Below are 89,516 nucleotides of genomic sequence, written 5' to 3' on the forward strand. Positions count from 1 at the left end.
TTGCCATGTCACTGAATACTCGTCCTAGAAAAGCGTTAGATTGGCTTACACCATTAGAGAAATTTGCTCAGCTTGTTGATTATCATAAGACTTTTCAAACTGTCGCACCTCATGTTTGAATTCGCCCTATTTAATTCATTAGTATAAATTTGATTTTTTAGTAATAAAGTGCTATAATAAGATATATTATATATTAAGACCATATTTGTATTAAAGTTAAAAAAATATAATTTATAAATTAAAAAAATCTTTTAAATTTTTTTCATCTAACTATATTGATGAATTTATTTTTTTTCATAATCCTAAAAATTATTTTATTTTCTATTTTTTTTTGAAAAATTATTTTTAAAATTTTTACGTAGTTTATTTTGTCTTTTTAATTTCTATTATATAAATGTTTTCTTAAATATTTTTTATTAAAAAATTAACAAAAGGAAAATTTATGCTAGAGAAAAATTTTGAAATCGATATGCTTGAGGTGAATTTATATGTAGATCATGATGCAGAAAAACTTTCAGATGGAACTTATATTTATTCAAAAAATTATTTAAAAAATTTGAATGAATTAAAAAATATTTCAGATAATGATGTTGTGCTTAAAAATAAGCCAAAATGGTTAAGCTCTGAGGATGGAAAAAATATTAAAATCACATCATTGAGTAGTAGTTGTATTAATGTAAGTGGTAATATTTATAAGTGGTTGAAAAATGAGAATATTCTTGGTGAAAGAGACTTAATTAAATTGGTTTATGAGTTTATACAAGTATTGCAAACTATGAATTTAGTTCATGCTACATCAGCACAAATTCAGAGAATTATTGAAGGTGATTATAGAGTTTATAAAGCTGATGTTAAAAGAGATTTGATATTTGAAAACAAGGATCGTTCATTAAGATATTTAGACCACATTCAACGTATTGGTTACTTTCCAAATAAGGCGAAAGAGAAATATCCAAATGGTGCATATTTTGGTAAAAAAAGTAAAACAAGATGGTCGATGTGCTATTACCATAAAGGGACTGAATTAAAAGACAAATTACAAAGATTTAGCACTGATCCTAAGCTGTTTGAATTAGCTGAAAGAATGATAAGAGCAGAGGCTAGTGTACATAATGATCAACTTAAAGAATGGCATTTATCATACGGATACCAGTGGGGAAACAAATCCTATGTAAATAATTTGTTTAAGGAAAAATTTTCAAGACTACGCTTACCTGATCAAGATAAAAGAGAGAAAGTTCTTGATATTTTAGATAAAAATGACAGGAAATTTTATACATTATTAGTAGAGGGATGTTGTATAGAAGATTATTATAGTAGATCGACAATACATAATAAAAGAATGAAATTTTATACAGAGTACGGGATAGATATTGATTTAATTAAGAAGAATAAAAATGTATAAAAAATTAAATAATAAAAACAAATTAGAAAATAAAAATAATTCGACACATGCAGAAATAAAGGAAATGCATTTTATGAAAAATTTAGATATTGGGGAGAATAATAAAAATGAAAAAATTAAGATTAACAAAAAAAGAAGTATGCCATATTTTGTCGATAAAGAGTGATAAATTAGATAAACTTATAAAAAACGATAATCTATTTCCTAAGCCATATAAAGAGGGTGTGAATAGACAATCCCCAGTATATTTTGATGCTGTTGCAATAGAAACATGGTGGAATCAAAAAATAAATTTTAACTAGATATAATATTTTAAAGCAATACTTTGAGTATCGCTTTTTTTAACTATTTTTTTAGTACTCTATAGACTGTTGCAATTCCACACTCAACAGCTTTAGCAATTTCTTCATTTGTTAATCCTTTAATATTTAGTTATTTTATTATTTGATGATCGGTTGGCTTTTAAGAAAATTTAATTATTAGATACCTAATAAATTTTAAATTTAATAATAGTCCTACTATTTAATATCTATCTTAGAGCTAATAAGATGAATTTCAGGATGATAAGTATTTATTTACTGGGTATAGTCTAATTTCACGTTTTGATTGATAAAAAGATATCAATTGAGACATGAAAAATAGAAATAAATATATCACATAACATATAATACTTATCCTTTTTTAAAATAATATTAGGGTTTTACATGCTAATTTCAAAAACTGATGCCAATTATGAAACAACTGTAGCTCAAGGCTATGAAGAAATTATGAACAATACACTTAGCGTTCTGTACCACGACTTTATTTATCTTAATCAAGGTAAAACCATCTTAGAGTTATATAAGATGCGTGGACAGGATGAACAGGAATATTATGCAATCGAAGAATGGACAACAATGATTAAAACTCCAACTGTGATTGCTGTTGTGATTGACCAAGAATCGCATGAAGGACTAGAGTTTATTGGTAAGCATATCTACTCATCTAAACATGAGGCAATGGATTATGTAGCTGAAAAATTCAAAGATAATGCTCTTTTATAATGAATTATTAAAAAAATTAAATGATTTAGGTGAGCCACTATAATTAGTGGCTTCTGTAAGTTTTATTAACAAGATTTTTATAAGATTTTACACTCTACATTTATATATTCCACACTCTTACATTTGGAGGTGGATTTAATAAAATCTGCTGTCTTAGATAAAGAATCTCATTACTAATATTATCTAGAATTGGTAATCCCTTATCACACTTTTGGACTATATGATTTAGAGTTAGCCAGTTCAACATGACACTAGCGTTTTCAATATTGGCATATCCATAATCACCGCCTAAATAAGTTGCTAAAATACTTTCATCTTGAAAGATTTTGTTCATCCATTTTACGGCAAATGTATTTTGTTTATCTTTAATGTTTTTATATGCATAATTAAAGCTACCTGCAATAGCATCTGCTAATTGAATGCCATAAAAACTTTTAGAATCTACCATTTGTATAGGTTGTTTTAAATTAAATGTAAGAGGTTGTTCTAGATTGAATTGTTCATAAATTTGAGATTTTCTCTCAGTTCTTCCAACCATGCTATTAAAAATTTCTTGATTGGCATTTAATGGCTTTGAGGAATCACAATAAACATCCAATATATCAATTTTCTGTCCCCACTTGCCTAAACTACTAAATAAGCATGTAGTTGTGATATCTAGAATCCATTTTCCTGAACCTTCTCCCAAATAACCATCCATTTCATATAAAAAGGAGTCTTTATTATAATGAGCAAACTTTTGAATTTGATCTAAAACTGGATCTGATTGGTTGTTAATTATTTGAAATAAAGATTTTGTAGGCGTATCTACTCCTTCTTTCATAACCTTATAAAATTCTTCAAAAATAACTTCGGCTGATTTATCTTGAGTAATTAATTTTAAATGAAGATAATTAGTAATAAATCTGTGAAAATTCATTCCATAAAAAATAGAATTTTTGTCTGCTAGAGCAGGTTCAAAAATATATTCAAAGAATTTACCAGCGATAGTATATTTTTTGTCACAAATGCATATCTTATATCTTCCATCTAAGATTTCTAGGATCTCATCAAGTGCTCTTAAACCTTTCGGATTTTTTACTAAATTTCCCGATTTAATTTCACCATTTTGAATTCCATAATCCTTGATGATTTTTTCTACAATAAATTGAGCTTCTTCTTCATTTGAGGCTACAGATGCAAATGTAAAAATTGGCTGATCTGCATCTAATAACCTATTTCCTGTAAAACCTGATTCATCACAGTAGATTTGCATATTATTTAAATCATTATTTAATTGCATGGTAAACCTAGTTTATCGAAGAAAGCTCTATTCCGTTCTTTTGCAGAATTAACTAATCGATCAAAAGAAATAACCTCAATATAGCAGTTCAAATTTTTCTTATAACCAAAAAAACCCATCTTGTCGGAGGTTTCAGTAAGGTCATGGATTTCTTTACATCTGTCACTCATACTTGGTGTCAAATCACAGATTACATAACAATAACCTGGCACATCTTTAGAGTCAGGAATAGGTCTTCCTGTAGCGGTAGTAGCTTTCCCATTTCTTATACGACGTAAATAACCAAATACTTGCTCTACAGGATCTTTATCTTCGCCACTTTTGACATCATTACGCATAGGGCGTTTAATTTCGACAATTGTTAGTGATGCTAAAGGTAGTTTTTTACCTTCTGATATAAGAAGGGGTTCGTCATATACATTCAATGCACAAATATCAGGTTCTTTATTTTCATTTGAGTCTGTAATAGGCATTGAGGATAATGTTTTATCTGAAGCCAAATAATCATGGAAAGCTAATCTCTCATCTATTAGCCATAGATTACATTTATCTAAACCAATATCTTCGGAAGTTTGACGCATAGGCATTATAAGTTGATGGATTAAATCCTCTCTTGAATACTTACCATCAGCTCCCCGTTGTATTGCTTTTTCAAGAATGTCTAAAACTACTTTACGGTTGCAAACATAACCAGCTAGGTCAGATTTCTTTATATCATCTACCTTTTGCATATAATCAGTAATTCGAGATTGAATGTCTTTCTCTTGTTTATCCACATCTTCAATAAGATCATGTCCTTGAGAAAGAAGTTGGCTTTCAATATCAGTCAAATATTTATGTAAAAGCAGATCTAATTCTTTATCAGAAATTTCTGGATTAACGAAAAAAACTTCATTCGGAATATATTTTAAAATTGATTTATAGCGAGGAGCTTTAGTTGCAACATAGTTGTGCACTCTTTGACGACCTAATTCTTTATACTGAATTAAAAACTCATTGAGATGAGTAGCTATCTTAGAATGTACAATTTCACGAATTTGACCTTCATTTATAGCATTGGAGTATAAATCGGTTTCGTCCTGATCAATGTTGAAATCTATTCGTTCGGGTCTGACAATTTCATCGAGATATGTAGATGTTAGATAGCAACAGTATGTAAAGTCACCATTGGTATGTTGAATTTTTCCATGTAAACCTGCAATTTTACCTATAAGATTTTCTTCTTTAACAACTCGCCCAGCAGCACACCAAGCAATACAAGGTGGGCGAGTTTTTGATTTCAATTTAATGTGTAGAAGTTCAAATTTAGTGCCTGAGACTTCAAAGCTTTCTGGTGATGCAGATTCAAACATTTGAGCATCAAATAAGTCATTTAAATTAATTATTTCATTTTGATCATAGACTGTTATATTTGGAGCACCACCTTCTCTGACAAAATACCACAAACAATGTTCTAATATATTGTTAGCTATTGCACTACAGGACTTAGGTGATCTTTTTTCATATTTATCAATAAAATTTTCAAGTTTGATGGTCGTTGACAGACCTTCTGTTTTATCTATTGCATTTATTGATGAAAGATAAATACCATTTTTCTTATTGAAGCTAAACTTTCTCTTTTGTGCTTCATTTTTTGAATCTATAAAATTACTTTCAATAGATACATTTGTGAAGGCTTTTAGCCACATTAGACGACCTACACCTCGACATCCTTTTTTTGCTTTATATTCACTGTCTAACGTTTCAAATGAGTTCATATTAGCCTCATTGAATCCAATACCATTATCAATGATTGTAAACCCATAAATAGGTGAATTGTTTTCAGTAGCGCTGTCTTGTTCTAGGGTATGTTGTATATTGCGTTCAATATAAATTTTTATAGAAGGATTGATATTATTTGTGCATTCATCTATAGAGTGTATTGAATTCACTACGGCTTCAAATAATGGCATTAAACATTGATTGTATGGCAGAGTAGTATTTCTCAATCTCCCTTCAAGTGATGTGTTAATTGCCATTGTGTTATCCTAAATGCTATATGTTGTAAAAGGGTTTTAATAATTTCTATTCTAATGATTCTATAAGCTTAACACTATTCAATTTTGCTTCCTCTAGAGCTTTCTTTCTCCTATAGTCTAGTTCGCTTGATTCAACATTTCTTACATTGATACTTATACTCGGATACAGTTTTTTCAGTTTTGGCTCTACATGCTTTAGGAATTTTTGAGCTAAATTTTTATCTTCAATAAACTCACATTTACTTTTTTTAAGTTTTCCATTTAGGCTGATATAAGCATGAGCTTTATCCTCATCTTTAATGCCATATTTGCCTTGATCAAGTCCAAAACTAGGTGTCCAATCATCACGCATAGGTTTAGGTAGATCACCATGTCTCAAAAAAGCTTCGATTGTATAAAGTTTTCTTAATTCTTCGTCTTTCATTTCCACTCCATAATTCTTAGACTGATTCAATGATGTAATCTACGCCTAGTACCATTTGTCCACACCAATCTTCTGCGGTTTCTTTTGCTTCTTCATATGCCTCGAATTGCCCTTCAGAAATTGCTTCTTCTCTAGAGGAAGTTGTGACGATTTCTCCTTCATCACCAACAAAATAATTTCCTGATTCTAATAGCTTTACAATGTACCCCATGATTACTCCCTTAAAGTCTAGACTATAATTTTAAATTACAATACTTTAGAAGCTATCACCATCAAAAATTAAAATTTTTAGATTAATATAATTCAATATGATTGGATAAGGAAACACAATGAAGTTAAAAGATGCGTTTGACTATATACTTGATAAAAATAATGCTTTAAGTGATTTCAATGCATACATGATAGGGGTGGCATATGAAGATAATGATTCTTTCTTATTCGTTAATCTCACCATAGATGATGAAGAAATAGAAAATAATACGCTTTTCTACCATGCTCATGTTACAAGTGGAAAAATTCGAAGTTCAGAGGGAGAAGAGGATTTTTACAGTGCAGAGAACATTGAGGACTTGCTTGATCAATTGCCCCTGATTGCTACTGATTTGAGTTATCATGTCTATAAGCTAGATGAGGATGTGTTAGGGTTGAGTAGTGAATATGCGTTAAAAGCACTATTTCCAAGATTACCCAACCCCGATGTATGTGATCTTAAAGATTTCAAGCAAGAAGCGATTAAGCTTATTACCATGTTGAATAAGTAACAAAAACTGATTTAGGACGTTTTATTTTGTATCACAGTATGTATCATAGAATAAATATTTTTATATAAATTCAATAAAAACAATGCTTTGAGTAAATATTTGGTAGTGGATATACCTACCAAATTCAAAAGCAGAATCAAAATGATTCTGCTTTTTTTTATCTGAAATTATTAGGGTCTGTTGACATTTACTGTTCATAATTAACCCTATAAAGGTAGCCATAAAAATATACAGGCTAAAGCAACAGAACTTTGATAATTCCTTTTGAGCTTGTCATATCGAGTAGCTATTCCTCTAAATTGCTTTAATCTGCAAAACATATTTTCAACTAAATGCCTGATTTTATATAAATACCAGTCCATATGGTCATTGTTCGATTTTGCTATTCATTTTCCTTGGTATATTCGCTTTGGTCCTTGTTTTCCTGATCTGTTCACGCAGTGGTTCTGAATCATAGCCTTTATCTGCGCATACCACTTTTGTCTCTTTTAAATCTAATGTTGATATTAAATCAGGTGCAACTTTAACATCATGTGTGGTTCCATCGGTAATCATGAAATCAATAGGATTGCCATGTGCATCAACAATCAAATGTATTTTTGAGAAGTTTCCTCCTACACTTTTAGAAATAGATTGATTCGCTATGCCGGCAGAATGTTGATAAGCACGTACATGAGAGCCATCAATAAAAATCCACTCCATATCGGGGCATAAGGCTAGTAATTTGAATAATCTAAGTAACTTACCGCTGCTTGACCAACGATTAAAACGTTTGAAAATAGAGTTTGAATGACCAAAACAAGAAGGAAGATCTCGCCACGGACAGCCTGTTCTAATTCTATAGAGAATAGCTTCAATAAAATTGCGTAAATTTGAGTTGTGGTGAATGGATAAATTACGCAGAATAACTTTCAACTTTTGCCAGTGTTGATCTGTCAGCATGGTACGAGGCATAGCGAATAGTAAAATTGGGTTTGGCGATTTGATTTTACTACTTCGCTATTTTTTATAGCTAAAAGTGTCAACACACCCTAATTAAAGTGTTATTAAGACTATAGTTGAATCAAATCTACTTATATGAAAGGTATTAACCGCGATCGTTTCCAATCGTAATTTAGCCTAATATAGACTCATAGGGGGAGAGTCGTAAATTCATCATGAGATGGAATTGGATGTAAATGCATCTATGTGCAAATACATCAATTTGGATATTGATTGTTTAAGTGATTAAGCCAAACTTCTTTGGCTCATATTTCTGCGTTTATGACTATATAGCAGTGCTTTATACAATGTATGCTATAGCGGATTATTTGAAACAAAAAAGCCGCATTCTATGCGGCTCTTAATTGAACAAATAAATTATGCATCTTCAGTTTCTAAAATTTCGAAGTCATGGGTAATTTCTACACCACCATCCATCAGCATTTTGCTCGCAGAACAGTATTTTTCAGCAGAAAGTTCAACCGCTTTTGCAACTTGCTTTTCCTTCACGCCATGACCAGTGACTACAAAGTGCAAATGAATTTTAGTGAATACAGCAGGAATAGTGTCGGCACGTTCTGCATTTAATTCACAACGAACATCAGTAATGTCTTGGCGTGCTTTCTTTAAAATCGTCACAATATCGAAAGATGCACAACCACCAAGTCCTGTTAAAATCAGTTCCATTGGGCGCGGACCACGGTTTTCACCGCCATATTCTTGTGATCCATCCATCATAACAGTGTGACCACTTTGAGTTTTTGCTTCAAAAGCAACATTCTCTAGCCAATGAACACTAGTTTGCATTGCAAGTCCCTAAAAAAAGCTATAAATTTACGCAGTACCTGTACACTAACATAAATTGAGTTGATAAGGAATTTCAACTCTTACGTGTGACAAGTTCACTTTAGGTCTTGTGCGATCTATAAATTATCCATATTCGGAAACTGTTAGCATGACTTCAAACTTTTCACAACTTAGCACAGATGCGCTATCTCCGGGGCAGTTACCTGAGTCGGTGAAGGCATTATTAAAACGTGCATATATCAATCGTTACCCAAAACGTACAACAATCATTGATGCGGGCTCAGAATCTAAATCTTTGTATTTAATTCTTAAGGGTTCAGTATCTATCATTTTACGTGAAGATGATGAGCGTGAAATTGTGGTTGCGTACTTAAATGCGGGTGACTTTTTTGGGGAAATGGGTCTATTCGAAGCAAATGCACAGCGTACTGCAGAAGTGCGTACGCGAGATGTATGTGAAATTGCTGAGATTACCTATGAAAACTTTCATGAATTAAGTAAACAATACCCAGACTTAAGTTATGCGGTATTTGCACAGCTTGTACGCCGTCTTAAAAATACGACGCGTAAAGTAACTGACCTTGCGTTTATTGACGTATCAGGTCGAATTGCACGTTGCTTAATTGATTTATCTTCACAACCAGAGGCAATGATTTTGCCGAATGGTCGTCAGATTCGTATTACTCGTCAAGAGATTGGTCGTATCGTGGGTTGTTCCCGTGAAATGGTTGGTCGTGTTCTAAAAACACTTGAAGAGCAAGGCATGATTGAAACTGATGGTAAAGCGATTCTAATTTTTGATGCATCGCTTGAAGAGAAAAGCCAATTGGCTTCTGACGATTTCGACGACGAAGAATAATCAGTCTTCCGAATCTAAAAAAAGCAAACTCAGGGGTTTGCTTTTTTTATGTCCATTCATTTCTCACTATTATAGCGGAAGCAACCTTTCTCACATTTTTTGACAAATAAACAGAAAATTATGATTTAAACAAAGCCGATATCTTATGTAAGCTACTTCGTGACTTATATATTGATATTTAAAATAAAGAGGGAATTTGCGGCATGCAATTTAAACCATTGGCACATACAGGCATATTAGTTCCAGAAATTTGTTTAGGCACCATGACGTTTGGTGAACAAAACACCCAAGCAGAAGCTTTCGAGCAACTGGATTATGCTTTAGAGCGTGGTCTTAACTTTTGGGATACTGCAGAAATGTATCCTGTCCCGCCGAAACCTGAAACCCAAGGTTCGACTGAAACTATTATAGGTAACTGGATTGCAGCTCGCGGTGGCCGCGATAAAATAATCTTAGCTTCAAAAATTGCAGGACCGTCACAAGGCGGTAGTCATATTCGTGACGGGCAAACTAAATTTATTGCTTCGGAAATTGAGTCTGCACTGGATCATTCTCTTCTGCGCTTACAAACAGATTATCTTGACTTATACCAGTTGCATTGGCCGCAACGTCCAACCAACTTTTTCGGTAAATTGGGTTATGGCAATGCCGAAGCAAACAGTACGCAAACTATTACCAATTTAGAAGAAACATTAGTTGCTTTAAGTCATGAGGTGAAAAAAGGTCGAATTCGCTCAATTGGACTATCTAATGAAACGCCATGGGGAACGTTGAAATTCCTACAACTTGCAGAAAAGCATGGTTTAGAAAAAATTGTCAGTGTGCAAAATCCATATAGTTTGTTGAATCGTACTTATGAAATCGGTTTATCTGAAATTGCACATTACGAAGGCGTGGGCTTATTGGCATATTCACCTTTAGCATTTGGTTATCTAACAGGTAAATTCCGTCATGGTGCACGTCCTGCCAATGCTCGAGTGACACTATTTTCACGCTTTAGCCGCTATTCAAATGCGGAGAGTGAATGGGCAACAGAACAATATGCACAATTGGCTGAACAGCATGGTTTAACGTTGACACAGTTAGCACTTGCATTTATTAAGCAGCAATTTTTTGTCACCAGTACAATCATTGGTGCGACAAATCTAGATCAGTTGAAAGAAAATATTGATGCGTTTGATGTGAATCTATCAGAAGACATTTTAAAAGGGATTGAAGATATTCATCGCCAGCAGCCAAATCCTGCACCTTAAGCTGAACTTTTCAGTGGATTATGTAAAAGCCTGCATGTAAATGTGGGCTTTTTTGACATTTACGTGATTTAAGCTAGTGGAAAATCATTGAATTTTATTGTCAGAAAGTCAGTTGAGTTGACAAGAAAATTGCCTAAAAATACATATGTATTTAAACAACATAATAAAGTACTAAATTCTTCAATAAATGACTTGAAAAGTATTCTATTTATACCAATATTATAATTGAGATTTATCTTTATCTTAAAATTAACTCATTGAAAAATATTTAAAAAATGTATTTGAAATTTTAAATATGACTCCCATATATGCTTCAAGTACAGAATTTGTTGTGAGGAATAACAAGAATGCGATTCGAAAAATTCACAAACCGTTTGCAGCAAGCATTATCCGATGCCCAATCTTTAGCAATGGGGAAAGACCATACAGCCATTGAAGGAATCCATATTCTTTCGACATTGCTTGAAGAGCCGTCGAACCAAAACTTGTTACAACAGGCAGGTGCTAATCTTCCTGAGTTAAAAACCAAGCTTCAGCAAGCCCTACAGGATACCGCCACCATTGCGACGCCGACAGGGGACATCAACCTAAATCCTGAAGCAGTCAAGGCGCTGAATTTAGCTGACAGTTTTGCTCAAAAAGCTGGAGATGAGTTTCTTTCTACAGATTGGGTGATTCTCGGTTTAGCTGAAACGGGTAAAACCAAAACCTTATTAAATAGTGTAGGCGTAACGACAGATAAATTACGCAATGCAATTGAACAAATACGAGGCGGTGAACAAGTCATGAGTAATAACCACGAAGATCAACGTGATTCACTCAACAAATATACCTTAGACCTCAATGCACGTGCATTAGAAGGCAAGTTAGATCCAGTTATTGGTCGTGACGAAGAGATTCGTCGTACCATTCAAGTTTTATCACGTCGTAGCAAAAACAACCCGGTATTGATTGGTGAGCCGGGTGTGGGTAAAACAGCAATCGTTGAGGGCTTAGCACAGCGTATCGTCAATGGCGAAGTTCCTGAAAGTCTGAAAGGTAAACGTGTACTTTCACTTGACCTAGGTTCATTGCTTGCAGGTGCAAAATACCGTGGTGAATTCGAAGAACGTCTTAAAGCCGTTCTAAAAGATTTAGCCAAATATGATGGCGAGATCATTCTCTTCATTGACGAATTACATACGCTTGTTGGCGCAGGTAAAGGTGATGGTGCAATGGATGCTGGTAACATGCTTAAACCTGCATTAGCGCGTGGTGAGCTACGCTGTGTAGGTGCGACGACACTTGATGAATATCGTCAATATATCGAGAAAGATGCGGCTCTAGAGCGTCGTTTCCAAAAAGTGATCGTTGATGAACCGAGTGTGGAAGACACTATTGCGATTTTACGTGGTCTAAAAGACAAATATGCAACCCATCATGGTGTGCAAATTTTAGACTCAGCGATTATTGCTGCGGCAAAAATGTCGCATCGTTACATCACAGACCGTCAGTTGCCAGACAAAGCCATTGATTTGATTGATGAAGCAGCATCACGAATTAAAATGGAAATTGACTCAAAACCTGAGCCATTAGACCGTTTAGATCGTCGCCTAATTCAATTGAAAATGCAGTTAGAAGCGGTGAAAAAAGATGCAGATTCAGTCTCAAAAGCTGAAGTTGAGCACCTAGAGAAACAAATTGCTGAAGTTCAAAAAGAATATAGTGATTTGGAAGAAGTGTGGATTGCGGAAAAACGTTTGGTTGACGGCACGAATCAGGCTCAAATTGAGCTAGATAAAGCACGTACTGCCTTTGAAAAAGCACAACGTGAAGGTGATTTAGCAGAAGCTAGCCGTTTGCAATATGGTGTTATTCCTGAGTTGCAAAAACGCCTGAATGAAGAAGAAATCGCCGAGGTGAACGAAGAGCCGAAATTGATTCGTACCAAAGTCACAGAAAATGAAATCGCTGAAGTGGTAAGTGCGGCTACAGGTATTCCTGTTGCGAAAATGTTGCAAGGTGAACGTGAAAAACTCTTACATATGGAAGAGTTCTTACATAACCGTGTAGTTGGTCAAGATGAAGCTGTTGTCGCAGTTTCGAATGCGGTGCGTCGTTCTCGTGCAGGATTATCCGATCCAAACCGCCCAAGTGGTTCATTCTTATTTCTTGGGCCTACAGGTGTAGGTAAAACTGAGTTAACCAAAGCTTTAGGTAATTTCTTATTTGACAGTGATGATGCGATTATTCGTATCGACATGTCAGAGTTTATGGAAAAGCATTCTGTGAGCCGTTTAGTAGGTGCGCCTCCGGGCTATGTGGGTTATGAAGAAGGTGGTGTGTTAACCGAGGCTGTTCGTCGTAAACCTTATAGTGTAGTGTTGTTTGATGAGGTTGAAAAAGCACATCCAGATGTCTTTAACATCTTACTTCAAGTGTTGGATGATGGTCGATTAACAGACTCACAAGGCCGTGTGATTGATTTCAAAAACACCGTGATCGTGATGACCTCGAACTTAGGTTCAACCGATGTTCGTGAATTAGGTGAAAACCCGTCGAAAGACGAAGTTCGCGCTGTGGTTATGGCTGCGGTATCTGAACATTTCCGACCTGAATTTGTGAACCGTATTGATGAGTTGGTGGTTTTCCACTCTTTACAAAAAGCGCAAATTCGTGGCATTGCGGATATTCAGTTGGATCGCTTACGTTCACGTTTGGCAGATAAAGATATGAGTTTGGCGGTTGAAGATAGTGCCTTTGAATTACTTATCGATGCTGGTTTTGACCCTGTGTATGGCGCACGTCCTCTGAAACGTGCTATCCAACAACAAGTTGAAAATACATTGGCACAGAAAATCTTATCAGGTGCTTTCCAACCGGGCGATACGATTGTCGTTCAAGCGGAAGGAGATCACCTAACTTTTGAAAAGTTAAAACTCAACTAAAAAGCACAAATCTGCTACATCCAGTTGTAAAAACAGAAACCCGGTTTAGGCCGGGTTTTTTAATTTTACGCTTGTCGTAATTTTCGTTTAAATACGTAAAGTTCATTGCATTTCATCATTTTCACCCACTAATATGACGTCCGCACACATCCAACGAGATGACTGTGTTCTGTAAAACAAAAACAATATCGCTCGTTCATCATGAATGAATGGCAACAGGGAATTATGATTATGATGGAATTTAAACTGCTTAGGCAGATCAAAAAAGAACCTTATAGTTTATATAAACGTACAGATGACATCACTGTTCAAGAACTCAAACGCATGTATGGTATTTACCAAAAATATTATGCCAATACCCGTTATGAAATTTTTGAACGCGACTTCTTAGAAAAAACCGGTGTTTTTTTCATTATTGAACCGAAAAATAATCAAATTGTCGGATTCTCGACGGTTATGGAGCGTGACTTTATTGTTGATGGTAAAGCCCGACATGCTTTTTTCAGTGGTGATACCATTATTGAGAAAGAGTATTGGGGGAATCGTGCATTAACTCGAGCAATGTTCCGTTATATTATTAGTTTTAAATTTCGTCATCCAAGAACCCCTGTATATTGGATTTTAATCTCTAAAGGCTTTAAAACTTATCTGCTCTTAGCCAATAACTACTACAGCTACTATCCACATTATGGTGAGAAAAATGCCCATCTCAAAGACTTTGTCGAATCGTACTGTAAAGAATATTTCTCAGAATACTATAACCATGAAACAGGTCTTCTGAATTTTGGCGAAGACTACCAGCCACTCAAAGCAGATGTTGCGCCAATCACCCATGAGATGCGCGAAAACAATACCAAGATTGCTTTTTTTGAAGATAAGAACCCAACGTGGGTCGATGGAACTGAACTACCGTGCATTGGTGAATTACGTTGGAGCGATTTATACCGTTATGTAAATCGATTCTTAACCAAGACCACCAGTGTGAGTAAACATGAAAGCAAGTTACGTTATAAGTCTCGTACATTGCATATTGCGACAGGTTCAGACTCGAAGGTGGCCTAATGGGATTGCTTCTCACCACTGCACATCAAGTTTTGAATATTGCCTGCCGTAAAGCATTTCAACGCTATACACAGCAGGCAAATCAGCTGGAAAATGTGCAACGTAAAAAATTAAGCCATTTTTTAAAGCAGCACATTTCGCAAAATCTAAGCTATGAGCAATTTTCCAAAAAATATCCGCTATCGCGTTATAGTAATTGGAAAAGCCAAATTGAACAATCCAGACAAAGTGGCAAAAATTGTTTGGGGCCTGAAAAAATTGTCCGTTTTCAACCGACCAGTGGGTCGAGTGAAGCAATTAAATTCATTCCCTATACTCAGGCTTTTTTAGATGAATTGGATGAAGCTATTGGGTTATGGCTCACCAATTTATACCGAACTCATCCACAACTTAAAAATTCAACGCATTATTGGTCGGTTTCATGGTTGCCTGAAAGCCAGCGAAAGCTTTTAGAAAATAGTAATTTGAATGATGACAGTGCGCTGCTTAATCTGTCGAAGCGAGTGTTGAGTAAAATTACCCAGTCGGTACCGACTGAAATTGCGATGGCGAATTCAGCCGAAGATGCCATGTTTGCAACCGCGGTGTATCTCGTTGCAGATAAGCATTTAGGCATGATTTCGGTATGGAGTCCTACATTTGCTTTGCAATTGTTGGATATCATTCAAGAACATCAAGCTGAAATTGTACAGGTCTTGAAAACTGGACAATGGCAACGTGAGGGATTGAGTTTTCTGCAAGTTCCTAAATCTTGTCAACAATGCTATCGCTTACAAGACTTGGATTTGACCAAAGCAACGGCGTGGAAAAAACTGTGGCCTAAACTCAGTCTGGTTTCGAGTTGGGATACAGCGAGCGCAGAGCAGTGGGCAGTACAACTCCAGCAACGAATTGCAGGTGTGGCATTTGAAGGTAAAGGTTTATGGGCAACTGAAGGCGTAGTGACGATTCCATTTGCAAACCGTTTTACCTTAAGTTATCAGTCACATTTTTATGAATTTATTTTGCAAGACAGTCAAAAAGTGGTGCCATCTTGGCAACTGAAAATAGGTGATATTGTTAGTCCTGTGATCACGACAGGTTCAGGATTAATTCGTTATGTGATTGATGATGAATTAGAAGTCACCGACTTTTATCAGCAAGTGCCATGCTTCAAATTTTTAGGTCGCAAAATGACGGTAGATTTGGTCGGAGAAAAGCTCGACCACAATGCTGCAGTTAAAGTTCTTGCAGAGTTTAAACAAGCGGATTATTTGCCGATTAGTATCTTGGGTATCGAACAATGTTCGGTTAAAAAACCGCACTATATTTTACTCAGTGAAGGCAATGTAGACAAACAACCATCAGCTCAAGCACTAGATCGTTTGCTTAAACATAATTTTCATTATGAATTGGCACGCGATCTAGGGCAGTTGGATGAACCTGAAGTGGTACATGTACAAGATGCTTGGGACTACTACAAAACACTAGCCATGAACAATGGCATGATTGAAGGGAATATTAAGCCTGAACCGCTTAAGAAAATGAAAACAAAAATAATTGAGTATTGAGATGGATATCGATGTGTTAGATGCACCGTTCGACGAAACTGCGCTATATCATTCAAAGAATGAAACTAAGTTTGCGGTTCGAAATGCGACTGTAGAAGATGATGAGCAACTAATGAAAATTAGTGCTGAGAGTGTGCCAAGTAATGGCATTACCTTATCTTATGAGCGTCACCCGAGTTATTTAGCTGCTAGCTATGCACTGTATAATCGACCAGATTTAAAAGTGGTTGTCCCTGTGGACGATCCATCTATCGTGATTGCGATGATGAATTTGGGGTGGCGTTATTGTTATATCAATGGTCAGCCTGATCTAATGCGTTATGTTGCCGATTTAAGAATGAATCCAGCTTATCGTGGTGCTAAAGTCATGCGCTTATTAATGGACTATGTCCACGATGAAATCCCCCAAGATACGATTTTTGAAAGTGTGGTTTTAAACGCCAATACTGTCGCTGCTAGTATTTTACATCATGAAAGATCAGGTTTTCCGTTGCCATATTTTTATGACGAAATCCGAACCTTTACTGTTTCACAAGCAGTGAAACCAAAAGCTTTCAATCAATATCAATTTAAAACGCTGACTGCTGAAAGTGTAGATGAAGCAAATGATTTCATTTTAAAAATGAAAGACCATTATAATTTTTTACCTAGCTATGATTTTAATGCGTTGGTTGATGGTCAAAATCCATTTTGGGCAGGCTTAAATCTGGACGATTTTTATTTAATTTATGATCAGCACAATCAGTTGGTCGGACTCTACGGATTATGGAATCAAAAGAGTTTTAAACAAACCCGTGTGATCGACTATTCACGTCCATTAAAGTTGATGAAGCCTTTTTATAATGCCTACGCGAGTGTGCGTGGTGTATTATCACTGCCAAAAATTCAGGGAACTTTCGATTATTTAATGCTGCATAGTCCACTATGTCATCCTGAACATCTAGATGTATTTGCAAGTTTAGTTTTTCATGCCAAGCAACAGACCAAGCGACGTGGCAAAGAAACCTATTGCATCACTCTGGCAGAGAAGGACCCACGTATAGGATGGATGAAAAATACCACCTCTCACGTGTTAAAAGCCAAGCACTATTTTCATAGTTTTAAAGGCAATCCATATGCAGCTTTTGATCGTAAACGTATAAGTTATTTTGAAGCTGGGCGCATATAGTTGAAGTGATAGCCATCAAAAAATCAATTAAAACTGCCAAATCAATCATTTAAAATCATTCTAATTGTGTACTTATGTAACTGAGTTCTTCAGTATACTGCGCAAAGAATAATCAGAATGAGAAAGACATGTCAAAATTGATGTGGGGAATTGGCAGTTTCGCGGTGCTTTCAGCAGCTGTGGTAGGAGGAAATTTATATGCAGATAAATCTCTTGCCCAATTTTATACACAGAATAATTGGTCAGCAGCTGTACAAGATGTTGATGTGAAGTACAGCAATTATCAAATGGGCTTGATGGGCGGAACGGTCGATTGGGTATTAACTCTGAAAACAGACCCGTGTAAACCCAAAGAAGTGATCGTATTGAAGGGTACCGATCAGATTCAACGTGGGTTGAAAGGTTATAATATCAACTCTAACTTTAAGATTGTTCAACAACAAAGTACGTCCGAATATGCCAAGCTTTTTGGTACGGAATTAACGGCAAAAACGTTGGTCAATTGGATTGGTCAAAGTAAAACAGATCTACAGATTCCTGCATTTAAAACGACTGCACAAGGTGCAACGGTACAAGCTGATGCCAGCCAATTGCAAATTCGGATCAGTAGTCTACCGGGGCAAGCCACTAAGGTATCTGAGCTTTCAATCCATTTACCTGTGGTTCGGTTGAGTGAAGGTCCAATGCAAACCATGGTGCAAAATTTTTCGATGAAGACCAATCAAGGTTTAAATCAGAAAAATCTCGAAAATGGTTTTGTTGAAATCCAAGCGGCTTCTATCAAACGTTTAGATCAAAAGTTCTCAGGCGGCATGCGTGGTATGCAATTGCGTTGGGAGACCGAACTAAATAAACATGATGTGGACTTTGAAGGCTACTTAAAAGCTGATGAGATGGATTTCCCAGGTTCACCGGTCACTAAAGATTTCGCACTGAATTTGGCATTGCATAAAGTTAATCTAGATAAAGTTCGTGCATTTAGTGAACTTTTGCATCAGGTGGAAAATTCATGTGATGCAGTGGGTGAATCAAGTGAAGAAATGACTCAAGCTTTCTTAGCTATCGCAAGCCAAGGTTTTGATTTTGAGTCTAAAGATAACTCGATCAGTATTGGTGGAGGTAAAGCCTCTGCAAATGTCGTGGGGAAAGTCATGCCGGGTCACCATGCCTCAATGGAGTCTTTTATTAAAATGGTGCCGAGCTTACTGGATTTTCAAGCAGACTTAAGTTTTGATAAAAATATGATGACTGCAATCATGAATAACTTTTTGCAATTACAGGGCAAAAGTTTGTCAGGACAGGAAGCTGAAGCCATGTTTGCTGGTTTTGAAACATCAGGGCAAGGCAAGCGCGATGGCGATAACATGGTCATGAGTATGCAATATAAGTTCGGTCAAAAGCTTTTTGGTCAAGCCATACAAAAGAAATAAGCAACCAGTAGTGAGTAGTTAAGTTTAAAAAATATAAAACCGTCATAGATTGGCGGTTTTGTATTTTTGGCTACAGAATTATGATTTTCAGTTTATCGGAACACTAGCCATTGTTGAACAGTTGAAAAGTTGCTAGCGTCAATGGGCAACTAGCCAATCAAAACAACAATAGGAAAGACACCATGTCACACGATTATTTTTTTAGACGGAAACTTGTTCATTCATCCATGCCTAAATGTTCTTGGGTAAAACACAGTCTTGTTAGTAGCATTTTTTTAATCGCTGTTCAGTCTATGGCTTTTGCGGGTACTTCAATTTCAGATCAACGTTTGTCGAATGAAACGCAAGGTAAAAAACAGTTTAGTGAAGAAACCTTAGATATTATTGAGAGTGAAGCAGCTAAACCCAAAGAAGAGCAGCAGAAAAATTCAAATCATAAATCTAATCGTAATAATAAGATCATTCAAGAAACCCAGCTTGAAGGCTCAACCATGAGTGATTATTTGCTTCAAAAGAAAAGGGCAGCGGATCAGGTCGGGTTAATACAATCTCCAGAAGTCGCACCGATTAACCGTATTGTGCTGCAAGAGCGACATGAAAATATTCGAGTAACGTATCCAGATGGAGTCGTGGTTGAAATGAAGCACTGACGTGCTTCATTTCATAGATCAGGAATTGCTAAAGTTAAACCTTAGATTTGTGGATGGGTGATTTTCCATGCACGATGAATTTTGCTGTTACGTTTAAAGTCTAGACCAATGGTTTCATTGCTGATTTCTTCAACATCAAACATTGCCATGATCACATCGTCCATCTCAAAACCACGGTAGTTGTTTGAGAAGTAAAGCGTACCGTCAGTGGTTAAACGGTTCATGGCACGTTTAAGCAAAGACATATGGTCGCGTTGGACATCAAACGTACCATAGAACTTTTTAGAGTTTGAGAAGGTTGGTGGGTCAATAAAGATCAGGTCATATTGCTCGTGACCTTCTTTCAACCATTCAAAACAGTCGCTAGAGAAGAACTGATGTTGTTCATCTGCATGATCTACAGTCAAACCATTCAGTACAAAGTTCTCTTTAGACCAGTTTAGGTAGGTATTTGACAAATCGACACTGGTCGTACTTGCTGCACCGCCAAGCGCTGCATGTAAGCTCGCTGTAGAGGTATAGCTGTATAAGTTCAGGAAGTGTTTGCCTTTGGCTTCTTTGGCAATGCGTAGACGCATTTGACGATGGTCAAGGAACAAACCTGTATCGAGGTAATCTGTTAAGTTCACCAAAATCTTAGCTTTGCCTTCTTGAACGATAAAACGTTTAGACGCAGTACTTTGTTTAGTGTACTGATTTTTACCTTCTTGGCGTGCACGTGTTTTAATGAAAATCGCATCACGACCTAAGCCTGTCACTGCACGAATCGCTTGAAGTGCTAAGTTAAAGCGTTTTTTGGCTTTTTCAGGGTCAATTTTTTTCGGTGGTGCATATTCTTGTACGTGTAAACGATCACCATACAAATCTACCGCGACATTAAAGTCAGGCAAATCGGCATCATATAAACGTAGGCAGAAAATATTTTCTTTGACTGCCCATTTTTTAAGATTCTGCATGTTTTTTTGCAGACGGTTAGTAAAGTCTTCTGCACCTTCAATTTTTTCAAATTGTTGCGGTTCCCAATGCTCTAGGAAAGGCTTTTGAACTGCCGCAGGTTTGACTGTACCAAAACGGACGTAAATTGGTAGCTTACCATTCATCAAACGCAAAATTTGTGGATCATTAAAGGCAAGGACATCGGCCTGTTCAACTTGTGCTGCAATAATTGCAGCAGGCTGATTTGGGAAGTTCTTTTGTAATAATGCCGATAGACCTAAATATAGTGCGCGGTTAGAGGCTTTATCACCTAAACGCTCGCCGTATGGAGGATTAGTGACAACAAAGCATTTCTTACCTGTTGCTTGGAAATCTGGCCAGTCTGCAAGTGTACGTTCTTCAATTTTAATTTGATCAAGTACAGATTCGAAACCTGCAGCGATAATATTTTGTTTGGTTGCTTTTACTGCTTCCCAGTCTGCATCAAATGCATAGAATTGTGGGAGAGGGTTTTCAAGTGCGGCTTTATGACGTTCAGCAGCTTCGCCTTTGATCGACATCCAAAGTTCATGGTCATGACCATTCCAACCATTAAAACCAAAACGACGAACAAGGCCTGGCGCGCGGTCAGTCAAAATCATTAAAGATTCAATGATAAAGGTCCCTGAACCACACATTGGGTCCAAGATAATATCGGGTTGATGTTGTTTAAGTTTTGCTTTCTGTAAGATAGCAGCCGCTAAGTTTTCTTTAATCGGTGCATCTGTCATGTAGCGACGGTAGCCGCGTTTATGTAGAGAATCACCTGATAAATCTAAGCAATAAGTATGTTCAGTTTTGCCAGCTAATACATACAACGTAATTTCAGGTTGCTTAATGTCAATGCTAGGACGTTTGCCCACAGCTTCCATAAAGGAATCGACCACACCATCTTTAACACGTAAAGTTGCGAACTGAGAATTGACTTTAATGTCACGTTCGATGTGTAAACGAACGGCAAATGTACTTTGTGGTGCAAAAATAAGTGACCAGTCAAAGTTTATTGCACCTTCGTAGAGCTCTTCCGCTACATCACGTGCATCATGCGTGAACTCTAATTCATGTGTATGAATGGGGGTGAGTACACGTGAAGCCAAACGTGACCACATGCAAATACGGTATGCATCTTCAAGTGTGCCTTTGAATACAAGACGACCCGGGAACTGTTCAATATTTTGAACACCTAAACCTTCAATTTCCTCGCGGAGTAAGGTTTCCAGTCCATCTGCACAGGTAACCCAATATGTAGAAAGACGCGGTTTCGAATTCATGTAAATTTCCAAAGGCAAAAAAGCAATCGCATATTTTAACGTATTTTCGGGGATTTGGGCGGACGATATTGCGCTGAAACGGGAGAAATATCGGTAGATTTGAATGACTTTATCAAATTTATTCTGTGTACATTGTGAGAAATATCACTTAATGGTACAAAAATTGCTATAACCCTGATCAAAATTCGATCTTTATAATATTGATATCATTAGGGGTATTTATGACAGGGCTGGCAATCAATAGTCAATCAAACGCATTTTCAATCGCAACCTTAATCTATGCGCGTTTACGTCGTGTGTCAGGTCGGGTTATTGACGCATTATATGTAGTTGAAAATGTCGAATATGCACGCTTTGTTTCTAATTTGGCTTTGGCAACGGCTGATCCTGAATTATCTCGTTTAGTTGCACGTTTATATAGTGAGTTGAATTTGCATGAAGTTGCAGTTTCAGTACCAGAAGAATCAATGGTTAACTCAGTATCGCATGAAACAGCAGAAATTTTAATGAGCGAACCGACTGCGGAAGACATTTGTAAAGCACAGGTTGCACATCGTTATATTGGCGCATTGCGTTAATTCAATCCTGCTGTGAGCAGTAGGTATATTTTTCTTGCTGCGCACAGCCTGATGTATAAACCAACTTCCTTATTTCAAGAGTTCTTGAACTGCGCAGAAGGCGGCTGTTTATAGCTAGAGTTTATCTGTTTGAAAGGATTCAATTCAATCAAAAATAAGGACGGATGGAAGTCCTGTTTGAAGGCTTTTTGAAAGGGGAAAGGTGAAGTTTAATTTAAAACGTTTAATTTATCTAATTGAAATGATAGATAGGAATTTGAAAATTCATTTTGAATAACATCATACGTTTGCATTGAACGTTGAAAACTTCAACTGCCATTTGCCAAGATTCTCTGTATAATGCGTTAACTTAACGATAAGGAATCTCTCATGCACTTGGCGGCATTGCATACACCGAGCCAGATTCAACTCAACCAAGATGGTAACTTAAAACATTTCCTCACCATCGAAGGCCTTTCTAAAGAAACTCTCACAAAAATATTGGACACTGCACAGTCCTTTTTTAATGACCAAAATCAGCTAATTACCAATAACCTTTTAGAAGGTCGTACGGTAATGAACCTGTTTTTTGAAAATTCAACACGTACCCGTACCACTTTTGAAGCGGCAGCAAAACGTCTGTCTGCAAACGTATTGAACATTGATATTGCACGTTCAAGTACATCAAAAGGCGAGACACTGCGTGATACCTTGTGGAATTTAGAAGCGATGGCGACCGACATTTTTGTGGTTCGTCATTCATCGTCAGGCGCGCCGCATTTTATTGCCAAAGATGTTTGTCCGCATGTGGCAATCATCAATGCAGGCGATGGCCGTCATGCGCATCCTACGCAAGCCATGTTGGATATGTTGACGATTCGCCGTGAAACCAAAAAGAATTTTGAAGACATTTCCATTGCCATCATTGGCGATATTAAGCATTCGCGTGTTGCCCGTTCAGATGTCGCTGCATTACAAACATTGGGCTGTAAAGATATTCGTGTCATTGCGCCTAATACTTTGTTGCCTTACGGTTTTGATGATTATGGCGAAGGCATTCGTCTGTTCAACAATATGGAAGACGGCATTCAAGACTGCGATGTGATTATTACTTTACGTATTCAAAACGAACGTATTGATTCTCCTGCGCTGTCATCTCAAGCCGAATTCTACAAAATGTATGGTTTGAATAAAGAGCGTCTGGCTTTGGCTAAACCTGACTGCATCGTGATGCATCCGGGACCAATGAACCGTGGTGTTGAAATTGACTCAAGTATTGCCGATGGCACTCAGTCAGTGATTTTACATCAGGTGACCAATGGTATTGCGGTGCGTATGGCGGTACTGGCTTTGGCAATGCAAGGTCAGTTGCAAGAAAAAGGTTTAATTGAAGCGATTGCGGTTTAAGGGATAGTCATGAGTATTGTTAAAGTTGAAAATGTACGTGTCTTAGATCCAATCAATCAAACTGACAGCGTACAGACAGTTTATATTGAAAATGGCCGATTGGTTGCCGAAAGCAATGCCGCTGAAACCATTGATGGTCAAGGCAAATGGCTGATGCCAAGTATGGTTGACCTTTGCGCGCGTTTACGAGAGCCGGGACAGCAGCAGCACGGCACTTTAAAGTCAGAAGGTAAGGCTGCGCGTGCAAATGGTATTCTGCATGTGTTTACGCCGCCAGACTCTAAACCGATTGTGCAAGACAATGGCGCATTGATTCATGGTCTGGTGGAAAAAGCCATGCTAGATGGCGGCATTTACCTGCAGGTGATTGGCGCGCAGACTCAAGGCTTGTTAGGCAAGCAGCCGGCGAATATGGCAGGTTTGAAAAAAGGCGGCTGTACAGCAGTATCGAATGCCAATGCGCCATTTATGGACGATGATGTGGTGATTCGTACCTTGGAATATGCAGCGGGTCTGAACATGACCGTTGTGTTCTATGCCGAAGAACCGCAGATTGCCAAAGATGGCTGTGTGCATGAAGGCTTTGTCGCATCTCGTCAAGGTTTACCGATGATCCCTGCATTAGCGGAAACCGTAGCCATTGCAAAATATTTACTGATGATTGAAGCCACTAAAGTGCGTGCGCATTTTGGTCTGTTGTCATCAGGTGCATCTGTTGAATTGATTAAACATGCCAAAGCGAAAGGCTTGCCTGTGACTTGCGATGTAGCCATGCACCAATTGCATTTAACTGATCAGTTGATCGACGGCTTTAATTCACTTGCACATGTTCGTCCGCCGCTGCGTTCTGAGCAAGATAGAGACTTGCTCCGCCAAGCGGTAAAAGACGGTGTGATTGACGCGATTTGTACGCATCATGAGCCGCTGAGCAGCTCAGCGAAAATGGCGCCATTTGCTGAAACACAGCCCGGTTTTACCGCATTTGATACTTATGTGCCTTTTGGTATTCAATTGATTCAAGAAGGCCTATTAAGCCCACTGGAATGGGTTGAAAAAGTCACACTCGCACCTGCTAAAGTAGCCAATATGCAACAACGTTGGGCAGATGAAGCGGGTTGGGTGCTTGTTGATCCTGAACTTGAGTGGACCATTAATAAAGACACGATTGTGTCAAATGGTAAGAACACACCATTAATTCAGCACACCGTTAAAGGTAAAGTGCTTCAAGCTTTTTATGCCGTTTAAGCTGAAGCTCAACATGGAAAATGTTGAGTCCTAGCATTTTAATTTGATATCTAAAAGTCAGCTTCGGCTGGCTTTTTTTATGAGGATTGAAATTAATAGATTGAAAATAGAAAAGAAATTAACGCGCTGACAAGTCCGAACAAATTATTACATTTGATCAAAAAATAAGCATATAAACTAAAGTACACATGAAAATAATGACAACCGCATGGAGTACAAATATGAATATAGACTTATTAGCGCTGATTAAGCAGCACGTCTCCTCGATTGTGCTAGACGGTGATACACAACACTTAACTGAAAAAAATTCAGCCATTAGCCAGTTTATTCCATTCCTGTTAAATATTTTTCGATCCAAACCTGAATTTATTGATACCTTTCAAAAACAGTTAAACCCTCGTATTAGTGATATATTTTCAGCAAATCCCACATTAAAAGATCAATTTTTGCAACATCTCGGTGGCGGTACGGCCCTAACGTCAGAAATAGAGCAAACCTTAAACCACTCTATAGCTCCAACTTTAGGGGCACTTGAAAATGAAGCGGGTTCATCTGATCCCGTCGCAATCACGCATTTACTTGATAATCATGCAGATAGCATTTTGGCGGCACTACCACAATGGGCAGTGCCTTTACTCGCAGGTTTAGGGGTAAACACTGCAGCTGGCCGTACGTTACACCAAGCGCCTGTTGTTGAACCAACACCTGTTATCGTTGAAGAAAAACGCTCGAATTGGTTATTGCCAATTATTGCGCTGCTTATATTATTGGGTCTGATCGCATTTTGGTTTAAGTCTTGTACTAATAAAGAAGAACCAACCACCTCTGCAACAACGGTTGCACAGCCTGCTGCATCTCAGCCAGCACATTTGCAATTTAGCACCGGTACAGATGGGCAGTTAACCAACTGTCAAATTCAAACTGGTGATTCAAATTATCTTGAAATTTTGCAGCAACAAGTCAAACAGATCTTTAACTTTAATACGGGTTGTGGTGCTTCATCTGATGCCAGTTACCATACGCAATTTATTGATCAAGATACCATTCCAACGGTTCTGCAAAAACTTAAAGGTGTGCCAAATACCACTTTAACCTGGACAGAAAATCAGTTATCGATTTTGTCGCAAAATCCTGCGGATGCTCAAAACCTTGCCAATCAAATTAAGCCTTTAGCAAAAAATATGACGGTATTGGTTCAAGAAGGTGTGAGTGAACAAACTGCAGTAGATAACAGTATTACTGATGCACAAAAAGCATTAGCAAGCATTAACCCTGAACAAGTTCGTGCGCTAGATGTTGCGACTGCGCTGAACTTACAAATTATTAATTTTGCGACAGGTTCATCTGATATTCCTGACGTGAATAAATCGATTTTGGATCAAGCGGCAGCGTTAATGCAGCGCGCTACAGAAGTACATCTGACTGTACAAGGTCATACCGATGCTGTGGGTAATGCGGAAGCGAATAAAGCTTTATCGCAAGAGCGTGCACAAGCTGTGGTGGATTACTTGGTGTCGAAAGGCGTTGATCCTGCACAGCTTCAAGCGGTGGGTTATGGTCAAGAAAAACCGGTAGCAGAAAACAGCACCAAAGAAGGTCAATTCAAAAACCGTCGTATTGAGTTTGAAGTTTTAAATACCGAGAATGGTAAAGTACGAGATGTCACCAGCGAAGGCGTAACTGAAAAGACCAATTAAAACCGTACTAAATGAGATGATATATAAAAAATCCCTGCACATGCGGGGATTTTTCTCGTCAAAGCGCTGTAATTTTGAGTAAAATACGCCCGAAGAATAAAATCATAATGGTACTTATACAATGAAAAAAATAGTCATCACGAGCCTCATGTTGTCTGCGGCATTGATATCCGGCTGTGATAATTTTAAAAATAAAAAAGATACTGAAGCCAAAACGGAAGCGCCTGCTTTGGAAGATTGGAGTTGTACAGCACAAGCCAATATCGACCAATTGCAAGATCATTTAAAAAAAGAATATCTCAAAGAATTAAACAAAGAAATACGTCAGTCAGATTATGAAGCCGATCAGCAACTCATGGATCTGATTGTAAAAAATCTAAAATTTAACATTCAAAATGTCACGACTTTAACTGAAGACCCTAATAAAGCCAAAACATTGGAATGTAGCAGTCAATTGTTGGTGGTTTTCCCGAAAGGATTACAAAAGCGTGCTGAAAACGCCTATGCTGAACGACCATGTGACGAAGGCTGTGAAGAACGTGGTAATTATACTTTGAATGATTCACTCGAAGATGGTGAGTCAGGCTTAAGCATGGACAATGATCAGCTTAAAGGGAACTTTAGCTATAGCATCACTAAAACGGACAAAGATGGTTTAAGTTTAAGTGTCCCAAGTCAAAATGACGTAATTGATAGCGTTGTAACAGTGACACGTCATGCGGTGCTATATGCGGCATATAGTGCACAAAATAAGCGAGACGAAGAATCCTATCAGCAAGGGATGGAGAGTCAATCTCAACAAATGAGCCTTGCACAAAAGGCGATGGATATTCGTAAGAAAGAGCTAGATCAGGATAATGCCAAAGTGGTGGATCGTCTCAATCAGACTTGGGATCGTTTTAGTGATGAACAAAAGGCGCAGTTACAGCAAGATCAAGCAGACTGGTTTGAAAAGCGTGATATCGACTGTAAAGTGCTTGCACAAAAAAGTGTTTATTCATTAAATGAAAGTGAAAAAGAGACTTATCAAAAGCATTCGCAATACTGGGATGATGCGATGAATACGCAAAATCAAGAGTTGCAATATACCAAATGTTTTAATCAGAAAACTACAGAACGAATTGTGTATTTAAATAACGTGTTTAATTGATCTAAAAGAAGAAAAGCCCTCAATGAAGGGCTTTTTTTGAATCTTAGTTTATTGCTTGATGATCAAAACAGGAATTGGGCACTGCGTTAAAATATTTTGTGCCACGCTGCCTAGCATGGCTTTTTTCAAACCTGTGCGTCCATGTGAACCCATGATGATTAAATCCGCAGAGATTTCATCAGCCACTTGTAAAATCCCTTCAGTTGGCGATACACCATGAATCAAACGAGTTTTAACTTCGATACCATCACGTACAAAGGTTTGTTTGATATCTTCTAAACGCAGCTGAGCACTTTTTTCAGCTTGCATAAAATATTCAGTGATTGCAGGTGCAACAGCATAGAAATCGACACCAACGAATGGATCAACAGCAACAACACTAACAATGGTCACTTGTGCATTTTGACTTTTAGCCAAGCTTAGCGCATGTTCAACAGCAGAATATGAAATTGGAGATTCATCCACAGGGACTAAAATTTGTTGATATTGACTCATATCTGCTTCCTTAATATTTTAAATGTTATCAATCTAATCTTGCTCTATTCACGATATTGTATGAATTAGACAAAAGGGTAAGCCTATGGGTGAAGGGTGTGCTGAATAGAAAAAAGCCCACATGATGTGGGCTTAGTCATCTTAAGCTTTTACAACCAACACAGGTAATTCAGTATTACTGAGCACATCTTGTGCGAAGCTGCCGAGTAGCATTTTCTTAAAGCCTTTACGACCATGTGAACCCATAACAATCAAATCGGCTTTGACTTCATTGGCTGCTTCTACTACACCTTCAGCAGAAACTTGACCTTTAATAATCTTACTTTGTGCATCTATACCAACTTCAGTCGTGATTTGCACAGCTTCTTTTAATGCAGATTCTGCATTTGCGTAAGCTTGTACGAAATATTCTTTCATGATTGATGAAGAATAATAGAAGTCTGCATCGGTAAATGGGTCTTCAGCAACAAGGCTGATTAAAGTGAGTTGGCTGTTAAATGCCTTGGCAATAATTGCAGCTTTTTTTACTGCAGAAAACGAGATTTCTGAACCATCGACAGGTACTAAAATGTTTTGATATGACATGGAACAATCTCCTGTAATTTTGCTTTTAAACCCTATAGATTATTGATAACACATTGTCGTGCATGGTTCAATTTATTAATCAAAAAAATATTGTAAATTCATAAAATTACATAAATTAATGTCGATAAGCCGTCAAATAAATCTGAGTGGAAAACTCGGACTTTGCTCAAAAAATATTAAAATAAAATCGACTAATTTTCTCGGATTTTGAGCCTAAATGATCAATTTGAACTTTATAAAAATAAGCCTAAACTATATACAGTTTTAAATCTAAGATTTATAACAGAATTGATGCGATTGGATAGTTAGATATGTCATATAAAGTAGGGTTGGTTGCACTTAGCATGTGTTCAGTGTTGCATTTGTCTGGTTGTCAAAACACGCAAAGCAGTACCAAAGTGATTGCAGGCGCATTTAACTTATCGACACAAGTTCAAAAGACCTTTATCAACCTACATGCACCTGACAATGTTATTGTGCAGTCAAATATTCAATATCTACAAAATCCAAATTTAAACTTGGATATCTATCAACCTGAAACAAGTACGGTTATTGCACCAAGACCAACGATTGTTTGGATCCACGGGGGCGGTTGGGTCTCAGGCTCAAAAGAGCATGCAGGTGGATATTTTAAACGGCTCGCAGCCCAAGGCTATAATGTGGTTTCGGTTCAATATCAGTTTGCACCTGAAGCCATTTATCCCACACAGCTCAACCAAATTGATGCTGCATTGACGTTTTTGAATCTACATGCGGCACAATATGGCATTGATTCGCAAAATATGTATATGGCAGGGGATTCTGCAGGTGCAAATATGGCCAGTCATTATGCCGCCTTGGTTACGAATCCAGATTTTGCGCAAGCGTCAAAGATTCAACCTGTATTAAAGCCTTCACAGCTTAAAGGGCTGATTTTACATTGTGGTATTTATGATTTAAACAGCTTTGTAAATACTGCACCAGCAGAGATTGGACTGATCGAGTGGGGCGTCTATAACTTAGTTCAGGCGTATACCGGAGACAAAAAAGATGATGCCGAGTTTTTAACGCGTATTTCAACGGCCTCAAATATTAATGCAAATTATCCGCCTGTATTTATCAGCGGTGGCAATAAAGATTTTTTAACCGAAACGCAATCTGAGCCTTTTGTAGAAAAATTGCTGGCAAATAATGTACCTGTGACAGCGGTATTTTATCCAGATTCGAAAGAATTTTTGGTACATGAATATCAATTTATGATGAGTAAAAAGGCCAGCCAGCAGACCTTTGATCGTACTTTAGAATTTTTGCAACAACACACACAGACCGTCAAAAATTAAAAACAGACTTAAAAGGCTTGCAGAATAATCTTTAACTTAATAACATACCTACCAGTTGGTATGTTTATTTTGGAATGATTAATGAATTCGGTAACATTGGCCTATGGCTTACTGTCATTAGCGATTATCTCAGAAGTAATTGGTTCGACATTTTTGGTGAAATCAGAAGGGTTTACCAAACTTGCGCCTTCATTGGCTGTCGCAGTTTTATTCTGTTTGGCATTTTATTTATTGTCTCAGGTGATTAAAGTCATACCACTTGGTATTGCTTATGCCATTTGGGCAGGCGTTGGTATTGTTTTAACTGCACTAATTGGCTACTTTATCTTTCGTCAAAGTTTAGACCTCCCAGCCATGTTAGGGATAGGCCTGATTGTTTCAGGTGTGGTCGTGATCAACCTGTTTTCAACTTCAGCTGGACACTAATATGGATAATCCGCATCAGCGCAAGAAAGAACCTCAACTGATACGCCAAAGTATTTTGCAGCATGCAATCCGTCTTGCTGCAGATAAAGGTGTCAACGGGGTGTCGATTCAAGCCGTTGCGGATTTAGTTGGGGTCACAAAAGGCGGGGTATTTCATCATTTTTCAAACAAACAAAAGCTCTTAGAGTCCATGATCGTCATGCTTTTGGCTCAATTAGACGAAGTCGTTGACCGTTTAATTGACGAAGACCCTGAGCCGTACGGTCGCTTTACCCGAGCCTATATTGAAATTACCTTAGAAAAACAAATCATGGGTTTGCAACTGTCATGGTCCGCGATTTCGATGACCATGCTGACCGATAAAACATTTAATGAATATTGGATTGAATGGATGAACTCACGTTTAGAGCGACATCATCAGACCGATTCAGATATAGAACTGAAAATTGTTCGTTATGCAGCTGATGGTATTTGGCTCACCGCTTTTACAGAAGTGGAAGACGAAAGTGAAACCCAATTATTAAAACAAGAACTGATCGCCCGAACGTATCGAGCGAAATAGATTAAATAACTGATTTTACATACGTAAAAGTAATTACGCATTTTTAAAATGATTTTTAAGTCTATTCGACAGAGTCTTACATCTAGGGATTGAATAAAGGGATTAGCCTTCGGCTGGAGGTACTCTTGAAATGTTGTTTCTCATTCGGCAAAATGAGAAGCGTGCTACGTAAGGAAACCATCTTGCGGAGCATTGCTCCTCACCGCAAAACTTGTTCACTAGTGTCTAATTATTCAAAGTACCGCAAAAACATTTTTGATTAGAAATAGTCCTTTATCAAACACTTGCGTATGACCTTACCGCGTATCATTCTTTTATTTGAAGCAAATTATTTAACTGAGGGCTTAATTTCTTTTATATTTGAAAATAGCATGTACGACTAAACCAAAGACCAATCCCCAAAACGCGGAACCAATACCAAAAAATTGTACGCCCGATGCACTAAACAAGAAGGTGAGTAGAGCAGCGTCACGTTCACTCGCTTCTTGGAAAGCAATGACGATGTTGTGTCCAATGGTGCCTAGTAGGGCAATGCCTGCTAAAGCGGTAATAAATACCAATGGGAAAGCGGTTAAGAAACTCACCAAAGTGGCTGCAAACAGGCCCATCAAAATATAAAAGAAGCCACAGGTCATACCTGCGATATAGCGCTTTTTCTCATCGGGGTGGGCTTGGTCATCTAGACTGATGGCAGCACTAATCGCAGCAATATTGACACTAAAACATCCAAATGGCGCGAGTAGCGTTTGGGCTGTCCCAGTCCAACCGATCAGTTGATTAACGTGGGGTTGATAGCCATAACTTTTAATCATGGCTAAACCCGGTAAGTACTGAGAGGCCATATTGATTACAAAGAGTGGTAGCGCCAAACCCAGTATTGCTGAGATCGAAAATTCAGGTGTGACCCAAACCGGCTGTGCGAGTTCTAAATTAGGCGCCGGTAATTGAAAGCCAAGTAACAATGGACAAAGCATAATGCCAATGATCACCGTAATGACAATGCTATAACGTGGTAACAGTCGTTTACTGATGATATAAGCCGCGAGTAAACCCAGAACGAATGCCCATTCATTTTGTAAACTGACAAATAGCTCAATACCAAATTTAAGGAGTACACCCGCCAACATTGCACTAGTTAGACATTGCGGGATATAGCGCAGTATTTTTTCAAAAATGCCTAAAAATCCAAGTATTGCTGTCAATAAGCCACAGACCAAGAAAGCACCTAGGGCGGCATTCATGCTGTAACCATTTGCAGTCGCTAAAATCAGTGCCAGTCCTGCAGTGGACCATGAAGTCGCAACGGGATATTTAAATTTCCAAGACAGAATCAGCCCGCTTAAGCCGATACCCAAACCTAGGGCCCAAAACCAAGAGGTTATTTCTGCAGTGTTGGCACCGAGCATTTGTGCAGATTGGATCACCAAAACAGCCGAGACACTGATCCCGACTAAGAACGTAATAAAACCTGCAAAAGCAGCTGGAATGGAGAAGTCTTGTAGTAGTTTTTGCATAATGATCGAGCTATGACTATTGTTGGCGCAGATTTAAGATGACATTTTTCAGGATGATACGCTCAAGTCCTGTACAGTAAAAGTGCTCATCGAGATATTATGGAAATACTTTATTTATTCACAAATGACACTTTAACAAACGGCACTTTAATAGAACGAATCGACAACCTACATTGAGGATGTTTCAACCATTCAAAAGTTTAAAGGCATATAGATTTTTAAGTAAAAAAACAGAAATACTTTGCCCATGTCGTTTACATGGTAGAAGTCGCAAGCTTTAGACCAAATCCACAAAATAGAAGACCAACCGCTGCTACACAGCATGCCGTAAATTTATAACGATGGCTAAAATAAGTGGCCAGTTTTGCACCGGAAAAGATTAAAATCGTTAAATAGCTCATACTGATAATTTGCAATACGATCGCTAGTGCGGTGAATGTAATCGCAGGATATGGATATGCAGGATCGACGAATTGCACAAAGAACGATAAGTAAAAAAGAATGGCTTTAGGGTTTAAAATACTGATGGTTAATGCGGTCTTAAACGGTTTCAGTTCGCTCAAACTCAGTTGTTTGGTGTCGAGTTGTTCTGGCGTTTGAACGGCATTCCATGTTTGGTAGGCAGCCTTGAAAAGTTTGATACCTAAATAACTTAAATACAGCGCACCGACAATTTTTAATAATAAGAATAACCAAGGGAAGGCATGAAGTAAGGATGCAGCACCGAGAGCAGTGAGTAAGATTAAGATCAAATCGCCAGTATAAACGCCAAAAGCGCCTAAATAGCCGACCTTAATGCCATAGCGAGAGGCAACAGACATGACATAAAGTGAATTTGGACCGGGTAAAATCACAATTAATATCGTACCAATAATAAAGGTCGTTAAGTCTGTGATTCCAAACACTGAAGACACTCAAATAAAAAACCGAAGCTGTAGTATACAACTTCGGTTCTGGATGAAACTGAAAATTTCTAATTTAAGCTTTAATTTCAGCATCTAAGCCAAAAGATTGACGCAGTAGGCTACTTAGTTGCTCACGTGCTTTAATAAAACCATCAATACCGCCTTGTAAAAGTTGGAAAGACATTAAGTCTTTTTCAACTTCAGCTTTGAAAGTTTGCTTGTCGAGCACTTGTACATCGTGTTGACAGTGTGCATGCGCATGATGATTAGACAGTTGCACTTCCACGGTACGCTGATCTTTTTCCAGTTCTGCCAATAAATTTGGTGAAACCGTCAATAAATCACAACCTGCTAAACCAAGCACTTGATCAATACTACGGAAGCTAGCACCCATAATTTCAGTTTTGATGTCATGTTGTTTGTAGTAGTGGTAAATCTGCTTCACTGATAACACGCCCGGATCTTTCTCAATCGGGTAGCTATCCACATTTTCAGCTTTTTTGTACCAATCTAAAATACGACCAACAAATGGCGAAATCAGCGTGACTTGAGCATCTGCACAGGCTTGAGCTTGATGCAAACCAAACAACAGAGTCAGATTACAGTGAATGCCTTCAGCTTCAAGGGCTTTAGCGGCTTGAATACCTTCCCACGTTGAGGCAATTTTAATTAAGATACGGTTTTGATCGATACCATACTGTGCATATAAAGCCAATAACTCTTTAGCTTTTGCAATGGTGGCATCAGTATCATAGGACAAGGCTGCATCGACTTCTGTAGAGACACGTCCTTCGATCAATTTTAAAATTTCTACACCAAATTTGACCGTAAGAATATCGATGGTGCGCTCAACCAGCTCATCATTTTGATAACCTTCTTTACGCGCTTGTTCAAAAGCACTTTCAATTAGTTCTTTATTTTCAGGTTGATTTGCCGCTGCTGTAATTAAAGATGGATTTGTGGTCGCATCCAATGGACGGAATGTATTAATCGCAGCTAAATCACTGCTGTCAGCAACAATCGTTGTTAGGCTTTTTAATTGGTTTAACGCATTTTGAGTCATTTGAAATCTAGTTCTTAATGTTCTTGGTGTACATACTTTTATAACACAATCTGTTTAGAACCCAACCAAAAAACGCCCAATTAGGCAGTCTAAATCGTAGTTTTTCGTGAATTTCGGATGTGATTAATCAAAAAATGAGCAGCCGAGCCGAGAGGTTTTTCACGGTTCCAGACCAAGTCGACGAAATATTCAAATTTGGGTGTGAAATCTTGAAAGCTTAAGATTTTGAGTTGATCTTTGAGCGTCGGATTTTCATTAAACATCTCGAGGGGAAGCACACCCCAACCCAGACCTTGAATAATCATAGAACAGGCTGAGTGGTGGTTATCTGTACGCCAACTGTGTTTGGAAAATAACAATTCTGGTTTGATGCTTTTATCACGACTTGCAACCACGATTTGCCGACTTTGCAAAATTTGCTCAAAACTGACTTGCTTAAATTTCGACAGGGCATGTTTTGTCGCCGCAACTGGAACCAGTGCTTCACGCTTTAATTCAACAAATTGTTCATAACTCTCAAGCTGTTCACGTTCAAACATTAGAGCAAGCTGTGCTTGACCTTGTAATAGCATCTTTTGGGCATCTTCTTGAGGCGCAGAAAAAATATTGATTTGCAAAGATGGAAAATGAGTTTCTAGCAAAGAGATATAGTCGGTCCACTGCGTATGTAGTAGCTCTGATACCACCACGATATTCAGTGAAGACTCTAAACCATGACTCAGTGCAATTGCATGCTGTTTCCACTGATTAATTTCTATTAATAATTGTTCAGTTTTTTCGTATAGGTTAAGCGCTTGAGCGGTGGGCACAGGTTCACGACCAACGCGCTCAAACAGTTTAAGGTTGAGATCAATTTCGAAATTCGCAATGGACATGCTGACTGCCGATGGCACTTTGCCGAGTTGTCTGGCGGCTGCGGAAAATGATCCTGTTTCCATGACTGTTTTAAAAATCATCAGTTGTTCTTGATTAATATTCATGTGCATATAAAAAATAAAGGAATACAACCTTTCAATAATATTGAAAGAACCTAACTCGATTAATCAATAATATAAAAATAAAATGTGATTTTTACAAATGATAGAGTGTTTCAAAATGACGATTTCCAAGAGAAGGATTATCCATGCGCTAAGCTATGAGATCATCCTATTGGTGATCATTGCTATTGCGTTAAGTTTTATTTTTAAAGTTCCGATGGAGGTGACAGGTACGCTCGGTATTGCAATGGCGGTCACTTCTGTGATTTGGAACATGATTTTTAATCATTATTTTGAAAAATTTGAAGCAAAAAGAAAGTTAAAAAGAACCTTTGGTGTACGTGTTTTACATGCAATTGGATTTGAGGGCGGTTTAATGCTTGCAACCATCCCAATGGTGGCTTATGCCATGCATATGACCTTATGGCAGGCGATTTTGCTCGATTTTAGTATGACCATGTGTATTTTAGTCTATACATTTATTTTCCAATGGTGCTATGACCAGATTGAGGCGCACTTGGGTTACCAACCACAATATCGTTAAATTTCAATAAGAAAATTACATTGGCCTGTATTGATAACTACAGGCCTTTTTTGCATTAAAATAGTGCAAAAATTTACAAATAACAATATATAGGCTTTGTTGCACAAACCTATCTGTAAAGGCTTTTTCAGCGATATAATTTTCAAATGAAGAAGCCTACACACAAAATCTATCGCACAACCAATTGGCCCGCATATAACCGAGCACTCATGAGTCGCGGAAATATTGCCATTTGGTTTGATCCTGCTACGCAATGGTATGCTCCATCAAAAGGCAAACAAGGGCGAAATCAAACCTACTCCGACGCAGCTATCCAATGCTGCTTAATGATTAAATCCTTATTCCGTCTATCTTTACGTATGGTCACTGGCTTTGTGCAAAGTCTGATTAAACTTTGTGGATTAAATTGGACCGCATCAGATTACAGTACGCTTTGCAGAAGACAAAAACATATTGATATTGCGATTAATTATCAAAAAAGCAGTGGTGGGCTTAACTTGCTGGTAGACTCTACCGGTCTAAAGTTTTTAGGTGAAGGTGAATGGAAAAGGAAGAAACATGGACCTGAATATCGTCGCCAATGGCGTAAACTTCATATTGGTATAGATGCTGAAACCCTTCAAATACGCGCCATTCAACTCACTACAAATAATGTGAGTGATTCACAAGTGCTTGGTGATTTACTCGATCAGATTCCACAAGATGAGCAGATTGACTCTGTTTATACCGATGGAGCTTATGACACCAAGCAATGCCGTCAGGTCATTGCAGATCGGCAAGCGCATGCGGTGATTCCACCTAGAAAAAATGCGAAACCATGGAAAGATACAAAGATCAGCTCGCTAGCGCGAAATGAATTACTTCGAACGGTTAATCTTGCGAAGCAGTGCTTCTCAGGCAGGACATTATGGAAAAAATGGTCCGGCTATCATTGCCGAAGTTTGGTCGAAACTAAGATGCATTGCATCAAATTATTGGGGGATAAACTCAGTGCAAGAAAATTTGATAGCCAAGTCAATGAAATTCATGCACGTGTAGCAGTCCTCAACAGATTTACGGAATTAGGTCGACCACTTACCCAAGTTACGCCTTAAATTTGGCTCAATTAGGGGGCTTTGTATTTCAAATCTTTGTGCAACAAAGCCATGTATAGGTATAAAAAAAACCGCTCATATGAGCGGTTTTTTATAGTGCAGATTAATTATTTTTCAATAATCGCTGTTACGCCTTGACCACCCGCAGCACAGATAGATACAAGTACACGGCCTGAACCTTTTTGGTTCAATAGTTTTGCAGCAGTTGCGATAATACGACCGCCAGTTGCAGCAAATGGGTGACCTGCAGCAAGAGATGAACCTTTCACGTTCAATTTAGAACGATCAATTGAACCCAATGGTGCATCTAAGCCTAAACGTTCTTTACAGAATTTAGGATCTTCCCATGCTTTTAGTGTAGATAATACTTGAGATGCAAATGCTTCATGAATTTCATAGTAATCGAAGTCTTGTAGTGTAATGCCTGCACGTTCAAGCATACGAGGCACTGCATACGCAGGCGCCATCAATAAGCCTTCTTTTTTCTCTACAAAGTCAACCGCCGCTGTTTCTTGGAAGGTTAAATAAGCAAGCACTTCGTGACCGTTTGCTTTTGCCCATTCTTCTGACGCAAGAAGGACACATGATGCACCATCAGTTAGTGGAGTCGAGTTACCCGCGGTCATGGTACGCGCATCGCCTTTACCAAATGCTGGTTTTAACTTCGCTAGTTTTTCTACTGATGAGTCTGCACGTAAGTTGTTGTCACGCTCTAAACCAAGGAATGGCGTAATCAGGTCATCGAAGAAACCTTCTTCATATGCAGCTGCCATTTTTTGATGTGAAGATGCAGCAAGTTCGTCTTGCGCTTCACGAGAGATACCCCATTCAAGTGTCGTAATCGCTTGATGGTCACCCATAGAAAGACCTGTACGTGGTTCACCGTTCTTCGGTGCATCCATTAAATCTTTAACATTAATTTTAGTTAATGCTTTTAGGCGGTCTTTACCTGTTTTAGCAATGTTTAATTCAAGTAAAGCTTTACGTAAACCATCACCAAAAGCGATCGGTGCATCAGAGGTTGTATCTACACCGCCAGCAACACCCACTTCGATTTGACCCAAAGCAATTTTATTAGCAACCAAGAAAGCAGCTTGTAAACCTGTACCACATGCTTGTTGAATATCGTAAGCAGGTGTTTCAGGAGCAAGTTCAGTATTGAGTACACACTCACGGGTCATGTTAAAGTCACGACTATGTTTTAACACTGCGCCAGCAACAACTTCACCAAGGCGTTGACCTTGAAGGTTGAAACGTTCAACAAGACCATTTAATGCTGCGGTGAACATGTCGCTGTTTGAAGCAGTGAAGTAAGCGCCGTTAGAACGAGCGAAAGGAATACGATTACCACCGATAATAGCAACGCGGCGAACTGTGTTTTGACTCATGGTATTATCCTGTTGAACAGACGTTTGAGTTGTTGATTTTGAAGCTGTTTTAGGGTTTGAAGCGGGTGTCTTATTACGTGTAGATGCACGACGAGGACGGCTCGTTTTAGCGGCATCACTTGTAGACTTGGTTGCTGTGCCCGTACTTTTAGCGGTACGTGGTGTACTCTTTGATGTATTTGACACAGTTTCCGTGGTCGGAGTTTCGACTGCTGGATTTTCTTGAGTTGTTTTGCTCATAAGGCTTTTCCAAGCATGTGGATGATCTTCTTGTTGGGTACATTAGCATATTCACCAAATGGGTAAATTGACTAAAATGACATTCGCTAAAGCATTCAGGTCAAGCCATCTGCGGTTTAACTCAAGTATGATTCCATGGAAACTGATGGAACTATTGAAATATAAGTATCTGACATCATCTTGAAGTTAAAGGGATATCTTCAGATCCATCAAAAATTAATCTGTATGAGAGATAATAAACATGACTGATCAATACCAAACATTTGCAAAATCTCCTATTGGTAAATTTGTCATCAAAAATTTAGGTTTACCATCACCGACTTTTTTAGAGCGTTTTGAGTCTGCAACACCTGTAGTAAAAGGTGCGGTTTTATTCGGTGCAGCGCCTGCTTCAACATTATCTGGTGCTATTGCACAAGTCTTGGCAAATATTCATGCCAATAGCTATGCAGGCAATAATGCTGAATTACAACAAGCTGCGGCAAAATCAGGTCTAAACTTAAGCGCATTCAACGAAGGCGATAAAGAGTCTAAGTTTAAAGTTGTGGTATTTGATGCTTCAGGTATTCAAAACTCAGAACAACTGCATGCCCTATATGCATTTTTTAACCCAATCGCACGTCAAATTCAGGCGTCTGGTCGCGTTGTCGTTGTTGGTACAACACCAGAGACTGCGAAAACTGTGAAACAAGCCATTGCACAACGTGCATTAGAAGGTTTTGTAAAATCAGTGGGTAAAGAGTTTAAGAAAGGGATTGCTGCACAGTTAGTCTATGTAGACGAAGGTGCTGAAGCAAACTTAGAATCTGCATTACGTTTTGTGATTTCACCACGTTCAGCTTATGTATCGGGTCAGGTGATTCGTGTATCTAAAGCAGATGTTGTGGATGTTGACTGGAATAAGCCGCTTGCAGGCAAAACAGCTGTAGTAACAGGTGCAAGCCGTGGTATTGGTGAAGCAATTGCGCATGTATTGTCACGTGATGGCGCGCATGTCATTTGTTTGGACGTTCCACAGCAGCAAGCTGACCTTGACCGTGTTGCAGGTGAAATTGGCGGTTCTACGCTCGCGATTGATATTACTGCAAGCGATGCCGGTGAAAAAATCAAAGCGGCGGCAGCTGCTCAAGGTGGTTTGGATATCATCGTGCACAATGCAGGGATTACCCGTGACAAAACTTTGGCCAATATGAAGCCTGAGCTTTGGGATTTGGTGATTAACATTAACTTGTCTGCGATTGAGCGTGTAAATGATTACCTTCTTGAAAATGATGGCTTCAATGCAAATGGTCGTATTGTTTGCGTATCTTCTATTTCAGGTATTGCAGGTAACTTAGGTCAAACCAACTATGCTGCTTCTAAAGCTGGTGTAATTGGTGTGGTTAAATTTACTGCTCCATTATTGAAAAATGGCGTAACCATTAATGCTGTTGCTCCAGGCTTTATTGAAACGCAAATGACTGCTGCGATTCCATTTGCAATCCGTGAAGCAGGTCGTCGTATGAACTCGATGAGTCAAGGTGGTTTACCTGTAGACGTTGCAGAAACGATTGCGATGTTTGCTTCAACTGCGTCGACTGGCTTGAACGGTAACGTGGTACGTGTGTGTGGTCAAAGCTTGTTAGGGGCTTAATTAATCCCTCCCGACCTCCCTTTGAAAAAGAGAGGAGAAGTCCCCCTTTATCAAAGGGGGATGAGGGGGATTTAAAATATCCTTCTTTAAAAGGAAGGGAACTTTATAAAGATAAAACTTCCAAAGGTTTAGTATGAATACTCGCCATTTTAGTCAACTTCCAAAACCTTATTTAGCCTATCCAAAAGTGATTCAAGGCTTGATTTTTAAAAAGCCTAAAGCTGAAAAAGTGCTGCCGCTAGTTGAATATGTGGTGGATTCATTTAAGGTCGATCAAAAACATTTAAAAGCCTATAACGAAGTGTGTGGCTTTAAAAATAATGGTTATATCCCAGCGATTTATTTGGCTGTGCTTTCTCAAAGTTTGCAAATGCATATGATGACTACGGAAGCTTTTCCATTTGCGATCTTAGGTTTGGTACATATTCGTAACCAAGTGAAGCAATATCGCAAAGTTGGTGTAAATGAAACACTGTCATTGTCATGCAAATTTGGTGAATTACAGCCACATGATAAAGGCGTGCAATTTGACTTTATTACCACTGCAAAAGTGGGCGATGAAGTGGTTGTAGAATCATTAACCACGTATTTAGCACGTCAAAAAACCGAGAACAAAGCTGCGGCAAAATCTACCGAAACAAAGTCAGCTGAGTTGCAAGTTCAAGCTGAATGGAATGTTTCTGAAAATACCGGTCGCCGTTATGCGTTGACTTCTGGTGACTTTAACTTGATTCATATTCATGCTGTAACCGCTAAAGCGTTTGGTTTTAAACAAGCCATTGCACATGGTATGTGGAGTAAAGCCAAAGCCTTGTCGAGCTTAACTTTGCCAGATGCCTATGAAGCGGATGTCTGGTTTAAATTACCGATGTATTTGCCTTCTCAAGTTGAGTTCCTTACTGCACAAACGGGTAAAGATACAGAGTTTGCTATTCGAAATAGTAAGAACAAAAAGCCGCATGTCGCGGGAAGTGTAAAGGCACTTTAAGACTTAAGCCTAAATCGATATCGGTTTAGGCTTTTTTGTTTTAATCTCAAGCGATTCATATTCAAAGGAATGATGATGCAGGCGCTCAAAGAATATCTATTTGCACAGAAGAATAATTTTCAAGGTACGGTTGACGAGGCGTTTCAAGATTTGGCGGCGCAATTTAGCCGGATGCAGGATGCTCGAACCCACTTAGGCGGAGCCGCCTTAGTGGTGTATTTTAAAGGTCAAAAAGTCGTGGATATTTGGACTGGTAAAAAGTCAGCTGAAGAAGCTTGGCAGTCCAATACGCCCTCGGTCTGTTATTCCACGGGTAAAGGCGTACTTGCAACGCTTGCACATATCTTAGTGAGCGAAGGCTTTCTTGATTACGATACTCCCGTTGCCGCATATTGGCCGGAGTTTGCTCAAAATGGTAAGTCGGATATCACATTAAGGCACATGCTGAGTCATCAAAGTGGTTTATACGATATCCGTAATATCATTGAAACAGCATCTGAAATGGCTGATTGGCCACATATGCTTAAAGTCATCGAACAAGCCAAACCACGTTTTGAACCGACAACTGATGCAGCATATCAACCATTAACCTTCGGTTGGCAAGTCGGTGGTGTACTTGAAAAGGCCACAGGTCGACCGCTTGCTGAACTAATGCAACACTATTTGGTTGAGCCTTTGGCATTGGATCATGCTTTTTTTGGTGTACCAGAGCATCAACTTGGTAAGGTTGCACGCTTGATTCCGAAAAAGAAAAAAGAAGAACGCACTATAGATGCTTCTGTTCAAGAAAATACCCAAGCGCAGACAACGAAAAAAAAGACCGAGACACGAAAACCGTCAATCTTTGATCAGCTCCTGCAAATTTCAGGACAAAATTTGCAAGACTTTCAAGATGGTATGATTCCAAAAGGGATGCGCAAGTTTTCATTTTTTAGTGATGAGGGTTTGCAAGCCATTATTCCTGCGGCAACAGGCGTATTTAGTGCTAATAGTTTAGCGAAAATCTATGCAATGCTAGCCAATCATGGCCAGTGGCGAGGACAGACCTTAATCACACCACAAGTTTTTGAATCTTTAAGTAAAATTCAATATAAAAAACGTGATCGTATTATGCCTTTACCGATGAATTGGCGTTTGGGATATCATCGAATTTTAACTTTAGGTAAATCTAGTGAAGGTTTTGGACATATTGGTTTTAATGGTTCTGGGGCCTGGTGTGATCCGCAGCGTGATTTAAGTTTTGCGTATACACATAACTTTGCGACGGGTTCGATCACGGGCGATTATCGCTTATGGGGCCTAACTCAAGAAACCTTACGCTGTGCAGATAAAGTATTAAAAGGGCGTAAAGGCTGGATTTAAGATACTTCGGAATAGAACAGAAATTGGGGAAATGTGAAAAATATGCTATTTTGCCTCGCAGTTTTAGACTGCTGTGATATCCCTATGAAAAAAGTTGTTTTGATTCCCTTAGTAGCAACGTCGGCAATGTTGGGTTGTCAGGATTCAACTCAAACGAAATCAAAGGAGATAGAAGCAATTACTGCTGAAAAACAGCATGCAGCATGGGTCGGTAATTTTAAAGGCATAACACCTTGTATGGGCTGTCTTTCTCGTTGTGAAGATTGTCCCGGTATGGCTGTGGCTCTTGAGCTACATGAAGACCAAACCTATACACTTACTCGTGAAAGTCTAAGTGGTCATAACGAAGTAGAAGTGCTAAAAGGTGTAATTCGTTTTAAAGATGAATCAAAGCAGCAGCTAGAACTCATGAATGTGCAAACGCGCAATCTTTTGTATGTAGATTTGGATCAGCAATTGCTAGAAATTCGTGAAGACCAGACGGCGAAACGCTATCAAATGCAGAGTGATTTCCTTTTAAATAAAGCAGTTTAAGCAGTCGTAATTTATATTAAATTTGCCTGATCATTGTGATAGCTCAAGATCGGATTTTTATTGTCCAAACTCTGCCATTTATTTCACTATTAGACAAAAAAACAGTATGCTTACACCTGTAAAAAGGAGCATACATGTATCAAGTACTTGCACGAAAATACCGTCCACGAAATTTCATTGAACTCGTGGGGCAAAACCATGTGTCACGCGCACTTACCAGTGCCTTAGAACGTGGTCGGTTACATCATGCGTATTTATTTACAGGTACTCGAGGTGTGGGTAAAACCACCATTGCCCGTATTTTGGCAAAATGTCTGAACTGTGAAACGGGTGTAACTTCAACGCCGTGTGAAGTCTGCCCAACGTGTAAAGCAGTAAATGAAGGCCGTTTTATTGATTTAATTGAAATCGATGCGGCATCACGGACCAAAGTTGAAGATACTCGAGAACTTCTCGACAACGTTCCTTATGCTCCAACCCAAGGTCGCTTCAAGGTTTATCTAATCGATGAAGTGCATATGCTCTCTACGCATTCATTTAATGCGTTATTAAAGACTTTGGAAGAGCCGCCAGAGCATGTGAAGTTCTTATTTGCAACCACAGATCCTCAAAAATTACCGATTACTGTCATTTCACGTTGCTTGCAATTTACTTTGCGTCCTTTAGCTGTGGATGAAATCACCACGCATCTGACTGATATTTTACAAAAAGAACAAATTCAAGCGGAGCAAGATGCGATTTGGCAAATTGCTGAATCGGCTCAAGGCTCACTGCGTGATGCGCTGTCACTGACTGACCAAGCCATTGCCTATGGTCAGGGTTCAATTCAGCACCAAGATGTTAAAGACATGTTGGGCCTAATTGACCGTACGATTATTTATGATTTGATTTTAGCCATTCATCAAAATCAGCGTGAACGCGTGAGTGCTTTACTCATGCAATTCCGTCAACAAGCACTGGATGTTTCACTGGTATTGGATCAGTTAATTTCGACTTTGCATGAACTGGCATTATTACAATACTTGCCAGACTTAGCGTTGAAATATAGCGCTGAGATCAATCAAAAAATTATGCAATTGTCGCAGTTAATTTCAGCTCAAGACTTGCAGTTGTATTATCAAGTCGCATGTAAAGGTCGGGCAGACTTGCAGTTGGCTGTGACACAAGAGCAAGGTTTTGAGATGTGTGTGCTACGTCTATTAGCATTCCGTCCATTACAGCCGAACGAAATGTTGGTCTCTGCCGTACAGCAAGAATCAGCAGCACAGCCACAGCTTGCTCAAAATCAAGTCAATACAGTTCAGCCGACTCAAACACGGTCTTTGCAGAAACCTAATACTGTTGTTGATGCTGCTGAGCAGGTTGTCGCTGTTGAGCAGCATGAAGTTGTATCTACAGTAGATACATCGCCAGCTTTCGACGATTTTGATGATTCACATTATGATGACGATGATGGCTTTGCTTCTGCACCTGCAGTTGATGAGCCTTCATCTGATGATTTTTTAGATGATCCTGAAGAAGACGCAATAAGCCAAACTTCTAAAGCATCTACAGCAAATGGCACTCTAGATACGCAAGAGGTTGCACCGGTTGAGTCTGTATCGACACAGCAAAATGACACGCTTGTTATGGATGCCGTGGCAGAAGATACATTATTTGATTTAGATCCGACGCCCAGTACTGAAACTGAAGAAGTTGATGTGAGCGCTATAAATTTTGAAGATATTGCACCTTTAGAACCAACAGCTTTAGAGTCAAAAAGTGTAGAGCCCGAAACAGCTCAGCCACATTTGATAAATGCCATTGAACCACAACATGTGGTGAATGAATCAGTTTCGGGTGCTCAAGGCGACAATGGTTTTGATCTAGCTCCACCACAAGTTACGCAAAGTTCCGTTTCTTCGGATGCTGTTCAAACGGGTTCATCTTCTACCTTGATGCCACAAGATATTTTGACTTTACAGCCTCAGACCCTTGAAGGTGAGTGGACGGTCGAAAAGTGGGAGTATTGGTTCCGAAATAGTCAACTTTCACCTGCGGTACAAGAGTTGGCGCAGCATGGCATTATGCGAGGTACGATTGACGGTGAATCGACTTTCCATATTCCAAAGCGATACGAAGCTTTAGTGACTCAATTACAGCATGTATTGGAACAAGCCATTCATGCACAATGGTCAAAATGTCGTTTCCATATCAGCTTTGAAGATGTCGAAGAAACCACACCGTTTGCTTTACAACATGTCCGCAAGGAAAAAGCCTTTGCACGTGCAAATGAGTTATTACATGCTGAGCCTGTTGTGAAAGACTTACTCAAAAGCTTTGATGGTGAGTTGCAAAATATCCAGCTCAAATAAGTTTCAAGCTGGATATAAAAATTAAAGTAAAAATTGAGTTAAAGCATCTCGCATATCTTCGGGTATCGAGGTGCTTTTTCGTGTTTGGCGGTCAACAAATACATGCACGAAATGTCCTTGAGCTGCAGCCTCATTTTGTCCTTGTTTAAAAATGGCTAAGTCATAGCGCAGTGAAGAATTACCAATTTTTTCAATCGCAACTCCAACTTCAATGATTTCTGGATAGGACAGCTCTTGTAAAAAGCTGCAGGCTGAATCGACCACTAAACCAATGATCGGGGTATTTCGCAAATCAAAACCGGCATGTTGAATCAAGAGTGCATTTGCAGCAGTATCAAAATAGCTGTAATAGGTGACATTATTGACATGACCATACATATCGTTGTCTGCCCAACGTGTTTGGATTGGAAATAAAAATCGATAGTTTTGGCGGCGTTTAGTTTCAGGTTTCATCGTTGGTATTTTCTTTATTTCAAAATGAGTGAACTTTAGGCATAGATCGATTGGTAAATCTGGCGAGCGTCTTCAAACTGCAGTTCTCGCGGATTATTTTGTAATAGTCGCGTTTGTAATAGCGCATCTTCTGCTAAACGATCAAGCATATTTTCAGGCACATTGAGTTGACTGAGTTTAAGCACCAAACCGCTCTGATCTAAATGATTTTGCATATGATCAATAAATAAATCACATAAACCATCGGTACAGCCTGTACTGTATGGATCTAGCCAACTCATGAGTTCTGCATAATGCTGCTTGGCCTGAGGTGCATTAAACTTTAACACTTCAGCGAGAACCAGTGCATTGGTATGACCATGCGAGAGATGAAAGTGTCCACCGAGTGGATAGGCGAGTGCATGTACCGCTGCAACAGGCGCATTAGCAAAGGCCTGACCTGCAAGCATTGAACCGACTAGCATGTGCTGACGCGCTTCGAGGTTATGTCCATCTTGTAAAACCAGTGCTAAGTTTTTATTTAATAAACGCAAAGCTTGTTTGGCGAGCATATCCGCATACGGATTTTTTTTAATTTTTGACGTATAGGCTTCAATGGCATGCACCATTGCATCGATACCGGTTGCTGCGGTAATGTGTGCGGGAAGATTTAATGTAAAGTTCGCATCGAGGATACAGACGTCGGCGTACAGTACAGGGGAGACAATACCTGTTTTGGTGGTTTCACCTGTAGTGACGATAGAGATTGGTGTGACTTCAGAGCCGGTCCCTGCCGTTGTCGGAATCAAAATGAGCGGTAAGCGTGGTCGTTTTGCATTAGCAACACCATATAAATCACGGATCTGCTGTGTTTGCTTAGGATGAGCCAAGATCGCAATAATTTTAGCCACATCCATTGAACTGCCACCGCCAAAACCAATAATCAAATCTACTTTTTCATTTTTGGCAAATTGAACTGCATCTAAAACTATATGTTCTGCAGGGTCAGCTTGAATACTGGAATAAATCACATAGTCTTGATGGATACTTTCTAAAATATCTAAAATGGGTAAATGTAATTGTTGTTGCAACATACCGGGGTCGGTCACAAGCATAACACGCTTGGCTTGAAAGTCGCCTAGGACCTCTCTCAATTGGGAAATAGAGCCTAAGCCTGAAATAATATTGCTGACGGTTTGAAACTGAAATTGACTCATTGGCTTATCCCTAATTTTTTATATCCAAATAAACATTATTCTTGAGTGTTGATATAGGATTCATCCTATAAATAACTTAACATAAGACGCTTGAAATAAAAGTAGTCTTGAGGTTGTTATGTCATCCAGCACGCCATATAAGGTGTTGTGTGTTTGTTTAGGAAATATTTGCCGTTCACCTACGGCTGAAGTGGTTCTCAGACATTTTTGTGATGAAGCGCAACTCAATATTCACGTCGACTCTGCGGGTACGAGCAATTATCATCCGGGCAAAGCGCCTGATCTTCGTAGCCAACAGCATGCAAAATTACGAGGCTATAACTTATCTGCATTACGCGCACGTCAGTTAACGGTTCATGATTTTATTGAATTTGATTTGATTTTGGCCATGGACTACGAAAATTTAGACAATATTCAAAACCTCATGCAAAAGGCGCAGCAACAATTCGGTCAACTACGTGCCCAAGTGTCTTTGATGAGTCAACATGATCACCAATATCCGCAACAAGAAGTACCAGATCCGTACTATGGTGGTGATGCAGGGTTTGAACATGTATTAGATCAATGCGAATCTAGCAGTCAGGCGTGGGTCAATTATTTAAAAACTCAGTTACAAGCACAGCAAAAAAATTAAGGTTTAAGAATGCAAATTCAAACTCAGGTTCAGCTTAAGCCATTTAATACATTAAGCCTCGATGCTGTAGCATCTCATTATGTACGTGTTCAATCGGTAGAAGAAATTAAAGCAGCGCTCGACTTTGCCAAAGCTGAGCAATTAAATGTATTGGTACTTTCAGGAGGCAGTAATATGCTGTTGCCTGAGCACATACATGCTTTAGTGATGCATATGGATATTCAAGGTATTGAATATGTACAAGACGATGCCGCAACCCAAACTTTAAAAGTGGGCGCAGGGCAAGTGTGGCATGACTTTGTGCTTTGGACGACGGCACACCAGTTTTATGGCTTACAAAATTTGGCACTGATACCTGGTTTAGTCGGTGCTTCACCTGTGCAAAATATTGGAGCTTATGGTGTTGAGGCGGGTGAATTTATTGAATCTGTGCAGGTCTATGACCGAGTAACAGAACAGCAAAGTAGTATTAGCGCTGCCGATTGCCATTTTTCATATCGTCATAGTATTTTTAAAGATGAGCCAGAGCGTTTTATTATTACGCATGTCACGTTTAAACTTTTAAAACATGCCGATTTAAAATTAAATTATGGTGATTTAAAGCAGGCAGTAGGTGAAGACTTAAGTGCAGAAAACCTACAACAACAAGTCATTCATATCCGTCAAACCAAACTTCCAGATCCAAAAGAATTTCCAAATGTCGGAAGTTTCTTTAAAAATCCTGTGATTAGCCAGCAAGCCTTTGACCAAATTGCGCTGCAATTTCCAAATTTACCCCATTATCCACAACCGAATAATGCGGTAAAACTGGCAGCGGGCTGGTTGATTGATCAAGCGGGTTGGAAAGGGAAATCTGTGGGTTCAGTGGGTATGTTCCATAAGCAAGCTTTGGTGTTGGTCAATTATCAGGACGCTACGCTGCAAGATGTACGTACAACATACAAAGCTGTACAACATGATGTTTTTGAAAAATTTAATATTGAACTACATCCTGAGCCTGTATTATTTGATACAAATGGCTTGATTCGATCTCACGCAGATCAATAAAAACACATAGGTTTTAGATTTATGCATAAAACACATTGGATGGTTCGCTTAGTACAAATTGCTGCAGTGCTATTTGTACTTTTGGGCTGTCTAATGATTTTTATCTATACGCCGTTTTATTCTAAATTGATCGTTAAAAGTTTAAATTATTTCGTTCCTGTAGAAGTCAATCAGCTCGCAGCGCAAAGTCAAAAACTCGGCGCCTTGAGTGATGATGATAACTATGAGCCGGGTTCTGACTTATGGATAGCGCGCCAAGCGTATTTAAAACTCATGGAGCAAGCCATACAGTCTGATGAGCCTCAAGATTTAACCCTTATACAAGCACGTTATAAGGCGTTACAGCAGCTCATTGAAGAAGAACATGAAAAAGAAAAGAATGATAGTCAAAAGGACATACCGAAAGTACCTCTGCTGAATCTTTCTGCGTCCGAGGCGGCTTCTTCTGAAGCATTGGCGGAAAATCCTGCTCAAAAAATGAAAGAGCTGCTTGAGCTCAATAGTGCGGAAAATAAAGGACTGATGACTCAATATACCGAGTTCTTAAAAACCCATGAAATTGAGCAAGCGGCTTCAGAAGCGGAACCGATCGATGATGAAACATATCTTGATCTGGCCAAAATGAAAGATAAAACCCTGAAGCAGCTAACCGCAGAGCCGTATGCGATCGTGGTGTTAGGTGGTGGTTTAACCTTAGATAAAAATGATAAAGATATCGTAGTGAATGACTACACACGACTTCGACTGGAAAAAACACTCGATGTCGAACGTGCCAATAAGTTACCGATTGTACTGAGTGGTGTTGAAGCACCGTATATGCAAGCATGGTTAAAGCAATATGATGTCGATGCGAAATTGCTTGAAGACCGCAGTATGAATACTTGCGAAAATTCGCGTTTTAGTTCGTTGCTTTTACAGAAAAAAGGTGGGGCACCGACGGTTATTTTAATCACTGACCAATATCATATGCCTCGAACACGTCGTTTATTTGCATTAAATGGTATCGAAACCATTCCTGTTGTTGCACCTATGCCAACGACACTAACCACATGGCGACCAAGTGAAAAAAATTATGACCATAGTCGTCGTGCCAATTATGAATTATTAGCCACCTTACGTGATGTTTGGTTTGGCTCAAGTGACTGTCGGGAGGTCCCATAATGTCAGATATCCCATTTCTTAATCCTTCGATTCTTAAACAATTAGATCTTCCAGTTCCAAGTCGAGAATTAACCCCACAAGTATTAGAACCGCTGAATTTAAATCGACCGTTTGAGCCTAGTGTTGAAATACAGTCATATCGACGACTTTATGGTTTAGATGCCTTGAACTGTGAACATTGGCAAGGATATGTAGAAATGCCTTTGTTCAAATTACATGTACAAGTATTTCAACCGAAACTGAAAACTGAAACGGATGTCATTAAAGGCACTGTATTTTTATTGCATGGTTATTTAGAGCATAGTGGAATATATCAGCCGATTATTCGTGAACTCTTAGATCAAGGTTTTAGTGTTTTAACCTATGATTTACCGGGGCATGGTCTAAGTAATGGATCGCCAGCCAGTATTCAAAACTTTGATCATTACCAACAAGTTTTGGAAGCAGTATATCGTTATGTGAAACATGCGGCTCAACTACCAACCCCATGGTTAGGGATTGGGCAGAGCACGGGTGGAGCGATTTGGCTGCATCATCTGTTAGATTTTGCTGAACATCGCAAAAACCCTTATGTCGAACGGGTTTTATTATTATCTCCGCTGATTCGCCCTGCAAAAACGGCATGGTGGCATAACTCGGTTGGATTAGGCATTATTCGTCGTATTAAACGTGAAGTGCCACGTCATTTTAGACGGAATAATCATAACCCTGAGTTTTTACGTTTTGTCCGCTTAAAAGATCCACTACAACCTCGAATGATGGGGATGGATTGGATTTTGGCCATGTCAAAATGGATGCAGGAGATGGAAGAACGCCCAGCGTGCCGTATTCCAGTGTGGTTAGCGCAAGGCGCACAGGATCAAACTGTAGATTGGCGTTATAACATTGAGTTTATACGTCGTAAATTTCGTTTACAGACGCTTCTCATGCTTGAAGAAGGTTCGCATCAGCTGATTAATGAACGTGCCGATATTCGTGCTGCATTAACAGGTTTGATCCCGGCATTCTTGCATGCTCAATCCAACAGTAAGTCTTATTACTAACTGATGTTACGCACGTAAAAGTAATTACGCATTTTTAAAATGATTTTTTAATTTTATTCGACGGAGTCTTACATCTAGAGATTAAATAAAAGGATGAGCCTTCGGCTGGAGGTACTCTTACGAAACATTGTTTCTCATTAGGCAAAATGAGAAGCAAAGCTTCGCAAGGAAACCATCTTGCGGTGCAATGCACCTCACCGACAAAACTCGTTCAATAGTATCTACTTATTTAAACTATCGCAAAAACTTTTTTGATTAGATGTCGTCCTGCCTCAAACACTTGCGGATGACGTTGCCGCGTATCGTACTTTTATTTGAATCAAATTGCGCTTCTGGTGTTACTGCGTAACATCAGTTACTAATTGACGATTGAGCACAGCTTACCTTAATCAGTGTGATGGATCTAGACGAAAAAAAAGAGGCGTAGTCGCCTCTTTTTTTTGGGTGGAGAAATCAGAACTTTTCTAGATGAGCCATATTCCACATACGGAAATAGAAGTTTTCCTCATCTTTATTTTCACAGCTGAGTAACTCCCCATCTTTTAACCAAAAATGTAGCTGTGCATAGTTTTTAATTTCACGGTTATTAATCCGCTGCGCTAGATGGTGTGCACGGATATCCGACGGGTGTTGTAAACCCGCAGAGGCAATAAGTTCAGATAAACCATGCATGGTGTTTTTATGGAAATTAAAAACACGCTCTGCTTTGGTCGGAACATGGATGGCTTTTTGACGGTCTTTGTCTTGTGTCGCAACGCCAACTGGACATTGGTTGGTATGACAGCTTTGAGCTTGAATACACCCAACTGCAAACATAAAGCCACGAGCTGAGTTGACCCAATCTGCGCCAATTGCCATGGTACTGGCAATATCAAAAGCACTAATAATTTTACCACTGGCACCGACTTTAATTTTTGAACGTAAGCCTGCACCGATCAGGGTGTTATTAACAAAGAGTAGGCCTTCACGCAGTGGCGTACCCATATTATCGATCAATTCAATCGGCGCAGCGCCAGTCCCACCTTCAGAACCATCCACTACGATAAAATCAGGTGTAATCCCTGTATGTAACATGGCTTTTACGATACTCATAAATTGCCATGGTTGCCCGATACACAGTTTAAAACCCACAGGTTTGCCTTCTGACAGTTCGCGCAATTGCTGAATAAATTGCATCATTTCAATAGGGGTGCTAAAGGCAGGATGGCTAGATGGAGAGATACAGTCATGTTCACGGCTGACACCACGGATTTGAGCAATCTCTTCGGAAATTTTGTCTTTAGGTAAAATGCCACCATGGCCTGGTTTTGCACCTTGAGATAATTTGATCTCAATCATTTTGACTTGAGGGTGCTTGGCTTGTTCAGCAAAACGTACAGGGTCGAATTGACCATCAATCGTACGACAACCGAAATAACCACTACCGAGTTCCCAAACAATATCGCCACCATTTTCCAAATGATACGGACTAATACTGCCTTCACCGGTGTCATGGTAGAACTTGCCCATTTTAGCACCTAAGTTTAAGGCACGAATGGCATTGGCACTTAAGCTACCAAAGCTCATCGCAGAAATGTTTAATATCGATGCGCTATACGGCTGCTTACATTGCTCATTGCCGATATTAATACGGAAAGTTTCAGGAATGGCAGGAATACAAGGTGACAAAGAGTGATTAATAAAGCGGTAATCATTTTGGTAAACATCAACAATTGAACCAAATGGTTTATCTGCATTTTGATTTTTTGCACGTTGATAGACCAAGCTACGCTGCATACGAGAAAAGGGCAGTGCATCTTGATCAGATTCAATAAAATATTGGCGAATTTCAGGTCGAAATTCTTCAAATAGAAAACGAAAGTGCCCCATGATAGGGTAATTTTTTAAAATCGAATGTTTGTTTTGTATGACGTCATACAAACCCAATAAGCTTAAAAGCCCAGTAATGACCCAGATACTATTCAATAAGGTTTGTGGAATAAAATATTGAATATAGCGGGGGGAATAACCTAAATGAAAACTCGAAATGAGTAGGAAGATAAAAATACAAGCAAACCAAATGGAATGCCGAGAAAAAAAAGTATTCAGTAGCTTGTGGCGAATAGTTTGCGCTGGACTGGCCATATTTTGAAAAATCTTATTCTGCTCATTTGCTCATAATTTGCCGAGTTTATGCACAATGCTCAAGCTTTAATTTGTTGATTCAGTGTAGCATTTATAAAAACAGCATTGAAGTTGGATGAATTTTCCATTTAAAGCCAAATCAGATAAGAAAAGCAGGAATGTTCTTTAAGAAAATTTGTGAAAAGTAGTGCGGTTCTTGTTATTTCACAGTGAGCAAAATGGAGGTTAAAGTGATTTTACTTTCTAAACACGAGGTGCTGAATATGACTATGAAATCTATTCGTTATAATAATGCCGACCTAGCCTGCCTATGTCAGTAATTGATTATAGCCATGAGAAATTAGCGCTATGGCATAAGGTATTCAGCAGATACTTATGCTGTAGTTCCTTTGACCTAAACGACTAAAATTACAAAAAATATTCTAAGAAATTATCCAGTCCCAGCGTTGGGACTTTTTTATGTGTTGGTATTTTAATGGAAAATCTAAGCAAAAAATTAAGTGCTAAATATTGATTATGAAATAAAAGTTGCTACCTCAAATTTAATATTTCAGGTAGCAGAAAGTCTGAGATCGGTTTAGTCATTGCGTTGTTGTACAACCATAGCGACTTCTTCAGGTTCAATTTTCTGAATCTTTTTACCAAAACTACGCAGCCACCATGTTAACTGAGAGGTAAAAGGTACTGTTGCACTAACTTCAACCGATCCATCTTCGGTTTTTTGAATCACTTGATCTTTACTTAGCTGACTTTCTTCAAAATAAACAGCCTCTGCTTCAGACATGGTTAATTTGAGCTGAATCATTTCTGTAGGTTTATTAAAGTCTACACGGAAGCCAAGCGCTCCAGAGTCAATATAGGCATCGATATCAAAATCGACAGGGTGTAATGCACGTGAATTTAAGACCGTAGCAGATTTAAAACGATGTAAAGCAAAGGTTTGGATGTCTGTTTTGTCATGACGTGTGCAAACCAAATAGATAATAGCACCTTTTTGGACCAAAGCCAGTGGATTTAAAATATAGGTCTTTTCTTCACTTTGTTGTCCACGACCTTGATAAAGACATTCGAGTTGTTTGTCTTGTAGTAAGCCTTCATAAATCGATTGCTGTGCTGCTTTTTCAACCACAGGAGGAATCAATGGCTGAGTTGCTGGCACGATTCGCACGCGGTTAATCCACTGACGGACATTATTTTGTGACGACAGGCTCCGACGTGCGAGGTCAAACCAAGGATTCATTTCTTCAATTAAGCTCGGTGGAAGCAAATGTTTTAAGTGCTCCTCAACCATCATAAAGGTGACCGCTTGTGAGCTAGTCATATGAGGCAAGCTTTGAATTGGTGCATCGGAACGCCAACGCCAGCCTTGCGGCGTTGTTTTACTGCTCTCAATTGGGAAACGTAGAGAAATTTGGTTTAAGTCACGTTGAATGGTGCGTAGGCTGATATCAATGCCTTCACGGTTCAGTATTTCTTGTAATTCACGCGTACCCATCCACTTACCTGTGGACAGTCGTGAAAGAATTTGCCACTGACGATAGAGGCTGTTTGACGTTTCTTTTTCTTGTGAAGACATAATCTAGTGCTTGAACTTGAACTTAAATAAATAAAAATGATGCTGTGGGACACAATAAGAAATCTTCCTGCGTTAAGCAAGTCTTCATCTGAAAAAAAACTAAGATGATTTTAATAACGCAATTTGACACAACTTGAGCAGTTAGATGCTGTACCGCTTTGCAAAAATGATGCATAAATAATCAAAGAGAAGCAACATATTTATTGATGGCATATATATTGCTTTATCTAGTTCATAAAACATGACAAAAACATGGAGTTGCTATGCTGAAAGAAAATCGTAATACAACTTCAAATGGAATTGAGGGTTATGAGGCAAAGTTGGTCAATACTTCTGTCTCTACATTAAAAAATTTACCTCTTGCTCGAGGACATGCGCTGTTTAATCAATTTAATTCGGATTTTTTTAATGAAATGCGCGACAGTAAAACGGTAGCTAAAGAATCATGCCAACGGATAGAGCAGTGGTTATCACAGCATACACTTGATGAATTAAAACAACTAAATCAGGTAGCAAAACAACATTTTCTCTATGAGGGTATTACCTTTACAGTGTATGGCGAAGATGAAGGCATTGAACGCACTATTCCTTATGATCTTATTCCTCGTGTGATTACACGAATGGAATGGAATAATTTATCACTGGGCTGCGCACAGCGCGTGAAAGCTCTCAATCTGTTTTTACATGATGTTTATCATCAACAAGATATTTTAAAAGCAGGAATTATTCCTGAACTGCAAGTCTTAACCCATGAAGCCTATTTGCCACAAATGTATATGCATGGGCTAAAAGGTAAAATTTATAGCCAAATCAGTGGCATTGATATCATACGTGATCAATCAGGCGAATTTTACGTCCTTGAGGACAATCTTAGAACACCGTCTGGTGTGTCGTATATGCTGGAAAGCCGTAAGATCAGTCAAAAACTGATGCCTGAACTTTGCCAGCAAAGCAACATCATGGGGATTGAGCAATATCCGCAGCTTTTACGTGAAATTCTTGCAGAAAATGCCTACGTCGGTAACCCGTTTATCGTGGTTTTAACCCCAGGGCGTTTTAACAGTGCGTATTATGAACATGCCTTTTTGGCAAGGGAGATGGATGTACCCTTAGTGACATCACGTGACCTTTATGTAGAAAACGATAAGGTTTATGTGAAAACCATCAAAGGTCGACAACAAGTTGATGTAATTTATCGTCGTGTGGATGATGCTTTCCTCGATCCATTATGTTTCAAACCTGACAGTACTTTGGGCATAGCAGGGCTCATGTCAGCGTATATGCAGCATAATGTGGTCATTGCAAATGCACCAGGAACAGGCGTAGCAGATGATAAATCGATTTATCCATATGTGGATAAAATGATTCATTTCTATTTAGGCGAACGAGCGATTCTGAAAAATGTGCCGACCTATCAATGTCGTGAGCAGAACGACTTGGACTATGTGCTGTCGAATATCGAAAAATTGGTGGTCAAAGAAGCACAGGGTTCAGGTGGATACGGCATGCTGATCGGTCCACAAGCCTCTTTACAAGAATTAAATAGCTTTAAAGATAAAGTGGCCGCAGCACCACATTTATATATTGCACAGCCGACTTTAAATTTATCTGTCAGCCCAACCCTAAGTGAGGCCGGTGTTTCGGAACGCCATATCGATGTGCGTCCATTTGTACTGAGTTCTCCATATCGAACTGAAATTGTACCGGGTGGCTTAACTCGTGTTGCAATGCAAGCAGGTTCATTGGTGGTGAATTCTTCGCAAGGCGGCGGGATTAAAGATACATGGGTTGTAGACGATTTACGCTCATAGCACTTCAGTGAAGGAGCAAAACATGATTTTATTAAACAGTAATGCAGAACATATTTTTTGGTTGGGACGTTATCTAGCACGCACTCAATATTTATGCAGTATTTTTCCATTTCAAGATGTCGATATGGCATTGAACTATGCACATGCTTTTTGTTTACCAGCCTTCGATGTCGACTCAATGAATGAATTGGTTTTAAATGCAGAGCAACCGGCGTCATTTTACAGCCAATTTAAATATGCGCAAAGTAATATACAGGACTTAAGGGGTGTACTTTCAGCAAAAAGTTATGCAGAACTCAGCCGTTTAATTCGTAATGCGAGTGATAACCCGGGTTATATCTGTGACGTGGTAACAGATTGCCAAGATGTTTTAGAGTCCGAATCTGAAGATGTATTTTTATTTTTTAGTTTAGGACAAGCCATAGAGCAGCTTGATCGCCAGTTACGCATGCAGCAGGAGATTCAATACACCCTAGCGAAGATTGAACATATCGTAATCGCTTTGGTTCAGTTTGGCTGGGAAAGCGTGCAAGAGGCATGGCAGGCACTAAAGCAACAACCGAATAGCCAAAATTTTTACCATTTCAGTGATCATATCCAAAATATGTTTGAGGTGGCTGTATGAGGCTCATGATCAACCATCAGACCCATTATGTTTACACTGATGTGGTTAGCAGAAGCATTCAATATATCAAAATGACCCCATCCACTAATGCGCATCAACAGGTGCAAAATTGGGATGTGAGTGTGCCGGGGCAACGTGATATGCAATTGGATACTTTTGGTAATGTGTGGTTGACCACAACGCAGCGCGAACCTTATCTGCAAATGACCATTATGGCGCAGGGCATCGTAGAAATGAATTTGAGTTCAAATGATTCAAATGCAGATGATTTAAACCCAAAATTATTTTTACAGCCAACACCGAGTACACAGTGCGATATTTACATGAAAAGTTTTGCCGACTGTTATGTCCCTCGTATCAATCGTGCTAATCTGATTCGTTTGGCTGAAGCGATCTTGACTCATATTCCCTATGTTTCGAATCAGACATCTGTACGTACTTCTGCAATAGATGCTTTTCATTATAAACAAGGGGTATGTCAGGATCATACTCATGTCATGATCGCAATGTGTCGCTATTTGGGTATTCCTGCACGATATATTTCTGGGTATTTATTTGTACCGAATAGTAGCCACCTTGCCAGTCATGCTTGGGTAGAAGTCTATATCGAAAATAAATGGTATTGTTTTGATGTCAGTAATCAGCTATTTACACCACAATCACATATTTATGTCGCGATTGGGCGGGATTACTGGGATGTAGCTCCAGTTCGAGGCGTTCGTGATAAAGGTGGTACTGAGTCAATGAGCTCAATTGTACAAGTGTTGAGTTGTTAATCATTTGAGGGATAAAAATGACCTATTGTTGTGCATTACGATTAAAAGATGGCATGGTGTTTGTCAGTGATACACGTACAAATGCAGGAGTTGACCATATTTCAGTTTTTCGTAAACTTTATACCTTTGGTATTGCGGGTGAGCGATTTATTACCATCCAAACCTCTGGGAATTTAGCTACTACACAAGCGGTCATCGGGCATTTACAAAATCAGCTAGAGGTCAAACAAGAGCCGAATTTATATAGTGTAAATACGATGTTCGAAGTGGCTGAATTGGTCGGGCATACCTTAAAAAAAGTTATCTCTGATGTCACCTCAGATATTTTAGAACAAAGTAATTATTACTGTAGTTTATTAGTAGGTGGTCAAATTGGTAGCGCTGATATGCAGCTATATAATATCTATCCGCAAGGTAATTTTATTTGTGCGACACCGGATACCCCATATTTTCAAATTGGAGAAAGTAAATATGGTAAGCCGATACTTGACCGAACTTTGCGTTACGATATGCCACTCGATGAAGCAATGCGCTGTAGCTTGATTTCTTTTGATTCAACGATACGTTCGAATGTGTCTGTAGGTATGCCTTTAGATGCTTTGGTTTATAAAAAGGACAGTTTAGAAATACCAAATGGTAAGCGCATTTATGAAGAAGACCCATACTTCACCATGATCAGTAAAGGCTGGTCAGAAGCATTGCGTCAGGGCTTAATAGAATTGGCAAAACCAACAGCTGACTATTTTCAATAACGATTTGATCAACGAATAGATCAATTTAAAAAGCGAATAAAAAAAGCGAGATAAAAAAGCGAGATAAAAAAAGCCCAGATTTGATCTGGGCTTTTTGATTTGGCTAATTAAGCTAATTTACGTACAGGGCGCGCGCTCATACGGCATAATAATTCATAGCCAATGGTTCCGTTCGCTTCTGCAACGTCATCAACTAAACGGTCTTTACCCCAAAGCTCAACTTCAGTGCCTATTGGTGCATTCATACCAGTGATATCAATCGCAATCATATCCATGGCAACACGACCAATCACACGTGTTTTCTGTCCTTGAATAGATACATAGTTTTGTTTAGGGAAGGCACGTGGATAGCCGTCACCATAACCAATCGACACAATCGCAAGATCCATTTCTTGTTCTGCAACGAAAGTCGATCCATAACCCACAGATTCACCAGCTTGAATGGTATTTAAAGCAATCACTTCAGCGGTAAAGGTCATCACTGGTTTAAGATCTAAGGCTTCTACAGAACGGTTTGCGAAAGGTGTCGCGCCATATAGCATGATGCCTGGGCGAACAAAATCAAAATTCAGTTCTGGCCATTTGAAAATTGCAGCCGAGTTACAGCACGAACCCATGATTGGCGCACAAGCTTCTTTTACGTGTAAAAATTGTTCACGTTGTTGGTCATTTAGTGGATGATTTTCTGCGTCAGCATTGGCAAAGTGCATCGCCAGTACGCAAGTAAAACCTTCCGCCTTTAATGCATTGATGACATCAATAATTTCAGGTACTTTAAAGCCTAAACGGTTCATACCGCTGTTGAGTTTAACCCAAACTTTCAGACCTTGAGCGATATAGGCATCTTTATGCTCACGTAACCAATCTAGTTGTTGCTGATGATGCACCACACATTCAATTTTTTTATCGATGATAATTTGCATTTCATCATCTGAAAAAATCCCTTCAATGAGTGTAATTGGTTGTTCATAACCCAGTTCGCGAATTTCTAATGCTTCTTCTAGGCAGGCAACACCGAAGGCATCACTGTCTTTTAAGGCTGCTAAGCAGTCTTTAACTCCATGTCCATAAGCATTGGCTTTCACCATGCTTACAATTTTAGCGGTTGGGGCAAGTTGTTTGACACGGTTTAAATTATATTGAAGTGCTTGTTGATCAATATAAACTGTAGCTTGGCGCACCCTAAATACTCCTACAGGGTCGATGAATTAATGGATGATAAAGAGTCTTTACTCTTCATCATCATACTGAGCATAAAACTCAGGGGAGAGGTTACTAAATTTGGTGTATTGACCTTCGAAGGCAAGACGCACAGTACCAATTGGACCGTTACGCTGTTTACCAATAATAATTTCTGCAGTACCTGCTTCTTTAGACTCTTTGTTATAAACCTCGTCGCGGTAAATAAACATGATCAAATCGGCATCCTGCTCGATCGCACCCGATTCACGTAAGTCAGACATCACTGGGCGTTTATTGGGACGATTTTCCAGTGATCGGTTCAACTGTGACAGTGCAATAACAGGGCAATGCATTTCTTTAGCCAGTGCCTTTAAGCTTCGGGAAATTTCCGAAATCTCGCCAACACGGTTATCACCCATACCGGGTACTTTCATAAGCTGTAAGTAATCGACCATGATACACCCGAGTTTACCGCCATGCATTTTTGCAATTCGTCGAGCACGGGCACGTACTTCCGTTGGCGGTAGTGCAGATGAGTCATCGATATACAAATTCTTTTCTTGTAGATGCACAATAGTACTGGTCACTTTTGACCATTCATCAGCATCCATTTTACCTGCACGTAAATGTCCTTGGTGTACACGACCGAATGATGAAATCAAACGCATCGCAATCGAATCCGCGGGCATCTCCATAGAGTAAACTAGAGCGGGCAGGTTATTATTAAACAGTACACTTTCAACCAAGTTCATGGCAAAAGTGGTTTTACCCATCGATGGACGGGCCGCCACAATAATCAAATCGCCTGCTTGCATACCTGAGGTTTTATTATCTAGTTCAACAAATCCAGTGGTTAAACCCGTGATACTGCCTTCAGTTTGTGAAAGTTCATTCAACTTATCAAAAACACTAGCAACGACAGAGTTAATAGCTTTAGGGCCTTGTGCTTTGGCGTTGTTGTTGTGTTGCTCGGCAATCGAGAAAATATTGGTTTCTGCGAGATCTAAAATTTCACTGACCGTACGACCTTTGGTGTCATAGGCATTTTGTAAAATTTCTGAGCTGACTTTAATCATGCTGCGTAAAGTGGAAAATTCTTTAATTTTTGCAGCATACGTTTCAAGGTTATAGAAACTTGAAGGTGAATCTGACATAAGTTGCATCAGATATTCTTCGCCACCAGCAGCATCGAGCAAGTTTTGTTTAATCAGCCAGTCATTGACCAAGACCGCATCATAAGGAGAGTTATCTTTTGATAGCTGGTCGATGGCACGGAAAATATATTTATGACGGGTCGCATAAAAATCAGCTTCAGTCAGTACATCACCCACTTGCTCAAAAGATTCTGCAACGGTCATCAGTGCAGCAAGCACGGCTTGTTCAATCGCAAGGTTATGGGGTGGGGTACGAAACTCTTTCAACGAACTTTGTTCTGTGGTTTTTGCTGTTGGCGTAGAGTTTGGCTTGATGGCATTCGCCTGTGACATAAAAATCCCTGATGCTGAAACCATTTAATGTGATGGAAATGGGTGCTAATGACAGTTTTTTCAACTCTTCATTGAACTGAAATGATAGGCGTTTTCTACAGAAATGCGAACAAGTATTTCCGATTAATTCGTCATACATTGAATTGAATGAAGAGTTAAAAATATAAAAAAGTTGGAGCACTATTTTTTACAGATAAAAAAAGAGCATGCGTAAGCATGCTCTTTTCTTTGCAAGAAATTACTCAGCTACGATAGTAACTAGAACTTCTGCAACAACATCATGATGCAATTGGATTGCGATGTTGAATTCACCAGTGTTGCGAAGCGCACCATTTGGTAAACGAACTTCTGCGCGGTCTACAACAAGACCAGCATTAGTTAACGCGTCAGCGATGTCACGAGTACCGATAGAACCGAATAGTTTACCTTCGTCACCAGCTTTAGCAGTGATCACGATGTTAACTTCGTTCAATTGGTCAGCACGTGCTTGAGCAGCAGCTAATACTTCAGCTTCTTGTTTCTCAAGTTCAGCACGACGAGCTTCAAATGCAGCAGTGTTAGCTTCAGTAGCAGCAACTGCTTTACCTTGAGGGATAAGGAAGTTACGGCCGTAACCAGCTTTAACTGAAACTTTATCGCCTAATTTACCAAGGTTTTTAATGCGTTGTAATAAGATAATATCCACAGCTCAACCTCACTTATGATTGTCAGTGTAAGGGATCAAAGACAAGTAGCGAGCTTGTTTGATAGCAAGCGCTAATTGACGTTGGTAACGAGCTTTAGTACCTGTAATACGGCTAGGAACAATCTTGCCGTTTTCAGTGATGTACTGTTTTAAAGTGTCGATATCTTTGTAGTCGATGTACGTAACGTTCTCAGCTGTAAAGCGGCAGAACTTGCGACGACGGTAAAAACGTGCCATGTTATGTTCTCCTTATGCTTCAGCAGAGTCTTGAGCTTGTTGTGCTTCTTCACGTTGAGCTTTACGCGCACGTTTTTCTTCAGCACTCTTAGCCAATAGTGACTCTTCAGTGATAGCGTTTTCACGACGGATGATAAGGCTACGAATGATTGCATCGTTATAACGGAACAATTCTTCTAGCTCATCAAGAGTAGTTTGACCACACTCAACATTCATAAGAATGTAGTGAGCTTTGTGGATCTTGTTGATCGGGTAAGCCAATTGACGACGACCCCAGTCTTCAAGACGGTGGATTTGACCTTCAGCTTCTTTGATGTGAGTTAGGTAACGTTCTACCATACCCACAACTTGATCGCTTTGGTCTGGATGTACCAATAGTACGATTTCGTAGTGACGCATTGTCAGCTCCTTACGGTTTAGGCAGCCCCAATCATTAATTGATTGAAGCAAGGAGTCACAACCAAAGTTGTGTCGCAAAGTTTGCGAAGCGTGAATTTTAGAGCGTTTAGGTTTGAAATACAAGGCATACACCTAAAAAGGCTTAATTATTTTGTGGTTTAATGACTATCTTTAATACACAGCTAGAATCGGATGCAGATTGTAAAATAGGAGATATGTTTTCAATTGCGGGGAGCTTATCTTGTATTTGATGAGTTACGATCATATAGACGTTGTAATGATATAAATTTGATTTAAATTAAAGATCTTTTGTCATATTTGATTGTAGATATCGCTTTGAATGCTAATACGAATATGAAATATTTTTGTACTTGTCTGAAATCTATTGTACATGGGTAGATATTGGGAGAATCAGCGTTAAAACAGTTTTAGTGTGTATAGTAGTATTTCGATTTAAATTTTTGCTTTGCATTGAAGATGTGTAGAAATAAAAAAGATAGAGTAAAACTCTATCTTTTTTAAAAAAATACAATTGGCTTTAGAGGAGCAGTGGAAGTAAAACTAAAAATTAAACTAATCACTGTGATCAATTTGACTGAAAACATGAAATATTGTTTTGCCCAAATTTGATCATCTTCAGCTTTGAATCCTTGAATGGTTAAATAAATCCAATACAGACTTAAGGCATTTAGGACAATCATATAAATCCAATTCGCATAACCAAAAAAGAATAAACCGTTCATGGTGATGCAGAACAAAATCACGTAAACCAAAGATTCAACCTTGGTTCGATGAATTGAACGTGCTACAGGTAAAATTGGAATACCTGCATTTTTATAGTCATCAAATCGGTAAACTGCAATTCCCCAAGAATGAGGCATTTGCCAAAATGCATAACCAATAAAAATCAGTAATGCACCTAAATCAAACTGGTTTGCAACAGCCGTATACCCGATTACAGGTGGCGCTGCGCCAGAAAGACTGCCGATAATGGTTTGATGAATTGTTGTTCGTTTTGTCCATAAGCTGTAAAAACCAACGTATACGACAAAACCAATAACAGCAAAAAGAAAAGCGTAAGCATTTACCCAGAACCATAAAATGCTAAAACCAATTACACCTAAAACTAAAGCAAAAACTAAAGCAACAGGAATCGAGATTGATTTTTTAACCATCGCACGATTTTGTGTGCGTTGCATTTTTGAGTCGATGTCTTGGTCAATAACGTTATTGACAACACATCCAGAAGCGACCACAAAGAGGGTGCCTAAGAGGGTAAGAAGCAACAGAAGGAAATCTACAGAACCTTGGGCAGCTACAAAGTAGCCACCCAAAGCGGTAACAAAGTTACCAAAGAGAATTCCTGGTTTAGTCAGGAATAAATACTTTTTCAGCATGACGACCAGTTTAGATCATCATGTTGAAGTGAAGGTAGTTCATAATCCACACAGAACCTACTAAAAGGATAGCAATTGTGAGGATTGTATAAACAAATGCAATCACGTTCCAGCGTTGCTCTGAAGAAGAGTTCATATGCAGGAAGTAAACTAACTGAATAAGAACCTGAGCAACCGCAGTAATCGCGATTACGGCAACCAATAGACCGCGGCTAAAACCACCTGCCATTACCATACCGAATGGAATTACGGTAAGTAGAACAGAAAGGATAAAACCGATTGTATATTGTTTAACGTTACCGTGAGCTGCACCAGCAGAGTTATGATCGTGACTCATTAGATAACTCCCATCAAGTAAACAACGCTGAATACACAGATCCAAACGATGTCAAGGAAGTGCCAGAACAAGCTTAGGCAAGCAAGACGACGAGTGTTTGGAAGTGTCAAACCATATTTCTTGATTTGGAACATCAACACAAGCATCCATACCAAACCAGAAGTTACGTGAATACCGTGCGTACCAACTAAAGTAAAGAACGCAGATAAGAACGCACTTGTGCTTGGGCCATGACCAGCATGAACTAAATGATTGAACTCATAAAGTTCCATGCCAATGAAGGCTGCACCAAATACCCAAGTAACTGCTAACCAAGTTAAAACTTGACCAACATTTTTCTTGTATGCTGCAAGAACAGCAAAACCAAAAGTTACAGAAGAGATAAGAAGGGCGAAAGTTTCAGTTAAAACGAAACCTAAAGATTCACCAAACAGCTCTTGTGCACTTGGCGTACCCACTGGAACGTGGCTACTTAATACAGCGAACGCGATGAAGAGTGTCCCGAAAAGAACCAAGTCACTCATCAAGTAAGTCCAGAAACCAAAGACAGTGATGTCAGTATCATCGTGATGATGATGTTCGTCATGTCCGTGGTTGTCGTGATGAAGTACTTCAGCCATTGTCTTAGTCCTTCTTCAAATGTTTTTCAAGAAGCGCGTAGCGTTCATTTTCAATACGTTCAACTTCTGCAGCTGGAACATAGTAGTCCACTTTCTTTGTGAAAGAAGAAACGATGAAGCTGATAATTGAAGCAATGAAAGTTACAACGACTAACCACCAGATATGCCAGATTAATGCGAAGCCCATAACTGTAATAAACATTGCAATTACGAAACCTGCCGCACGGTTTGTAGGCATATGGATGTCTTCGTATGTAGTTGGCTTAGCGTAAGCAACACCATTTTCTTTGTCAGTCCAGAAAGTATCAATACCATTGATCTTTGGAAGATAAGCAAAGTTATAGAATGGTGAAGGAGATGAAGTAGCCCACTCAAGAGTACGACCATCCCAGATATCGCCAGTAACGTCCATGTTGTCTTTGCGTTGAAGGAAACCAACAACGATTTGCATAACAAAACAGAAGATACCGATAGCAACCAATACAGAACCAAATAAAGCGATCGCTAAGTACGGATCCCATTCAGGGTTGTCATATGTATTCAAACGACGAGTCATACCCATGAAACCAAGGATATAAAGTGGCATGAATGCAAAGTAGAAACCGAAGAACCAGAACCAGAACGCTGCTTTACCCCAAGTTTCATTCAGTTTCCAACCAAACATTTTTGGCCAGTAGAAAATGATACCCGCGAACATCGCGAACACTACACCACCAATAATTACGTTATGGAAGTGAGCGATAAGGAATAAAGAGTTGTGTACTAAGAAGTCCGCTGGTGGAACTGCCATTAATACGCCTGTTAAACCACCAATACCGAAAGTCACAAGGAAGCCAAGTGTCCAAAGCATTGGAGTTGTATAGGTGATGCGACCCTTGTACATAGTGAATAACCAAGAGAAGATTTTCACACCAGTAGGGATCGCAATGATCATGGTCATGATACCGAAGAACGCGTTAACGTTGGCACCAGCACCCATTGTAAAGAAGTGGTGAACCCATACAACTAGTGAAAGAACACCAATTGCTACAGTTGCGTACACCATAGATTTGTAGCCGAACAACGCTTTGCGTGAGAACACAGCAGTAACTTCTGAGTAAATACCAAAAGCTGGTAATACCAAGATGTAAACTTCCGGGTGACCCCAAGTCCAAATCAAGTTTACATACAACATTGGGCTACCACCCATGTCATTTGTAAAGAAATGGAAGCCGAAGTAACGGTCAAGTGAAAGCATTGCAATAGTCGCAGTCAAAACTGGGAATGTTGCAACGATAAGCACTACAGTAACTAATGCAGTCCAAGTGAAAATAGGCATGTCCATAAGTTTCATGCCAGGCGCACGCATTTTGATGATGGTAACGAAGAAGTTAACACCAGTAAGAAGCGTACCTAGACCAGAAACCTGAAGTGCCCAGATATAGTAGTCTACACCTACACCTGGAGAGTATTCGATGCCAGAAAGTGGAGGGTAAGCCATCCAACCTGTTGCAGCGAATTCACCAATTGCAAGAGAAGCCATCATCAAGCCCGCAGCGCCGGCGAATAACCAGAAGCTAAGAGAGTTTAATAATGGGAATGCTACGTCACGTGCACCAATTTGAAGTGGTACAGCAACGTTCATTAAACCAACAACTAGACCCATTGCTACGAAGAAGATCATGATTACGCCATGGGCAGTAAAGATCTGGTCATAGTGTTCTGGGTGTAAGTAACCTTCACCGCCACCTTTTGCAAGGAACAGTTGAAGACGCATCATAATCGCATCGGCAAAACCACGCACAAGCATGACAATTGACACGAGGATATACATGATACCAATTTTTTTATGGTCTACAGATGTGAACCATTCGTTCCACAAGTAGCCCCATTTTTTAAAGTAGGTGATACCAGCAACAATTGCGATACCGCCAAGGATCATCATTGCAACAGTAACCAACACGATTGGGTCGTGTGGAATTGCATCTGGTCCTAACTTACCTAATAAGCTCATGTCTTATTCCCCTGCAACAGTCGCATGTTCAACGCCTGCATGAGCTTCAGAAGCAGCAGCTTCGTGTCCAACAGTAGCTGTATGATCAGCACCGTGGTAGTTGCTCATGTATTTGTTAATCACTGATTCGAACAATTTAGGTTCAACTGAAGAATAGTAAGTCACTGGGTGTGGCTTAGTAGGGTAAGGCTTCATTGCTTCAGCTAGAGCCTTCTCTTCAGGAGTAGTTGCTTTGGCAACTAAAACTTCGATCTGGTGTTTAGAACGGTTGCCGTCACGTAAGGTTGCAAATTCAGCTTGGTCTAAAACAGTTTTTTGAACCGCTTCAGGATTAACTGAAGAACCATTACCAGCTTTAACAGCAGAAACCCATTCAGCAAACTGAGCATCAGTCACAGCATGTGCACGGAAGCGCATTTGTGAGAAGCCATAACCTGAATAGTTAGAAGAGAAACCACGGAAGCCTTCAGCAGGACTAGTTTCATCAGCTAATAAGTTCAAGTGAGTTTGCATACCTGCCATAGCATAAATCTGACCACCTAACGCCGGAATGAAAAATGAGTTCATTGTGAAGTTAGATGTTAAACGAAGGCTTACAGGAGTTTTCTCAGGGAAGCGGATCTCGTTTACAGTCGCGATGCCTTGTTCAGGGTAGATGAAGATCCATTTAAATTGTTCAGCAATAACTTGAACAGTTAAAGGAGCTTTATCTGACTCGAGTGGACGGTAAGGGTCATACTTGTGGGAACCCCACCAAGTTAACCAAGCTAAAATAGCGATAATAATTACGGGAATACCCCAAACTACAACTTCAATTGCAGTCGAGTGTGCCCAAGTAGGTGCATAGTCTGCATCTTTATTTGACGCGCGATATTTCCAACCAAACCAAAGAGCCATAAGTGCTGATGGAATAACTACCAACAACATTAGGTAGATCGCAGTAAGCATGAGGTTTGACTGACCTTCAGCAACTGGACCTTTTGAGTTTAGAAGTACCATATCACCACCACACCCAGTTAAGAGTGCAGCGATCGCAGATAAAGACAATACAGCTAAAATTGTTTGTCTCATTTTACAACCTCGGTGAAGAGTCCCATTCCCTAATTTTTAAAATTGGGATAGCGAATAAAGTGTCGCATGATTGTGATTTTTCAGATATGAAAAAAAGTTCACAATGATGTGACACCGCTACGTTGTAGGGCATTATGCCTGATATCGGCAAACTAAGCTATACATAAAGATGCTTTAAATGACTGTATTAAAACCCTATTTTGTTGGTCGGGATTGTGTTTTTTTTATCTGAATTTTATTTTAATTTCAATGTAATGCACAAAAAAGGGATGAGAAATTCATCCCTCAATAAAAGTGAAAGTTATTGGTTTATTACCTTGGTTTTTGCTAACTTGTCATGCAAAGTTTGACGCTTTTTGCCGAAAATAAAAACGGAATCAATGATTGCGCTTAAAGGCATCGATAAAAAGTTCAGAAAAATAAATAAAACACTACGTAAAGTGAAGCCACGCATGAGGTTTACAGGTTGGCTGGTTTCGGCATCTACGATTTTAATTTTGGTGATTTTTTTACCAATACTTTGACCAGATTTAGCAATCAAATACGCTTGAATGAAAAGCATAATGAAGAGGTAAGCAAACATTGCAATCCAAGCTTGGTTGGGAAACATCTCAACCATTTGTGTTTGTAGTGCTTGTAAAACATTAGGGTCAGCATTTGAGGTCATCACAGCTTGCATAAACTGTTCATTTAGATTGGCAAATTGTGTCTTTTCACTTGGATTAAAAAATGCCGTTAAGATAAAAGTTGCCGGTATCCAAAGCAGTAAATCAACGATCTTAGCCAAAACACGTTTAGGAATACTTGCTAGGCTAGTTTGCAATTGTACAGCCTGAGGTTGTGTGTAGGTATTTGATGGCGTAGTTGTAGTTTGATTTGATTCGAATGCTGTCGGTGCTATATAACCTGCAGGCATATAAACCAACTGACCTTGAGTGAGTTCACCCAAAGCTTTCCATTCGGTCATACCTTGGTGCCAAACCAAGTCCGTGAGTAACACTTGTTGGCTCGCGAGCATTTGGTTAAGTTGTTCTAAGGTATAGGGACCAGCTTGTTGGTTATTTCGTGCCAAGTAAATCTGCATAAAACTAAAATCTCAAAAAACGTCTGTAAAAGTATAAATAAAAAAAAAGACCCACATGTGGGTCTTTTTTTAACACAGTTTATTAAGCTTGTTGAGCTTTTTCTTCAGAAAGGAAGAACCAAGTGTCTAATACTGAGTCTGGGTTAAGCGAAACAGACTCAATGCCTTGTTCCATTAACCATTTAGCTAGGTCAGGGTGATCTGAAGGGCCTTGACCACAAATACCTACGTATTTGCCAGCTTTACGACAAGCATGGATTGCCATAGAAAGAAGTGCTTTAACGGCTGGATCACGTTCATCAAATAGGTGAGAAACGATGCCAGAGTCACGGTCTAGACCCAGTGTTAACTGAGTCAAGTCGTTAGAACCGATAGAGAAACCGTCGAAGTGTTCAAGGAATTGCTCAGCTAACAATGCGTTGGTTGGAAGTTCACACATCATGATCACTTTAAGACCATTTTCACCACGTTTGAGGCCGTTAAGTGCTAACAATTCAATAACACGTTTCGCTTCAGCAACAGTACGCACGAAAGGAATCATGATTTGAATGTTAGTTAAGCCCATTTCGTCACGTGCTTTTTTCAGTGCGCGGCATTCAAGTTCGAAGCAATCACGGAAGTTATCAGATACATAGCGGCTTGCACCACGGAAGCCAAGCATTGGGTTTTCTTCTTCAGGTTCGTATAACTTACCACCGATTAAGTTTGCATATTCGTTTGACTTAAAGTCAGACATACGAACAATCACTGGTTTGTCAGCAAACGCTGCAGCAAGTGTAGAAATACCTTCAACTAGTTTTTCAACATAGAATTCGATAGGAGATGCATAACCCGCAGTACGTGACATTACAGCAGCACGAGTTTCACGTGGTAGGCTGTCAATATTAAGCAATGCTTTAGGATGTACGCCGATCATACGGTTGATGATGAACTCAAGACGAGCAAGACCAACACCTTCGTTAGGAATTTGAGCAAAGTCAAATGCGCGGTCAGGGTTACCTACGTTCATCATAATTTTGAACGGAAGTTTAGGCATAGATTCGATAGAATTGCGTTGGATTTCAAAGTCCAAAGCACCTTCGTAAATAAAGCCTGTGTCACCTTCAGCACAAGAAACAGTCACTTCTTGACCGTCAGTCAATACTTCAGTCGCATTACCACAACCTACAATTGCAGGAACACCAAGCTCACGTGCAATAATCGCAGCGTGACAAGTACGGCCACCACGGTTAGTGACAATTGCAGCTGCACGTTTCATTACTGGTTCCCAATCTGGGTCAGTCATGTCAGATACAAGTACATCGCCGTCTTGAACTTTGTCCATTTCTTTGATTGAAGTCACAATACGAACGCGACCAGAACCAATACGTTGACCGATTGAACGGCCTTCACAAACTACATTACCTTTTTGTTTAAGAAGGTAGCGTTCCATTGTGCCCACGTTTTGGCGGCTCTTCACAGTTTCAGGACGTGCTTGAACGATATAGATTTGGCCATCATCGCCATCTTTCGCCCATTCGATGTCCATTGCTGAACCGTAATGGTTTTCAATGATCAATGCTTGTTTAGCAAGTTCTTGAAGTTCGTGGTCATTTAAAGCGAATTGTTGACGATCTGCTTTTTCAACGTCTACAACAACCACTGATTTACCAGCAGCGCCTTCTTCACCATAAATCATTTTTTGGTGTTTAGAACCAAGGTTACGACGTAATACAGCGTGTTTGCCTGCATTTAAAAGTGGTTTAGATACATAGAATTCGTCAGGGTTTACAGCACCTTGTACAACCATTTCACCCAAGCCATAAGAAGCTGTGATGAAAACTGCGTCGCGGAAACCAGATTCTGTATCTAGTGTAAACATTACACCAGCTGCACCTGTTTCAGAGCGAACCATGCGTTGAACACCTGCAGATAACGCAACGACGTCATGTGCGAAGTTTTGGTGTACACGGTAAGAAATTGCGCGGTCGTTATAAAGTGAAGCAAATACTTCTTTAATCGCAATAAGGACGTTGTCGATACCACGGATGTTCAAGAAAGTTTCTTGTTGGCCAGCAAATGAAGCATCTGGTAAGTCTTCTGCTGTTGCAGATGAGCGAACGGCAACCGCAATATCAGGGTTGCCGTTTGAAAGAGCTGTGAAAGCCTCACGAATTTCTGTTTCAAGTTCAGCTGTAAGCGGAGTGTCTACAATCCATTGACGGATTTTTGCACCAGTTTCAGCAAGTGCATTTACATCGTCAACATTGAGTGCAGCAAGTTCAGCGTTAATTTTAGCGTTTAGGCCACTTTGCTCGAGGAATTCACGATATGCTTGAGCTGTAGTAGCAAAACCACCAGGAACAGATACACCAGCATTTGCTAGATGGCTGATCATTTCACCTAATGATGAGTTTTTACCACCCACGAGTTCTACGTCGTGTTTCCCTAATTTTTCTAGACCAATTACGCGCGCTTCCAAAGTTGTTACTCCACTTTTGCAGTATTAATCACTATCTTGGCATGAAATTATAACAAATTACTTAGCATTCTAAATTTACTAAGTGACAGTCATGTAAGATGGTTTACTATAAAGATTATATAGCACTAAGACAAATTTTGGAGGAGAATTTTAATGTCAGAAGGTAAACAGATTCAGCGTAGTGTTTTCTTTGTTTCGGATGGTACCGCGATTACCGCAGAAACCCTTGGACACTCACTGTTAGCCCAGTTCCCTCATGTAGATTTTGACATTCATATTATTCCATATATTACCTCTGAAGAAGCTGCTACAAATGTGGTTGCAGAGATCAATCTTAGAGCGCAGCAAGACGGTCAAAAGCCTTTGGTGTTTGATACCCTTGTAGACCCGTATGTACGTGACATTATTAATACTGCAAATGCGATAAATCTTGATGTTTTTGAAGGGCTTATTAGTAAATTGTCGGACGAGTTGGGTACAGCTCCTACGACTTTAGTCGGTCAAACCCATGCAGTAACAGATTCTGAGTCTTATAAAGCACGTATTGATGCGGTGCATTTTGCTTTAGATAACGATGATGGGGCACGTACTCGTCATTATGATAAAGCCGATTTGATTTTAATTGGAGTATCACGTTCGGGTAAAACACCAACTTCAATCTATCTCTCTTTGCAATTTGGTATTCGTGTAGCGAACTATCCTTTAACAGAAGAAGATTTGGATGACAACCGTTTACCTACAGTTTTACGTGAGCACAAACATAAGTTGTTTGGCTTGATGATTGATGCAGAGCGCCTTGTAGCAATTCGTTCAGAGCGTAAGGCCAATAGTCGTTATGCAAGTTTTAGTCAGTGCCAAATGGAACTACGTGCGATTGAAGGTATTTATATTTCTGAAGGAATCAAATACTTAAATGTGTCTGAAATGTCGATTGAAGAAATTTCAACACGTGTTTTACAAATGACCGGACTGAAGCGTCGCATTGGTTAAGTGTAAATTGAGCCACTTTGGTGGCTCTTCTGATAATAATAAATTACCGTATAAATTATATAAAAATAGTATTAATTTCTGGTTTGTCATACTTTTAATGAATGATAAATATTTAAGATATTGATGAAAATTTTCCTCAATATTTAGACTTAAATTTTAAGCAATTTTTGCATTCATTTGTGTACCAATTCGATAAATTTCTTTGCCTAAAAATTTATAAAATATGGCCAAATTGACAGCACAAATCTTTTATAAAAATCCGTGTTTTGCTGTATTTTTATCTATGAATTAAGCCTGAATAATCCACTTGATATGAGTTGTGTAAATACAAGATTTAGCTGATATGGTTTAATATTTAATCAATTTTTCAAAAATACTGATTTAAATGCTAAAAAAATAGGCAGAAAATAGAATAAAAAATAATCAAACAGTTGCTTTTGGGTGCTAAATATAAAGAAATGGCACCATTTATTTAATTGATGTGAGTGAAAAATATTCAAATTAATAACATTCAGGCTCTAAACCCCGATATAAATTGATATTTAAACTGGATTTCAATCTGTTATTTTCCTATTAAATATAGATAACAATATAGGTAAATATCGGTTGAACATAAGCATCAATATAAATTTTTCAACTTACAGTTAAGGAGTAAATAGAGCTGTGTAAAAAAAATAAGCACTGAAAAAATTATTGGTTTGAAATAAAGTTTTCATGAAGAATTGATCATAACTATTCAAAAAATCGCACCTCTATAAACTCGCTCTATCTGCAGGTGTAGTGCTGATGCATGATTTATGCAATAGAGCTGATAAAGCTATTTTTCATTTATGAGTTTATAAGAATTTTTAGCCTTATCGAATTGAAGTATCCAATATAGTAGGGGAGCTACCAAAAGCCGCCAGAGATGGCTTTTGGTATTGTGATTTTTGATCAATCACAAAAAATTTAATAGATGTCATGTGAAAATAATTGCAATGTCATTACTTTTCTTTGGATTGGTTAGATTCACTGCGAACAATGACATCACACTCAAACGTATGTTCATCTAAAGCCGTGATTGAATTATTCTGAATTTTCGCAATTGGCCAAGTGTTTAAGATGCAGTTGGGCTGCTGTAATGCTGCATAATAATGATCAGATTTTAGGAAGGTTTTGTTCTGAATTGCGGTATTTGGACTGAGTAAATGTCTTAACCAATGGTTCGGCACTTGGTCTTCTAAAAAACGAATCGCCAAAATACTCTTAATACGATTGCTAAATAAACGTCGATTTTTTGCAATCAGTGGGTGCTGGATTAATTTATTCAGTAGACGTTCGGTGCGTGGTAATACAAATTGCGGTTTGATTTGATAGACCATGATGTTATCTGCAACCTGACATAGATGATGCAGTTCAGACACCACATGCTGATCTATCCCAATAATGGCGATTTTTTGATTCTTAAAATCATAATCTTTGATCTGTTCTGAACTGATGATCGTTCCACGAAAGTGTTCAAAATCGTCTACATGATTATTAAAAATATGGTGGGTTGCATCCTGCTTGTTGGCCATATTTATTCCTTATCTTTTCTTTTTTTAGTTGAGTCTTAGATAGGAATATATTCTGTGATGGGCCAGTTGGGGTAAAGCGTTTTTTCAGTCTGATGAGTCATGCAATTTGTCTAGAATTGATTTGCTTGGCCCTTGTCATTTATAGATTTCTAGGAGTGAACTGATTTTTTTATGCGTTGAAGTTCATCTTTCGCTCAAGCAGGTCGAAATAATGAGCGACCTGCATGAACGGCTTTTGAGATCTATAAATTTTGTGAGTTTTAAAGTGGTTCATCATCTTGTGAGCTATAGTCAAGCTGACTCGGGGTTGAATGCTTAAGTTCGGGTTGGTCGGTATGGGTACGTAAATAGTCCATATCACGAATATTCTTTTGTACTGCAACTGCGCCAAACAAACTCATTAAGTAAGCCATCATGTAAAAACCTTTTTCACTTAATGCCAGTTCAGCATTCCATAGGCCAATGGCAAGAAGTACGAGGCAAATAATGACGGATGCCCAGCACAGTCCAAAGTAAATTGCAGTGACATGCATTCCTTCTAAACGGTCACGAATGATTTTTTGTAATGAAACCGATGAAAATAATCCATAGAGCAATAAAATGAGATAAAAGCCTTTTTCATTCAGCATCATATTTGCATTGAATAAACCTATGCAAAACACTACAGCGCCTAAAATGAGGGCACACCAACTTGCTGCGATAAATGCTGGTGTGGGTTTATTAATATATTGGCTCATCTGCTTATTTTTCTCATTGTTTTGCTTGTGTTTAATATTTATACAGGAATAAAAATGAGTAAAGCAATTATTTCGTTGAGGCAATGATGGTTTTTAAGTACAGGTTTGGTCGTTGTTAGCCGAAACCATATTATCTGTTGACTGCTATCCGTCTAAAGAACCACAAAAAATGTAGTCACAATTCTGCCTTTAGACGGATTAAACGCTTGGATTAGATTATTAAGCTTAGAGTCTTAAGCGAGATCATTTTTGATTTGCATTAAACGTTCGAAATTTTCAATGCGCTTATCGGTATCGTAAATGTCGCAGGTGAAAATAAACTCATCAACGTCATATTTAGTGAGTAGGTTTTCTAAACCTGTTCGAACAGTTGCATTTGAACCGACTTGTCCCATAGCGTAGAAATTATCAACAGACAGCTTTTCTGCAGCAGACCATAAGCCTTGCATACTGTCGACCGGAGCTTTGAGTTTTAAACTTTGACCACGCATTAAACCTAAAACCCGTTGGTAAGCACTCGTTGCTAGATATTCTGCTTCTTCATCTGTTTCAGCAACAACCGTTGGTACGCCCATAGACACATAAGGTTGATCTAAATATTCGGATGCTTGGAAATTTTCACGATAGAGCTGAATTGCTTGTCCAAGCATGCGTGGCGCGAAATGTGAAGCAAATGAATAGGGTAGACCTAAACGTGCAGCGAGTTGTGCACTGAACAGACTTGAACCTAAAAGCCATACAGGAACATGTGTATTTTGTCCCGGTGTAGCAATGATGCGCTGCTGTGGCTCAGGTGCTTTGAAGTATTGTAAAATCTCAAGGACATCTTGTGGAAATTGATCTTCGGTTTCCTGACGGCCACGGCGTAAAGCGCGCATGGTGGTTTGGTCAGTACCCGGCGCACGACCTAAGCCGAGTTCAATACGGCCGGGATATAGCGTTTCAAGCGTGCCAAATTGTTCAGCGACAACCAAAGGTGCATGGTTGGGCAACATAATCCCGCCTGAACCGAGCTTGATGGATTGTGTATTTGCTAAGAGATAACCGAGTAAAACCGCAGTTGCAGAACTTGCGATGCCATCCATATTGTGGTGTTCGGCTAACCATAGACGCTCATAGCCAAGTTGTTCTGCTTTCTGTGCTAACTGGAGTGCATGTTTGAGTGAAAATTCGATGGTTTTATCATCTCGAACAGGTGCGAGTTCAAGTATTGAAAATTTTGTATCGGCTAGAGTACGCATGTTTTCTCTCAGAGATCTTTATATCGAAATAATACGATATAAAAAGCTGAATGTATATCGAATAAATTCGATATGGTGTGGGGCGGTGTAAAAAGACAACTTTAGATATATCTAAACTTTTTTTATATACAAAAAAAGCACCCGAAGGTGCTGATTTTTTTCCATTGAAATATATCGATTAACGTTTACCGTTTTTGTACCAACCTAAGTGACGACCATTGTCTCCACGGTAGCCTCGGTCGTGGTAGCTATAATTATTGGTACGATAGCCACGGTTGTTATAACGACGGTCATAGCGATCATCATAACGACCATTATAACGGTCATCATAGCGACGGTCTTCAGACACTTTTTTACCTAGTGCAGAACCACCAGCTGAACCAAGTGCAGCACCGATATAACCACCGTTTGTGCCGCCCATGTTTTTACCTACGGTATAACCACCCGCGCCACCAAGTGCACCACCGATGATGGCACCATTACGGTCACGTTTGTTTGCCGATGCTGCTGCACCTGCACCGCCACCAATTGCTGAACCAATCATTGCGCCAGTTTGGCCGCCAACTTGGTTACCGATTGCTGCACCAACAACACCACCTAAAGCAGATGTTAATGCAGTATTGGTGCTATTACCTGCATGTGTTGCAGTCATAGTAAGTGCTGAAGCGGCAATTGCTGCACTGAATAGAATTTTATTAATTTTCATTTTTAAACTCCTTACGAAGCATGATGTTTATCTGTTGATATCAATATATGAAAACACATAGCGAATATTTGGAGCATGATGTGAAATAAAATACGTGTTCCGTTGCTGCAATGTAAATTTTGCACTTTATTTCTACATGATTGATGACTTGGTTGGAGGGAAGGCAAATCTAAATATTTATCAGGAGCAATAAATAAAGTTGTACTTATCATTTGAAAAAAGGCGATACATAAAAAAAGCACCCGAAGGTGCTATTTTCACTATTCAATAAGGACTCACTAATTTTGAATTAGTGACGACGACGGTAACGTTTTTTGTATTTACGTTCTTGCTGTTTGTCGTAAGCTTTGTCTTTAGAGATTTTATTACCTAGAGCAGCACCACCAGCAGCACCTAGTGCAGAGCCGATGTAACCACCGTTTGTACCGCCCATGCTTTTACCAACGGTATAACCTGTACCACCACCTAAAGCACCGCCGATAGCAGATTCTGTACGGTTACGTTTATTACTTGCTACTGCAGCACCACCAGCACCACCAAGAGCGGCACCAATTGTAGCGCCGGTATTACCGCCCATGTTTTTACCAATTGCAGTACCTGCAACACTACCTAATGCACTAGCTGCAGCAACGCGTGTTGTACTATCTGCATTTGCAGACACAGTGAACATAGAAGCAGTTGCTAGAGTGGCTGTCATTAAAAGAGTATTCAGTTTCATAGTTCACTCCATGTCCTTCATAAACGCGAGGACTTTTTCATAATCATTTCGATGGCAGTAAATGTAACAAAACTATTCGCTATAAATATGGAGAGCTTTCTCTTTATTTGGTGATTTGAGTGTCTAGTTTGTATAAGTTTTATTAATATTGTGAAAAAAATGGTCGAATGCAGAAAATCTGTACGACTTTGTGGAGAAAGGTAGGAGTGATGAATTTCACACTTTCTTATTTCGGGTCATTGATAGGCCAAAAAACAATATATATGTCATTTCAGACCCATTATCGGTACACTAGCCCCATTATTTTGAATTTTGGCATATCCGTGAAAGTTTAGCGGTAGAGCCTGTGTATTGAGATTTTTTGAAAAATGAAAGAATCGTTACGTTTACGATTAGATCAGCTCTCTGACCGTCACGAAGAATTAAATGCATTACTCGCAGATGTAGAAGTCATTTCAGACAACAAACGTTTCCGTCAGTTGTCACGTGAGCATAGTGATTTATCTGAAATCACTGAAGTTTGGAAAAAATACCGTCAAGCTGAAGAAGATATTGAGACTGCTGAAGTAATGATGATGGATCCAGATTTTAAAGAGATGGCCGTTGAGGAAATCAAAGAAAATAAAGCTTTGATCGGTCAGCTTGAAGCAGACTTAAACATTCTGATGATTCCAAAAGATCCGAATGATGCGAACTCTGCTTATTTAGAAATTCGTGCCGGAACAGGTGGTGATGAAGCTGCAATTTTCTCGGGTGACTTGTATCGAATGTACAGTAAATATGCTGAATCACAAGGTTGGCGTATTGAAGTGCTGTCTGAAAATGACGGAGAACATGGCGGTTATAAAGAAGTGATTTGCCTCATCAATGGTGAAGGCGTATATGGTCGTTTGAAATTTGAAAGTGGTGCACATCGTGTACAGCGTGTTCCTGCAACAGAGTCACAAGGTCGTGTTCATACTTCGGCATGTACTGTTGCGATTTTGCCGGAAATTGATGTAGACACCAGTGTTGAAATTAATCCTTCAGAATTACGTATTGATACCTATCGTGCATCTGGTGCGGGTGGTCAGCACATTAACAAAACTGACTCTGCTGTACGTATTACCCATATTCCAACGGGTACAGTTGTAGAATGTCAGGACGAACGTTCACAGCATAAAAACAAAGCCAAAGCGATGGCGCTGTTGGTTTCTCGTTTAGAAAATGCCAAACGCGCAGCGGCAGATGCCGCGACGTCTGAAATGCGTCGTGACTTGGTGGGTTCTGGTGACCGTTCTGAGCGTATTCGTACCTATAACTATCCACAAGGTCGTATGACTGATCATCGTATTAACCTAACACTGTATAAGTTGGATGCAGTGATGGAAGGTGATTTGACTGAATTGCTAGATAGTTTGCATCGTGAATATCAAGCCGATCAGTTGGCGTTATTAGCACAGCAGAATGGTGGCTAATGAATATTGCACAGGCTTTGGCCTATCGTGGTGAACCTGAGAGTTATGAACGTCAGGAAAATGCGTGGTTGTTAGAGCATATCACCAAGATTGATTCTTTTGATTTAATCATGAAAAAGGATCAAGAATTAACAGCTGAGCAAGAACAACAATATGTCGCATCACTTGCACGTATTGCAGCAGGTGAGCCTTTGGCATATGTCACAGGTTCTCAGCCATTTTGGACGCTAGACTTAAAAGTGACTAAAGATACTTTGGTGCCACGTCCTGATACGGAAGTACTTGTTGAAACTGTACTGCGTTTAGAACTTCCTGAAGATGCTCGTGTGGTCGATTTAGGAACAGGAACTGGTGCAGTAGCATTGTCATTAGCCAGTGAACGTCCAGATTGGTCAATTGTGGCTTCGGATATTTATGAACCTACATTGGAAGTTGCTGAATTTAATGCCAAAAAGCATGATCTTGAACATGTGCAGTTTGTCTTAGGTTCTTGGTTAAAACCTTTTGGACGTGCTTTCTTTGATGTAATTGTGTCAAATCCGCCGTATATCGATGCTGATGATGTACACATGAAGGATTTGGCGACAGAGCCTGAACGTGCTTTGGTTGCAGATAATCATGGGCTTGCAGATCTTGAACAAATCATTCTTCAAGCCAAAAAACATTTAACCGTGAATGGTTGGGTGGTGCTCGAACATGGTTATGACCAAGGGGAAGCAGTCAGACATTTGTTCTTACAAGCTGGGTATCGAAATGTTCGGACTGTAAAAGATTATGGTGGCAATGACCGTGTCAGTTTAGGCCAGTGGCAACACTGATTTGGTGTTAGAGAAATAGTCAAAAATAAAGCGCATTGAATGCGCTTTATTTTTTTGTTTTTCAATGCATATGTGAGCATTTGTATGCTTGCATTTGCAAGTGTAGAAAATAGGTTTACTTCACCACATCTTGCCAACGCAGTAGATGTTGTTCTAGATATTTCATCAGGCTATCGGTGATTTTCCCTAAGAGCGCTAATAGAATAATGGCAATAATCACGATATCTGGACGTGAAGTTTCACGACCATCACTGAGCAAATAGCCAATACCTTGCGTGGCTGCAATCAGCTCTGCTGCAATCATAAACATCCATGCCAAACTTAAACTATTGCGTAAGCCTGTAAGTATACCCGGCGATGCTGCAGGTAAAATAATTTCACGAATCTGCCTCAAATATTTCAAACGATAAACTTGAGCAACTTCAATGAGTTTTCGGTCTACGCCTTGAATTGCTGCAACGGTATTGGTATAGGTCGGGAAAAAAGCACCTATGGCAATGAGGGTGATTTTTGAGGATTCATCAATACCTAACCATAAGAGCAGTAAGGGAATCCATGCCAAACTGGGGATAGATTTAATTGCTGAAAATGTAGGTTCCAAAAATGCTTCGGCTTGTTTGTTCAAACCGACTAAGAGTGCAAAAATCAGAGCAAGTCCGCTACCAATAAAAAAGCCTAAAAATACCCGCCAAGTACTGGTCCAGATATGCTGCCAAAGTTCACCTTCAGATAACTCTATAAATGACTGCCAAAGGCTACTCGGAGCAGGGAGTAGATACGGTTCGATAACACTATTTTTGACCAAGATTTCACATAGCAGCAATAAAACCACAGGTAGAGCAAGACCTTTTTAAATCAAGATCAACTTGGGTTTTATATGGTTTGATGAATCGGAAGCGGTCGAAACCGCTGTATCGATTTTGGGTTGAGTCAGTGATGATGACATGTTATTTCACAACCTTTTTCGCATAACGTGCATCAAAAAGTTGATCAATCACTTGATTGACATTGGTACCTTTACGAACTAAATCTTTCTCAGTCAAAATCGTGCCAGATTTCTTTAAGGCCGCAATGTGTTTAGCTGTTGGGATATTTTGCTCAAAGTTGGTACGACTTAACTGCAGCTTGGCAACAGCCAATGGAAGCTTGGACTCACGTGCCAATAATTCGGCTAATTTATTTGGATTGGCTTTGGCCCATTGTCGTGCTTGTTCATAGGCTTTAATCACAGCTTCAACGGCTTCAGGACTTTGCTGGCTAAATTGTTGTTTGGTACTTAAAACGCTATAGCTGTTAAAACCCACATTTCGATAAAGCAAACCGCGCGCCTGATTGTACCTGTGCCGATGCCATGAGTGGATCTAATCCCGCCCATGCATCGACTTGACCACGTTCTAAAGCTGTTTTTCCATCAGGATGTTGTAAATGTACCAATTGCACATCACGTTTATTGAGGCCGACTGTTTCCAAAGACTGCAAAGTAAACATGAATGGATCGGTTCCTTTGGTCGCTGCAATTTTTTTGCCTTTGAGGTCTTTCAGACTTTTAATCGGAGAGTTTTTTGCCACAAGCAATGCCGTCCATTCAGGCTGTGACTGGATGTATACAGTTTTAATCGGACTGCCATTGGCACGACTCAAAACGGCTGCAAGTCCTGCCGTTGAGGCAAAATCCACACTGCCACTATTGAGATATTCGAGTGAGCGATTACTACCTTGGCTAAAGACCCATTTAATTTGTGTTTTGGGTAATGTTTTTTCTAAGAGTTTTTGTTCCTTCACCACTAAACTGGTCGGTGCATAGTAGGCATAATCCAGTTTAAGTGTCGAAGGAATAGCAGCAAAGATAGAGCTACTGAATAGGCTGAATGTCAGCGTAGAAAAAATTAGTTTTGAGCTTTTAAATAGGGAAGTCATATCGTTCACAATCAAGTGTTGAATTATGAGCACATAGATACGACGGAAATATTTCAGAAACAAAACAGAATAAATGCTAAGAATAATAGAAATCGAGATAAGCGTATAAATCAAATATAGGTATTTGATTTAAAATACTTTATTGGATTTAATTGTGATGAAATTTCGTTATATAAATTAATGTGTAAACTTGCATGAAAAATGCTTAGATATTTTAGTGTAAAGAATATTCAAAAATTATAGTGAATTATAGACGTAACATAATCTTTCCAATAAAAAAGCAGCTTTCGCTGCTTTTTATATGTGATCAATACTTACATTGGGTAGTCTTGTAAGCTATCGGAAACTTCAACTTGTTCTAAAGCTGATGTTTCTACTGCAAGACAGTAAGCAATAATTTTTGCAGTTGCATTGACTAAATTTTCATCTTTTGGATTTGCACCTGCTTGAATTGCTTCAATGTCATCTGCTTGGATATCCAGTGCATGAGCAACTTCAACTGCATTTTCAGTGCTAAAAAATTGTGAAATCAAATTTTGCAAATCGATATCTGCAACAGTTTTAAGCTGTTCGTGAAACAGTTCATCAATTGCGTCAATCTGAGTGAAAAGAGAATCTGAAAAGTTTTGAACAAGTTGTTGTTCAAGAACATCAATCATCTTAAGCATAGGAAAGCCTTTCAAGGAGATGCAGGAGAATTAGAAAAAAATAAGCAAAGTGCTTTAAATTGAGTGAAAAATAACCTAATTAGACTAAAGTAGCAATCGTTCAAGGATGAATGGTCAGTCTATTTATTGAATATTTTTAAGTTATTGATTTTCTATCAATTAGATGAATATTCAATTTATAAATAGCGAATATCAAATTTTAGGCCTTGAATTCAGGCGCATTATTTTGTCGATATGCACCAGGACTGACGCCTGTCCATTTTTTAAAAGCCCGATGGAAAGCACTCGGATCATGAAAATTCAGTTCTTCACTGATATCTTGCAAACTTTTATCGGTATGGGTTAAAAAATCGATTGCAGTATCACGTCGGATATCATTTTTGAGTTGTTGATAACTCACACCTTCACTTTTAAGACGGCGATGCATCGTGGCTTCCGACATATTCATTTTGACCGCCAACTCATAAAACTCTAACCATTCGGCAGGAGGAACGTCTAACAGTTGTTTACGAATTTGGCTGCTGAGCGCATACGGGTTTTTAAAGCGTACCAAAAGGTTTTCAGGTGTTTGTTGTAAGAATTGATACCACGAACGTGTGTCTTGCTTGATTGGTAGACTTAAATAACTGGCATCGAGCTGTATGTAGTTTTGACTGGCTTGGTAATGAATATTTTCACAGAAGCGAACTTTGTAGTCGTGATCATCAATAGGTGCATCACATTTTAATTGGATTTGGTTTAATAAAATCCGTTGTCCACTTAGCCAGCACAGTAGCGTATGGATAAGCATTAAATATGTGGCATAGCTGAACATGCGTTTAGGCGCATGTTGGTCATAGATCACGATATAAGCAAAGTGATCTTCAATAGTTAAATCACTATGCAAGTCATCTAAAACCAGATTTAAAAATTGTAAGATTTGCTTGAGTGCATCACCCAAGGTACTGTTATGCATGACCATTTTCGACAGTAGCTTAAAACTACCACGTCGCATGGCATGCCGATCCATGCCAAAAAATTCATCATCCATCACATCTGCAAGATGAGTCCATAAAGCCGCATATTGTGAAACGGAAACTCTGGTCTTACTTGATAGCAGTAACTCTGAGGGTATACCAGACTTTTGTAAAATAGCAGAAATATCAAAGTGCTTTTTTTGCGCATCGTGTAATGCTTCATGCACCAAGTCGATAGAAATCGTCCCTTTACTGTATTCGAGTCCATGCTTCGGCATATGTGCGGATAGGTCCTTGTTCAGAATTGTCCAAATACATCAGAAAAGATGCAACATTTGGAAATTGTACTGAATAAATTCTCTGTTTACTCTGCATCTTAAGTCGAATTTAAAACAAGATATCGTAAATAGGGAAATGCTATGGACATTAAAGGAAAAGTTTTTGTTGTGACAGGTGGTGCATCAGGACTAGGCGCTGCGACAGCAACACATCTGATTGGCCTGGGCGCAAAAGTGATTATTGTGGATATGAATCATGAGCATGGCGAAGCGATGCAACATCAACTGGGTGATCATGCTAAATTTGTTCAATTGGATGTTACCGATGAACAAGCGGTCGGCGCTTTCTTTGCACAAGTTGAAGCAGAATTTGGTCAACTTAATGGCTTAGTGAACTGTGCAGGTATTGCACCCTCTGCAAAAGTTTTAGGTCGTGATGGATTACATGATTTAGCGATGTTCCAAAAAGTATTAAATATTAATGTTTCAGGTACATTCAATATGCTGCGCTATGCGGCACAACTGATTGCTAAATATGAATTAAAAGCAGGTGAAGAAGAGCGTGGCGTGATTGTGAATACGGCATCGGTTGCGGCTTTTGATGGTCAAATTGGTCAGTCGGCTTATGCAGCATCAAAAGGGGCAGTGGTTGCAATGACATTACCTCTTGCACGTGAGCTTGCACGTGAATCAATCCGTGTGATGACCATTGCTCCGGGTATTATGGAAACGCCGATGCTCAAAGGCTTAGCACAAAATGTACAAGATGCTTTGGGGCAAATGGTGCCTTTTCCTCCACGTTTAGCAAAACCACAAGAGTTTGCAAAATTAGTGACGCATATTTTTGAAAATGCTTATCTCAATGGCGAAGTGATACGTCTTGATGGCGCGATCCGTATGCAGCCTAAATAGTTATTTATTAAAACTGCTTATTCAGGCTTCTACGAAGGAGTCTGATCGAGAATAACTTTGTTGACAGTAGCTCATCTCGTTACTTTTGTTTCGGCAAAAGTAACCAAAACCATTGTCATTTGCAAAACTCGTCATCAAATATTTATTGATTTACAGGTTACAGAAACATTAAAGATTAATGGCGTCCTGCCTCAGACAGTTGCAAATGACGTCGGCGTGTATCCAACTTTGTTTTATACAGCCAAAGTATTTTTAATTCCGCAGTTATCCAAAATTTAAAGCTATACGCGCTATAAAAGATTTAGAAAAGGAAGTCTCATGATTTTAAATGATGAACAAAAAATGGTTCAGGACATGATGCGAAGCTATTCGCAAGAAAAACTGAAACCGACGGCTGCAGAGCGTGACAAAACGGCGTCATTTCCTGCACAAGAACTTAAGGAACTGGGTGAGCTAGGTGCTTTAGGCATGACGGTTTCGGATGAATGGGGTGGTGCAGGTTTAGACTATGTGTCTTTGGTTGTTGCCTTAGAAGAAATTGCTGCGGGCGATGGTGCGATTTCCACAATTGTTAGCGTACAAAATTCACTGCCATGTGGCATTACGCAGCGTTATGGTACAGAAGCACAAAAAGAAAAATACTTAAAAAAATTAGCCACTGGCGAATGGTTAGGTTGTTTTTGCCTAACAGAACCACAAGTGGGTTCAGATGCGAGCGCATTGGAATGTAAAGCGGAGCGTGATGGTGATGAGTGGGTGTTAAATGGCACCAAGCAATTTATTACCACAGGAAAACATGCCCAAGTAGCCTTGGTTTTTGCGGTAACGGATAAGTCTGCAGGTAAAAAAGGGATTTCGTGCTTTTTAGTACCGACGGATGCACCGGGTTATATCGTATCGCGATTAGAAGACAAAATGGGTCAGCATTGTTCCGATACAGCAACGATTGTTTTAGATGACTGTCGTATTCCTGCGGATAGTCTTTTAGGCCAAGAGGGTGAAGGCTATAAAATTGCCTTATCAAACCTAGAGTCAGGTCGAATTGGTATTGCAGCGCAGTCTGTGGGTATGGCACGAGCAGCATTAGATGCAGCCGTTGAATATGCCAATGAACGCAAGGCATTCGGCGTAGAGATTGTACAGCATCAGGCCGTGGCATTTCGCCTCGCGGATATGGCTACCCAAATTGAAGCGGCTCGCCAATTGATTTTCCATGCAGCGACGTTAAAAGATGCAGGTTTTCCATGTTTAAAAGAAGCCTCGATGGCGAAACTTTTTGCATCGACGATGGCTGAACGGGTGTGTTCAGATGCGATTCAGATCCATGGGGGCTATGGTTATGTATCTGATTTCCCAGTAGAACGAATTTATCGTGATGTGCGTGTCAGTCAAATCTATGAAGGTGCATCGGACATTCAGCGGCTGGTGATTGCACGTGAAGTCACCAAAGGGTGAAAGGTTAAAAAATAGACTTTAGTCGATGTTCAAACCCTGCAATGGCGTTGATGGTTATGGAAATTGCAGGGCACATCCAAACATGGTTATCTAGGTATAGACAGTCTAAGAATAGGTAATTTACGAATAGATTGTCGAAGAGTATAAGTTTCAAAACTAAAAAACCGACATTGCAATCGGTGTATAGAAAAGCAGTAAAAGCGGATGTGGCAAAGGAATCGTCACTAGTACGCAGCGGTACAACAACAAGATCAATAAACCTCAAAGTCTTGCACTTTGAATCATAGAGAACAGGATAGGAATTGTCGTCATGAAGACACTAGAACAAGCATATCGTGATTTTAATTTTGAAAAAATGGTTGCAGAACAATTGGTCGGTACGCCAAGTTCAATCAATGCTTATGATGAATGTTGTGGGCGCTATGTTGGGCAAAATCGAACTGCACTGATCTGGGAAGGTAAAAATGGTGAATCTGAACAATGGACTTTTGAGCAATTAGATTTAGCTTCTGCACAATTGGCGAATTATTATCAGCGCATTGGGCTAAAAGCAGGTGATTGCATTGCAGGTCTATTACCCCGTACTGCAGAGTTATTGATTACTATTTTGGCAACATGGCGTATAGGGGCAATTTATCAGCCTTTGTTTACGGCATTTGAGTCCAAAGCGATTGAGCATCGGGTGCAAACTGCGGGAACAAAGCTGATTGTAACCAACACTGAGCAACGATCAAAACTTAATCACATTGATTTACCGCATATTTTAAACGTACATGCCGATCAAGCAATTCAAACAGATCCTGACTTTTGGTCAGAGTTGCAATTGCATGACGCCACATTTAACTCAGTTCCCCGTTCATTTGACGATGAATTTTTAATGATGTTTACATCGGGAACGACCGGTTTAGCCAAGTCTGTACCTGTGCCCCACAAAGCGTTATTGGCATTTAAAGGGTATATGACACATGCGGTTGATTTGCGTGATGAAGATTCATTTTGGAATTTGGCAGATCCGGGTTGGGCTTATGGTTTGTACTATGGAATTGCAGGGCCATTAAGTTTAGGACACAGCATTATTATGGATGAACGGGCTTTTAGTGTTGATCATGCACTTCAAGTCATCAAAAAATATAAAGTCAGTAATTTGACCGGTTCTCCAACGGCTTTTCGTATGTTCTTTGGCTTCAAAGAAAAATTTGACGCATCCATAAAATCACATTTACGGGTTGTGAGTAGCGCAGGTGAGCCGCTAACGCCTGAAGTGATTCAATGGTTTAATCACGACTTAAACGTCAATATTTATGACCAATATGGACAAACGGAACTTGGAATGGTGATTGCAAATCATCATGCTTTAGAACACTACAAAAAAGTGGGTTCAGCCGGTTTTGCTATACCGGGTCATCGTTTCGCGGTGCTTAATAAAGACTATCAAGAAATTGAACGCGGTGGCATTGGAACATTGGCATTAGATTGGTCGCAATCTCCACTCATGTGGTTTACAGGCTATGGTGGCAATAACCGTAAAGCCTTTGTCGGGAACTACTATTTAACCGGTGATACCGTTCGTTTAAACGAAGAAGGCGGCATTGATTTTGTTGGTCGTGCAGACGATGTCATTACAACGTCAGGCTATCGTGTAGGACCTTTCGATGTGGAAAGCACATTATTAGAGTGTGAAGAGGTTTTAGAATCGGCAGTTGTCGGTAAGCCTGATCCTGAGCGAACTGAATTGGTTAAAGCTTTTGTGGTATTGAAACCACAATATCAAGCAAGTTCAGAACTCATGGATAAACTACAAGCCTATGTACGATCTCGTTTATCCAAGCATGCTTATCCAAAAGAAATTGAATTTGTAGATGGGTTGCCTAAAACATCGAGTGGAAAAATCCAACGTAACTTGTTAAAGCAACAAGAAGTGGCCAAAGCGCAATTAATTCAAAAGGTCAGTTGAGTCAATTTATATACGCAAAAAAGGCTGCTTGATGCAGCCTTTTTTAAATTGATGTTTGAGCTGGTGAAACCATTCATTCGAGATCATATATGCACTTGACTAACTATGGGACAATCCAAATTAACCTAAAATTAAAGCATTAATTCGAATCAATAAAATCATTTATTCTAAGTTCAGGGTATTATGTTCAGTATCAAGTTCTTGAGTTTTACCCGTTAAATTGCCCTTCAAAACTTTGAATAAATGGGTGACTTTATTGTCTTTGACATTCCAGAATTCTGCACTAATAGCATTAGCTATCAAAACGCGAACAGTAGGATCAGTCTTGCCATCGAACCAGTTTTCAGCCCAAGGATTCCATAATTTATCGATTAGGGCCGCATCTGTACTGATTTCTCCATGAGCACTAATTGATACATAAATATCGTCTGAAGGTTTAGCGAATGCTAATCCAAGATGATTACGACCTGCATTGACTGCCTCTACAAGGTCATTGTTTTCTTTCATAAGAAAATAGATATTTTCATGCTCATTCATTTTATCAGAATTAAGCATGGTCATAGGTTGAGAATGAATTTCTTGCTTGTCAGTGACATGGCTAATCATGGTGAAACGCACGTCTTTAATGAGTTTCCATAATTTTTGTCGCTGATCTTGTTCAACGTATTCTTGTGACATTTTTATTCTCCACTTTTAAGTAATCACTTGGGGGTAAAGGGGTAAATATGACTGAGCACAAAGTATTTGAATAATGTGTGTTAGCTCATAAGTTTATCGAACATATTATGTCAGCAATTTAATTCTCACTGAATTCATACATATACCTACGGATTAAATCTCTTTGCATACATAAACGCTTAAAATGTCTTGAATTAAGTTTTATTTTTTGAAGCTAAGGTAGAAAAGAATCATTAAAATGAATTTAATGTAAGCAGCTCTAGTACAACTAAATATGTTTAAAAATATAACTATATTAAGCCTCTTTCATAAATCAAAAAACGAACAGTCTCTTGCTGATTATTTGTACCGAAGAATTTTAAATATTCATGCATAATCTGCGGATGAAATATATCGATTCAAAGAAGCTTTCTGAAACA

At 39.2% G+C, this 89,516-nt stretch carries 78 protein-coding genes and 5 pseudogenes; 42 read left to right on the forward strand and 41 right to left on the reverse strand.

The genetic code is table 11. The features are described from left to right. From FTU29_RS12955 to FTU29_RS12965, 3 genes and pseudogenes are all read left to right on the forward strand, one after another. Positions 1 to 119 (forward strand): annotated as a pseudogene (locus tag FTU29_RS12955) (IS30 family transposase); the annotation flags it as partial. Between the two features lie 323 nt (positions 120 to 442). Beyond that, entirely contained in the window at positions 443 to 1,405 is a 963-nt protein-coding gene (locus FTU29_RS12960) for a phage/plasmid replication protein, II/X family (RefSeq protein WP_180122265.1), read from the forward strand. After that, positions 1,398 to 1,571, forward strand: a complete 174-nt coding sequence (locus FTU29_RS12965) for a hypothetical protein (RefSeq protein WP_180122267.1) — start codon at positions 1,398 to 1,400, stop codon at positions 1,569 to 1,571. Before FTU29_RS12960 ends, FTU29_RS12965 begins: the two co-directional genes overlap by 8 nt. Before the next feature lie 179 nt (positions 1,572 to 1,750). On the opposite strand, the pseudogene FTU29_RS17475 reads toward FTU29_RS12965, so the two are convergent. Beyond that, positions 1,751 to 1,837: pseudogene (locus FTU29_RS17475) on the reverse strand (resolvase); the annotation flags it as partial. A gap of 272 nt (positions 1,838 to 2,109) precedes the next feature. Between FTU29_RS17475 and FTU29_RS12970 the strand changes: the two are divergent. Continuing rightward, positions 2,110 to 2,448: a hypothetical protein gene (locus FTU29_RS12970; protein WP_180122269.1), complete on the forward strand. Its 339-nt coding sequence runs from the start codon at positions 2,110 to 2,112 to the stop codon at positions 2,446 to 2,448. Positions 2,449 to 2,548: 100 nt separating this feature from the next. Here the strand turns inward: FTU29_RS12970 and FTU29_RS12975 are convergent, their stop codons facing one another. The 4 genes from FTU29_RS12975 to FTU29_RS12990 are packed head-to-tail and all read right to left on the reverse strand — an operon-like array spanning position 2,549 to position 6,383. Further along, positions 2,549 to 3,730, reverse strand: a complete 1,182-nt coding sequence (locus tag FTU29_RS12975; RefSeq protein ID WP_180122271.1) for a DUF3800 domain-containing protein — start codon at positions 3,728 to 3,730, stop codon at positions 2,549 to 2,551. Continuing rightward, positions 3,721 to 5,748 carry an ATP-binding protein gene (locus FTU29_RS12980; RefSeq protein ID WP_180122273.1) on the reverse strand — a complete coding sequence of 676 codons (2,028 nt, stop codon included), beginning with the start codon at positions 5,746 to 5,748 and terminating at the stop codon, positions 3,721 to 3,723. Before FTU29_RS12980 ends, FTU29_RS12975 begins: the two co-directional genes overlap by 10 nt. Before the next feature lie 46 nt (positions 5,749 to 5,794). After that, positions 5,795 to 6,172 carry a hypothetical protein gene (locus FTU29_RS12985; protein WP_180122275.1) on the reverse strand — a complete coding sequence of 126 codons (378 nt, stop codon included), beginning with the start codon at positions 6,170 to 6,172 and terminating at the stop codon, positions 5,795 to 5,797. Between the two features lie 16 nt (positions 6,173 to 6,188). Continuing rightward, the gene (locus FTU29_RS12990) at positions 6,189 to 6,383 is read right to left on the reverse strand and encodes a hypothetical protein (RefSeq protein ID WP_180122277.1); all 195 of its coding nucleotides are present in this window, start codon (positions 6,381 to 6,383) and stop codon (positions 6,189 to 6,191) included. A gap of 118 nt (positions 6,384 to 6,501) precedes the next feature. Here FTU29_RS12990 and FTU29_RS12995 point away from each other — a divergent pair, with 118 nt between their 5' ends. Further along, the gene (locus tag FTU29_RS12995) at positions 6,502 to 6,933 is read left to right on the forward strand and encodes a hypothetical protein (RefSeq protein ID WP_180122279.1); all 432 of its coding nucleotides are present in this window, start codon (positions 6,502 to 6,504) and stop codon (positions 6,931 to 6,933) included. Between the two features lie 206 nt (positions 6,934 to 7,139). Here the strand turns inward: FTU29_RS12995 and FTU29_RS13000 are convergent. Further along, positions 7,140 to 7,887 (reverse strand): IS5 family transposase gene (locus FTU29_RS13000; protein WP_180122280.1). Its coding sequence is split into 2 segments (ribosomal slippage): positions 7,140 to 7,313 and positions 7,315 to 7,887, totalling 747 coding nucleotides; the frame shifts between segments, so codons are not numbered across the junction. 405 nt (positions 7,888 to 8,292) lie between these two features. Further along, positions 8,293 to 8,721 carry an OsmC family protein gene (locus FTU29_RS13005; RefSeq protein ID WP_078191820.1) on the reverse strand — a complete coding sequence of 143 codons (429 nt, stop codon included), beginning with the start codon at positions 8,719 to 8,721 and terminating at the stop codon, positions 8,293 to 8,295. A gap of 148 nt (positions 8,722 to 8,869) precedes the next feature. Between FTU29_RS13005 and crp the strand changes: the two genes are divergently transcribed. The 8 genes from crp (at position 8,870) to FTU29_RS13045 (ending at position 19,620) form a co-directional block, all read left to right on the forward strand. After that, positions 8,870 to 9,580: a cAMP-activated global transcriptional regulator CRP gene (gene crp / locus FTU29_RS13010; RefSeq protein WP_078191819.1), complete on the forward strand. Its 711-nt coding sequence runs from the start codon at positions 8,870 to 8,872 to the stop codon at positions 9,578 to 9,580. 203 nt (positions 9,581 to 9,783) lie between these two features. Further along, a complete protein-coding gene (locus FTU29_RS13015; RefSeq protein ID WP_111884249.1) occupies positions 9,784 to 10,833 on the forward strand; it encodes an NADP(H)-dependent aldo-keto reductase in 1,050 nt (349 codons plus the stop codon). Between the two features lie 347 nt (positions 10,834 to 11,180). Then, the gene (gene clpB, locus FTU29_RS13020; RefSeq protein WP_180122282.1) at positions 11,181 to 13,760 is read left to right on the forward strand and encodes an ATP-dependent chaperone ClpB; all 2,580 of its coding nucleotides are present in this window, start codon (positions 11,181 to 11,183) and stop codon (positions 13,758 to 13,760) included. 225 nt (positions 13,761 to 13,985) lie between these two features. Continuing rightward, a complete protein-coding gene (locus FTU29_RS13025) occupies positions 13,986 to 14,822 on the forward strand; it encodes a hypothetical protein (protein WP_306423179.1) in 837 nt (278 codons plus the stop codon). Next, positions 14,822 to 16,372, forward strand: coding sequence for a GH3 auxin-responsive promoter family protein (locus tag FTU29_RS13030; RefSeq protein WP_180122284.1), 1,551 nt, complete (start codon positions 14,822 to 14,824; stop codon positions 16,370 to 16,372). The genes FTU29_RS13025 and FTU29_RS13030 overlap by 1 nt, the downstream gene beginning before the upstream one ends. Before the next feature lies 1 nt (position 16,373). Further along, on the forward strand, positions 16,374 to 17,540 hold the full coding sequence (locus FTU29_RS13035; protein WP_180122286.1) for a GNAT family N-acetyltransferase: 1,167 nt from the start codon (positions 16,374 to 16,376) through the stop codon (positions 17,538 to 17,540). A gap of 128 nt (positions 17,541 to 17,668) precedes the next feature. Then, positions 17,669 to 18,970 carry a DUF945 family protein gene (locus FTU29_RS13040; protein WP_180122288.1) on the forward strand — a complete coding sequence of 434 codons (1,302 nt, stop codon included), beginning with the start codon at positions 17,669 to 17,671 and terminating at the stop codon, positions 18,968 to 18,970. A gap of 182 nt (positions 18,971 to 19,152) precedes the next feature. After that, a complete protein-coding gene (locus FTU29_RS13045; RefSeq protein ID WP_180122290.1) occupies positions 19,153 to 19,620 on the forward strand; it encodes a hypothetical protein in 468 nt (155 codons plus the stop codon). A gap of 41 nt (positions 19,621 to 19,661) precedes the next feature. On the opposite strand, the gene rlmKL is transcribed toward FTU29_RS13045, so the two are convergent. Next, entirely contained in the window at positions 19,662 to 21,866 is a 2,205-nt protein-coding gene (gene rlmKL, locus FTU29_RS13050; protein WP_180084798.1) for a bifunctional 23S rRNA (guanine(2069)-N(7))-methyltransferase RlmK/23S rRNA (guanine(2445)-N(2))-methyltransferase RlmL, read from the reverse strand. A gap of 221 nt (positions 21,867 to 22,087) precedes the next feature. Between rlmKL and FTU29_RS13055 the strand changes: the two genes are divergently transcribed. The 5 genes from FTU29_RS13055 to FTU29_RS13075 all read left to right on the forward strand — a co-directional run bounded on the left by FTU29_RS13055 (position 22,088) and on the right by FTU29_RS13075 (position 27,922). Next, positions 22,088 to 22,444 carry a hypothetical protein gene (locus tag FTU29_RS13055; protein WP_180122292.1) on the forward strand — a complete coding sequence of 119 codons (357 nt, stop codon included), beginning with the start codon at positions 22,088 to 22,090 and terminating at the stop codon, positions 22,442 to 22,444. A 369-nt stretch (positions 22,445 to 22,813) separates the two neighbouring features. Then, positions 22,814 to 23,830, forward strand: coding sequence for an aspartate carbamoyltransferase catalytic subunit (locus FTU29_RS13060; RefSeq protein ID WP_180041141.1), 1,017 nt, complete (start codon positions 22,814 to 22,816; stop codon positions 23,828 to 23,830). A gap of 9 nt (positions 23,831 to 23,839) precedes the next feature. Then, positions 23,840 to 25,075, forward strand: coding sequence for a dihydroorotase (locus tag FTU29_RS13065; protein ID WP_180035299.1), 1,236 nt, complete (start codon positions 23,840 to 23,842; stop codon positions 25,073 to 25,075). Positions 25,076 to 25,296: 221 nt separating this feature from the next. Continuing rightward, positions 25,297 to 26,772 (forward strand): OmpA family protein, encoded by a 1,476-nt coding sequence (locus FTU29_RS13070; RefSeq protein ID WP_180122294.1) that lies wholly within the window; start codon positions 25,297 to 25,299, stop codon positions 26,770 to 26,772. Positions 26,773 to 26,893: 121 nt separating this feature from the next. Further along, positions 26,894 to 27,922 carry a DUF1311 domain-containing protein gene (locus tag FTU29_RS13075; RefSeq protein WP_180107498.1) on the forward strand — a complete coding sequence of 343 codons (1,029 nt, stop codon included), beginning with the start codon at positions 26,894 to 26,896 and terminating at the stop codon, positions 27,920 to 27,922. Positions 27,923 to 27,970: 48 nt separating this feature from the next. Here the strand turns inward: FTU29_RS13075 and FTU29_RS13080 are convergent, their stop codons facing one another. Then, the gene (locus tag FTU29_RS13080) at positions 27,971 to 28,417 is read right to left on the reverse strand and encodes a universal stress protein (protein WP_078188616.1); all 447 of its coding nucleotides are present in this window, start codon (positions 28,415 to 28,417) and stop codon (positions 27,971 to 27,973) included. Between the two features lie 141 nt (positions 28,418 to 28,558). Next, positions 28,559 to 29,002 (reverse strand): universal stress protein, encoded by a 444-nt coding sequence (locus tag FTU29_RS13085; protein WP_078188615.1) that lies wholly within the window; start codon positions 29,000 to 29,002, stop codon positions 28,559 to 28,561. A 311-nt stretch (positions 29,003 to 29,313) separates the two neighbouring features. Here FTU29_RS13085 and FTU29_RS13090 point away from each other — a divergent pair, with 311 nt between their 5' ends. The 3 genes from FTU29_RS13090 to FTU29_RS13100 all read left to right on the forward strand — a co-directional run bounded on the left by FTU29_RS13090 (position 29,314) and on the right by FTU29_RS13100 (position 31,309). Continuing rightward, positions 29,314 to 30,321 (forward strand): alpha/beta hydrolase, encoded by a 1,008-nt coding sequence (locus FTU29_RS13090; RefSeq protein ID WP_180122296.1) that lies wholly within the window; start codon positions 29,314 to 29,316, stop codon positions 30,319 to 30,321. An 81-nt stretch (positions 30,322 to 30,402) separates the two neighbouring features. Further along, positions 30,403 to 30,747, forward strand: coding sequence for an SMR family transporter (locus FTU29_RS13095; RefSeq protein ID WP_078188613.1), 345 nt, complete (start codon positions 30,403 to 30,405; stop codon positions 30,745 to 30,747). A 1-nt stretch (position 30,748) separates the two neighbouring features. After that, positions 30,749 to 31,309: a TetR/AcrR family transcriptional regulator gene (locus FTU29_RS13100; protein WP_180122297.1), complete on the forward strand. Its 561-nt coding sequence runs from the start codon at positions 30,749 to 30,751 to the stop codon at positions 31,307 to 31,309. A 344-nt stretch (positions 31,310 to 31,653) separates the two neighbouring features. Here the strand turns inward: FTU29_RS13100 and FTU29_RS13105 are convergent, their stop codons facing one another. The 4 genes from FTU29_RS13105 to FTU29_RS13120 all read right to left on the reverse strand — a co-directional run bounded on the left by FTU29_RS13105 (position 31,654) and on the right by FTU29_RS13120 (position 35,771). Further along, a complete protein-coding gene (locus FTU29_RS13105; RefSeq protein ID WP_180122298.1) occupies positions 31,654 to 32,823 on the reverse strand; it encodes a benzoate/H(+) symporter BenE family transporter in 1,170 nt (389 codons plus the stop codon). 254 nt (positions 32,824 to 33,077) lie between these two features. Beyond that, entirely contained in the window at positions 33,078 to 33,728 is a 651-nt protein-coding gene (leuE, locus tag FTU29_RS13110) for a leucine efflux protein LeuE (protein WP_180060075.1), read from the reverse strand. 73 nt (positions 33,729 to 33,801) lie between these two features. Further along, positions 33,802 to 34,791 carry a transaldolase gene (gene tal, locus FTU29_RS13115; RefSeq protein WP_168377762.1) on the reverse strand — a complete coding sequence of 330 codons (990 nt, stop codon included), beginning with the start codon at positions 34,789 to 34,791 and terminating at the stop codon, positions 33,802 to 33,804. An 89-nt stretch (positions 34,792 to 34,880) separates the two neighbouring features. Next, on the reverse strand, positions 34,881 to 35,771 hold the full coding sequence (locus FTU29_RS13120) for a LysR family transcriptional regulator (protein ID WP_111884264.1): 891 nt from the start codon (positions 35,769 to 35,771) through the stop codon (positions 34,881 to 34,883). A 115-nt stretch (positions 35,772 to 35,886) separates the two neighbouring features. On the opposite strand from FTU29_RS13120, the gene aceI reads away from it, so the two are divergent. Then, positions 35,887 to 36,312 (forward strand): chlorhexidine efflux PACE transporter AceI, encoded by a 426-nt coding sequence (aceI, locus tag FTU29_RS13125; RefSeq protein WP_168377760.1) that lies wholly within the window; start codon positions 35,887 to 35,889, stop codon positions 36,310 to 36,312. A gap of 146 nt (positions 36,313 to 36,458) precedes the next feature. Then, the gene (locus tag FTU29_RS13130; protein WP_180122299.1) at positions 36,459 to 37,406 is read left to right on the forward strand and encodes an IS5 family transposase; all 948 of its coding nucleotides are present in this window, start codon (positions 36,459 to 36,461) and stop codon (positions 37,404 to 37,406) included. Between the two features lie 107 nt (positions 37,407 to 37,513). On the opposite strand, the gene FTU29_RS13135 is transcribed toward FTU29_RS13130, so the two are convergent. Then, complete coding sequence (locus FTU29_RS13135; RefSeq protein ID WP_078193989.1) at positions 37,514 to 39,034, reverse strand: acetyl-CoA C-acetyltransferase; 1,521 nt, start codon at positions 39,032 to 39,034, stop codon at positions 37,514 to 37,516. A gap of 241 nt (positions 39,035 to 39,275) precedes the next feature. On the opposite strand from FTU29_RS13135, the gene FTU29_RS13140 reads away from it, so the two are divergent. The 5 genes from FTU29_RS13140 to dnaX all read left to right on the forward strand — a co-directional run bounded on the left by FTU29_RS13140 (position 39,276) and on the right by dnaX (position 45,905). Next, positions 39,276 to 40,667, forward strand: a complete 1,392-nt coding sequence (locus FTU29_RS13140) for a 3-oxoacyl-ACP reductase (RefSeq protein ID WP_180007894.1) — start codon at positions 39,276 to 39,278, stop codon at positions 40,665 to 40,667. Between the two features lie 133 nt (positions 40,668 to 40,800). Further along, entirely contained in the window at positions 40,801 to 41,655 is an 855-nt protein-coding gene (locus FTU29_RS13145) for a MaoC/PaaZ C-terminal domain-containing protein (protein WP_180122300.1), read from the forward strand. Positions 41,656 to 41,730: 75 nt separating this feature from the next. Beyond that, positions 41,731 to 43,017, forward strand: coding sequence for a serine hydrolase (locus FTU29_RS13150; protein WP_180122302.1), 1,287 nt, complete (start codon positions 41,731 to 41,733; stop codon positions 43,015 to 43,017). A gap of 84 nt (positions 43,018 to 43,101) precedes the next feature. Further along, complete coding sequence (locus tag FTU29_RS13155) at positions 43,102 to 43,551, forward strand: copper resistance protein NlpE N-terminal domain-containing protein (RefSeq protein ID WP_180035285.1); 450 nt, start codon at positions 43,102 to 43,104, stop codon at positions 43,549 to 43,551. 134 nt (positions 43,552 to 43,685) lie between these two features. After that, positions 43,686 to 45,905: a DNA polymerase III subunit gamma/tau gene (gene dnaX / locus FTU29_RS13160; RefSeq protein WP_180122304.1), complete on the forward strand. Its 2,220-nt coding sequence runs from the start codon at positions 43,686 to 43,688 to the stop codon at positions 45,903 to 45,905. Between the two features lie 21 nt (positions 45,906 to 45,926). On the opposite strand, the gene FTU29_RS13165 is transcribed toward dnaX, so the two are convergent. Continuing rightward, positions 45,927 to 46,358 carry a thioesterase family protein gene (locus FTU29_RS13165; protein ID WP_180035283.1) on the reverse strand — a complete coding sequence of 144 codons (432 nt, stop codon included), beginning with the start codon at positions 46,356 to 46,358 and terminating at the stop codon, positions 45,927 to 45,929. Positions 46,359 to 46,393: 35 nt separating this feature from the next. After that, the gene (locus FTU29_RS13170; RefSeq protein ID WP_180122306.1) at positions 46,394 to 47,554 is read right to left on the reverse strand and encodes an iron-containing alcohol dehydrogenase; all 1,161 of its coding nucleotides are present in this window, start codon (positions 47,552 to 47,554) and stop codon (positions 46,394 to 46,396) included. Positions 47,555 to 47,672: 118 nt separating this feature from the next. On the opposite strand from FTU29_RS13170, the gene FTU29_RS13175 reads away from it, so the two are divergent. The 4 genes from FTU29_RS13175 to FTU29_RS13190 are packed head-to-tail and all read left to right on the forward strand — an operon-like array spanning position 47,673 to position 51,439. Further along, positions 47,673 to 48,188, forward strand: a complete 516-nt coding sequence (locus tag FTU29_RS13175) for a low molecular weight protein-tyrosine-phosphatase (protein WP_111884272.1) — start codon at positions 47,673 to 47,675, stop codon at positions 48,186 to 48,188. A gap of 9 nt (positions 48,189 to 48,197) precedes the next feature. Further along, the gene (gene murB / locus FTU29_RS13180; protein ID WP_180122308.1) at positions 48,198 to 49,235 is read left to right on the forward strand and encodes a UDP-N-acetylmuramate dehydrogenase; all 1,038 of its coding nucleotides are present in this window, start codon (positions 48,198 to 48,200) and stop codon (positions 49,233 to 49,235) included. A 21-nt stretch (positions 49,236 to 49,256) separates the two neighbouring features. Further along, the gene (locus tag FTU29_RS13185; RefSeq protein ID WP_180122310.1) at positions 49,257 to 50,396 is read left to right on the forward strand and encodes a YdcF family protein; all 1,140 of its coding nucleotides are present in this window, start codon (positions 49,257 to 49,259) and stop codon (positions 50,394 to 50,396) included. Then, entirely contained in the window at positions 50,396 to 51,439 is a 1,044-nt protein-coding gene (locus FTU29_RS13190; RefSeq protein WP_111884274.1) for an alpha/beta hydrolase, read from the forward strand. Before FTU29_RS13185 ends, FTU29_RS13190 begins: the two co-directional genes overlap by 1 nt. A gap of 453 nt (positions 51,440 to 51,892) precedes the next feature. Here the strand turns inward: FTU29_RS13190 and FTU29_RS13195 are convergent, their stop codons facing one another. Then, a complete protein-coding gene (locus FTU29_RS13195; RefSeq protein WP_180076992.1) occupies positions 51,893 to 53,563 on the reverse strand; it encodes an FMN-binding glutamate synthase family protein in 1,671 nt (556 codons plus the stop codon). A 577-nt stretch (positions 53,564 to 54,140) separates the two neighbouring features. Continuing rightward, a complete protein-coding gene (locus tag FTU29_RS13200) occupies positions 54,141 to 55,139 on the reverse strand; it encodes a YafY family protein (protein ID WP_180122312.1) in 999 nt (332 codons plus the stop codon). Between the two features lie 377 nt (positions 55,140 to 55,516). Here FTU29_RS13200 and FTU29_RS13205 point away from each other — a divergent pair. The 4 genes and pseudogenes from FTU29_RS13205 to FTU29_RS13220 form a co-directional block, all read left to right on the forward strand. After that, positions 55,517 to 56,950 (forward strand): annotated as a pseudogene (locus tag FTU29_RS13205) (circularly permuted type 2 ATP-grasp protein); the annotation flags it as partial. 22 nt (positions 56,951 to 56,972) lie between these two features. Continuing rightward, positions 56,973 to 57,575 (forward strand): hypothetical protein, encoded by a 603-nt coding sequence (locus tag FTU29_RS13210; RefSeq protein ID WP_078193974.1) that lies wholly within the window; start codon positions 56,973 to 56,975, stop codon positions 57,573 to 57,575. Beyond that, positions 57,572 to 58,351, forward strand: a complete 780-nt coding sequence (locus FTU29_RS13215; protein WP_180122316.1) for a transglutaminase family protein — start codon at positions 57,572 to 57,574, stop codon at positions 58,349 to 58,351. Before FTU29_RS13210 ends, FTU29_RS13215 begins: the two co-directional genes overlap by 4 nt. Positions 58,352 to 58,368: 17 nt before the next feature. Next, positions 58,369 to 59,103, forward strand: a complete 735-nt coding sequence (locus FTU29_RS13220) for a proteasome-type protease (protein ID WP_180023501.1) — start codon at positions 58,369 to 58,371, stop codon at positions 59,101 to 59,103. 107 nt (positions 59,104 to 59,210) lie between these two features. On the opposite strand, the gene alr is transcribed toward FTU29_RS13220, so the two are convergent. The 12 genes from alr to ppsA form a co-directional block, all read right to left on the reverse strand. Next, positions 59,211 to 60,284 carry an alanine racemase gene (gene alr / locus FTU29_RS13225; RefSeq protein WP_180122318.1) on the reverse strand — a complete coding sequence of 358 codons (1,074 nt, stop codon included), beginning with the start codon at positions 60,282 to 60,284 and terminating at the stop codon, positions 59,211 to 59,213. Positions 60,285 to 60,332: 48 nt separating this feature from the next. Further along, entirely contained in the window at positions 60,333 to 61,772 is a 1,440-nt protein-coding gene (gene dnaB / locus FTU29_RS13230) for a replicative DNA helicase (RefSeq protein WP_180122320.1), read from the reverse strand. A gap of 238 nt (positions 61,773 to 62,010) precedes the next feature. Next, positions 62,011 to 62,457, reverse strand: coding sequence for a 50S ribosomal protein L9 (gene rplI / locus FTU29_RS13235; protein WP_078188585.1), 447 nt, complete (start codon positions 62,455 to 62,457; stop codon positions 62,011 to 62,013). A gap of 9 nt (positions 62,458 to 62,466) precedes the next feature. Beyond that, complete coding sequence (gene rpsR, locus FTU29_RS13240; protein ID WP_004278792.1) at positions 62,467 to 62,694, reverse strand: 30S ribosomal protein S18; 228 nt, start codon at positions 62,692 to 62,694, stop codon at positions 62,467 to 62,469. Positions 62,695 to 62,706: 12 nt separating this feature from the next. Next, positions 62,707 to 63,093, reverse strand: a complete 387-nt coding sequence (gene rpsF / locus FTU29_RS13245) for a 30S ribosomal protein S6 (protein WP_004696436.1) — start codon at positions 63,091 to 63,093, stop codon at positions 62,707 to 62,709. A 518-nt stretch (positions 63,094 to 63,611) separates the two neighbouring features. Beyond that, a complete protein-coding gene (gene cyoE, locus FTU29_RS13250; protein ID WP_180093565.1) occupies positions 63,612 to 64,490 on the reverse strand; it encodes a heme o synthase in 879 nt (292 codons plus the stop codon). Positions 64,491 to 64,500: 10 nt separating this feature from the next. Next, a complete protein-coding gene (locus FTU29_RS13255) occupies positions 64,501 to 64,827 on the reverse strand; it encodes a cytochrome o ubiquinol oxidase subunit IV (RefSeq protein WP_078188582.1) in 327 nt (108 codons plus the stop codon). Further along, positions 64,827 to 65,447 (reverse strand): cytochrome o ubiquinol oxidase subunit III, encoded by a 621-nt coding sequence (gene cyoC / locus FTU29_RS13260; protein ID WP_078188581.1) that lies wholly within the window; start codon positions 65,445 to 65,447, stop codon positions 64,827 to 64,829. Before cyoC ends, FTU29_RS13255 begins: the two co-directional genes overlap by 1 nt. Before the next feature lie 4 nt (positions 65,448 to 65,451). After that, positions 65,452 to 67,440 carry a cytochrome o ubiquinol oxidase subunit I gene (gene cyoB, locus FTU29_RS13265; protein WP_078193968.1) on the reverse strand — a complete coding sequence of 663 codons (1,989 nt, stop codon included), beginning with the start codon at positions 67,438 to 67,440 and terminating at the stop codon, positions 65,452 to 65,454. Between the two features lie 3 nt (positions 67,441 to 67,443). After that, positions 67,444 to 68,511, reverse strand: a complete 1,068-nt coding sequence (gene cyoA / locus FTU29_RS13270; protein ID WP_078193967.1) for a ubiquinol oxidase subunit II — start codon at positions 68,509 to 68,511, stop codon at positions 67,444 to 67,446. A gap of 301 nt (positions 68,512 to 68,812) precedes the next feature. Continuing rightward, positions 68,813 to 69,595: an RDD family protein gene (locus tag FTU29_RS13275; RefSeq protein WP_180122322.1), complete on the reverse strand. Its 783-nt coding sequence runs from the start codon at positions 69,593 to 69,595 to the stop codon at positions 68,813 to 68,815. A gap of 82 nt (positions 69,596 to 69,677) precedes the next feature. Then, entirely contained in the window at positions 69,678 to 72,056 is a 2,379-nt protein-coding gene (gene ppsA, locus FTU29_RS13280; RefSeq protein WP_180116739.1) for a phosphoenolpyruvate synthase, read from the reverse strand. 153 nt (positions 72,057 to 72,209) lie between these two features. On the opposite strand from ppsA, the gene FTU29_RS13285 reads away from it, so the two are divergent. Continuing rightward, positions 72,210 to 73,046 carry a pyruvate, water dikinase regulatory protein gene (locus FTU29_RS13285; protein ID WP_180122324.1) on the forward strand — a complete coding sequence of 279 codons (837 nt, stop codon included), beginning with the start codon at positions 72,210 to 72,212 and terminating at the stop codon, positions 73,044 to 73,046. A 983-nt stretch (positions 73,047 to 74,029) separates the two neighbouring features. Here the strand turns inward: FTU29_RS13285 and FTU29_RS13290 are convergent. The 5 genes from FTU29_RS13290 to FTU29_RS13310 all read right to left on the reverse strand — a co-directional run bounded on the left by FTU29_RS13290 (position 74,030) and on the right by FTU29_RS13310 (position 78,004). Next, complete coding sequence (locus FTU29_RS13290; protein WP_180122326.1) at positions 74,030 to 74,602, reverse strand: flavoprotein; 573 nt, start codon at positions 74,600 to 74,602, stop codon at positions 74,030 to 74,032. A 260-nt stretch (positions 74,603 to 74,862) separates the two neighbouring features. Then, positions 74,863 to 75,339 (reverse strand): inner membrane protein YiaA, encoded by a 477-nt coding sequence (yiaA, locus tag FTU29_RS13295; RefSeq protein ID WP_180010362.1) that lies wholly within the window; start codon positions 75,337 to 75,339, stop codon positions 74,863 to 74,865. Between the two features lie 233 nt (positions 75,340 to 75,572). Beyond that, entirely contained in the window at positions 75,573 to 76,580 is a 1,008-nt protein-coding gene (locus FTU29_RS13300) for an LLM class flavin-dependent oxidoreductase (protein ID WP_180122328.1), read from the reverse strand. Positions 76,581 to 76,758: 178 nt separating this feature from the next. Continuing rightward, the gene (locus FTU29_RS13305) at positions 76,759 to 77,286 is read right to left on the reverse strand and encodes a hypothetical protein (RefSeq protein ID WP_111884284.1); all 528 of its coding nucleotides are present in this window, start codon (positions 77,284 to 77,286) and stop codon (positions 76,759 to 76,761) included. A 289-nt stretch (positions 77,287 to 77,575) separates the two neighbouring features. Next, positions 77,576 to 78,004: a glycine zipper domain-containing protein gene (locus FTU29_RS13310; protein ID WP_078188571.1), complete on the reverse strand. Its 429-nt coding sequence runs from the start codon at positions 78,002 to 78,004 to the stop codon at positions 77,576 to 77,578. Between the two features lie 368 nt (positions 78,005 to 78,372). Between FTU29_RS13310 and prfA the strand changes: the two genes are divergently transcribed. Both prfA and prmC read left to right on the forward strand, forming a co-directional pair. Continuing rightward, entirely contained in the window at positions 78,373 to 79,461 is a 1,089-nt protein-coding gene (prfA, locus tag FTU29_RS13315) for a peptide chain release factor 1 (RefSeq protein WP_180122330.1), read from the forward strand. Beyond that, on the forward strand, positions 79,461 to 80,279 hold the full coding sequence (gene prmC / locus FTU29_RS13320) for a peptide chain release factor N(5)-glutamine methyltransferase (RefSeq protein WP_180122332.1): 819 nt from the start codon (positions 79,461 to 79,463) through the stop codon (positions 80,277 to 80,279). Before prfA ends, prmC begins: the two co-directional genes overlap by 1 nt. A 115-nt stretch (positions 80,280 to 80,394) precedes the next feature. Here the strand turns inward: prmC and FTU29_RS13325 are convergent. From FTU29_RS13325 to FTU29_RS13340, 4 genes and pseudogenes are all read right to left on the reverse strand, one after another. Then, a pseudogene (locus FTU29_RS13325) lies at positions 80,395 to 81,102 on the reverse strand (ABC transporter permease); the annotation flags it as partial. Positions 81,103 to 81,226: 124 nt separating this feature from the next. Then, positions 81,227 to 82,196: pseudogene (locus FTU29_RS13330) on the reverse strand (aliphatic sulfonate ABC transporter substrate-binding protein). A 314-nt stretch (positions 82,197 to 82,510) separates the two neighbouring features. Continuing rightward, positions 82,511 to 82,864: a hypothetical protein gene (locus tag FTU29_RS13335; protein ID WP_168377729.1), complete on the reverse strand. Its 354-nt coding sequence runs from the start codon at positions 82,862 to 82,864 to the stop codon at positions 82,511 to 82,513. Between the two features lie 199 nt (positions 82,865 to 83,063). Continuing rightward, positions 83,064 to 84,098 (reverse strand): AraC family transcriptional regulator, encoded by a 1,035-nt coding sequence (locus tag FTU29_RS13340; RefSeq protein ID WP_180122336.1) that lies wholly within the window; start codon positions 84,096 to 84,098, stop codon positions 83,064 to 83,066. 141 nt (positions 84,099 to 84,239) lie between these two features. On the opposite strand from FTU29_RS13340, the gene FTU29_RS13345 reads away from it, so the two are divergent. From FTU29_RS13345 to FTU29_RS13355, 3 genes are all read left to right on the forward strand, one after another. Then, positions 84,240 to 85,010 (forward strand): 3-hydroxyacyl-CoA dehydrogenase, encoded by a 771-nt coding sequence (locus tag FTU29_RS13345; RefSeq protein ID WP_180115140.1) that lies wholly within the window; start codon positions 84,240 to 84,242, stop codon positions 85,008 to 85,010. Positions 85,011 to 85,328: 318 nt separating this feature from the next. After that, positions 85,329 to 86,465, forward strand: coding sequence for an acyl-CoA dehydrogenase family protein (locus tag FTU29_RS13350; protein WP_180023514.1), 1,137 nt, complete (start codon positions 85,329 to 85,331; stop codon positions 86,463 to 86,465). Between the two features lie 310 nt (positions 86,466 to 86,775). Continuing rightward, positions 86,776 to 88,419, forward strand: coding sequence for an AMP-binding protein (locus tag FTU29_RS13355; protein ID WP_180122338.1), 1,644 nt, complete (start codon positions 86,776 to 86,778; stop codon positions 88,417 to 88,419). Between the two features lie 162 nt (positions 88,420 to 88,581). Here the strand turns inward: FTU29_RS13355 and FTU29_RS13360 are convergent, their stop codons facing one another. Beyond that, on the reverse strand, positions 88,582 to 89,097 hold the full coding sequence (locus tag FTU29_RS13360) for a pyridoxamine 5'-phosphate oxidase family protein (protein WP_180093583.1): 516 nt from the start codon (positions 89,095 to 89,097) through the stop codon (positions 88,582 to 88,584). Positions 89,098 to 89,516 lie beyond the last annotated feature (419 nt).

Source organism: Acinetobacter sp. YH12086 (assembly GCF_013419345.1).
GTDB classification, from domain to species: Bacteria; Pseudomonadota; Gammaproteobacteria; order Pseudomonadales; family Moraxellaceae; genus Acinetobacter; species Acinetobacter amyesii.

Bases quoted from the DNA above. Each gene is read 5' to 3' on its own strand.
- FTU29_RS12960 (WP_180122265.1), top strand. From the start codon at position 443: ATGCTAGAGAAAAATTTTGAAATCGATATGCTTGAGGTGAATTTATAT.
- FTU29_RS12965 (WP_180122267.1), top strand. From the start codon at position 1,398: ATGTATAAAAAATTAAATAATAAAAACAAATTAGAAAATAAAAATAAT.
- FTU29_RS12970 (WP_180122269.1), top strand. From the start codon at position 2,110: ATGCTAATTTCAAAAACTGATGCCAATTATGAAACAACTGTAGCTCAA.
- FTU29_RS12975 (WP_180122271.1), bottom strand. From the start codon at position 3,730: ATGCAATTAAATAATGATTTAAATAATATGCAAATCTACTGTGATGAA.
- FTU29_RS12980 (WP_180122273.1), bottom strand. From the start codon at position 5,748: ATGGCAATTAACACATCACTTGAAGGGAGATTGAGAAATACTACTCTG.
- FTU29_RS12985 (WP_180122275.1), bottom strand. From the start codon at position 6,172: ATGAAAGACGAAGAATTAAGAAAACTTTATACAATCGAAGCTTTTTTG.
- FTU29_RS12990 (WP_180122277.1), bottom strand. From the start codon at position 6,383: ATGGGGTACATTGTAAAGCTATTAGAATCAGGAAATTATTTTGTTGGT.
- FTU29_RS12995 (WP_180122279.1), top strand. From the start codon at position 6,502: ATGAAGTTAAAAGATGCGTTTGACTATATACTTGATAAAAATAATGCT.
- FTU29_RS13005 (WP_078191820.1), bottom strand. From the start codon at position 8,721: ATGCAAACTAGTGTTCATTGGCTAGAGAATGTTGCTTTTGAAGCAAAA.
- crp (WP_078191819.1), top strand. From the start codon at position 8,870: ATGACTTCAAACTTTTCACAACTTAGCACAGATGCGCTATCTCCGGGG.
- FTU29_RS13015 (WP_111884249.1), top strand. From the start codon at position 9,784: ATGCAATTTAAACCATTGGCACATACAGGCATATTAGTTCCAGAAATT.
- clpB (WP_180122282.1), top strand. From the start codon at position 11,181: ATGCGATTCGAAAAATTCACAAACCGTTTGCAGCAAGCATTATCCGAT.
- FTU29_RS13025 (WP_306423179.1), top strand. From the start codon at position 13,986: ATGATTATGATGGAATTTAAACTGCTTAGGCAGATCAAAAAAGAACCT.
- FTU29_RS13030 (WP_180122284.1), top strand. From the start codon at position 14,822: ATGGGATTGCTTCTCACCACTGCACATCAAGTTTTGAATATTGCCTGC.
- FTU29_RS13035 (WP_180122286.1), top strand. From the start codon at position 16,374: ATGGATATCGATGTGTTAGATGCACCGTTCGACGAAACTGCGCTATAT.
- FTU29_RS13040 (WP_180122288.1), top strand. From the start codon at position 17,669: ATGTCAAAATTGATGTGGGGAATTGGCAGTTTCGCGGTGCTTTCAGCA.
- FTU29_RS13045 (WP_180122290.1), top strand. From the start codon at position 19,153: ATGTCACACGATTATTTTTTTAGACGGAAACTTGTTCATTCATCCATG.
- rlmKL (WP_180084798.1), bottom strand. From the start codon at position 21,866: ATGAATTCGAAACCGCGTCTTTCTACATATTGGGTTACCTGTGCAGAT.
- FTU29_RS13055 (WP_180122292.1), top strand. From the start codon at position 22,088: ATGACAGGGCTGGCAATCAATAGTCAATCAAACGCATTTTCAATCGCA.
- FTU29_RS13060 (WP_180041141.1), top strand. From the start codon at position 22,814: ATGCACTTGGCGGCATTGCATACACCGAGCCAGATTCAACTCAACCAA.
- FTU29_RS13065 (WP_180035299.1), top strand. From the start codon at position 23,840: ATGAGTATTGTTAAAGTTGAAAATGTACGTGTCTTAGATCCAATCAAT.
- FTU29_RS13070 (WP_180122294.1), top strand. From the start codon at position 25,297: ATGAATATAGACTTATTAGCGCTGATTAAGCAGCACGTCTCCTCGATT.
- FTU29_RS13075 (WP_180107498.1), top strand. From the start codon at position 26,894: ATGAAAAAAATAGTCATCACGAGCCTCATGTTGTCTGCGGCATTGATA.
- FTU29_RS13080 (WP_078188616.1), bottom strand. From the start codon at position 28,417: ATGAGTCAATATCAACAAATTTTAGTCCCTGTGGATGAATCTCCAATT.
- FTU29_RS13085 (WP_078188615.1), bottom strand. From the start codon at position 29,002: ATGTCATATCAAAACATTTTAGTACCTGTCGATGGTTCAGAAATCTCG.
- FTU29_RS13090 (WP_180122296.1), top strand. From the start codon at position 29,314: ATGTCATATAAAGTAGGGTTGGTTGCACTTAGCATGTGTTCAGTGTTG.
- FTU29_RS13095 (WP_078188613.1), top strand. From the start codon at position 30,403: ATGAATTCGGTAACATTGGCCTATGGCTTACTGTCATTAGCGATTATC.
- FTU29_RS13100 (WP_180122297.1), top strand. From the start codon at position 30,749: ATGGATAATCCGCATCAGCGCAAGAAAGAACCTCAACTGATACGCCAA.
- FTU29_RS13105 (WP_180122298.1), bottom strand. From the start codon at position 32,823: ATGCAAAAACTACTACAAGACTTCTCCATTCCAGCTGCTTTTGCAGGT.
- tal (WP_168377762.1), bottom strand. From the start codon at position 34,791: ATGACTCAAAATGCGTTAAACCAATTAAAAAGCCTAACAACGATTGTT.
- FTU29_RS13120 (WP_111884264.1), bottom strand. From the start codon at position 35,771: ATGAATATTAATCAAGAACAACTGATGATTTTTAAAACAGTCATGGAA.
- aceI (WP_168377760.1), top strand. From the start codon at position 35,887: ATGACGATTTCCAAGAGAAGGATTATCCATGCGCTAAGCTATGAGATC.
- FTU29_RS13130 (WP_180122299.1), top strand. From the start codon at position 36,459: ATGAAGAAGCCTACACACAAAATCTATCGCACAACCAATTGGCCCGCA.
- FTU29_RS13135 (WP_078193989.1), bottom strand. From the start codon at position 39,034: ATGAGCAAAACAACTCAAGAAAATCCAGCAGTCGAAACTCCGACCACG.
- FTU29_RS13140 (WP_180007894.1), top strand. From the start codon at position 39,276: ATGACTGATCAATACCAAACATTTGCAAAATCTCCTATTGGTAAATTT.
- FTU29_RS13145 (WP_180122300.1), top strand. From the start codon at position 40,801: ATGAATACTCGCCATTTTAGTCAACTTCCAAAACCTTATTTAGCCTAT.
- FTU29_RS13150 (WP_180122302.1), top strand. From the start codon at position 41,731: ATGCAGGCGCTCAAAGAATATCTATTTGCACAGAAGAATAATTTTCAA.
- FTU29_RS13155 (WP_180035285.1), top strand. From the start codon at position 43,102: ATGAAAAAAGTTGTTTTGATTCCCTTAGTAGCAACGTCGGCAATGTTG.
- dnaX (WP_180122304.1), top strand. From the start codon at position 43,686: ATGTATCAAGTACTTGCACGAAAATACCGTCCACGAAATTTCATTGAA.
- FTU29_RS13165 (WP_180035283.1), bottom strand. From the start codon at position 46,358: ATGAAACCTGAAACTAAACGCCGCCAAAACTATCGATTTTTATTTCCA.
- FTU29_RS13170 (WP_180122306.1), bottom strand. From the start codon at position 47,554: ATGAGTCAATTTCAGTTTCAAACCGTCAGCAATATTATTTCAGGCTTA.
- FTU29_RS13175 (WP_111884272.1), top strand. From the start codon at position 47,673: ATGTCATCCAGCACGCCATATAAGGTGTTGTGTGTTTGTTTAGGAAAT.
- murB (WP_180122308.1), top strand. From the start codon at position 48,198: ATGCAAATTCAAACTCAGGTTCAGCTTAAGCCATTTAATACATTAAGC.
- FTU29_RS13185 (WP_180122310.1), top strand. From the start codon at position 49,257: ATGCATAAAACACATTGGATGGTTCGCTTAGTACAAATTGCTGCAGTG.
- FTU29_RS13190 (WP_111884274.1), top strand. From the start codon at position 50,396: ATGTCAGATATCCCATTTCTTAATCCTTCGATTCTTAAACAATTAGAT.
- FTU29_RS13195 (WP_180076992.1), bottom strand. From the start codon at position 53,563: ATGGCCAGTCCAGCGCAAACTATTCGCCACAAGCTACTGAATACTTTT.
- FTU29_RS13200 (WP_180122312.1), bottom strand. From the start codon at position 55,139: ATGTCTTCACAAGAAAAAGAAACGTCAAACAGCCTCTATCGTCAGTGG.
- FTU29_RS13210 (WP_078193974.1), top strand. From the start codon at position 56,973: ATGATTTTATTAAACAGTAATGCAGAACATATTTTTTGGTTGGGACGT.
- FTU29_RS13215 (WP_180122316.1), top strand. From the start codon at position 57,572: ATGAGGCTCATGATCAACCATCAGACCCATTATGTTTACACTGATGTG.
- FTU29_RS13220 (WP_180023501.1), top strand. From the start codon at position 58,369: ATGACCTATTGTTGTGCATTACGATTAAAAGATGGCATGGTGTTTGTC.
- dnaB (WP_180122320.1), bottom strand. From the start codon at position 61,772: ATGTCACAGGCGAATGCCATCAAGCCAAACTCTACGCCAACAGCAAAA.
- rpsR (WP_004278792.1), bottom strand. From the start codon at position 62,694: ATGGCACGTTTTTACCGTCGTCGCAAGTTCTGCCGCTTTACAGCTGAG.
- rpsF (WP_004696436.1), bottom strand. From the start codon at position 63,093: ATGCGTCACTACGAAATCGTACTATTGGTACATCCAGACCAAAGCGAT.
- cyoE (WP_180093565.1), bottom strand. From the start codon at position 64,490: ATGCTGAAAAAGTATTTATTCCTGACTAAACCAGGAATTCTCTTTGGT.
- FTU29_RS13255 (WP_078188582.1), bottom strand. From the start codon at position 64,827: ATGAGTCACGATCATAACTCTGCTGGTGCAGCTCACGGTAACGTTAAA.
- cyoC (WP_078188581.1), bottom strand. From the start codon at position 65,447: ATGGCTGAAGTACTTCATCACGACAACCACGGACATGACGAACATCAT.
- cyoB (WP_078193968.1), bottom strand. From the start codon at position 67,440: ATGAGCTTATTAGGTAAGTTAGGACCAGATGCAATTCCACACGACCCA.
- cyoA (WP_078193967.1), bottom strand. From the start codon at position 68,511: ATGAGACAAACAATTTTAGCTGTATTGTCTTTATCTGCGATCGCTGCA.
- FTU29_RS13275 (WP_180122322.1), bottom strand. From the start codon at position 69,595: ATGCAGATTTACTTGGCACGAAATAACCAACAAGCTGGTCCCTATACC.
- FTU29_RS13285 (WP_180122324.1), top strand. From the start codon at position 72,210: ATGTCAGAAGGTAAACAGATTCAGCGTAGTGTTTTCTTTGTTTCGGAT.
- FTU29_RS13290 (WP_180122326.1), bottom strand. From the start codon at position 74,602: ATGGCCAACAAGCAGGATGCAACCCACCATATTTTTAATAATCATGTA.
- yiaA (WP_180010362.1), bottom strand. From the start codon at position 75,339: ATGAGCCAATATATTAATAAACCCACACCAGCATTTATCGCAGCAAGT.
- FTU29_RS13300 (WP_180122328.1), bottom strand. From the start codon at position 76,580: ATGCGTACTCTAGCCGATACAAAATTTTCAATACTTGAACTCGCACCT.
- FTU29_RS13305 (WP_111884284.1), bottom strand. From the start codon at position 77,286: ATGAAAATTAATAAAATTCTATTCAGTGCAGCAATTGCCGCTTCAGCA.
- FTU29_RS13310 (WP_078188571.1), bottom strand. From the start codon at position 78,004: ATGAAACTGAATACTCTTTTAATGACAGCCACTCTAGCAACTGCTTCT.
- prfA (WP_180122330.1), top strand. From the start codon at position 78,373: ATGAAAGAATCGTTACGTTTACGATTAGATCAGCTCTCTGACCGTCAC.
- prmC (WP_180122332.1), top strand. From the start codon at position 79,461: ATGAATATTGCACAGGCTTTGGCCTATCGTGGTGAACCTGAGAGTTAT.
- FTU29_RS13335 (WP_168377729.1), bottom strand. From the start codon at position 82,864: ATGCTTAAGATGATTGATGTTCTTGAACAACAACTTGTTCAAAACTTT.
- FTU29_RS13340 (WP_180122336.1), bottom strand. From the start codon at position 84,098: ATGCCGAAGCATGGACTCGAATACAGTAAAGGGACGATTTCTATCGAC.
- FTU29_RS13345 (WP_180115140.1), top strand. From the start codon at position 84,240: ATGGACATTAAAGGAAAAGTTTTTGTTGTGACAGGTGGTGCATCAGGA.
- FTU29_RS13350 (WP_180023514.1), top strand. From the start codon at position 85,329: ATGATTTTAAATGATGAACAAAAAATGGTTCAGGACATGATGCGAAGC.
- FTU29_RS13355 (WP_180122338.1), top strand. From the start codon at position 86,776: ATGAAGACACTAGAACAAGCATATCGTGATTTTAATTTTGAAAAAATG.
- FTU29_RS13360 (WP_180093583.1), bottom strand. From the start codon at position 89,097: ATGTCACAAGAATACGTTGAACAAGATCAGCGACAAAAATTATGGAAA.